Source organism: Vibrio sp. KUL70, assembly GCF_059725515.1.
This window is the reverse complement of sequence record NZ_AP045835.1, coordinates 403,023-518,365: the sequence shown is the minus strand read 5'-3', so window position 1 is coordinate 518,365 and position 115,343 is coordinate 403,023. Positions and strand designations below refer to the sequence as shown.

Sequence of the window (115,343 nt, the reverse complement as noted above, 5' to 3'; positions counted from 1 at the left end):
CAGTCGTACATTATGGGTTGATTCGCATAATATCACCAGCTTATTGCAGGAATTAGGCGGTGTTATTTCGGGCAATTATTCATATCTGGTTGAATTATAATCAAACAGTTTTAGGGTAACGTTTGCCATGAGATAGACCTCACAAATTCATAGCGTCCATTAATCCGTATGCGATATATTATACGAATATCACTAAATAATGTACGGTTAAGAGGACAAATGAGTATCAACAACCTTTCCATCCGCAGTAAGATCGCGATTCCGCTGCTGGTGATCGTTGCAGTTTTCTCTGCAGTGACCATTGTGAATGTAATTAAGTCGAATCAACAGGCTGCGATCAATCACGAGTTGAATAATGTTGTGCAACCTGTGTTAGAGAATTTAGAAGACGGTTATCGCGATATCTACCAAGTCATCTCTGCGGCGCAAGGGCTTCTGTTAGCGAAGGATCAGGCATCGATCGATTACCAAATTTTTGAGTTCAAAGACAATGCCTACAAAGCTGTACCGCGTTTTGAGAGTGTACAGAAACTGTATGACGCTGGCGTTCTTGATCGCTCATCTCGCAATGAGCTGACTAAGTTAGTGTCTTCAATGAGCCGTTGGGTTGAACTTCATGAGCCTATGTTTGCTGATCCAGCAAATGCTCACGCTTACAATCGTGAATTCTCACCAGTGCTGGATGCAGAGTTTGAAACGATCCGTAACCAGCTTAGGTCTATCCGCTCTCTGATTGAGAAGAAACAGGAAAAACTACGTCAACAAACTGATGATTCGATTGAATCTAGCAAGATTGTTATCGAAGTTGGTATGGGTGTCGCGATTCTCGCTGCGTGCTTTGCACTATGGCTATCAAACCGTTTCATCGTTAAGCCTATCCAAGATGTAGAGAAAGCGATGAGCGAAATCGCTTCAGGCAATGGCGATCTTTCACAACGTATTAAAGTTGAAGGCAGTGATGAAATCGCACGTCTGAGTGCCGCGTTCAACGAGTTTGTTGGCAAAATCCATGTGACGGTTGAGCAAGTGATTTTTGCGTCAAATGCCGTGCGTTCAGAGATGGAAAACATTAAGTCGTTGACTCAAAGCGTAGTGGAATTCTCGGCTAGTCAGCAGCAAGAGAGCGAAGTGGTTGCTGCTGCAGTACATGAAATGCAGGCCACTAGCTCGGTGGTGAGTGGTAATGCTCTTGATGCTGCAACAGCGAGTAATACGGCGACGCGCGAAGTGGAATCAACCAACAAGACCTTGGCCTTGACTGTGGGTTCAATCGAGCGCTTGGCGAGTGATATTGAGAACGCGAGCGGTGTGGTACACAACCTTGATACTGATGTGAAGAGCATCGCTTCGATTTTAAGTGTGATCAAAGGCATCGCTGAACAAACTAACCTATTGGCTCTGAATGCGGCGATTGAAGCGGCACGTGCCGGTGAGCAAGGGCGCGGTTTCGCTGTAGTTGCAGACGAAGTACGTGCACTGGCAAGTAAAACGCAAGACAGCACCGGTGAGATCGAATCTATGATTGAGCGTCTTGAGCAAGGTGCAAAGCAAGCGGTTAGTGTGATGGACGAGAGCAAAGAGAGCGGTGAGAGAACCATTGCTCAAGCAGAAACAGCAGCGACATCTTTGGCTGAAATCAGCAGCTCAATTGGCATGATGAATGAGATGAATACACAGATTGCGACCGCAGCTTCGCAGCAATCCCACGTCTCCGAAGAGGTCAACCAGAATGTTCAACGCATTGCCGAGAGTACCGGTCAGATGGTTGAGATGGCAAGCAGTGCAGAAAATGCATGTATGGCACTGGCAGAGCAGTGTGAATCACTCGATCGACTAGTGTCTCAGTTTGAAGTTTAGCTGTTAAGATTAAACCGATAACAGACTAAGCGATCTGTTATGAAGGTCTAAAGCCAAAAGCCCGCACTTACTTTTTCAGTAAATGCGGGCTTTTCTGTTTGGCCTCAAGCAAGATTAACTGCTGCGACCGTCTTTGTAGGTGTAACGATAGTCGACGGTGATCGCCGCTTGATAATGCACATCACCACTCATATTGGTGATCTTCTTCACTTCCATATTGGCATCATCAATCTTAAACGAATCGTATTTAGTCGTGTTTCTAAACTGAGGCAGCTCTCTTGAAAGTTCAAAAGAACTCTTAGTGCTTAACTCTTCCATAAGGGTAGCTCCTGCATCGTATGCTTCCGCTTCAGTAACAAATGTATCTGACTTGAGCGTTGTCTCTAGAACTGCTGTTTTAGTTGCTGCAAACGCTGTTGTGCTTAGAACAAGTGTTGATGCAAGTACGATTAATTTCTTCATAGGAATACCTTACTTTGTTTATGAACATCAATGTTTCGGTGCACAACCAAGATAACAATGAAGTGACGTAAGAAGTGTCAGGGAAATTGCTGTATTTGTAAGATAAAAGTAAGGCTTGTTAGTGAATGTCAGAGTAGTGTCTAAGCAATACATAGACGACTTAATAGTGGGGTTTCAATCGTGGCGATACATGAATCAAGATGACTTAAATGGGGTAATTCAATAGACTAAACAGACCTTAGTAAACAGATTATTTTAAATAGACAGGTGTGGTATGGCGAATTGGGAAGGAGTCAGTGAATTTGTCGCGGTGGCCGAGCGAGAAAGCTTTACCGGTGCTGCTAATAAACTATCGACCTCTGTTGCACAAATTAGCCGTCGTGTCGCCAGCTTGGAAGAGCGACTAGCCGTTAAATTATTGAATCGCACGACACGTAAAGTGTCTCTTACCGAAGCAGGGCAGCTCTACTATCAACAATGCAAGCAGTTGGTAGAGGGACTGGAGCTAGCAGAGCTTGCAGTAACCCAGATGCAATCGACACCCAAAGGTCTGCTGAAAGTTACGGCTCCTGTCACTTATGGTGAGCGCCAGCTTGCGCCTTTGCTGCATCAGTTTCTGACTCAGTACCCTCAAGTTGAGCTCGAGTTAATGCTCACCAATCAAAAGTTAGATCTTATCGATTCGGGGGTAGATGTGGCGATTCGTTTAGGTCGACTGGAAGATTCGAGTCTAGTTGCAAAGCGCCTGTCTCAGAGACAGCTCTATGTCTGTGCAAGTCTGAAGTACATTGAACGTTATGGTGAACCACATACTTTGTCAGAGCTTGCCAATCACCAGTGTTTGGTTGGTGGGTTTGAGCACTGGCGATTTAAAGAAAATGGTCAACCGAGATCGGTACGAGTTAATGGGCGAATTAAATGCAACAGCGGTTTAGCACTTCTTGATGCCGCGAAACAGAGCATTGGTTTAGTGCAGCTACCTGAATACTATGTCAGCGATGATCTAGAGTCGGGAGAGCTGGTGGAAGTGTTGTCGGATTTCCGAGATGACAAAGAGGGGATCTGGGCGCTCTATCCTCAAAACCGTAATCTCTCTTCTAAAGTTCGCCTGCTGGTGGACTTTCTCGCTGATAACCTAGATTAATTCGACACGGGTTTCCGTGCCTTGAAAAAAGACGTTTGGTTTGAATGTACGGCTGGTTTGAGTGATGGTGCCGCGAGGGTGAAGGCCCTTATCCAGCTGAATAAGGGCGCATTTAAATAGCAGACTAAACAGTAAATCGGTCGACTAGGTGGTACAGCTCGTTCGCACGATCGTTCAAGTTTTGGCTACCCGTGCGGTTTTCATTGGCTAATGTTGCTGACTGAGAGCTTGAATCAGAGATAACCACTACGCGTTGTGATATTTCTTGGCCGACTATATTTTGCTCTTCGGTTGCAGTGGCGATAAGAGAGTTCATGTCCATGATGGTATCAATTGACTCCTGAATACGCGCCAGCGCTTCAGCGGCTGCGTTCGCTTCTTCTACTGTTTGAGCGCTGCGATTTTGACTAGAATCCATTGCTTTGACAGCCGCATCAGAGGCCGCTTTTAATTGTTCGATCATGGTGTGGATTTCACCAGTGCTCTCTTGAGTTCTGCTTGCGAGTTTACGAACTTCGTCGGCAACCACCGCAAAGCCGCGCCCTTGTTCACCTGCTCGCGCCGCCTCGATAGCCGCGTTCAATGCCAGTAGGTTAGTTTGTTCCGCAATGTCTTGGATAACCGCTAGAGAAGATGAGATGTTTTGTACATCCCCCTCAAGTTGAGATACGACAGTGTTCGCTTCTGATACCTCAGAGGCTAAGCCTGCCACAGACTCCGCCGCGGCATTCACAATCTCTTGCGCTTCACGTGCGTTGTTTTCTGCCTGCTTCGCGGAATTCGCCGCTTGGCTCGCGTTACTTGAGATCTCTTGAGCCGTGGTTGTCATTTCTGTCATCGCGGTAGCAACTTGTTCAGTCTCTTCACGTTGACCGTTTGCCAGTTCATCGACTTGAGCGGCACGAGCTGACATGCTATTGGTCTCGTTCACCACTTGCTGGCCAACATCACTCACGCTACGAATAATGGTTTGAAGGCTCGCAACAAACGCATTGAAGTTGTCGCTAAGGCGGGCAAATTCTGGTGCACGAAACGATTCCATACGAGCTGTCAGATCAGCCTCACCGCTTGCAAACGAGCTAATTGAACGATCCAGCTGCTCGATTGGCTTCATAATGGTGCGATTTATACCGACGGCGAAAACAGCAACGATCAGTGCGATCAGGCCACAGAACAGGCTGATCGCAGTGATCGTGCTCTGCAATGCTTGGTTTGAACTTGCTTCCATCTCAGCGATAACCGCATCAATGTCATCGGTATAAAACCCCGTACCTAGCATTAAATCCCACTGCGGAATGAAGATCGAGTAACTCAGTTTTGGTAGCGCTTCGGTCTCACCTAACTTAGGAAAGTAGTAAGTAGTGAATTTGCCGACCTTCGAATTCTTGATCAGATCCTGAATCAGGTAGTTGCCTTTTTTGTCTTGCAGGTTGAAGTAACTTTTCCCGATACCATCGGTACTTTGACCAACCACCACACGCACGCCTTTGGAGTCGTAACCGAAGATGTAGCCTGACTCTCCATACTCTAGCTGACGCAAAGTAGGTAGGGCTTCTTCTAGTGTGGCACCTCGCTCTAGGAATGGTGTAATTGACGACTTCGCCATTTGTAGATAAGACTTCAGTTCTTTCTGTTTCATCTCCATCATGTTGGTACGAGTCGAGTTGACCTGTTCAGCGGTAAGTTCGGTTGTCTTTAGATAGCTTACATAGATCATTCCGAGCGTCATAAACAGGAGAGGGATAAAAGACAAAATATAGAGGCGGTTTCTGATGGTTAGACTCATAAAGACTTCCTACTGCAGAGATATTATTTTTATTGGGTCACAGGACCGGTTGAACAGATGAAATTTTCGGCATGCTGCTCAAAAAATGCCACATGTTGATTTACATTATTTGCCTGTTTAAAAAATGTAAATGCGCCATTCGTCTAAACGTTACGTTCGCATAGTTTTGTTCGATAAATTTGACAGCGGTTAACTTTTAGCTGAATAAGTGAGTAATCGACTCAACATAATTGAGAGCAGGAGAACGAAGAGGAGTGTGTCAGAACTTTTGATAGCTTGAATGCTTTGCTAGAATGCGGCGCTCTGTGACAATCCAGTCACGTTGTTATTGATTTAAGTGAGTACATTCATGAAGAAAGGCCAGGTAACGATTGGTTTAACTAACCCCAAAAGCCCAACCAATGTGGGCGCTGTGATGCGTGCAGCGGGGTGTTATCAAGTGGATGAGGTTAAGTACACGGGGCAACGTTATGAAAAGGCGGCCAAGTTTCATACCGATACCAAGAGTGCAACTCGCAATATTCCACTGGTCGGGGTGGATTCATTTCTCGATGACCTTGACCCAGAGACAAAGATTGTGTGTGTTGAACTAGCAGAAGGCGCGACGCCTCTACCAAGGTTCCAACACCCAGAGAACGCTATCTACATCTTTGGTCCAGAAGACGGTTCGATTTCTCAAGAGGTTGCAGATCGCGCTGACCATGTGGTGTATGTACCGACGGTTGGTTGTATGAACTTAGCGGCAACGGTGAATGTCCTTCTGTACGATAGATTGGCTAAGTCTGATGATATGGACGAAAGCAACGAGCTTATTAAAAAGAGCCGTGATAACCGCAATCACCTTCTGGTGAAAGAAAAGTAGCAACAACTCGCCCCGGAGTGAAATCGTCCGCTTGATCGCTCTTTAAACAACCCTCGGCCTAACACAATTTTGGTTCTGTCTACGAGGTCACTTTCTGTTATCGCAAAATGCACAGTCAGCACTTTATAAAAGAATTGTTATGGTGTTTTATGTGAAATGTTAATGATTGTAGGCGATTTCATTGTTTCTCTAAAACAATACGCTTGGTTGGCATGGCTTATATAACATCCTAACTCTTTGAATCATTGACGCTTACTGTGAATTGTTCGATAAGAAAGAGTAAAGAATGTGAGTAGTGATTCTTCCCAATTTGTAGACGATGAATTTCGCTTTCAACCCACGTTGCGGGCGAAGTTTTCACGTCGAAGGTGGTTCAATTGGAAAGGTATTGAACTGCGTTTGGTGTTGGCTCTAGCGATGCTGTCGATGACGACTATCTTTCTTTCGGTCTTTTCTAGTTTCACTTTTGATATTCTCAATCAGCGCCTTGTTGAGCTGAAAGAGCAAGAGATCCCTGCGCTAGATAATGCGGCTCGCCTGAACGACAGAGTCAGAGAAGTCATCACAACCTCTTCCCAACTCAGTGGTGCTGAATCCAACCTAGAGCGCCAACAAGCGATGCTGCGAATTGAACAGGCCATTTCGGAGATGAAAGGCATCATGGTTCAATTTCCCGACTACCATTCTTACTTCAAGGATCTTATCTCACAAGTTCACAATAGCTTGAGCTTGCTCTATCAGAGTGAAATAGAGTCGCAGCAGCTCAACAAAGAGTTACGTAACCTGCTAGAAGGTTTCTATCCATTGCTCCAACAAGCCAGTGACGCACTCGATGATCTCCCTCAATCGAGTAAGCAGCAGATAGATTTCGCCCAACTAAAGGCACTGCTCTACTATCAACTGGGTTTGGTCGAGAAGCTCTACAACGATTCTAGCTTCAATGAACTCGACTACACTGGATACCGTCTAGAGCAGGTCGGTGAAGAGTGGTGGGGCATTTGGGCGAGTGGCGATCTACGGAGTGAATTTCCTGAGCTGGATGAGCAATTGATGGTGATCTACAGCTTGGCCTCTAATACAAGCACTCTGTACGAGCTAAAAAATAAGGCGCTCGATCACCGTTATCAAGAGATGTACTTTCTACAAAATAGCCGAGAGCACCTTAACCAGCTCACGGTTCAGATTGAAAGCCACACCAGCAAGGTGAATGGCAATATCGATCAATCCATTCAACAAGCTCAACAGTCTCTGCTTTCAAATCAGCGACTGTCTCTGTTTCTCTCCCTGTTTAGCGTATTAGCCGCAGCGGCGATATCTTGGTTCTATGTGCGAAAGAGTGTTTTAGAGCGCCTCTTGCAACTAAAAGACAACATGTTCGCTATCTCTACTGGGCATCTAGATACCGAAGTCGCGATTCGCGGTCGCGATGAAGTGACGCAAATGGCTAAATATTTAAGAGTGTTCCAAACCACCGCTAAGGTTGTGAAACAGACCAATCGTAAGCTCGAAGCTGAGGTTATCGAGCGCACTATTGCTGAAGAGAAATTGCGCGTGACCCAAGATGAGCTGATTCAAGCAGGTAAGCTTGCGGCTTTGGGGCAGTTGAGTGTCGGCATTACACATGAAATCAATCAACCTCTGACTGCAGTAAACAGCCATGTTCGCAGTGCACAGTTGTGGCTGGAAAAAGAGCGCCCAGATAAGGCCGTGAACAACCTGCAGAAGATCGAGACACTACTAGAGAAAGTCGCAGCGATTACTCGTCACCTAAAAGCGTTTTCTCGTAAAAGCGACGGTAAGCTAACTAGTGTTGTACTGAACGATGTGATTAGCGATGCGATTGACTTGTTTGAGACTCGCCAAAGCGGAGCCAACATTGAGTATTCACCGCATCGGTCTTTGTTGGTTCGAGCCAATAGTATCCGTTTAGAACAAGTCTTGGTGAATCTAATTAGCAATGCGTTAGATGCTATCGAGCACAAAGAACAACCTAAGTTGATCATTTCTACCTCTGAGCACTCAGAGACCATTGAAGTATCAGTCAAAGACAACGGTTTAGGTATTCCTCAAGAGGATCTCCCGCACTTGTTTGACCCATTTTATTCACGAAAAAGTTCTGGAAAAGGGCTCGGACTTGGTTTGTCCATTGCTTACAACATCATAAAAGACTTTGGTGGTTCGATTCACGTGGAATCTCAAGAACACCAAGGTACAACTTTCATCGTCACTCTACCAAAAGGCACACACTCATGACCCAAGACAACCACATTATTTTGATTGATGACGAACTGGACGTTGTCGAAGCGGTGAGTGAAATGCTTGAGCTCGAAGGGTTCAACGTCACCAGTTATACCGACCCTAACCTGGCACTCAAGTCGTTGAAGGGAAGCAGCCAGTCTGTGGTGTTGAGTGATGTTCGAATGCCGAAAATCGATGGGTTGAGTTTGGTTAGCGCGATTCAACACCGAGCACCGAACGTACAAGTGTTATTGATGAGTGGTCACGGTGACATACCTATGGCGATTGAAGCGATGAAGCTGGGTGCGTTTGATTTCTTAGAAAAACCACTAGATACCAGTGAGTTGGTAGAGAAGCTCAATCTCGCACTAGCGCAATGTCAGAGCAGCAGCTCTCAAACCTTTGGTGAGAGTGAAGAGAGTGACCTACCAATCGAGTCTGTCGTTATCGGTCAATCAAAGGGCATGGAGAGTATTCGCAAACAGGTTCTCGCTTTAGCACACACAGGTGTGGATACCATAATTAATGGTGAAACGGGTACTGGTAAAGAGGTGATAGCAAGGGCGCTTCATCAATTTAGCCGACGAAAAGCCAAACCGTTTGTAGCGATTAACTGTGGCGGTATGACAGAGAGCATCATTGAGAGTGAGTTGTTTGGCCACGAGGCAGGGTCGTTCACCAGTGCCAATAAAAAACGCATTGGCAAAATAGAGCAGGCGAGTGGTGGAACCCTATTCCTTGATGAAATCGAAAGTATGCCTATCGCGGTGCAAATCAAATTGCTGCGAGTGATTCAGGAGCGAACCATTGAGCGTGTCGGCGGCAATGAATTGATCCCTGTTGATATTGTTGTGGTTGCGGCAAGCAAAGCCGATCTCGCTAGCCTGAGTGAGTCGGGTGAGTTTAGAGCCGATCTTTTCTATCGCTTGAATATCGCCAGTCTGAATCTGCCCGCTCTACGACATCGTAAAGAGGACATTCAAGTTCTGTTTCGACACTTTGTTGTTCAAGCTAGCCACAAATATAAGACTCGTCCCTCGACAATTTATCCTGAGCAGATCCAGCAGTTGTGTCGACATGAGTGGCCGGGCAACGTACGCGAGCTGCGCAACGTCGCGGACCGTTTCGTACTCGGTATTGTGGGTGATGGTTTCGATTTGCAATCACCAAGCTGTGAATCGACCGGTGGTGAGTTTGCCTTTGAAAAGCAGATGGAGCAGTACGAACGCAATGTGTTGACAGAAGCTTTGATAGAGAGCGCTGGCAACATTAATGATGTGTCGAACAAGCTTAACTTACCCCGTAAAACCTTGTATCGAAAAATGAAAAAGCATCAGCTTGATAAAGAGAGTTTTAAAATGTAGTTCGTTCCAAATATAGTCAGTGTGAAATGGGATAAAACTGATAAGACAGCAATGACCCATTTAATGAATCTATAAATTAATATCTACTTCAAGTGTTTGTAATGCAAGGATTTTAGCATTTGGCACAATGCCTGCACTAAACCATTGCGGCTTAAAGCCAGTGCTGCGTATCAGCATTATGGTTTAAGCCGCAGGCAGGTTATCAGTCTCTGTATTGCATCCGTATCTTTTATGAATGAGCGGGAGCGTGAAAAGTGGAGGCTGAATGGCCAAATTAAGGAAAGAAAAAATAATTGCTTGTTGCAAGGAGATACAAACATGAAGCAAATTCTGAAAGGTTCAATTGCTTTAATACTCGGCGTGAGTTCGATGACAGCATGGGCAGCACAAGAGTCTGCCAACCTTGGACCTCGTCCCCTCTTTTTAATCAACAATATGGACGAAGGACCGCTGAAAACTAAGCTATTGAGTTGTAGTGAAGGGCCTTTCCAGCGCAGTGACTTCTCTATTGGTCACCGTGGTGCACCAATGCAGTTCCCTGAACATACTAAAGAGTCTTATCTCGCTGCGATTCAAATGGGTGCTGGCATCTTGGAATGTGATGTGACCTTTACCAAAGACAAAGAGCTTGTCTGCCGTCACTCACAAAACGATTTGCACACCACGACGGACGTGTTGGCTCACCCAGAGCTTGCGAAGAAATGTACGGTCCCATTTAAACCAGCTAACCCTGCCACGGGTGAAGACGCTCAGGTGGAGTGTCGCACAACGGACTTTACCTTGGCGGAGTTTAAGACTCTTAAAGGGAAAATGGACGGTGCGAACCCTAAAGCAACCACGGTTGAAGAGTACATGAATGGCACGCCTGGCTGGAGAACTGATCTTTATAGCCAAAGCGGTACCTTGATGACTCATGCTGAGAGTGCAGCGCTGTTCAAGCAACATGGCGTGAAGGTGACACCAGAGCTGAAATCCGCAGCGGTAGAGATGCCATTCAATGGCTTTAGCCAAGAGATGTATGCTCAAAAGTTGGTGGATGAAGTTAAAGCGGCTGGATTTGATGCGTCTGAAGCGTACCTACAATCATTCAACTTGGATGACGTTAAATACTGGATCAAAGAAAACCCTAAGTTTGGTGAACAAGCGGTGTATCTGGACGACCGAGTGTATGAGCAAGCGGACTTTGTCGCTTCGATTGAGAACATGAAAGAGCTACAAAAAGCGGGTGTAAACATCATCGCACCGCCGTTGTTTGCTCTAGTTGAGCTTGATAAAGACAACCAAATCGTTGCGTCTGACTACGCTAAACTGGCGAAGCAAGCTGACTTAGACATCATTGCTTGGACACTTGAGCGTTCAGGTCCACTGACACAAGGTGGTGGTTGGTATTACCAAAGCGTCAAGCAAGGCATCAACAACGATGGCGATATGATGAAGATGCTAGACGTACTAGCGCAAGACGTTGAAGTGTTGGGTGTATTCAGTGACTGGCCTGCGACAACAACGTACTACGCTAACTGCATGGCACCAAAAGCCTAAGTGAGCTGGTGAGATGGGCGGTATGAAGTGAGCTGCCTGTCTCTATGATTGGACAATCTCAATCTGTTTATTAAGAGCCTTCAGGCTCTTTTTTTGGCTTGATAAGTGTGGGACAAAAGTGACCCAAATTCATATTAATAGCTTGGACACAAATGACTCAAATCTAATCACTTAAAATGAGATTTGTTTTAAGTTATTGAAAATAAATAAAATAATAATTGGCACAAAGGGTGCAATAAGAGGTTCGACCCTCAACAAAAAGTAAAAGTAAGGTTTGAATATGAAAATCAGTGTTAAAGGACTGTTAATCGCTAGTTCCCTACTACTTCCTTCAATGGCTATGGCAAACGACTGCTCTAACCGTGGTGTGCTAGACGATCGATACTGTGATGAAAACCAAGATTTAGTGGCTGACTCGCCTAAAAATCCAGATGAGTGGAACGACCCGAGTACGCTCGTGTTTACCTACACTCCCGTAGAAGACCCAGCTTTGTATAAAGATGCATTTGCTGATTTCCAAGCGCACCTAAGTAAGATCACAGGCAAGCGCGTAATTTACTACACAGTGCACTCAAACTCTGCACAAGTGGAAGCTATGCGTTCTGGTCGTCTTCACGTTGCGGGTTTCTCAACAGGTCCTACGGGCTACGCGGTTAACTTAGCGGGTTATGTACCAATCGCAGTGAAGGGCGATGAGTCAGGCTTCCAAGGTTACAACCTAATCACTATCGTGCGTAAAGATAGTGGCATCAAGACGATGGCTGATCTGAAAGGCAAAAAGGTTGCGCATACTTCTGCGTCATCAAACTCTGGCAACCTTGCACCACGTGCACTTTTCCCTGCAAAAGGCTTAGTACCAGACCAAGACTACAAGGTGCTTTACTCGGGCAAGCATGACCAATCTATTTTGGGTGTATACAACGGAGACTACGATGCAGCACCTGTCGCATCGGATGTTTACGACCGCATGGTTGCAGCAGGGCGTGTGGATGCGTCTGAGCTTAAAATTATCTACCGCAGCCCACGTTTCCCAACATCAGCATTTGGCTACGCTTACAACCTGAAACCAGAGCTTGTTGACAAGATTAACGAAGCTTTCTTTAGCTATCGTTTTACACCGGAAATGAGCGCAGCATTCAAAGGCGCTGATCGTTTCTCTCCTATCTCTTACAAAGAAGAGTGGGGCGTGATTCGTGACATTGCTCATGCAACCGGTACTGCTTACACCAAAGCGGGTCTGAAAAAGCTTGCGGAAAAAGATGCGGCGAAACGCGCGAAGAAAAAAGCAGCTGAGCTCGCGAAACAAGCAAACAGTCAGTAACTCCTCTCTAATACCCTTTTCACTTATTCGCTGAATAAGTTGTTTTAAGTCGATGCCCTCACGGGTAGGGCATCGCTCATTTTAAATTTGCACAAGGAAACGCAGTATGGCCGTAGCTAGCTATGACGGAATTAAGATCAACGACCTGTATCACGAATACGTAGCAGGAAAGCCGATCCTTAAAGGAATTAACATCGATATCGATGAACCTGGGATCATCGCCATCATTGGCCCATCAGGTACGGGTAAAAGTACACTGCTTCGTTGCATCAACCGTCTAAATGATCCAAGTAAAGGTGAGATTATCTTTGATGGTTCTGACCTGACAAAACTGCAGGGACAAGCGTTGCGTAAACAGCGTCGTCACATCGGTATGGTTTTTCAAGAGTACAACTTAGTAGAGCGATTGACTGTTATTGAGAACGTATTGAGTGGCCGCTTAGGTTATATGACGGCTTGGAATGCGTGGCGTCGTAACTACTCTTCACAGGATCTTGCAAAAGCCTTCGAACTACTAGAATTTGTTGGCCTTCAAGATTTCGCTAATCAGCGTGCAGACAGCTTATCTGGTGGTCAAAGACAGCGTGTGGGTATCGCTCGTGCTGTTATGCAAGACCCATACATCTTATTGGCTGATGAACCAACGTCATCTCTTGACCCTAAAACAGCGGTAGAAATCATGGAATTGATGGAAACCTTCGCACAGCAGAAAAATATCCCTGTACTGGTTAACATTCACGATGTGAGCCTAGCGAAGCGTTATGCGAAACGCATCATCGGTATGTGTAACGGCAAGGTGCATTACGATGGCAGCCCTGAAGGTATCTCAGAAGATGACCTTAAGATCATCTACGGAGGTGAGTCATGGCTGGATTAACGACAAACTCATCGACATCGCAGACTCAATATCAGAATCCGTTTAAGGCATCGTGGACAAACCGTGCGATTGTCGTGGCGATCGTCGCTTATCTTTTCTATAGCTTTTCGACCTTGGGTTTGACCTTTGACCGACTAATTATCGGTTTTGGCGAGAGTGAGCGTTTACTATCGCGCATGTTTCCGCCCGATTTTTCACGCACTAACTTACTGTTAAGTGGGTTGGCAGAGAGCTTGCAGATAGCGATTATTTCGAGCTTCTTCGGCATCGTTATTTCTCTATTCTTGGGCTTGTTAGCTGCGAGAAACATGATGCCATCGATTGTATCAACGCCAATTCGCGGCTTTATCGCGCTATGTCGCTCTTTCCACCCAGTCATCATTGCGATTCTATTCGTAAAAGCCGTGGGTTTCGGCGCATTGGCGGGGATCCTGACTCTCGTCTTCGCTTCCATTGGCTTCATTGCCAAGTTGTTCGCAGAAGCGATTGAAGAGATCTCTTTCAAACCAGTCGAAGCCATTAAAGCGACTGGGGCAAGCTTTGTGAGTGTGATTCTGTATGCGGTAATGCCGCAAGTGTTCACTCGCTTTATCGGCTTCGCTAGCTACCAGCTCGACTCGAACCTACGTAACTCGACCATGGTTGGTATCGTTGGTGCGGGTGGTCTGGGTGGCACACTGTTCTCGGCATTCCAGCGCTTCGATTACGACTTTGTAGCGGCTATTTTGATCACCATTATCGCTTTGATTCTTGTAGGTGAGTTTCTTTCCAACATTGTTAGGAGAATTTTCTGATGACAACAGCATCTATTGATAGAGAGTGGCAGCGATTTACTCCTAATGAACGCATCGCTCGATTTGCCATTTATCTGAGTTTGGTGAGCGCGATTGTGTGGTCTTGGCAAACAGTGGAAGTGATTCCTGAGTTTTTGTATGACGCGCCTGCGCAGTTCGCGGATATGTTTCAACGCATGCTGCCGATGGATTATGGGTTTTATCCAACCACCATTCATGACGCGATGATCGAGACGCTGCACATCGCAACGCTCGGTACGCTGTTTACTCTGATCTTTGCGATACCTTTAGCGCTGTTGAATGCGCCAAATATTACGCCAAACAAAAGCTTGAATTGGATTGCTCAGTTCTTTCTAGTGTCTTCACGCTCAGTGAACTCACTGGTTTGGGCTCTGCTATTCATCGCCCTGTTTGGCCCCGGTGTTCTTGCAGGCATTATGGCAATTGCCGTCCGCAGTGTAGGCTTTGTAGGGAAGCTGTTAGCGGAAGCCATTGCCGAAGTGAACATGGGGCCAATTGAAGCCTTACGTGCAACTGGCGCGTCTTGGATGAGTGTTTTACTAAAAGGTTATTGGCCACAAATCATGCCCGCTTTCTACTCGATTGTTCTGTTCCGTTGGGATATTAACGTTCGTGAATCCGCCGTACTTGGCTTAGTTGGTGCCGGTGGTATCGGTGTGGTACTGAATGATGCTCAAAACTTATTTGAGTGGCAGAAGGTATCAATGGTACTGGTGAGCATTTTTGCGGTCGTGATCATCGCGGAAGCAGTCGTGATTCATATTCGTAACAAACTGATTTAATCACATATTCCCCCAAGTAAAACTGTGTGATGATTGAGAGCTTTGTCTAGTTTTTTTGAAGCTCAAACGACCCTAGGAGTCTCGGTCTACCTAGGGTCGTTTTTTTAGATTCATTCTCAGCGCATCAGTTTAGCACAGATGGATTTAATCGAGCGCGATAAGCTTTCCTATAAGCGGTTATCTTGGTTGTATGGACTAGAATACGCAGTGCTTAGCAAAGTCTCCGGCTTCGTTTGCGGTCCAGTCGCCTTTTGGTTTCTCTTTCATATCGGTACACCAAGCTTCACTGCCGACCTCTGTACAGGCCATCAGTTGGCTTGCTAAGAAAAGTACAAGTGCGATTTTTTTCATCATAAACATCCTTTATTGCATTGCTCCATAACGATAGTGGATTTCATACTACTTGCAATTCATGACTCACCCAATACTTTGTATGATTTAATACCAATCACAGTAAATAGGTGAACAAAAATAGCGTAGGAAAAAGGCTTGAGAACAAGGCAGCTTTTCTGCAACAGAGAGTTTCGATAAGTAGTTATTCTACAATCAAAAATTCTAACGCAGTTATCGAGCATTTTAACAAGCTAGGGTGAGCAATTATTTACTACGATTGGTATAAAGATATAGGGTTACTTTCGTTCCCGATCAAAAAAGCCAGCGCGTTGGCTGGCTCGTAGTATTCTGTTTTTCTTACCAATCCACCTTATAAGATAGAAGGGTACGAGTTAAACTAGCTTCATCTCTTGAATGATGTCAGATGCGATTTCTGGCTTGGTGCTGGTCGGTTTAGCGTGAAGGTCAGCTTTCAGTTGCCCTTTTCTGTTACTCAGACCTGCTTCTAGTTTCTTGATTGCTGCTGCTACGGCAGGATACATAATATCGTCTGTCGCTTTGGCTGTTACACGTACACCTTCGTAATTTGTGAACACCTCAACTTGATGTTGGTTGTGCTCTTTTGTGATGATGATGTCGCAGCTGATCAGTGATGGAAAGTGGTTAGCAATCTTATCGAACTTGCCTTCGATGTCTTTGCGTGAGTCGTCGTTAATTGATACGTGATGTGTTTGAACGTTTACTTTCATAAATCATACCTTTCCAATGACTGTGTCATTTAAACGTAGCAAACATCCGTTAGATTAACCAACAGCGGAAATACACATGTGTGATTGAGTTCAGTGTTATCAAATAATCTGCTGTTTGGCTCTTGAAACTCACCAAAACAGTGCGCATATTATGTCTCGTGATTTTGATACATGTTTAATTTCGCACCATGTATGACGAATTACTCTATGCTGCCTCTGATTCGCAGTAAATTGTTCCCTTCAGACAACCCTCTCCAACATTAGCCACTTTTTGTACAAATGCGTACTGAGATCTTGCTTTGGGTTCGGAAACTGCTAATCAACCTCACATCTGTTGATGTGCCCTTTAGTTTAGCGCTTTACTCTAATGGTTTTGATTTGACAAATAAAAGGCAGCGTCATGGCTGCCATTTTTGCTTATTTAAGTTCCGTTTACAGCATTAAATCAGTCAAATCGGTATGAGGAAGGAACCACAATCACGCCCTCTTTTGATATATGAAACCGCTCAGCATCGGCTTTGCTATCGACACCAATCACGGTTCCGGCGGGCACCTTGACATGCTTGTCTATAATGCAGTTCTGGATGTGACAGTTTTTTCCAATCTTCACATTTTCAAACAGGATGCTATCGATAACAATGGCGGCATTCTCGACTTTTACCTTTGGGAAGAAAATAGAGTTTTGAGCTGACCCGCCCTCTATCACCACACCATTCGCAATCATTGAGTTAATAAAGATACCTTGATTACCCTCGACGGAAGCAATGGTTCGAGCTGGGGGAAGTTGCTGATCATAGGTTCGAATCGCCCAATCAGGTTGATAAAGGTCGATAGGGGAGACAGGTTTAAGTAGATCCATGTTGGATTGATAGTAGGAGTCAATGGTACCGACATCTCTCCAGTAAGCGTCTTGTGTGACTCGACCCTCTTCGCTGCCAAATTTATACGCATAAACACTTTGGTTGTTCACCAATTTCGGGATGATATCCTTACCAAAGTCATGGCTAGAGTTTGGATCTTCAGCGTCATCTAATAGAGCGCGCGTGAGTACCTCTTTATCAAAGATGTAGATCCCCATTGACGCCATGCTTCTCGTCGGCCTACCCGGTACACAGGCTGGATACCTTGGTTTTTCGGTAAAGTTCTGGATCTGATGAGATTCGTCAATCTCCATCACCCCAAACTCTTTCGCTTCGTCAATCGACACTTCCATACACGCTACCGTGAGATCGGCCTCGGTCTGCTTGTGCTGTTTTAACATCGGTGCATAGTCCATGCGGTAAATGTGATCACCAGATAGCACCACAACGTGTTTTGCTTCACTGCGGGAGAGTAGATACAAGTTCTGATATATGGCATCTGCCGTACCACTGTACCAACTGTCTCCAGTGCGCATTTGAGGAGGAACATTGGTGATGAACTCGCCAAGCTCTGGGTTGAGTACCGACCAGCCATCACGTAGGTGTTTTTGTAGAGAGTGCGATTTGTACTGCGTCAACACCAGTATTTGTCGCAAACCAGAATGTAAACAGTTTGCTAACGTGAAGTCGATAATTCGATATTTGCCGCCGAACGGGACTGCGGGCTTTGCGCGATTATCTGTTAGTGGGGAAAGCCTAGAACCTACGCCGCCTGCGAGGACGATAGTTAGAGTGTCTTGCATGTCAGAACCTCAATGTATTTATGATTATGCCAAAACCGTTGCAAGCATTGAGCCATACTTAAGTCTTTGAATTATAGTGGTGAATATGACTTTCTAAGGCTGAGTGCACCAATACGAAACAGGTGATGGTGATAAGGCATATTTTTGCACCAGTATTGTGCATTGCCTTATCTGGCAGGTTTGATTAACAAAGTGATGCACGGAAAAGTTGCATTACAAAAGTGTCAATAAATTGAGTGAATAGAGTGATCGGGGTTAAATAAATTTATATAAATAATCACAACTTTTCACAAATTGATTTCCATCAATAACGTAGGGTTATTGTGTGATACCTTGCACGCAAAATAAGAAATGATTACTTACTCATCAATTAGTAAGCCCTACAAAAGGAAATAATAATGAAAAAAACAGTATGTGGTATTGCAGTACTTTCAGCCCTTATGTCTGCTAACGTTCTTGCTCACAGCGAAGGCGATTTCATCGTTCGTGTTGGAGCGGCAACGGTATCTCCAAACGAGAGCAGTGGTGCTGTAGCTGGCAGCTCAAACATCGAGTTTGGTGTTGATTCGGATACTCAGCTTGGTCTAACGCTTGGTTACATGTTTACTGATAACATCAGCTTTGAAGTTCTAGCAGCTACACCGTTCTCCCACAATATTTCTGCGACTGGTCTTGGTGAAATTGCAGATACTAAGCACCTTCCACCAACATTCATGGTTCAATACTACTTCGGTACTGCAGAGAGCGATTTCCGCCCTTACGTGGGTGCGGGTATCAACTACACAGTATTCTTCGATGAAGGTTCTAAAATTGCTGGCCTAAGCGATGTATCTCTAGATGACTCTTGGGGTCTTGCCGCGAACGTTGGTATGGACTACATGATCAACGATGACTGGTTCCTAAACGCTTCTGTATGGTACGCAGATATTGATACGACTGCGAAATACAACTTAGGTGGTACAAATTACTCTACGGACGTAGATATCGACCCATGGGTATTTATGATCGGTGGTGGTTACAATTTCTAATTTGACGCTCTTTTAAGTCGTTCTAATTAGTCCATCGCTTTAATTTTAAGCGCTCAAGCACCAGCCAGCTTGGGCGTTTTTTTGTTTGGGCGCTACTGAATATCTAGTTCACAGAGCTATCAATTTAACCTTTCTACGGCGCTCTATCATGCAAGTCGTTAGTAGTTGCCACTCTAATTCATGGAAAGTACACGGAAAGGCGCCTGTCAAACTCATCGAATTTAATATCTGTTCTTTTATTTGATAAGTGATCAATTTAACACTTGCTTCACATTTGCACTGTATTTTATTGCACAAAATTTGGTCGAAGAGTAATGTTTTAAACGGTTCAATAAACGAAAAGTTAATAAAACCTGTAGCTAGGTTTAGATCTAATTACGGTTTAATAATCAAGGAGATGATTGTGCTTAAACGTAATTTATTAGTGGCTTTATTCGCGATTCTGCCTGCAATGGCAAGTGCCGAAAACTACTCAATCGGTACCGGTGGTCAAAGTGGTATCTACTATCCATTCGGTGGTGCCCTGGCTAAGGTTTGGTCTGAAAATGTGCCAGATGTGAATGCCAAAGCAGAAGTCACCGCGGCTTCGGTCGAGAACACCATTAAGGTAGTGCGTGGCGATATGATCGCAGGTATCGCTATGGGTAACGTTGTTCTAGACGCATACAACGGCGAAGGTAAGTTCCCGAAAAAAATGCCAGTGAAAACACTGTTTGCTCTATATCCAAACCTAGTGCACACCATCACTCTTAAAGATTCGGGTATTGACTCTCTATCACAACTAAAAGGTAAGCGTGTTTCTCTAGGTGCTCCTGCAAGTGGCACGGCGGTAACGTCGGCAGCGCTGCTAGAGTCAATGGGCATTGACGTTAAAAAAGACATCGATGCGGTTTACCTAAACTACTCAGAAACCACCAACGCACTGGCGAATGGTCAAATTGACGTTGGTTTTATTGTTGGTGGTCAAGGCGTAGGTGCGGTGACTCAGATCGCTCTTACTCATGATATTAAAGTGCTATCTATCTCTGAGGAAGAGAGCGCAAACTTCATGAAGCAGTACCCAGCTTACAGTGCATATGACATCCCAGCGGGCGTTTACAATAAGGTTGATCCTGTATCAACGCTAAGCGTGTGGAACGTGTTGGTGGTTAACGCGAACATGAGCGATGACATGGCGTACAACCTAACTAAGGCTGCCTTTGAGAACATTGGCGACATTCGTAAAGTGGTGAAAATGGCAGAAATGACAACACCAGAGAATGCATCTCGACTACAAGGTGTACCACTACACGCTGGTGCTCAAAAGTACCTAGATTCTGTTAGTAAGTAACCGATCTACCTCAGGGTAAGTGATCTCTCACTTACCCTTTTTTATCAATTCGTTCTTATCCAGCAGGCATTAATATGGATATTACCCCTGATAATCAACACCCTTCTTCACAACCGCTTCCGTATGAAAAATTGGTCAATGCTACGGGCTACCTGACACTGGTTGTTGCGGTGGCATTGTCTGTTTTTCAAATTTGGCAGGGTGTTAGCTCAACCATTTCCGCGACCTATTTCAGACCTATCCACTTATGTTGGGTGTTGGTATTGATCTTTCTTCACTATCCATTGATCGCCAATCGGGAGAACAAATTCTTTGTGGTCGGTAAGCTGATCGATGTGATCTTGTGTGGTGTGGTGGTCTTTGCAGGATACCGCTTGTGGATCTTCGATTACAATGACATTAACCATCTATTCTACGGCCTTCAGTTTGCCGACATGTTTGCAGGTTGTACTTTATTAGCACTGTTATTGGAAGGGTGTCGACGCACCGTAGGTTGGGTGATGGTGTTCATTGCGGCTCTGTTTCTTGCATACAGTGCATTGGGCGACATGCTGCCAAGTGGTTTTGCGATTAAGGCATATAGCTTACAAGAGCTGATCCAGTTCCAGATTTATTCTGCGAATGGCGTATTTGGCTCGGCACTCGGTATTGCAGCGACAACGGTATTCATCTTCGTATTGTTTGGTGCGTTTCTTGAAGTCACAGGTGCGGGCAAGTTCTTTATCGATCTCGCATTCTCGATTGCAGGTAAATACCGTGGTGGTCCAGCTAAAGCGGCAGTATTGGCCTCGGCGGGCTTAGGTTCTATTTCAGGATCTGCGATTGCAAACACAGTGACGACAGGCTCTATCACCATTCCGATGATGAAGAAGCTTGGCTATAAACCAGAGCAAGCCGCAGGTATTGAAGCTGCTGCCTCAACTGGTGGGCAGATCATGCCACCTATTATGGGCGCGGGGGCGTTCGTGATGGCGCAGTTTACCGGTGTGCCTTACAGCGAAATCATGATCGCCTCTATTGCGCCAGCGATTCTCTACTTCTTCTGTACTCTGCTCTACGTTCACCTAATGGCGTGCAAACTGAACCTGCAAGCGGTAAGCAAGACCGAAGCGGTAATTGCAGTAATGAAAGATGGTGCGCATCACCTGATTCCGCTTATTCTTATTACAGCGCTGCTTATGATGGCGTATTCACCGCTTTTGGTGGGTGTTGCGGGTTGTAGTGCGATTCTAATGACGGCGGCACTTCGTAAGCACAGCCGTATCGGTTTGAAGAAGTTCATTGAAGGTATGAAGAATGGTGCGTTAATGGCGTTACCAATTTCTGCTGCTTGTGGTGCTGCTGGCATTATTGTTGGCGTAGTAGGGCAGACAGGTATCGGTCTTCAGTTCACCCAGTTTGTGATGGACTTTTCTGGCGGTTATATGCTTATCGCGCTGGGCTTAATCAGCTTGGTGGCGTTGGTGCTCGGAATGGGTCTCCCAGTTACGGCGGCATACATCGTACTTGCAGTTATGGCGGTACCAATGCTGACAGACTTTGGTTTGCCTCTGTTAACGGCTCACCTCATCGTATTCTGGTTGTCACAGACTTCTAACGTAACACCACCGATAGCACTTGCTGCCTTTGCTGGTGCAGGTGTTGCAAACGCGAATCCAATGAAGTCATCGGTAGAGGCATTTAAGCTTGCTGGTGGCCTGTTCATCATTCCAATCATGATGGCATACACTAATATCGTGAACCCGAACGATGGCATGCCAGCGCTACTATTCTCTATCGTTCAAACGCTGACGATCATTGTCGCCATCGCTATTGCGATTGAAGGTTATCTGATTCGCTCACTGAACATGGTAGAGCGTTTGGTGGCATTGCTCGCTATCCCGTTGTTACTCCTCAATCCATTCGGTTTAGGTCCTCTGGGTATCGTCATTATCATCGGCCTAATAGTGATTCAATGGCGCAGCCGTGAGGTTGCTCAACAAGCCTAACCTGTCTTGAAGTTATATAAATATGAGAAAGGGATCTGAATGTCAGATCCCTTTTTGTTTTTTCGGAATCGCACAAGAACCATCGTCTTGTTTTACCCCAGTTAATTATCTGATTTAGAGAAAACTGCTTCTTCATTAATTGTGACTATTTTCAGGCAACAAATGTACCCCGAGTTTTCCCATTAGTTTTATAGGTAAGCCAAGTAATTTATAAAACTGTCATTTCTTTAGCGGAATGTTGCTGTTGCATATCTCAGGTTGATTGTTGAATGTTAAATATTTGTTGATCAAATGTTGTTCAAAATTAATGTGGTCAGACCAAGTGGTGGTTAAATATCCATCTGATTTTGGAGAGCTTAAATTTATCGCAGTGCTGCGTTCTTGTTGAATTTAAGATCAGACACCTTTTAATAACTAAGGAAAGTTTAATTATGACAACTTATCGTACGCCGTTAGATCAGTTGAAAATTAATGTTAAAAAGCACCCCGACAAAGTGTGGCTGCACCAACCTGTTGAACGAGAGTGGCATACCTATACGTGGCTTGAGGCAGATATTACAGCTCGGAAAGTCGCAAAAGGTTTGCTCGATTGTGGGCTCATCGAAGGGGACAAAGTCTCGATCATCGCTAAAAATTCGGCAGAGTGGTACATATGTGACTTAGCGATAATGATGGCTGGCTTAGTTAGTGTCCCGATTTACCCTACAGCAAGTTCAGACAACATAAAGTACGTATTGGAACATAGTGGCGCTAAAGCGATGTTTATTGGCAAGCTTGATGATTCCATAGAGCTTAGTAAAGCTATACCTGAATCGTTAGTTACCATAGCAATGCCTAGCGCTAAAGTCGACTGTAAGCTTGATTGGCATGCTTGGTTGTCGATGTTAACGCCACTTGAAAATATTAACTCCCCTAGCCTTAACGATACTTTTTCGATCATCTACACCTCTGGAAGCACTGGTTTGGCAAAGGGAGTTGAACTTAGCTATTTAAACGTTGCGTCGTCGGCAACATCTGGCAGTGAGATATTTTTTCAACCAGGGGAAACTCGCGTTATGTCTTACCTGCCATTAGCTCATATCACTGAGCGTTGTGTGGTAGAGCTTCCATCGATTTATAATCCCGCTGAAGTATTCTTTACTGAATCAATTGATACCTTCATTGAAGATGTTAAATATGCTCGTCCAACGGCTTTCCTTTCCGTACCAAGACTATGGACCAAGTTCCAGTCTAAGATCTTAGCTAAGATGCCTAATAACCGTTTACAGCTGCTACTAAAAATCCCGTTTATTGGCCAAATTGTCGCGCGTAAAATACGTGAAAACCTAGGACTTCAAGACACGGTTTTATTTGGATCTGGTAGTGCACCTATTTCCCCAGAAGTGCTCCTGTGGTTCCACAAGATCGGTATTAGTATCGGCGAAGGTTGGGGGATGACAGAAACGTCAGGCCTATCGTGCAGCAATGTCCCTTTTGATTTCGAGCACCTTGGAACAATTGGAACGCCTCAACCGTGTGTAGAAATGAAATTGTCTGAAGAAGGTGAAGTTCTGATCAAAGGGGATGCTGTCTTTTCGGGATATTACGCAAATGATGAAGCCACCAAAGCCGCTTTTGAAGAGGGTTGGTTTAAGACGGGCGATAAAGCTGAGCTTAATGCTGATGGCTCATGGCGAATTATTGGACGAGTAAAAGAACAGTTTAAGACGAGTAAAGGAAAGTACGTTTCACCTGTTCCCATTGAAAGCAGCTTAGGTAGGAATCCAGATATTGAGCAAGTATGCGTCATGGGGATTGGTCGAAAACAGCCGATTGCATTAGTTGTTTTAGGTGAAGGCACACCTAGTACCGCAGCCCATGTTCGAAAAGAACTGAAAGCTACCTTAAAGAAAGTAAACAGAGAATTAGAAGCCCATGAAAGACTCGATCACCTGATTGTTGTAGAACAGCCATGGAGTATTGAGAATGGTTTGCTAACACCTACGCTGAAACTCAAAAGGGACCAAATTGAACAACGTTATGAACACTTACTTAACTTGAATTTGCCTTATGACGTGATCATTGAAAGTAAATTGACAGATAAAGATAAGCCTTCAAATACTGCATACTCCAAGCGAGTGTCCGTAAACGCATAATTCGTTCAACAAGCCTAACCTGTCTTAGCTCTATATAAATACGAGAAAGAGATCTGAATGTTCAGATCTCTTTTTTTGTTGTAATTCCAGATTTCTCTACTCTTTGATTTTGGGCTATTATTTTCTTGATAATACGAAGGATACGTATGACGGAGAAAATGGACATCTCTCTACCCAATGACTTCTTTGAATCGGTCTTAAATTCACTTCTTGAGCAAATCGCGATTATTGATGGCTCAGGACGCATTGTGTTTGTTAATCAGAGTTGGAAAGACTTTGGTGCAGAGAACGACGGCGATAAAGAGATTGTTTGGGAAGGCACCAATTATCTCGCTTGCTGTAGCTCATCAAGCGAAGATGGTGAACCGTCAGTAAAAACGGGGATCGAAAATGTGATCTCTGGAAAGACTCCCAACTTCTTGCACGAATACCCTTGTCATAGCCCAGATACGCAGCGATGGTTCTTAATGAGAGTCACTCCTTTAACCAAAAGCCACCTTCCTTACTTCGTAATTACCCATCAAAACATTACCGATAGAAAACAAGCTGAAATCATGGTGACGTTAGCGTCAGAGAAAGATCCGTTAACCGGTATTGCGAATCGCAGAAAGTTCGATTTGTTTGCTAACGAGCATTGGATGATTAATCTAAGAGAGTCCTCTCTAGTGTCGATCATCATGATTGATATCGATTTCTTCAAAAAGATTAACGACAGCTGTGGTCATACATTCGGTGATCAATGCTTAGTTAAAGTCGCGAATGTGTTGGAACAGGCGTGCCGACGACCAACCGATTTGTGTGCGAGGTATGGCGGTGAGGAGTTCATTGTGTTCTTGGGGAATACCTCGCAGCAAGGTGCAAGAGAAGTCGCTGAGTGGATCATCTTTAATCTTCGTAACATGAAGTTATTCGAAGATGTCGACATAGATATGCCGTACCTAAGCGTCAGTATTGGCATAACTACAAGCACCCCAGATGGCGGTACCCGGCTACGTGATGTGATTCATGAAGCAGACGACTGTCTGTACCAAGCGAAACGCAATGGTAGAGACAGGATAGAGAGCAGTTTTGATGGGGATACAAAAACGTGTTTTCAGCAAACAAACCGCAAATAAAAAGGGACCTGTAATCTATTCCTAATTACAGGCCCCTTCTTTATTCAACGTCAATTATGACGTGATGTTTGTTGTCGCGTGAAGCTTATGGCTCTTGCTTAGTTGGTGCTAGAGCGATTTCACGGATACATACGTTTTGTGGTTGCTGGTAAGCGAATGATACTGCGCGAGCAATGTCGTCAGCTGCTAGTACGCCACCCATTTGCTCTTTCCACTCCCCGTAACCATCTTTGATCTCTTGAGATGTTGTGTGAGAAAGAAGTTCAGTTTCTACAGCGCCTGGTGCAATTGTTGTTACACGAACGTTTGCTGCAGCCACTTCTTCACGTACGTTTTCAGAGATAGCGTGTACAGCGAACTTAGTACCACAGTAAGCGGCGTGGTTAGGGAACGTTTTCTTACCCGCAATTGAGCTGATGTTGATGATTGTGCCGCTGTTACGCTCTTTCATTGGTGCAAGAACAGCTTGCATGCCGTTTAGAAGGCCAAGCACGTTCACATCGAACATACGTTTCCACTCAGATGCGTCTTGAGTATCGATTTGGCCTAGAAGCATTGCGCCAGCGTTGTTGATTAGTGCGTCAACAGGGCCGAACTTCTCTTCACCTTGTGCAATCGCAGCTTCGAATGATGCTTGGTCAGTTACGTCTACTTTTACTGCTAGAGAGTTTGGTAGGTTTAGCGCTTCAAGACGGTCAATACGACGAGCCAAAAGCAGCAGAGGGTGACCTTCATCGCTTAGACGACGAGCGATTGCTTCACCAATACCTGAACTAGCACCTGTGATTACGATTAGTTTTTTCATGTTTATTTCCTCTGTACCTTTATGTCGTCGTGTCACGACGTATTGTCTAAGTGCATTTGAAACAAGGCGTTATTAACGTGTTTCGTTGCGATGGAGGTATATTAAGGAAAACTGCATTGTTGATATATAGCGCTTTACTTGAAACACTGTTGTCATACTGCAACAATAAAAGCATCTTTGTTCTGACTTAATGACGACTATGCTCAATCAAATTAACCTGTCTGATATTCGTTCATTTGTTCTCATTGCGCGCTTAGGCAATTTCACTAAAGCGGCAGAAGAGTTAGATGTCTCTCGTTCTCATGTCTCTCGTCAAGTAAGCAGTCTAGAAAAGCAGATGGGCGTGACCTTATTCATTCGTACTACTCGAACTCTGCGCCTAACCCATGCTGGTGAAGAGCTTTACCAACGCTGCGAGCAAGCCTTAGATAATATAGACCAAGCCTTGATTGCTGCTGTTGATGATGTTGAAGAAGTGCGTGGTGATATCAAAGTGAACTGCGTTGGTGGGTATCTTGGTGAGGTGATCATTGCTGACCTTGTGAATGAGTTCATGCAGCTTTATCCAGATATCAGTATCAGTTTAGATTTCAGTAGCCACCGTGTGGATCTTATTGAAGACGCTTTTGACATCGCCTTTCGCATGGGGAGTTTGGAAGATGCAGGCTTTATCGCCCGTAAGCTACTCGATATCGAAATGGGTACACTTGCCAGCCCAGGGTATTTTGAGCGCAAAGGCAAACCGGTTCACCCAAAAGAGCTCACGCAGCATGATTGTTTAACGGGATCGGTTCGTAGATGGAGCTTCCAAGCTTTGGAAGACAGTAAGAAAACCGTCGATGTTCATGTGAATGGGCGTTTGCAGTGCAAGAATGGCAGAGTGTTAGTTCAAGGGGCGATGGCGGGCAACGGTATTATTCGTGTGCCTACTATTTACTGTTTGGAAGAGCTGAATAACCAGCAGCTAGTTCAAGTGTTTGATGAATGGGTTGTACCGAGCGTGGATTTTTCTGCGATTTATCATCGCGATCGCTATCAGCCGAGCCGAATCCGCACCTTTATAGACTTTGTTAAGACTCGTTTTGAAGAGATGTCGGTGAGTTAGGGCTAGCGCGGGTTTAGTAACTGCCAGTTGTGCGTCAGTTCATTGATTTTTTGGCCGACACTTGGTCGCAGGATATTGTTCGACCGAGTTAGTTTGTCGCCATGCTCGTTAGTTGCTCTGCGTATTTATTATTCGCCAAAAACAAAAATCCGATACCAAAAGTGATATCGGATACGAACTCAATGTGGGGAGTTCTACAGGACGACGACTTTGAATGTGCTGCCTTTACACGGAAACGTGTACACCTTAATGGTCGTCTGCCAGCCTCAATGAAATCTCTGGAAGGGGTAGATAAAGCGTCTCAGTCATTCGAGACAGTATCTGGTCATACACTTGAGCGATAATGGTGGAGATATCGCTAGTCAACTCGTACATCGCTGTGGCTGTAATCGCACGTTGTTCACTGTCATGAATGTCGGCAAGTGTTTGCAAAGCACGCGCTCCCGTCGGAGAGCCTATACTCAAAGGACAGATCAATGCTAGTCGGTTTAAATGTCTACGAATTTGGTCGGCATAGAACTTAGCGCGTAGAAATTCATCTTGTTTGTCCATATCTGGGATACACATCCTTAGCTTAGTCAGTGTCTCCATAGCATCTAAAACTTGTAGCCACTCCATGTGGTAATCATCGACTAGCTCAGTCTGCTCTGAATCCGTCAACCAAGTGATCATCAATTCATCCATTAACAACATATTGTGACGAATGGTTTTACCATGAATGAACTGGTTTCTTACCAAGCTTCGCGTTTGCCAATCGTTATGCATTGCCTTGATTTTGAGCTGATAAATACGGTACATCGGGCGTCCATCAAATGGGCTCTTTTGAATAAGCCTGTTAGATGCGGTCATCATGGATTGATACAGCGTGTTCACACGTTGTACCGATTCAGTCGACAGCTTACAGGTCAGCGCATAGTGAGTCGCCGCGCGGTGTTTTCTCGAGAGCTGCAACAGCTCTCGAAGCAAGACTAAGGTTTCAAATTTTTGGTCGTTAGACTTTTGACGTTTCTGTGAATAGTGAAACAGAGCATAGACTGAAGCCAAAACCACGATAGTTGAAATAAGCATAAACATAACGCACTCCTTGCATGTGAATACCTCCTTAGTGGTATGCGCTAAACGTGCCAGAATGAAAAGTTATTAATATTCAGTTGGTTAGGTTTTTATGTGTATGCGAGGCTGTCTAACTTGGTGCAATTTAGCCCTAAAATAGGGAGAGCTTGATGAGATATATTTGGATATCAATGAAATAGGTGGTCGTTATAAACGAAAAAGCCCCGCTCACAGAGCAGGACTTGAATTGATCTTTAAACGTGTTGTTTTGTTTATGCCAGTTTTAGGTCGAATTGATTACGGTAAGCAACCATGTCTTCGATAGTCAATACAGGCATGTTGTGCAGTTTACCAAAAGCAACGATCTCTGGCGTTTTCGCCATTGTGCCGTCTGGGTTAGTCACTTCACATAGTACGCCTGCAGAAGGCAGACCAGCCATTTGCATCAGGTCAACGGTACCTTCAGTGTGACCACGACGAGCCAAAACACCACCTTTACGAGCGCGCAGTGGGAATACGTGACCTGGGCGCGCTAAGTCACTTGGTTTTGCACTTGGGTTAGCGGCAGTTTTGATCGTGGTTACGCGGTCAGCTGCAGAAACGCCAGTTGTTACACCCACTTTCGCTTCGATAGTCACTGTGAAAGCGGTTTGGTTAGCACTGTTGTTATCAACAACCATTGGCGGTAGGTCAAGTTGGTTTGCTTGTTCATCAGTTAGGCACAAGCAAACTATACCACTACATTCGCGGATCATCAGCGCCATCTGCTCATTAGTTAGGTGTTCTACTGAGTAGATGATGTCGCCTTCGTTTTCACGATCTTCATCGTCTAGTAGAAGAACGCCGCGGCCTTCGCGTAGTGCTTGTAGTGCGTTTTCAACACGCTCGATTGGTTCGCCAAATTCGGCCAAAATTGAAGACTGATTCATGGTTTAACTCCTAAAATATCACCAGAATCAGGGCTTGTATGAGGGATGACAACCAAACGACGGCGCGACCTATCACTAATACCAATCGTAGTAAATAATTGCTCACCCTAGCTTGTTAAAATGCTCGATAACTGCGTTAGAATTTTTTGATTGTAGAATAACTACTTATCGAAAAATGCTGCCTTGTTCTCAAGCCTTTTTCCTGCGCTATTTTTGATCACTTACTTACTGTGATTGGTATAAGACAGCTCGTCGTTCGCATGGCTTTATCCAAAACGAAATACACCAACTCAATAGTATGAGTGGTGTGTTTCCATTCTCTCTCATCCGGACTATAACCGTCGGCTCTGGCATCTCACCAGATCTGCTGACCTCGACGAATCGAGCGCTCGCGGGCTTATCTATAGTTTTGCTAATTACATAGTGTTACTAAGGACATACCGCCGGTGGGGAATTTCGCCCCGCCCTGAGAATAAAAAATAAATTTGATTGGCTTTTGAGGTTGGTTTCAAAAGCACGGGAATGGTAATCCTTTCATGGGCATATGAAAAGGATAGCCCGCAAACTTTACGCAATTAGCAAACGGTTTGCTGATTAATTACCCGTTTTCGCAACATAAGTGTTCCGAGTTTGGGCTAAGTGACGTGCTTTACCTCTCGACAAGTCAACTCGCTAACCCTTGCCATATTGCTGTGACACCACTAATTGAGCAGAGCAAAAGTGCTCCTATTCGAATTTGTTCTTTAGGCAGAGTTTGTGTCGTCATCAACGCAAGTTTATAGCCTAACCAAGCAGCTGGGAGCAGTGGCAAGGTAATAACCAAATGATGCAACGTAAAAAAGCCAATTGGGATCTGAACAACCAGCGAGATAATTGAGCTGAATACGAAGAAGGCAGACAGATTACCGCGCAGTTGATTAGCATCTTGGTGTTGCAGTAATAGTGCCATTGGCGGACCACCAATGCCTGAACTGGTACCAAAGAAGCCAGAGAAGAATCCTGCAATGCCCATTTTCGCTGGTGTCGGCTCTAATCTGAATGGAAGTAGACTCACGATGACGGCAAACACAACCAGCAGGCCTAGCCATAAAGATAAGACACTGGTTGATACCATCACCAACAGTGCACCGCCTGCGAGTGAACCCGGAATTCGACCTAGCAGCGCCACCTTGAGACCACCAATCGAAATATTGCTGCGGTGCTTCATGGCATTGAAGATAGAGATAAACAAACCGACTAAACAGATTGGGGCAGGGACATAATCTGGTGAAACAAGAAATAGTAACGGAGCCGCGACAATAGCTAAGCCAAAACCGATAGCGGTTTGAACGAAAGAGCCAACAAAAATGAGTGCCATTGCGATAATGACTGTCTGATCGAACAGTTCCATGTGCTATCAATCTGCGAATTGGGTAAGAAGATAAATACTATAAATTAAATTAGCCTTGCCTGCCCCATTAAGTAGGCAAAATTTCTGTTAAAAGAGTAGCTTGTCGAGACGAATAGAAAAACGGCCACTCACTAAGAGTAGCCGTTTTCTTTCATTAAGCCATTGCCATCTTAAGACGCTCAATTGGCTTGTCATTAATTGGTAAATGGATAAGGGCAGCAGCAAAAGCCAGTACAACCGTCGACCACCAAATTGGTTCGTAAGAACCGTAGTAATCGTAGATTCGACCGCCAACCCAAGCCCCTAAGAAGCTACCTACTTGGTGAGTAAAGAAAACCAAGCCATACAGGGTAGATAGGTAACGCGCACCGAAGATCTGTCTTACTAGACCTGAGGTAAGTGGCACTGTACCCAACCAACAGAAACCAATCGCAGCACCAAAGATAGCTGCTGTAGATTCTGTCACTGGTAGAGTTACAAATGCGCCGATAACCACAGTTCGCACCAGATAAAGAGCCGACATCACATGACGCTTGCTGAACTTGTCACCCATTACGCCCCAAAAGTATGAGCCGAAGATGTTAAAGATACCGACATACGCAAGAGCCATTGCTGCGCTACTAGCGGGTAGATCTTTGTCCGCCAAGTAACTTGGTAAGTGAGTTGCAATAAACATCACGTGGAAACCACAAACAAAGAAGCCTGCGTGGATAAGCCAATATCCTTTGTGCGCAAAGGCTTCAGACAATGCTTGTTTCAGTGTCTGTGAATCTTCTGCATTAGCAGTTTGTGTTTTTGCGGCGTTTTTCGACTTAGGAGCTCGCATGAACAGAGCAAACGAAATCATCAAGCAGCATAGTAATGCGAATACTTGCATTGCCGACTGCCAATCAAACTCGTTAAGCATGTACTGCGCGCCGGGAATTACCGCGAACATACCAAATGAACCTGCAGCGGTTGTTAAACCAAAGGCTTTTGCAGCGTGTTCCGCTGGGACGACCTTTGCGACAGCACCAAGCACAATCACATAACTTGTAGCACTCAAACCTAAACCGATCAGCGCGCCGAGAGAGATGTATAGCATACTAGATTCGGTAGAGATGGAAGTAAGAAGCAAACCTAACCCATAAGCACATGCGCCCGCGATGATAATGCGTCGCGCGCCCCATTTGTCGGCAGCCATACCAACAAACGGCTGAAAAACACCAAACAAAAGGTTTTGAAGTGCGATAGCAAAGCTAAAGAACTCACGACCCGTGTTGAAGTGCTCGGAAATAGGCATCATGAAAATGCCGAACGATTGTCTGATCCCTAGACTGATGATTAATGTGCCGATCCCAAGCCATACCAGTAAGGGAAAGCGGAAAATACTCATTCTAATACTCTTAAATTAATGATGATGTGAGTGATGTGCAGACATGTCATGTTCACCCATGCCGTGATGGTGTTCGTGCCCAGAATGCTCATGCGCAGACTGCTGGTGGCACCCACTACTTACAGCGTGCTGAGCCAAAAGATCAATCAATGGTTGGCTATGATGAACCACCACTAAACTGATGACCAAAAACAGAGTCATTCTGGCGAGTTGGGCAAAAAGAGATTGTGAAAACATAAGGGTTTTACATGCGCTCAATGTTGTAAGAAGGCGCGCATCTTAAAGAGAGTATTAGTATGAGACAAATGACGATTTGTGATTCAATCTATGCGTTTCATGCATAGATAAGAGAGCGTTAAACTTGCTTAGTGAAATCGAGCCCTTAAGCCTGCCAGCTTGTTACATAGAGAAATACATAACGCATTGTAATCAATGACTATTTATTGGGTTGTAAACAAAACAGTACGATTTGAGTTACATTGATCACACTCTATAAACTCGACATATTCCTTAAAAATCGTGACCCTAATGCCGAAATCGCTTCAGGATGAGCGAGAAAAGTTTCGGAATTTAAGGGAGAGTCATCCAAATGGACAAAGATCATAACCTCAGAGAGAACCTACTTGCATTAACCTTAGGTAGTGCATTGGTGTCGCTCGGTGTTATCTTTTTCAATCAAGTAGGGTTGCTGACTGGTGGTACTGCAGGGTTAGCTATCTTCATTACCAAGATCACAGAGCTTAGCTTTGGTCAGGTTTTTTTCGCGCTTAACTTACCTTTTTATATTTTATCTGTTACCCGTATGGGCTGGCGCTTCACGATCAATACCTTTATTGCTGTCTCTATCGTTTCGTTCGCGGTTGATCATCTGTATCACGTTATTCAGATTGCAGAGATCAACAAGGTGTACGCAGCAATGCTTGGTGGCGGACTCATCGGTACAGGCATGCTAGTGATATTCAGACACAAGATGAGCTTAGGCGGCTTCAACATCTTGGCTTTATACCTTCAAGAACGTTTTGGTGTTCGCGCAGGTAAGGTGCAAATGGGCTTGGACTGTACTATTGTTATCCTGTCATTGTTTATCGTCGACATTTCTCTGATTCTTCTGTCGGTTGTAGGTGCGGTGGTAACCAATCTGATTTTGGCTATGAACCATAAGCCGGGTCGCTACCAACCAGTGGCGCCACAGCCTGCAAACAGTAATTAAACTGAACGCCGTAGACAAGAAAAAGCCAGCGATTGGAGTGAGCTACCCCAATCGCTGGCTTTTTTCGTTTTCTGTGCCTTTCTTTTAGGTGTATCTGCTTGAAGTTAACTACTTTGAGCGGACTCGCACTGCTCATTGACACAACATTCATCTTTTAAGAAGTCGATAACACCATCAAGGCATTCATACTCTGCGACACAGAAAAGTGTGCGTCCCTCACGTCTTTGGCTGATTAGTCCAGCGGATGCAAGGCTAGAGATATGGTGAGAAAGAGTGGAGCCCGGGATACCGAGCTCTTCTTGTAAGCCACCGACAGCGATACCGTGATGACCCGCTTTTACAACGGTTTTGTAGATAGATAGCCGAATAGGGTGGCCTAGCTCTTTCAGTGCTTTCGCTACAGTTTCCAAGTCCATGCTGGCTCCTTAAAATTTAATTCGATACTAATCGAAATGAAACTTCATATCAAACCACTACATGCAGTGTTGACTACGTCATTGCTCTGGAGTCCCAATTCAGCTCAACTAAGGGCTATGTTGTCCTGGGCTGCGCTCTTGATAAATTCAGTGGAATTAAAAACCGCGGATATCCAACTCGTTATTGATCAACACAACACATTGGGAAGCAAACAGCATGTTTGGGCCTAGACTGATTTTCTCTGTCCCTAAGCGTTTTAAGCTGTTGTAACTCTTCTTTGGCATTGGGATGTGGTCAGTCAATAAGAAGCAAGGATTTTCCGCAATCTCTGCATCGCGGATAAATTCGCCTTTCTTATCCATCATGTAAAGCTGGTGGTCTTCGGCCAATTCTTTTATTAGCTTCTCGAAACTGATAGTTCGAACGGTAATCCCCGGCTCAACCTGACGAGTCTCTTCTTTACCCATGCCTTGAGATGCATCAACAGCACGAACAACCGCGGCTAAGAGTGCGCTCTCGTGGAAACCACCAATATTCGTGATGGCGTTTGAATCTACGGTAATAGTACGAGAAAAGTCTTTGGTACTCTCCAACACAAGATGAACGGTAACATCTTCACGATGAGATTGAGCTACGAAGATGGTGTTCATCAACGTATGAGCCAATATTTCAGTATGGGCTTCTTGACCAACGCCTTCTAAAATCAACTTGCTTTCAGTTGGTGCTGCACGAGCACGCAATACGAATGAACGCATGAAATGTACCTTTCTAGTTATACGGAACGAATCGAGTTCTCTAAGCCCGTATCAATGATTAACTAACTTGTCGCGGTATGTAACTCCTTTCTCTAAGTTAAGTCAATTAACCAGAGCAGTTTTAAGTACCTTTATTGTTTTTATACGTAGTAAATAGATGACTAACACATTTAAACATCTAACCAGTTGAGAACGTGTTAGGAGAAATAGAGAATGGCCATCATCTGATATCAAGGAGTTATCAATGGAACTGCAGAAAATCAATAAAGAAGAATATAGAAAGAAGATGAACGTACTGCTAATTGGATTAGTAGCGTCTCTTGCGATTAGTGCGATTGGGTTCGGCACACTTTTGATTGAGCTGTTTGGTGTGAAGGAGAGTATTGCTGGCGAATCGACAGGTAACTTTCACTTAAACCTGTTTGGGGTCGTTCTGGCGATTGCGTTAAATGCCTTCATTGCATCGAAGATCAAAACCCATCCTTACCTTAATGAAGCCGTGTACGTTTGGAACTTAAAACAGATACACAATCAGATCTATCGAAAGTTAAAGAAGATAAAAGCGGCATCGGAATCAGGGAATCGAAATGCACTAACGATTCTTTTCTTCTATTACACGACACAGAAACAGGTATACGACTTAGATAACAACACACTAACGATAAGTTCTGTTAAAAGTGCGTTAGAAAATTTGGAGAAAGAGGCTGACCATTGGGGTATTGAACTGTCTTTGAATGATTTTGCCAAAGAAATGATTGCTGAATTTTAATCGTAAACGCCCATTTTGCTTGTCGAATAGACAATTTAAGCCTGTTTTGAATCAAAAGTAGCCATCTAAGCACTTTTTTCGATTTTTTATTAATAAAGGGGTTGCCAAGTTTTAGATGATCTCTATAATGCCGCCTCACTGACACGGCAGACGCCACAAGGCTTCAGCAGTAATCAGTAAGACGAAAATTCGAAAGAAATTAATTTTCAAAAAGTGTTTGACACTGAAGATTAAATCGCTAGAATGCACGTCCGCTTTGAGAGGTTTCTTTGTAAAAAGAAAGTTTCGATAAGCAAAAGCTCTTTAACAATTTAAACCTATCAATCTGTGTGGGCACTCGTTGATGAATATCACTAAGTTTGTTTTCGCTTTTAAAAGCAAAGGCAAACACGAAACTTCGGTTTCAACTTGATTTCAATGAACTGAGTGACCAATTAAGACTTCGGTCTTAGCACAGTCAATTCACAGTCACTATTCGTAAGCTTTTTGCTAAAACGAATGGGGAATGTAATCAGTATTCGTTGAGTCGACAAAATCTTAAATTGAAGAGTTTGATCATGGCTCAGATTGAACGCTGGCGGCAGGCCTAACACATGCAAGTCGAGCGGAAACGAGTTATCTGAACCTTCGGGGAACGATAACGGCGTCGAGCGGCGGACGGGTGAGTAATGCCTAGGAAATTGCCTTGATGTGGGGGATAACCATTGGAAACGATGGCTAATACCGCATAATGCCTACGGGCCAAAGAGGGGGACCTTCGGGCCTCTCGCGTCAAGATATGCCTAGGTGGGATTAGCTAGTTGGTGAGGTAATGGCTCACCAAGGCGACGATCCCTAGCTGGTCTGAGAGGATGATCAGCCACACTGGAACTGAGACACGGTCCAGACTCCTACGGGAGGCAGCAGTGGGGAATATTGCACAATGGGCGCAAGCCTGATGCAGCCATGCCGCGTGTATGAAGAAGGCCTTCGGGTTGTAAAAGTACTTTCAGCAGTGAGGAAGGGGGTGTCGTTAATAGCGGCATTTCTTGACGTTAGCTGCAGAAGAAGCACCGGCTAACTCCGTGCCAGCAGCCGCGGTAATACGGAGGGTGCGAGCGTTAATCGGAATTACTGGGCGTAAAGCGCATGCAGGTGGTTTGTTAAGTCAGATGTGAAAGCCCGGGGCTCAACCTCGGAACTGCATTTGAAACTGGCAAACTAGAGTACTGTAGAGGGGGGTAGAATTTCAGGTGTAGCGGTGAAATGCGTAGAGATCTGAAGGAATACCAGTGGCGAAGGCGGCCCCCTGGACAGATACTGACACTCAGATGCGAAAGCGTGGGGAGCAAACAGGATTAGATACCCTGGTAGTCCACGCCGTAAACGATGTCTACTTGGAGGTTGTGGCCTTGAGCCGTGGCTTTCGGAGCTAACGCGTTAAGTAGACCGCCTGGGGAGTACGGTCGCAAGATTAAAACTCAAATGAATTGACGGGGGCCCGCACAAGCGGTGGAGCATGTGGTTTAATTCGATGCAACGCGAAGAACCTTACCTACTCTTGACATCCAGAGAACTTAGCAGAGATGCTTTGGTGCCTTCGGGAACTCTGAGACAGGTGCTGCATGGCTGTCGTCAGCTCGTGTTGTGAAATGTTGGGTTAAGTCCCGCAACGAGCGCAACCCTTATCCTTGTTTGCCAGCGAGTAATGTCGGGAACTCCAGGGAGACTGCCGGTGATAAACCGGAGGAAGGTGGGGACGACGTCAAGTCATCATGGCCCTTACGAGTAGGGCTACACACGTGCTACAATGGCGCATACAGAGGGCGGCCAACTCGCGAGAGTGAGCGAATCCCAAAAAGTGCGTCGTAGTCCGGATTGGAGTCTGCAACTCGACTCCATGAAGTCGGAATCGCTAGTAATCGTAGATCAGAATGCTACGGTGAATACGTTCCCGGGCCTTGTACACACCGCCCGTCACACCATGGGAGTGGGCTGCACCAGAAGTGGTTAGTTTAACCCCTTTTCTTTCGAGATTAGGGGAGGACGATCACCACGGTGTGGTTCATGACTGGGGTGAAGTCGTAACAAGGTAGCCCTAGGGGAACCTGGGGCTGGATCACCTCCTTATACGAAGATATTCACGATAAGTGTCCACACAGATTGATACGGTTTAGAAAGTAAAAGAGACGAAGATATCCCAATATCTTCAAGCAATTTGGTTCTGCTTTTTAAAGTGGAAGCAAAGTTAGTGTCCCGTTCGTCTAGAGGCCTAGGACACCGCCCTTTCACGGCGGTAACAGGGGTTCGACTCCCCTACGGGATACCATTGGGTCGTTAGCTCAGTTGGTAGAGCAGTTGACTTTTAATCAATTGGTCGCAGGTTCGAATCCTGCACGACCCACCATTTCTTCTTTTAGAAATGACTCTCAAGATGGGGCTATAGCTCAGCTGGGAGAGCGCCTGCCTTGCACGCAGGAGGTCAGCAGTTCGATCCTGCTTAGCTCCACCATTCTTGAGGAATTCTTCTCCACGAGGAATTAAAATTAATGTGGGCGATTAGCTCAGTTGGGAGAGCACCTGCCTTACAAGCAGGGGGTCACTGGTTCGAGCCCGGTATCGCCCACCATCTTTAAGCGCATTAGCGATAGTGCTTTTAAAAATGGTTTTCATTAGCTAGTCATTAGCGAAAGAAACTTGCTCTTTAACAATTTGGAAAGCTGACTGATTACTTAATTGGTTTTCACTTTAAAAAGTGAAATCAAACAGCTCAAGGCTGTGATTAAGTTAATCAAATTAAAAGTTCTCAATGTTTATCTTTCATTAGATAAACACAACACAAACACATTCAAGTGTCTTGTATTCGAATCAATGTTTACATTGATTCACCATTGAGTCCGGCAAACACGTAATAAGAACTAACCCTTCTTATTACAACCAAAAACCTTGGTTGCTAGTTCGTCTTTACTGCCATTTGTCTTCACTTTTTAAAGTGAAATCAAATAAGCAAGTGAAAGCAAACAGTCATACATTAAGACCCTTTCGGGTTGTATGGTTAAGTGACTAAGCGTACACGGTGGATGCCTTGGCAGTCAGAGGCGACGAAGGACGTATTAACTTGCGATAAGCCCAGATTAGGTAGTAAAAACCTTTTGAGTCTGGGATTTCCGAATGGGGAAACCCACTTACATAAGTAAGTATCTTGTTGTGAATACATAGCAACAAGAGGCAAACCGGGGGAACTGAAACATCTAAGTACCCCGAGGAAGAGAAATCAACCGAGATTCCGAAAGTAGCGGCGAGCGAAATTGGATTAGCCCTTAAGCTTTTAATGATGCAGGTGAAGGCTCTGGAAAGTGCCGCAATAAAGGGTGATAGCCCCGTAACCGACACATCATAATCAGTGAAAACGAGTAGGGCGGGACACGTGATATCCTGTCTGAATATGGGGGGACCATCCTCCAAGGCTAAATACTACTGACTGACCGATAGTGAACCAGTACCGTGAGGGAAAGGCGAAAAGAACCCCTGTGAGGGGAGTGAAATAGAACCTGAAACCGTGTACGTACAAGCAGTAGGAGCACCTTCGTGGTGTGACTGCGTACCTTTTGTATAATGGGTCAGCGACTTATATTCAGTGGCAAGGTTAACCGTTTAGGGGAGCCGTAGGGAAACCGAGTCTTAACTGGGCGTTCAGTCTCTGGATATAGACCCGAAACCAGGTGATCTAGCCATGGGCAGGTTGAAGGTTGAGTAACATCAACTGGAGGACCGAACCGACTAATGTTGAAAAATTAGCGGATGACTTGTGGCTAGGGGTGAAAGGCCAATCAAACCTGGAGATAGCTGGTTCTCCCCGAAAGCTATTTAGGTAGCGCCTCGGACGAATACTACTGGGGGTAGAGCACTGTTAAGGCTAGGGGGGTCATCCCGACTTACCAACCCTTTGCAAACTCCGAATACCAGTAAGTACTATCCGGGAGACACACGGCGGGTGCTAACGTCCGTCGTGGAGAGGGAAACAACCCAGACCGCCAGCTAAGGTCCCAAAGTATAGCTAAGTGGGAAACGATGTGGGAAGGCTCAGACAGCCAGGATGTTGGCTTAGAAGCAGCCATCATTTAAAGAAAGCGTAATAGCTCACTGGTCGAGTCGGCCTGCGCGGAAGATGTAACGGGGCTAAGCTATACACCGAAGCTGCGGCTGCACACTTTAGTGTGCGGGGTAGGGGAGCGTTCTGTAAGCCGTTGAAGGTGGTCTGTAAGGGCTGCTGGAGGTATCAGAAGTGCGAATGCTGACATGAGTAACGATAAAGGGAGTGAAAAACTCCCTCGCCGGAAGACCAAGGGTTCCTGTCCAACGTTAATCGGGGCAGGGTAAGTCGACCCCTAAGGCGAGGCCGAAAGGCGTAGTCGATGGGAAACGGGTTAATATTCCCGTACTTCTTACAATTGCGATGGGGGGACGGAGAAGGCTAGGTGGGCCTGGCGACGGTTGTCCAGGTTCAAGTACGTAGGCGGGAGAGTTAGGTAAATCCGGCTCTTCATTAACGCTGAGATACGATGTCGAGCCACTACGGTGGTGAAGTCATTGATGCCATGCTTCCAGGAAAAGCCTCTAAGCTTCAGATTGTAAGGAATCGTACCCCAAACCGACACAGGTGGTCGGGTAGAGAATACCAAGGCGCTTGAGAGAACTCGGGTGAAGGAACTAGGCAAAATGGTACCGTAACTTCGGGAGAAGGTACGCTCTTATCGGTGAAGTCCCTCGCGGATGGAGCTGACGAGAGTCGCAGATACCAGGTGGCTGCAACTGTTTATTAAAAACACAGCACTGTGCAAAATCGTAAGATGACGTATACGGTGTGACGCCTGCCCGGTGCCGGAAGGTTAATTGATGGGGTTAGACTTCGGTCGAAGCTCTTGATCGAAGCCCCGGTAAACGGCGGCCGTAACTATAACGGTCCTAAGGTAGCGAAATTCCTTGTCGGGTAAGTTCCGACCTGCACGAATGGCGTAATGATGGCCACGCTGTCTCCACCCGAGACTCAGTGAAATTGAAATCGCTGTGAAGATGCAGTGTACCCGCGGCTAGACGGAAAGACCCCGTGAACCTTTACTACAGCTTGGCACTGAACATTGACCCTACATGTGTAGGATAGGTGGGAGACTTTGAAACCGCGTCGCTAGATGTGGTGGAGTCGTCCTTGAAATACCACCCTTGTAGTGTTGATGTTCTAACGTTGGTCCCTGAATCGGGATTACGGACAGTGCCTGGTGGGTAGTTTGACTGGGGCGGTCTCCTCCCAAAGAGTAACGGAGGAGCACGAAGGTGGGCTAATCACGGTTGGACATCGTGAGGTTAGTGCAATGGCATAAGCCCGCTTGACTGCGAGAATGACAATTCGAGCAGGTGCGAAAGCAGGTCATAGTGATCCGGTGGTTCTGAATGGAAGGGCCATCGCTCAACGGATAAAAGGTACTCCGGGGATAACAGGCTGATACCGCCCAAGAGTTCATATCGACGGCGGTGTTTGGCACCTCGATGTCGGCTCATCACATCCTGGGGCTGAAGTCGGTCCCAAGGGGTATGGCTGTTCGCCATTTAAAGTGGTACGCGAGCTGGGTTTAGAACGTCGTGAGACAGTTCGGTCCCTATCTGCCGTGGGCGTTGGAAGATTGAAGGGGGCTGCTCCTAGTACGAGAGGACCGGAGTGGACGAACCTCTGGTGTTCGGGTTGTCATGCCAATGGCATTGCCCGGTAGCTAAGTTCGGAATCGATAACCGCTGAAAGCATCTAAGCGGGAAGCGAGCCCTGAGATGAGTCTTCCCTGGCACTTTAAGTGTCCTAAAGGGTTGTTCAAGACTAGAACGTTGATAGGCAGGGTGTGTAAGCGCTGTGAGGCGTTGAGCTAACCTGTACTAATTGCCCGTGAGGCTTAACCATACAACACCCAAGGGGTTTTGATGGACTCAAGAGATACAAACGCTTGAATGAGTTTGAAGAGAACAGAAACAGCTTTCCAGATTACTTTTCTGAAAGAAAATCAGAGAAGAAAGAATTTGCTTGGCGACCATAGCGTTGTGGATCCACCTGATTCCATGCCGAACTCAGAAGTGAAACGCAATAGCGCCGATGGTAGTGTGGGGCTTCCCCATGTGAGAGTAGGACATCGCCAGGCTTCAAATTTATTTTCACTTTTTAAAAGTGAAGACAAAAAGCTTCGTTATTTGCTATGTGCAAATAACAACTTCAACAGTGTACTAATCTGTTGATGACAATTTGTTGGAGGGATGGCTGAGTGGTCGAAAGCACCGGTCTTGAAAACCGGCAACCGTTAATAGCGGTTCTAGGGTTCAAATCCCTATCCCTCCACCACCATTGAAAAGCCCGCTGAGAAATCAGCGGGCTTTTTTCATTTCTGTTGTGTCGAAACTCTTTGTTGAAAATAATACCAATCACAGTAAATAAGTGATCAAAAATAGCGCAGGAAAAAGGCTTGAGAACAAGGCAGCTTTTCTACAACAGAGAGTTTCGATAAGTAGTTATTCTACAATCAAAAATTCTAACGCAGTTATCGAGCATTTTAACAAGCTAGGGTGAGTAATTATTTACTACGATTGGTATAACTGCCTCGCTTTCAAGCCTTCTCTTGTGCTATTTCTTGGTGTCATTCGCACTACTGTTATTGGCTTAAACTACATTATCTCTTTTTGTCGCACATAGAATTAACGGCTTTGCCATAGAAAGTCAGTCAATTAACAAGCTTAGGAGCTACTAAACGTGTTGTGCCCTCTTTTAACAAACGTATCAGCCCTTAGAGCAAGAGTTTACTCTAGCTAAAGGGGTATATAGCGGATTGGTTTTAGGTGACGTTAGAAGGTGAATGACAGATCGTTAGTCTTGCTCTGAGATCTTGTTGAAAGTCACTATATCCAATTGGCAATCTTATCGAAAAGGCGGTTTTTGTCAGCCGGTTTAACGATGAAGTCAGACATACCAGAAGCACCAATCTGTTCAAGCGTGATAGGAGAGCTATCTCCCGTATGCGCGATAATAGGGATAGAAGAGTATCTTTTGTTGGAACTTCGAATACGACGAGAAGCTTCAACACCTCCCATTACAGGCATTTCAAGATCCATTAGAATTAAGTCGATATTGTTTCTATCTAGAGCATCTATTGCTTGCTGGCCGTCTGCTTTTTCAATGACTTCAAATCCTTGCTTAGCAATCAGCATTGCAGTAAATCGTCGCAGTGATTCGTTGTCGTCAACCACCATGATTGTTCCTTTTTTAGATGTTCCAAGGGGACGCAATTTAGAAGAGTGAGCCACATTGCCGATATCGAAGAATAGGTCTTCAATAATCACTTTGGTATTAAGAAGCCAAGCCTGAGTCTCAATCCACCTGGCATTGGAAATTACCGATGGGATTTGTTTAGCTGTGGAATTCTCATATAGATACGCAATGTTCGCTTCCGTAAATGACAACAGTGACTCAATCGCTGTCAGTTTTTCTGGTCGTTCAAAAAACGCTTCTATATCTACAAAGATAGAGTTGAACTCAAATTCGTACTCTTCGCGATTGAGTGCTGTTGATATGTCAATGATCGTTAGGTCGAACCCCATAAGGCGGCTGATTTCTGTCATTTTTTTTGTGAGCACGTTTTGCTCGCAAACCATTAATACAGATTTCAGTTTGGTCAACTCACTCAGTATTTCAGTCACAGTATTTGAACTCATCAATGGGAATGATAGTGTGAACTGAGACCACTCACCCAGTTCAGATTTGCACTGAATATCCCCTCCGAAGGCGTGCATAACTTTCCGACAAAAAGGTAATCCCAACCCATAGCTACCCGATTTACCTGTGGTATAGAAATCTAGGAAGATATTACGCATGGTTTCATTTGAGATACCAGAGCCGTTATCTGTCACTGAGATACTATTATTGTTTCCTTCCTTAGACATAGTGATATGAATGTGAAAATGTTCAGTATTACGATGATGGAAAGCATTTTTAAACAAGTTATACATGACATACTTGAGTAGAGTGTCACTACCGAGAAATTCAAAATCATCTTGAATATCCAGTGAGATGGCATCCTTGTCAGTTGAACGTTTATAGCTAAAGCTATCGATAGCTTCGGTTACAACGTTTTTCGCTGAGTGTTTCTTGAATGTTGAGCGGGATATACGGTTCTCGTCAATCGAAGTTAAAAGCAGATCAATTGTCTCGTTGCCGATACGAATGATGTCCATTGCATCATCACTGACTTTTTTTAGTTGTACGGCATCATCATGAGTTAAAGTGTACTCTCCCAGAGGCGCTTTTTTGGGGTCAGGAAGTATCGATTGGATAAGATCAATCGAATAGAGCAAACCACTTAAAGGGTTACGCATTTCGTGAGCAATACCCGCACCGAATGATTTAGCGAGGGACACTCTAGCTTCATGCTCGACTTGGTTACGTATGTAGAATAGATTACCAAATAGATAGATAAACAAGAAAATTGGAACGTGTGTCCAGTCCATTGTTATATCGAGGTGAAAACCTTGAGCAACCCAAGCACATAAGCTCGCTAACCCAATCCCAGCGAAGGTTTGAGCAAACATTATTTTTGTGATGTGAACGAGCAGGATATGCAGGAATATCGCTGCCATAAAAGACATTACCCAGACATTAGACCAACTGTTCATCAGCAACATGTAAAAGAAGAAGCTTGGCAAACATAATGTTGTCACGATCTGATAGTAAGCTGGGAGGTATTTTTTCCAACGCAGTGGAAAGCGATGTCGATATATGATGCCGAAAAACAGCGTGGAACAGAACACACGCAGTGGTAGGTTTTCATAGGGTTGAGGAAACATTAAATCCCAGACAATGTAATAGACTGGGAAGCCTACAAAGCCCATCCACCCTACAAGGGTCAGGTTGGGTTCAGCGTATTGATAAACCTTGCGAATAGCATCCATATTGAATAGTTATTTACCGAGCCTAAGACGTATAAGGGTTTTGATTTTATATGTTTCTATCAATTATATATCACTTGTGGTTAGTAAGCTTTTAAAGTTCGATCAAATATCGCACTAAGTAGGATTGTGACATAACAGAACCACCCCCATTTTCTTAAGGCTATAGAACAAAAAAGCAGCCTATAAAGCTACTTTTTTGATTACGAAAATATGGTAAACCAATAGTTAGATGGCTAACTTGTGCTCGATTTGCTTCAGAGCGCGCTGAGACAGTACCCAAGCACAAGTTCCTGCAAATATATTACCTAGCATCGCTCCCCAGAACAGACCTTCGATACCCGCTACTTGAGACCCAATCCATAGACATGGCAAGAAGAAAGCAAACAAGCGCAGTGCCGAAATCGTTAGTGCGGTGTATGACTTACCCAGAGCGTTTGATACCGACACCATCAACATACAAATACCTAAAGGGCCAAGGCTGATTGGCACGATCATTAGATGATAATTTAGGATGGTGGTCACATCACTGTCGCTGGTCATCAATCCCGCCAAGCCATTTGAAAACAGCCAAGTAACGAGCGCAATCACAACTTGAAAACCGAGCACAAAGGTAGCGGCAATCTTGATTAAACTGCGAATGTCAATCAAGTTCTTTTCACCTAGCATACGACCAATCATCGGCGGCATAGACATGGTCAGAGCAAGTACTGAAACAATGGCGAAAAACTCAAAGCGAGAGCCCAATGCCCACGCTGCAACAGCCGCTGTACCGTAGCTTGCTAGTAGCTTGGTTGCCAGCATCGAAGAGACGGGTGGCAGTAATTGACTGATCATCGCAGGGCCCATAATGCGCCCAATAGAACGAACACTTTTGCTTATGTCTAGGTCTTGCCAGTCGAAAGTGAGCCAGTGTTTTTTGGTAACCTTAGGTGCCACGATCAAAATACCTATCCCAAAGGCGATGATCGTCGCAATAGCTGCACCATTGATGCCTAAGTCGAGAGTGAAAATGAAGATAGGATCGAGTGCGAGGTTAATCAAACTAGTAGCGATCATCATGGTGCCAGGAAGCATGGTATTGCCATTGGCACGACAGACGCTGTAGAAGAAATAGAGCACTGCACCTGTCCACGAGCTAACCAACCAGTAAACCCAGTAAGCATCAATGATTGGGAAGACCGATTCCGGAGCATCTAAGAGTTGTAAAATAGGGGTGCGGAGTAGGTAAATGACCATCGAGAATAGTGCGACACCTACACCTCCCATTACAACCACTAACCCCCCTAATTGTTTTGCATAGTGAGTCTTTTGGGCTCCTATCGCTCGTGCGATCACTGCCGTGGTTGCAATGCCAAGCCCAACTTGAATACCAATGATGATCATCTGTATTGGAAGTGTAAAGCCTTGAGCAGCAAGGGGTAAAACACCAAGTTGACCGATAAAAGCACTGTCGACCAGCTGAAAGCTCATCAGCGAGAGTACGCCGAACAGCATCGGCCACGTCATAGTAAAAAGTTGCTTACTTAGGGAAGGAGAGGGCGTTCCAGTTGTTGAAGTCATATTGGTCTTAGCATTATTGAGGGGACGGCGGTTAACCGTTTAATATGGATACGGCTAAAGGATAGCGTAATGTCTAGCAGATACCAATAGACGGTGTTGTCTATTCAGTGTTGCGCTAATTGCGACAATACTGTGGTGCAGTGATATTTGGAGATAAAAAGACCCCCAATAATTGGTGTCCAACTATTGGGGGTCAGTTCATAATGACTGGCTATATTCGTTTCTCGATTAGAGAAGGTTATTTGTTAGCAACATTGCCTAGCTTCAACCATGTATCGATAACCGTATCTGGGTTTAGAGATACAGAGCTGATGCCTTGCTCCATTAGCCACTCTGCTAGGTCATCGTGGTCCGATGGACCTTGACCACAGATACCTACGTACTTACCTGCTTTGGTTGCTGCATCAATTGCCATCTTCAGCATCGCTTTCACTGCTGGGTTGCGCTCGTCAAATAGATGAGCAACATCACCAGAGTCACGGTCAAGGCCAAGCGTTAGCTGAGTCATGTCGTTAGAGCCGATAGAGAAGCCATCGAAGTACTTCAAGAACTCTTCAGCCAATACTGCGTTAGATGGCAGCTCACACATCATGATCACTTTCAGACCTTGGTCGCCACGACGTAGGTTGAATTTAGCCAATAAGTCGATAACCGATGCCGCTTCGCTTGGAGTTCGCACGAAAGGAATCATGATTTCAACGTTCTTAAGGCCCATCTCGTTGCGTACGCGTTTGATCGCTTGAGTTTCTAGCTCAAAGCAATCTTCGAATACTGGAGAGATGTAACGAGAAGCACCACGGAAGCCCAGCATTGGGTTCTCTTCATGCGGTTCAAACTCTTTACCGCCCACTAGGTTGCTGTATTCGTTAGACTTAAAGTCAGACATACGTACGATCACACGCTTAGGCCAGAACGCAGAAGCGATAGTCGCGATGCCCTCTGTTAGCTTGCTTACGTAGAAATCGATAGGATCTTTGTAACCACGGATACGCTCAGTGATTTCCGCTTTAAGCTCATCGCTCTGCGCATCAAAGTTCAGTAGCGCTTTCGGGTGAATACCGATCATCTTGTTGATGATGAACTCTAGACGAGCCAGACCAACACCTTCGTTCGGGATTTGAGCGAAGTCGAATGCACGATCAGGGTTACCGACGTTCATCATCACTTTGGTTGGAAGCAGGGGTAGTTCGTCAACAGCAGAGCGCTTGATTTCGAAATCCAGCTCGCCTTGGTAAACGTAACCTGTTTCACCTTCTGCACAAGATACCGTCACTGTAGAACCATCTTCTAGGCGGCTTGTTGCGTCACCACAACCAACAATCGCTGGGATGCCAAGTTCACGAGCGATGATCGCTGCGTGACAAGTACGACCGCCACGGTTGGTGACAATCGCAGAAGCTTTTTTCATCACGGGTTCCCAGTCTGGGTCAGTCATGTCAGTGACTAGAACGTCACCTTCTTGAACCAAAGACATTTGATCCAATGAATCAACCAGACGTACAGGGCCAGAGCCGATACGTTGACCGATAGCACGGCCTTCAACCGCTACGTCTGCTTTGTTGCTGAGTTCGTAACGCTCAATGACGTTTTGCTCGCTTTGAGAACATACAGTCTCTGGACGCGCTTGAACAATATAAAGCTTACCGTCGATGCCATCTTTCGCCCACTCAATATCCATTGGACGTTGGTAGTGCTTCTCGATGATCATCGCTTGTTTTGCTAGCTCTTTGATCTCTTCATCGTTCAGTGAGAACTCGTTACGCTCTTGAGTGTCTGTGTCGATGATATCAACTTGCTTACCGATCTCTTGGTTAGTTGAGTAGATCATCTTGATCAGCTTAGAACCGAACGTTTTCTTAACGATAGGGTACTGACCCGCTTCAAGCATCGGCTTGTGAACGTAGAACTCGTCTGGGTTCACCGCACCTTGAACGACCATTTCACCAAGACCCCAAGATGAAGTGATGAATACCACTTGATCGAAGCCTGATTCTGTATCAAGGGTGAACATGACACCTGAAGAGGCTTTGTCTGAACGAACCATGCGTTGGATGCCCGCAGAAAGCGAGATACCGCGGTGGTCAAAGCCTTGGTGTACACGGTAAGAGATAGCGCGATCGTTAAACAGAGACGCGTATACGTGTTTTGTTGCTTCTAGAACAGCATCGATACCTTTTACGTTTAGGAAGGTCTCTTGTTGACCAGCAAATGAAGCATCAGGAAGGTCTTCCGCCGTTGCCGATGAACGAACCGCTACAGACAACTCATCATTGCCTTCGATTAGCTCACGGTAGTTATCGCGGATATCTTGCTCTAGGGATTCTGGGAAAGGGGCTTCAAGAACCCATTGGCGAATCGTCGCACCTGTCTTACGCAGCGCTTCAACGTCTTCGACATCAAGTTCATCAAGTAGTTGGTGAATGCGCTCATCAAGACCTTTGTAGTCTAGGAACTCGTTAAACGCATAAGAAGTGGTAGCAAAACCATTTGGTACAGAAACACCAGCATTGGATAGGTTAGAAACCATCTCGCCAAGTGAGGCGTTCTTACCGCCGACCTTGTCGACATCTTCCATGGATAGGCCATTGAACCATAGGGTATTATTTTGCATTTATTTCTCCAGAAACATAGCAAGTTTTGTAGGGATTTAAAGGCAAACGATTACGTCAGAGTTGAAAAAAATGTTAAAAATTTTTCAAACCTGTGGGGTACGTAATAGTCAGCAGGCTTTTGTTATATATATTATGGTGACCATCCTACTCAAAATAATTTTAAACATTAAATAAAAAATGCAAATTGATATTCAAAGTCGTGATGTATTCTATGTTTCTGATGGAACGGCCATAACATGTGAGACTTTAGGGCACGTTGTTCTAGGTCAATTTCCCTTCAAAGCTAACGAAAAAACCTTTCCGTTTGTGGAAAGCGAAGACAAATTGAGTGATTTGTTAAAAGAGATCGAGATTTCCTACCGAGAAACAGGCAACGAACCATTGGTGTTCTTTTCGATTGTCATTCCTGATATCAAACAGAAACTGTTAGCCGCTCCTGCACATTGTTACGACGTGTTGGAGAGTATTGTGCAGAAAGTGCAAGACGACACTCAAATGGCCCCCAAACCCAAGCTGCAGCGTTCTCGTAGCGTGAATAAGGATTCAGACAAGTACTTCGATCGTATTGCGGCGATTGAGTACACGCTAGCGCATGATGATGGGATTACATTGAGAGGATTGGAAGAGGCCGATATTATTCTACTTGGAGTATCGCGTAGCGGTAAGACCCCAACCAGCCTTTACATGGCAATGCAATTTGGATTGCGTGTGGCTAACTACCCATTCATTCACGACGACATTGCGAGGCTGAGACTGCTGCCTGAGTTTGAGATCCACCGTCATAAGCTATTTGGTTTGACGATCGATGCAGAGCGTTTAACTGAGATTCGTGAAAACCGTTTAGCGGGAAGTGAATACGCAAGTGATTCGCAGTGTGTCTACGAGTTGCAAACGGTAGAAGGACTGTTCCGACGTGAAGCGATCCCATACATCAATACCTCTTCATTGTCGGTCGAAGAGATCTCAACACGGATTCTAGAGCGCACAGGACTGAGACGCCGACTTTTGTGATCTTTTGTTGATTTAGACGATCTACCAGAGAAGCTCAAAGAGTATCGTCGGTCAATTCAAAACGAAAAGCGCCAGCTAAACTGAACCATTGGCTCCTATTTAAACCGAAGCACTAGGCTTCGGTTATCAGTCTATTCAAGGAGCCCAACACCAAGCTCTTTGCTTTTGCGTTCCATCCAACGGTCGAGTTCTGGTGGCCATTCGATACTTGGCTCTACGTAGAAACCGCGAAGCATTGAGAAATAAACCGCTTGGTCGATAAGCGGCAGAGTGGATTCGCCCTTGTCAAAGTCAAGCAATAGCTCTGCGTCTTTTAACAATGGGTTGATCAACTGTACGAATTGAGGAGTTTGCTCAATCAGTTTTTCAAAGTTGAACTCTTCTGTCTCTTTACTCTCGCGCCAAGCTACTTTGCTCTCCTCGCTACGATATTCAGGTAGGTCTAGTTTCCACCAACGTGGGCGACCAATACGCTGAGTGAGCGGGAAAGCGCGAGTTTGGAACTGAGTCACTGGATTTGCAGGCTCTCGAGGTTCATCGCTGTTCGCAATATCCATAAAATAGGCAATGATATCGAGGCTTTCCGCCATGATAGAGCCGTCATCTTTTTCAAGAACAGGCACCATTTTTTTACCAATAAGATCAACCAAGGTCTGGGCATCGTGGTAGTCCACAGAGACCAGATCCAGAGAGAGGCCTAGCGAGCGTGCAACAAAAGCGACACGAGCACAGAATGGACAGTGATCATAGATATAAAGCTTCATGGCTTCCCCTTAAATGTATAAGTTACCCAAGCATAAGATAACGCTAATGTACCAGAACTTATTTAAGACCATAAGTACTTGTATTGAAATGTAATAGAAATTTTATAACCTGCAAGGAGCAGAGTAGAGGATAAGTTGTTTTGGGGCGCAGAAAGAGATAAGGCCCTAGCAATTCACTCCAATGCAGAAGAGTGTATTGACCAAGGCCCTAATTGGGTGATGTGTTTAACTGCGTATTATCGCGAGCTAAAAACGTCGAATTATGCTTTTTTAAGATCTTGCATAGGGTATGTCAGTGTCAGACCACCCTCGGTAGTTGTAACGTGAACATAGAAACCGCCTGCGCTTAGACCAGCTACTACCATTTCACCTACTTCGACACCTTTTGTTGCGACAACACGATCTTCGATTGAAAACATCTTAAACACCTTCAATAAATTAAAATTAACTTTGCTTTTCGAAGGCGGATTTAATCAGATGATTCAGAGATCGACTAATCAGGTAATTTGTCGTTAAGACAAGCAACGGTTATTTAAGGTAAGTCGAAATTGCTCAATCATAAAGCGAGAGAAACGGTTTAGATTTCGTCCGCCGGATAATGCACACCAACCTGATGACGCATTTCTGTTATGAGTTCTGAAACTGTGATCGCACGCTGTTGCGCCTGTGATTGCGCTTCTCTATTGCCTTTCAGCACTTGTGCGAACATCTCGGCTTCGTAGCACATTGAATTTTCGCGTTGCGGCTGATTCAACTCTTCTACATCGCCATTTCGGTATTGAATCTTAACGTGCGTACACTCAGCAATATGATCAATTAAAATCGCGCCGAGCTCGCCTTGAATCTCGCTGTATGCGTAAGAGTCACTGACTTTTGAGTGTGCTAACGTAACGTCGAATTCAGGGTAGTAGAAGATGGCGCTGCCATGACCGTCAACCCCAGACTCTAGAAGGTGAGCGGATGCTTGAACGCTTTGAGGTTTACCAAATAGGGCGACCGCTGCGGCCACAGAATAGAAACCAATGTCCACCAAAGACCCATTTGAGAAAACCGGGTTGAAAGTGTTTGGGTTTTCTCCATCTAGGTATCGTTGATATCGAGACGAGTACTGACAGTAGCTGATGTGCGCTTTGTGGATTTTGCCTATCTTAGGAAGCGCTTGTTGAACGGCTTGAAAGTTAGGTAGATATTGAGATTTGTATGCTTCGAAGAGAACAACATTGTTGTTTTTAGCGACCTCAAACATCTTGGTTGCTTCGCGAATGTTCGAAGCAATAGGTTTCTCGCAGATCACGTGCTTGTTGTGTTCCATCAACATGATCGCTTGCTGACAATGGAACGAATTCGGTGAGGCAATGTAAACTGCATCAATGGCTGGATCGTTTGCAAGCTCGTCTATATCTGTGTAGTGAGTCTCCACGCCAAACTCTTTGCCGAACTCAACTGCGCTCTCTAGATTTCGAGAATAGACGGCGGTTAATTGCATGGCGTTAACTTCATGTGCAGCCTGTACAAATTTTTGAGTAATCCAATTGGTGCCAATTACAGCAAACTTAATCATATCGGTTTTTCCGTCCTTCTTGTTGGTGTGTTGAGATAGTAGCACTGGGCTAAAACGAAAAGGACCTTAATTGCGGAACAAATTTTTGTTGCAGAGAGCCTAATATAATTAATGTTACTCAGGCCATGCTTACCTGTTGTGGCTTGTGCAGTGAATGGCGGATTTTGCTAAGGTAGAACTAATTGCAAACAAGGTAGTTATTATGCGTATACGCGCGGTCAAAGTGTCCGATATTCAATTCATATTAAAGCTCTCTCACCAGATCAATCGCCAACATCATCAAGGTGCTCCTTCGGTTTTTAGTTCCCCTGAAAAAGCAGATAGCGGCTCTGAAGCGTATTGGTTAGGCTTAATGTTAGATCCGGAAGGGCACTTTTTAGTTGCTGAAGAAGATGAACAGGTCGTCGCTTTTCTGGCTGGAAAAATTACGCAGAATAACGGCGTGAGTTTTATTCAAGACCATAAGGTTGCTCGAGTAAACACCATTGTGGTCGGGGACGATGTTCAAGGCCAGGGAGTAGGCAAAAAGTTGATGCGCACGTTCAATCAATGGGCGCACGCCAATGGTGCTACAGAGCTGCGCTTGGAGGTAATGGAATTTAATCAGGATGCACAACGTTTCTATGAGTCTTTGGGAATGGTGACCCAATCGCGAATCATGTCTATGTCGTTAGAGGATGTATGAGTCGTTTCATTGCTGCATTAATGTGTTTCACCTGCTCGTTTCTCACGTTAAGTTGGGCTGGAACCCCTGTCGTTGTTGAGAGCTTTCCAACATCTAACCCGTTGTATTCTCAGTTAGCTGTCACCATGGTGAAGGTTGATAAGTCTGCAAGACGTATGTACTTAATGAGTGGAGACACATTAGTACGCGAATATCGAATCGCATTAGGCAAACAGCCTAAGGGACACAAACGTTTTGAGGGTGACAACCGAACCCCTGAAGGTCGTTACTATCTAGACTATGTACTTGAAGAGTCAGAGTTCTATCGTTCTGTACATATTAGCTATCCGGCGCCATCGGATCGCAAGTGGGCAGAGAAATACGACATTGATCCGGGTGGTAATATCAAAATACACGGTCTAAAGAACGGAGAGCATCGTTCTTCTGGTTATGTTCAGAGTTTTGATTGGACAGATGGCTGTATCGCTATCACCAATCAAGAGATGGATGAATTTATTGACCTAGTTAGAATGGGCACGCCTATTCATATTGAATGGTAGTCGTGCCCAGTATGATATGCCTAGCCCGTGTCGTTAAGGTGCTAAGAATCGTGTTGGAAAGTCTGTAAAAATAGCGTCGACCTGGTTGATATAGTCAAATTCTGAACTGTGGTTAACGGTGTAGCACCAAATTTTTCGCCCTGTTTGTTTTAGATAATCAATGTCAGATTGAGTCAGGTTGGCGTAATTCAAATGACAGCTGAAGGCATCACTGTTCTCTATCGTGGTTTTATCTTGCTGCTCTAACTGCTCGGTGATCATGCCGACTCGGTATTGAGGAAGGTGCTTTTTCACCTCTTCAACCACTCGATGACTGAAGCTAGAAATCAGGATGCGGTCGGTATCCATCGAACAACGGATTAACTCGTCGTGAAGCAGCTCAACAACGTGCGCGGGCTGGTGGCGGGTATCGACTTTTACCTCTAAATTAACGCTCAGATCGAGCTCTTCAACCAAAGCCAACAGCTCTGTGAGAGTCAGAATTTTCTCACCTTCAAACTCTGATGACTTCCACGAGCCAAAATCGAACTGCTTTAGCTCTGCCAAGGTATGCTCGTCAACGCGACCGAGTCCGTCACTACAGCGCTCGAGCGTATGGTCGTGACACACCACTAATTGATCGTCCAATGTAGGCTGAATGTCGACTTCAATCCATTTCAGGCCAAGTTTTGCTGCCTGTTCAATACTTGCTTTGGTGTTTTCAGGGTGAGTACCTGCAACACCACGGTGACCAACAATCATAGGAGGCATAGTGTTTCCTTTTTCAACACATTGTTATTCATGCTTAAATCAAGTCTAAAGGATAAACGAGTTATCGTCGTTATCTTGATACACATATTGAGTTTATTACGTGGCGTTATAGTGTCACGGGCTTTGACGTTCATAGTAAGAGCAGGTTGAAGCTTATCAATTGAGTCGCTTCTTGGGAGTAACGTTGTTGGCTAGCGCGCAATATCCAGTTGATTATCTCTTACTCCGTTAATACGGAACCAGCCTGCAATGCTAAACCGTTCGGTATTGGTTGGAAGCACTTCGTGTGGAAATTGCTCGGAGAAGAACACACAAAGACGCCCTGCTTTTGGAGCGATAGTGGTGACGTGATTGTCTTCTAGATCATACACGACTAGCTCTCCCGCATCTTGTTCTGACCATTCGTCGTTCATATAGAATACGGTGGTGAGTCGGCGGTTTTCATTGCCTTTAAAGCAATCGAGATGTTTTTGATAGAAGTCCCCTTTGAAGTATTTTGCAAAGTGCGCTTCGTACTCAAATAAGCCAAGAAAAAAAGCTTGATTTGCGGCCAGACGGATCTGTTCCATTTTATCTAAAAATTGCGAAGTGGGCTGCCCCATGTCGCGGCTCAACCATTGGATCTTGTCACTGCGAATGCGCGATTCACGCATCACTTCGTCATTGCGGCCAATCCTCGCCTTTTTCCAATTGTCAGGAATGCAGTCTCTCAATGCCGTAACTTCGTCATGAGTGAGAAAGTCGTCCCAAACAAAATAGCCTTGGGCAGATAACGCATCGATCAGTTGGTTCATGTAAAGCACTCGGATATATAAATAAAGGGCATTTATATAGTCGTAATAACTCTAGCTAACAAATCAGGTTGTTTGTCGTTACGATAACCTCGGCTTTATGGATTGAGATCGTGGTAAATGACAGCGTTACTTAGAGCTCGGTTTTTGAGTGGGCTTGGGTTTCATAGTAGGGTTCAGCTCATTAGTTGTTGACTTCGAGTGCGGCACTATTAATTTAACAAAATGATCACATTTAGGGGTGGTTTTGCTATTGTATAGGTCTGACCAGTTAGCAATAAACAAGGAGTCGTTTTGCAACTGCACACTATAAAGGGGTATATCCAAGACATGTATTTGGTGGAGTACCCTGATCGTTTGTTATTGCTTGATGGCGCATGCCGAGCAGACATCCCACATTTAAAGTCGTTTATCGAACGAGATCTTGGCCGCGATTTTAGTGACTTACATACTGTTGTGGTCACGCACATGCACCCAGATCATGCTGGGGCTGCACATAAGCTGCGAGCCTTAACGGGCTGTAAGTTGGTGTCGGCGGACCGGGATTTTGATTGGTACGCACGCTGGGACGGAATGCTGATGCACTTGACGGATTTGGCACTGGCTCGTTGGATGGCAAACCGTTTGGGGCGACCAAAAGCCAATCTTTGGTATTCCCGAAAGTTAAAGCCAGACTACAAGCTATCGGATGGCGAGGCCATTCCAGGTTTTGATGATTGGGTGGTATTGGAAACACCAGGTCATACAGACAGAGATTTGTCCGTCTATTGCCCATCTGAACGTTTAGCGTATGTGGCAGATCTGATGGTGGAAGTGAAACAGAAGTTAATACCGCCATTTCCTATCTTCCACCCTAATCAGTATCGTCATTCGGTAGAGCGTATTTACGATCTCCAGTTAGATACTCTGCTGGTGGCACATGGAGGGCAGGTGGCCTTCGATCAGTCTGCTTTCGAACATCTGTTGATGAGAGCACCGCAAAGGCCGGTGACTCATTGGCGTGTGACCAAAATTAAATGTAAGAGTCTGCTGAAATCAATTTGGCGGGATAAAAAGAAGCCCTAAATGACAAAGGCCAAGTCGTAGTGACTGGCCTCTGAATTGAGCGAGTAGTGAATTGTACAAGCGTGTTTGGCAAATTAGTGTGCTTGCTTGTCTGCGTTACTGGGTTATCTTGTGCTTAATACGATTAATTCAGTAAGAAAGATTTACTTGGGTCAACAATCACTTTGTTACTCATGCCTTGACGCCCTAGAAGCATCATGTAAGTCATATCTTGACGGTTGCTTAGCGTTAGGTCGATTTTCCACTCCTGACTCCCTATACGAAGTAGGGTTTCAATCACGCAACGAGTCTCTACTTCACCATTCGAAGACTTGATCTTCTTTCTCGCTTTTAACTTCGCAGTGCAACGTACCGTCTCTTCTAGGTGGTACACATCAGGGTGTAGGTCAAATTCGACGTAACGTTGCCCGTCTTCTTTAAAGCAAATTAGGTTGTCTACGTGCAAAGAGGAGATTTTAGCTCCGGTATCTACGCGCGTGTGCAATCCTGTTATCCCTAACTCAGGTAAGCAGAGTGCTTCAGTGTTCCCTATGATCATTTTATTGTTCATAATTATTCCAATCATTAGTTAACGGCTTACATGGTTATCTTAACCGTTTTGATTTTTTAACATTAACCTTTACCGCGAGTACGGTTCGCGTTTGGTTTTGCATTTTTTTCGATAAATTCGAAAATCATGTCAGCAACATCTTTACCCGTCGCTTTCTCGATACCTTCTAGACCTGGAGAAGAGTTGACTTCCATCACCACAGGACCATTCTTAGATTGTAGGATATCGACACCACATAGGTTTAACCCCATGATTTTTGCAGCGTTGATTGCTGTTGCACGCTCTTCTTTGGTGAGTTTAACCAACTGAGCAGTACCGCCACGGTGTAGGTTAGAGCGGAATTCGCCTTCACCTGCTTGGCGTTTCATTGCGGCAATCACTTTGTTACCGACCACAAAGCAACGGATGTCTGCGCCTTTTGCTTCTTCAATGAACTCTTGAACTAAAATGTTCGCTTTAAGGCCCATGAATGCTTCAATTACGCTTTCTGCTGCTTTGTTGGTTTCTGCCAACACCACCCCGATACCTTGGGTGCCTTCAAGCAGTTTGATAACCAAAGGAGCGCCACCTACATTTTTGATCAGATCTTGGATCTTATCAGGACGGCTAGCGAAGCCCGTTTTTGGCAGACCGACACCTTTACGAGATAAAAGCTGCAGCGAGCGTAGTTTGTCGCGAGAGCGGCTGATCGCTACGGATTCATTGATACAAAAAGTACCCATCATCTCGAATTGACGAACAACCGCCGTACCGTAGAAGGTAATGGAAGCGCCAATACGTGGGATCACTGCGTCGTATTGTGGTAGCTCTTCACCCATGTAGCGAATCTTCGGATTGTTACTCGCAATATCTATATCACAGTGCAGCGTGTCAATAACATCGACCTGGTGACCACGAGCTTCTCCAGCCTGCTTTAAACGAGCGGTAGAGTATAGATTTTCGTTGCGAGAAAGAATTGCGATACGCATGGCGTTTCCTTAGTAAATACCTGATTGGTATGTGCAAATTATTAAGTTGTTTTAAGAACCCGGTCGATTTGTAGTGGGTCCTTGTTTGCTTAGGGGCGAACCTTAAGGCTTTTAGGATGACTAGGAAAACGAATTAAATTTGTCGAGTCGACAATAGAATTTTATTAATGGTTCGAGTTATTGGTACGTAAGGGGTGCAGGTCTTGTTTGAGCGGAGAAAGCGAGCCGAAACCAAACTCTGATTGGGGGTAGGAGCTGTTTAAGTGGCATTCGACTCGCGTAATTTGGTAAAAGAATATGTACTTTTTAATGGATTAAGATAGCTGTATGAGTGTACGGAGTGCGCCATTTTCGAGCTAGATTGCTGTAGTTAACACTGAGATAAATCGCCTTTTTGCATGCATATCATCGCCACAGATTAGTGGGTATCTAGTACAGCACTATTTAATTGCGCAATGCTATTGTTGTCGATAATAAGGAACTAATAAACAGATGGGCTATTTTATGAGTGTTCCTGTTTTTGGCTTGAGTGGCAGATTTATTGTTTAAAATCGATATAATTGGGATTTAATAGGAAAACGAATAAAACAAAGGTTCTAATTTTGTCTGATGTAAATATGATGCGTTATTACGCAAGGCTGACATCATTTGATGCTAACACCCCACATGCTGTCACCTTAGCTGAATTGGCCGATTTGATGTTTACCAGTGTTAGACATGCTCGAACCTTGCTGGGGCGAATGCATCAGGCACAATGGGTAGTGTGGGAGCCTAAAGCAGGCAGAAACCAGCGTTCTAATCTAACCCTGCGCTACGATGTACAAGGGCTTCATCGACATATTGCCAGTAAATTGATCGCCGAAGGTAAATATGAAAAAGCGTTGGCGGTACTTGATGATGACCGCACAGTCTTTGGCTCTTTGCTGCAAGAGACATCCGGTGCAACCTTACGCCAAGGTTTACTGCATGTTCAACTGACGTACAAGCGTCGATTTGAAGCGCTTTTTCCTCATCACGTTCACCGTAGTAGCGAACGCTTTCTGCTCCGGCAAGTTTTCAGCTGTTTAGTCAGTTGCAGCAGTGGAGGTGTACTCAAACCCGAGTTGGCACATCACTGGGACTATAACGGTGAGACGCAAACTTGGACTTTCTATCTTCGACCTGGTTTAACTTTTCATAACGGTCAGCTTATTGATGGTAAACAGTTAGTACAGTTGTTTGAACAGTTGAAAACGCACTCGTTTTATCAATCGGAGCTAGAGCATGTTGAACAGGTCTACAGCGAACAGCCACTTCATCTTTGTTTTAAGCTTTCAAAAGCAGATACCGGGTTCGCGGGTCTGTTGGCGGGAGTGAAGTATTCGATTCAACCTCCAGCACAGCTACAAGGATTGATTGCCCAAAACATTGTCGGAAGCGGGCCATTTATGATTGCTGAACATGATGCAGAGCGGATCAAGCTGAAAGCGTTTGAGCACTTTTTTAGTACACGTTCACTCACGGATGAAGTTACGATTTGGCAATTTGAAGAAGAGCTTGCCAAAGTCACCAATTTTGACCAGAGTGAAATTCACGTCGCACCTGAAGAGGACGTCTCTTGTTTTCATCAGTTGGGCCGAGAAGTCACTGCTAATGAAACCGATGAGCAGCACAGCCGTGTTGAAGATGGCTGCCTGTTCGTGTTGTATAACCACAATGCACTGCAGCAAGAATTGACCATAGAGCAGAGAAAATTTCTCGCCGATTGCTTTAAGCCGAGTCTTGTCCATGAGCAGTTAGAGTCGAACCGCGGTATGTTTGGCTTGCAGTATGCAAAGAATATCTTACCTAGCTGGAACCCAGTGTATCGCATGCCAAATCCATCTTGTGCGTTGCCACGTAAACTCACTATCGCAGTTTATGATTACTATGCTCTGTATCGCTGCGCTGTAAGCATTGCTGATTTGTTGAGGTTCCAAGGTGTTGAAGTGGAGGTCAATACTTATAGCTTCCGTGATTTGACTCTGCGTTCGCAAACCAATCAGCTTAGTGAAGACCTGATTCTGTGTAACCTGAATCTCGATGACAACGCGCCATCTTCTCTTTTTTCATGGCTGATGAATGATCCCGTTTTGCATTCTGCGCTTGGACAAGATCGCAGTGAGTGGCTTAAGTTGCAGCTTGATCAACACAAAGCATCGGTCAAGCTAGAGGACTACCTAGAACAACTTGAGCCGATTGCGACTAGCCTCGTCACGGACTATTGGCTATTACCGCTGTTCCACCACCTTCAAACGGTGAGGTTTCAAGGTATTCTCAAGAATGTAGCGATTACTAACTGGGGATGGCCTGAGTTTAAGGATGTGTGGTCGGTCGATTAGCAACTAAGTATGGCTCAAGAGAAAAGCGTTGTTCTGAACAGGTAAGAGCTTGCAATCATAGTGGTATCGATGTGGTTTACTCCGACTCAACACTATTCCGGTCGCGGTTCGCAAGCTCGTGCCCAAGCCTTTGTGATCTGCTGTTTTTATTGTGCTTTTATCGCTATTCAAAGAAATAAAACTTAGATATTATGCTCCCCAAAAACACAAAGGTGATATTGTATGACAATTATATTTAATCAAGTAGCACAAGAGCTGTTGAACCGCAGAGCACCAGGCACTAAAGCGCCTCGCCTAGATGAAACTCTACGCCCGTTAAATCTTGAGGATGCTCTTCAAGTACAGTCGTCGATTATCGACCTACGTTCAGATAAGGTTGCTGGCTGGAAATGCTTGCTGCCTCTTGCTGAAGATAAGTTTGTTGTTGCACCTATCTTCTCTGACACTGTTCAGCAGGGTGCATCTTGTGAGCTCTATGCAGACAATGGTGTTGTGCGTATTGAGCCGGAAATCGCTTTTGTACTAAAAAGCAACTTACCAGCAAGTTCCGACGGTTACACTGAAGAGCAAATTGATGACGCGATCGGTTCTTGTCATATGGCGTTAGAGCTCATACAGTCTCGTTATTCTGATGACAGTGGTGCTGAGTTCTATGAGAATCTAGCAGATTGTCTAGTGAATCAGGGACTGTACCTCGGCCCGCAGCTTGAGCGTGAAGAGGCGTACAAGGCCTCGACGGTGAATGTATCTGTGACTCAGAACGAAAATATTCAGCAGTTCGACGGTAAACACCCAAATGGTCTGCCGCAAACTCCAATTTACTGGTTGATTAATTACATGACGCGTCGTGGTGTCGATTTTGAAGCGGGTGAGGCGATCATTACGGGCTCATATTGCGGAGTCGTTGAAGTTGAGTTCGATCTACCGACAACTATCACGTATGCGGGTTTAGGTGAGTATCAGGTCACCTTCTTTGAGAAAAACTAGACCCTGAGCCGCCCGAAACTCAATGAGAAAGCAACCGACTGAGTTAAGCCACTGAATGCTATATTGTTGGACATTTAGACGTCTAGACGTTGACAAGTCTTTATAGTCAGATTAGTCTGCTGTCCTCTTTTCTATACTAGTTTGTTCAATGTCTAATTCTAAACACTCAAATGCACAAATCGCTCCGAGTGCGGTTGCTCTGATCCCGCTCATTATCTTTCTTGCTCTGTTTATCGGAGTAGGCAGTTACCTATCTTACCAAGGCGTTGACTTTGCCTTCTATCAGCTGCCGGCGCCTATTGCGACACTGCCAGCGATTATGGTTGCTTTGTTGATCAGTAAAGAGAAGATCAACCGAGCCATTGAGCACTTTATGCGTGGTGTCGGACACCCAGATATCGTTGCTATGTGTATGATCTACCTATTAGCGGGCGCATTCGCAGCGGTGGCTAAAGCATCTGGTGGAGTAGACGCGACGGTAAACCTTGGTTTGTCTGCTATTCCAACAAGCATGATTCTACCGGGGATCTTTTTGATCTCAGCATTTATCGCAACCGCGATGGGTACGTCTATGGGTACAATTGCTGCTGTTGCGCCAGTTGCTCTCGGGATTGCAGATTCTTCTGGAATGAGTTTGTCGTTGACTGCTGGCGTGGTACTTAGTGGTGCAATGTTCGGTGATAATTTATCGATTATCTCTGATACCACCATCGCAGCGACACGTTCTCAAGGCTGTGAAATGCGTGACAAGTTCAAGGAAAACATCCGCATTGCTTTACCAGCGGCTTTTATTGCTATCGTTATTTTTGCGATGAACAGTACGCCAACACAAGTGCCGGAAACTGGCGATATCGAGTGGCTTAAAGTGCTCCCTTATATGGCAATTTTGGTGTTCGCTGTCTCTGGGATGAATGTGTTCGTGGTGCTGACCATGGGTATCTTGTTGGCGGGTTGTGTGAGCTTAGTGGGTGTCGATAGCTACAGCTTGACTGACTACGCACAAGATATCTATTCAGGCTTTGGTAACATGCAAGAGATCTTCTTATTGTCGATGCTGATTGGTGGTCTGAGTGAGTTGATGCGCCGTCAGGGTGGTCTTGTTTACCTAACTAACCTAGTGAGCAGTGTGATTCGTGCCTTTGGCTCGAAACACTCGAAGCAAGCCAATGGACGTGCCAGTGAGCTAGGTATCGCAGGTCTGGTTTCAATGGTCAATGCATGTACTGCAAACAATACCGTTGCGATCATTGTGTCGGGCAGTGTCGCTCGCCAACTAGCCGAAGAGAATGACGTTTCACCTCGTCGTGCGGCGAGTTTGTTGGATATTTTCTCATGTGTGGTTCAAGGTGTTCTGCCATACGGCGCTCAGGTGTTACTGCTAGGCTCTGTTTTTAAGCTATCGCCGTTAGAGATCGTATCTAATTCGTATTACTGTTTCGCATTGGCTATCGTGGCGGTGATTGCTGTGTTTATTAAGCATCCAACCCGAACCGCTAAACTTGATACAGCAGACAATGGATAATGCTCTGATAGATAACAAAAAAGGCTCGCATCAGCCTTTTTTAATGGGATTAACTTGTCGATTTAAGTGCGCTTGTAAGAGATGTTGTCTATCGAGAGCGAACCTGTTTTTCTACCAGTCCATTGCGCTCTAGGCCACGCCTTACACTGCTGCACATCTTGCCGAAACGGCGCAGTTCTTCAAAATTAGGTACACGTCCCACTTTGATCTGGTGCTCCCAATATATCAGCTCCCCATCAACCATCTCTAACAATTTTTTCGGACAACCAAGACAGTCACCTTTTGGACCGCATACAAAAGTGTCTGACTCGTATAGTGGTAATTCATGTTTTACGTCTTCAATTAGATTTAACATTGCAGATGTTAGGTCGGGCTTTTTGGTTTTCAAAACTCAGCCTCGAATTGGAACGTCATCCATTCATTGGTAATTGGGTGACTCAAGCACAGCTTCTCAGCATGGAGGTGAAGCCTGTCCGCTTTATGCCCATAAAGAACATCACCGACGATCGGCATATTCAGACCTTCCTCATGAGAACAGTGCACTCTTAATTGATGAGTACGACCTGTTTTCGGATGGAGATAAACCTTGGTTTTGCCATCACGACGCTCAATCACTTCCCATTTAGTTTCTGCAGGCTTACCATGCTCATAGCAGACGATCTGACGTGGGCGATCATACAGGTCTCCGCGCAACGGCAAACGAATGTAACCCTCTTCTTGTTCTAGATTACCTTCGATCAGAGCGACATAACGCTTCTCAACTTCGCGAGTGATGAACTGCTTCTGTAGGCTCTTGTTTGCTCGGCGAGTGAGTGCGAAAACCAGTATCCCCGAGGTTGCCATATCCAAGCGATGAATAACGAAAGGTCCTTCAGCATCGGGATGCATTTCCTGAACGCGAGTGTACGCTGAGTCCTTAATGGTTTTTCCAGGTACTGACAAGAATCCAGATGGTTTGTGCACCACAACGATGTGCTCATCTTGAAATAAAATATCTAGCTCTTTCCCCTCTGCTGGGTTCTCTAGCAATGGGTTTCGATCGACTTCTAACCCTCTCATCATGTGCCCTAAGATCGGCACACATTTACTTTGACAAGACGCGTAGTATTTCTTGTGTTTACGCACCTCTGATTTTGGTGAGCGCCCCCACCAAAACTCGGCCATAGCCAATGGTGTATAACCATGTAGGTAGGCGTATTGCAGCATCTTAGGCGCAGCACACTCCCCAGAGCCCGCTGGTGGTACTGGGTTCGTCAATGGTGCGAAGATATGGTTTAGATCTTCCGTTTTTCCTTCAGCATTTAGAAACGCGTATTGAGCGAAAAGCTTATGTTGCAACTGATGAGAGAGAGTTGCGCGTTGCTCTTTTAGTTGATCCAGTTGCTCGGTGTAGACATCAATTTTAGATTGCAATTCAGCCAGACGTTTTTCCCAAGCGAGCTTAAGGTGCTTTTGCTGGTTTTTATCTGCAACGCTGGCTTTACCAAGCTCAATACTTAGCTGTTCAAACGCGGCTTCATCAAGTTCTAGCTTACCTTGTTCACGCTGCTGTTTACGAAGCTTACGGCCTTCGATGACCTGTTGGCGCTGGGCTTCGTTCTCCCGTTCCGCTTGCGCTTTGTTTTGCGCCATTTGCTCACACAGTGCTAGGTAAGTCTCATCTGATTTCAGAGCCTTGTATTTTGCATTTACCGCCATCATGTCGGCTGTATCTTGATGAAAGAAGCTCTCACTGTTTAACATATCAAACACGGGTGGAACGAAGTGCGGCAACAGGTTTTGGTCTGCGATCTTGCCAGAGAATGCAGAAAAGTAGCCAATTTCACCTTGTGGGCTGCGAACGATAAGCACCCCAAACATTTTGCCACGGCCCTCTTCTGACTCTAGGCCGAAATCGTGGTGCCAATCGGTCTGAGTTTCCAGGTGAGCCTGAAGCTGCTCTGAGGCCAGTTCACAAAGAGGGTGGGGCTCGTAGTAAAAAGGAAACGTAAAGCGTTCTGGAAGCGTGTATGACTCAATCGATTGGTTGAATCGGGTAAAGCAGTTTTCAGGTGTGTGTAGAAATTCTGAAGCGTGCAAAGAAGTCGATGAGTGCATAGTGTGTCTTTTTATCTAATGGATGAAATCGCAAGGAGTTCGATGTTAGGCGGCCGATTCTACTCCTTATCGGAACACGCCTCAAATCTGTTCAATGAGAACACTGTTATTTTTGTTGCATGGACTGTTAAAGTAGTAACAAGTTGGAATGAACGTGATATGCTTTCGTGTTTTATATGAACAGGTAAGCTTATGATTCCGCTAAATACTTCGATCGTTTCCGGTGTGGCTCTTTCTGAAATCGATGGCCAGATGAAAATGCTATTGATGAAGCGTGTGAAGGGGGGCTTTTGGTGTCATGTGGCGGGCTCTATTGAGAGCGGTGAGAAGGGCTGGCAAGCGATTGTTCGTGAATTCAAAGAAGAGACAGAAATTGATGTGACAGCCTTGTATAACGCGCAGTTCTTGGAGCAGTTCTATGAGCATCATGTTAACGTTATACAGTTGATTCCAGTATTCGCGGTAGTGTGCCCACCCAATCAAAATGTGCAGTTGAATGAAGAGCATACAGAGTTTCGTTGGTGCTCGCTGGAAGAAGCGAAACAGTTAGCGCCGTTCCCAAATCAGCATGCTGTCTATGACCATATCTGGGAGTATTTCGTTAACAAAGCGCCTAATCCGCTTTATCGTGTTAAGCTAGCTTAAATATCAAAAAGTACTTACCTCAACCTCACTCACGATGAGCTGCTACCAATGATTTGATAGTGGCGTTCAACCTGGTGAGTGATTTTTCCCCATTCAGAGCTTTTAACACGTTGTTGGTGTGTGTCAAAAGCTTGTTGATCAACAAACTCTTCGTAAACACTGAATTTATTTGGGATATGTTGATCTTGAGTGACCTCGAAGATCAAGCAGCCTGGTTCTTGGTTCGTCAGGGCTTTATGAATTGGTAGTGCAGTGAGCACGGCTTCAAGGTCTTCCGTTGGAACCTCAATGTACCCTGTTAAAACAATCTTAGACATAATTCACTTAACTCTTCCCTGTTACGCGTTCTAAATACCAATGGCCTCGACACGGGCCGTTGGTGAGATACCAATCACCTGTCACCTTATCAGCAGAGACTTTTCCTGAAAAGCGGTAGTCCCACTGCCTGTGATTAGCATATAAGGTGAGTATGTGGGTGTCTTCGGCCACCCAGCCTTTAAGTGAAGTGCCATTGTAGGTGAGGCGCAATGTGGCTTTGCCATTCTCGATACGGCCAGTGATGGTAGTGTGCTCACAAAGGTTGTTGTTAGTGGTGTTTATTCGTCTGCCGACCCATTCTCCGTCGAAGCTTTTAGTGACGCTGTAACCTGGGGTCTCTGGGAATTTGGGGAAGGACTCTGAATTACCGGATTTGAACCAACCCATTTTCTGCCCGGCGACGACAAACAGAATAAAACCGGCGGTAAAAGCTAACAATAAAGGTTTCTTCATTGGCAGACCCTAGGATAATCCAAACTTAGGAGGCTTACATAATTTGATGTTAATGCTTGATTAGGCGGGTAAATTTTATATTTCGCAATGATATAGCTGACTTATGCGACTGGCTTTGCGAATTGGGAGCTAAAAAGAGATCAAGATCAATTCTGGTTTCATTAAATCGTAGTGCGTTTGAAATATATTTGTCACGCAGCGAATTTAGTGTTAGATATGAAACTTAGCTCAATGGATTGAACGGAGCTATAGTTGATAACAGTGTCATGTTTTGATGCAACAGGTACGATCAAGTCTTATTATTTTGTGATGTGTATCGTTGAACTGACCATGAAACACCGTTAGATTCGAATAGTTGGCAAATAAGAAAAGCTCATGAAGAGCAGTCAAACGGAAAGGATATAACCCTTATGAAAAAAATGAGAAGAGCACAGCTTCATCGCGTTCGTATTCAATACTGGAAAGACACAGCGAAAGAAGCGTCAAAAAAATAAGCTTGTCAATGACAGCTTAAATTAGCCATATTGGCATTTCCCCTTGTGCGCAGATAGGCGACTCGTGACCTAAGCACATAACCAACCCAGAGCTGGTAAATCTATACAAAGATTCAATAATGCCAGCTCGATTATTCCCCTTAACGATTATCTTTTTTTACTCACCCTAAAGGTCTATTCAACCGAATCCATTAGTTTAATCTTAAGCAATAAAAAGCCCCTGAATTTCAGAGGCTCTACGTTATCGGTTAAAGACGATCTAGCGTTGAAAGAGGTTTCTCCACGTCACATCTTCAGTTCGGTTCAGCCTAACGCTGGTGAGGTAAGCGAGAACCCCGATGGCAGCATAAACCATTAACGATAGTGCTGGTGCTTCTACAATCGCTCGGAATGGATTTGGTTCAAACAGCACATCAATGGGTAGGGAGACAACGTGAGCTAAGAACTGGCTGATCCCATCGCTAGCTAGTAGGGTCAGTGACAGCCATTTTATTACGTAACCGCCGATAAACATAACCAGTAAAGGTGAGCTTACAATTTGTGAGATCGCCAACGCGACCAAGGATAGAGGCAACAGAACAATAGACACCAACAGCATTTTCGCGAGGAAAACGAGCCAGTTAGTGAACACATAAAAGAGTGATTGTTGTTCAACTAGGAGGGCCAACGGGTTATCACTGAATGTTTGAAGCATCCATAACATCACATCAGTAAACAACACCAGTAGAGCGCAGATCAGCGGGATAATGACCAAACCTACAGCGAGTTTTACTGCATGAGTCAGGTGGTTTGATACAGGCATACTACGCCAAAACATAGAGCTACCTTCTTGACGCTCTTTTCGTAGTGTTTTAGGTATAAATAGTGTCGATAAGATCAGTGACACTGTTCCCGCAATGGCGAAAATCAGAGAGTTAAGGTCACGTGCAATCTCTTGATGGATTTCGCTGATGTCACCGTTGACCTCCATTTGAAAGAAGAAATCATGTTGAGCTTGGACGTTAAACATTAAGCCGACGCCAACTACTAAGCCAAACAGAGCAATGAATAAAGGAAGACGAATGATCACCTTATGTTCGATGAGCTCTTTTTCAATCATGTAAACGCTAGAGTGCATTTAGATAGCCTCCTTCTGTGTGGCAAGGAAAAGGTCCGATAGCCCGACATTGAATCTTTGGCCAAATCCCTCAGTTTGCGGCTTGTATTGACTCTCAAGAAGCCATTTGGTACTACCAAGGCCAGCTTGAGAGCTGAGAGGCTTGAGTTGTGCAATGGTTGAGCTGTGCTCATTTGACGCATCAAGAATGAAGTAGTCGCTCTCAACTTGTTCCATACTTTTGTACAGAACAGATTTGCCCTGTTTGATGATCAATATATCGGTAAGTAGGTGTTCGATCTCAGACACTTCGTGGCTAGCGATAATCAAGGCTCGCTCACCATCGTGGAACCACTCTAATAGGTGGCGATAAAAGGTTTCTCGATAGATAAGATCAAGCCCTAGGGTTGGCTCATCTAGGATCAGCACCTTAGTGTCGGTGGCGATAATGATAGAAAGGTGAAGTTGTACCTTCATTCCTTTAGAAAGCTGTTTGATTTTAGAGGTAAGTTTGATGTCTGTGCCGCTAAGCAGGCGCTCGGCGTGTGAGCGGTCGAAACTTGGGTGGACGCCAGCAGTGTATTTAAGTAACTGTTTGACGCTCATCCATTCTGGGAGCACGTTGACATCAGAGATGTAAGAGAGGTGCTGCATCAGTTCGGCGTGCTGTTCGATAGGGTGACAACCATTTATCTCAATCTCTCCTTGGAAGCGGTGTCCACCGAGCAGCGATTTGATTAAAGTTGATTTGCCAGCACCATTGTGGCCTAACAGTCCTAAGACTTGTCCGGCTTTGAGCTCAAAACTGATTTCTTCTATCCCAGTGTTATTGGCATAGCGTTTGGTGACGTTCTTAGCGGAAAGTAATGTCTTCATAACTTTTCCTTTGTGTGTTGTTCTAACAAAGAGACGAGCTCATCGATGCTCATGTCTAGATTCTTAAGTGTATTTGCAATCTCAGGCACTCTGTTGGTGACAAAGTCGCTGTAGGCGTTCTGTTTCAGCTTTGCTTCTGCACCTTGTGCGACAAACATTCCTTGCCCGCGTCTTTTTTCGACTAATCCGTCGTCGACCAATAACTGATAGCTTTTCATCACAGTGAGGTGGTTGATTTTGAGATCAGCTGCAATTGTTCTCACCGAAGGTAGTGGTTGTTGCTCTCTCCAGACCCCTTGAATGATCTGTTCTGTGATTTTGCTAGCCAGTTGTCGGAAGATGGGTTGGTCATCTTTCCAATCTGTCATATCGCTCATCTGTATGGTGTTATACATAGGTATAACACTAAACCTGTTACAAAAATAATCAACTGTTTTTTTGTCGTGGTGTCTATTTTTTAGTGATGATGGATTTTGGGTTTTATTGATGTAAACCAATTGAACAGTATGGTTTGCTTTCGATGCTAGCTGAAGTATTTGCAGGGGTACTATATCTAAATGGAGGATTCGTGTGGTTCGGAGAGACACGAATAACGTTTGAGAGTCGATGACACAAGATCAAATAAACCTATATTATGATGATGTGTCACCTTTCAAGGCGTCTATTATCGAACCTAACCCTAACAAGCACTATCTAAAACTATGATTTGAGGTTCTCTTTCAGGTTGATAGAGGACTTGGCAATACCCATCCTCTGGAAAGAACGTATAACTCTGGTTGACAAAATGAATAGCAGCAACCAACTCATTTGGGTTAGTTGTACTAGGGTGTTTTTTATGGATGTCTATGTTCTTAACATCCAGGCGGTAACTAGGGTCCTCATTTCGACTTTTCGGCATATTCATTAACCTTCGAATTGAGTCGATATAAGCAATGGGATATCCGAAACATACAAAGTATGACTCTACTTCTGTTTTTATTGTGTAGTCACACTCTTTTTCGACACCAGCAAGTATAGATTTAGTATGGATAACGTCTATCCCGTATCGAAGGTTAGCCGCGACTTCTCGAATTTTACTCGCACGAGCATCCGCTTGAATCTCCATAAACCTCATCATAGCTGTGGTTGCCACGACGGAGATAATGATCAAGCAGACAATGAGTTCGAGGACAGTGAAACCGGATTTTTTAGGCATAATATCTCTGGATCAAGTTTTCGCAGAATTGGCTTTGATGGACTAGAAGCCTTGTCAGTTTGGAGATTAAACTAAGCGGCATGGACAAAATAGATACCTGATTAAGTGATTTCTTTGGTAATAGCATGTTTCCATGAAAAACCTCAATAAAAACAACATTTTATAACACCATACCTTAGGTGTATGTAATGTAAGCCCATGTAAGCAAACTTATTCTATTAACTTACTGATATTATTAGTTATATTTTAGTGATAAGTCGGGCCTAAAAAATACTCTTCAATTTCATCAGGGTGGATTGGCTTGCTGAATAAGAACCCTTGAAAATATTGGTAGCCGCAATTTATGAGGAATTGCTTTTGGCTTTCGGTTTCTACACCTTCGGCTACTACTTTGAGCTCTAGTTTTTCACAAATGGCGTGTGTTGCTTTTACGATGGCTTTACTTCCCTGATGTGAACCGTGAACAAAACTCTTATCCAGTTTTACTGTGCTGATGGGCAAGTCATGCAACATAGATAGAGATGAATAACCCGTTCCAAAGTCATCGAGGTGGAGCTCAACTCCAAGATCCGCTATGTCGTAAAGCGCCTGTTCAACTTCCCCATGTTTGAAGATCATTGAAGACTCCGTGATCTCAAGTGCGACCTTGTTTGCTGGTAGTTGATAAAATTTGAGCATCGCAGACAGTTGGTCGGCAAATGCTGAATGGATCTGTTTTCCAGAGATGTTGATACTCAGAGTCAGCTCTGGGCCGTATTTTTTGTGCCATTTCGCGAGCTGTTTGAGCGCAGCATTCAACACCCAACGCCCAAGCGGTACGATTTGACCAGTCTCTTCGGCTAGATTGATAAATTCTCGCGGTGCAATGTCACCCAGTTCATGATCTTTCCAACGCAGTAATGCTTCAAAGCCTTTGATTCGATTATGATCATTATGAATGATGGGCTGATAATGCAGCTTTAAATCATCGTTCTCTATTGCACGTGCAAGTCGATGTCGAATATTGACCTTTCGATGCAGTGCTTTGGCAAGATCTGGAGTGAAGGTTTGGTATCGGTTTCTTCCATTTGTCTTTGCCATATGCATTGCCATTCCGGCTTGCTTAAGCAACGACTCTTGATCCATAGCGTTGTCTGGAAAGTGTGCCGTTCCGATACTGCACCCTACCGATAGGGCGCCGATACCAGCGAGGTCAAAGCTCTTGTTAAGCGCGTTGATGATGCGAGAGCATAATAGAGGGATGTTGTGATTTCGACAGGTGTGAGCAATGATTATGAATTCGTCACCACCAAACCGGCCAATCATACAAGTATCATCAACCAGCTCTTTAAGTCTTATACCTACTTGTTTAAGGAGTTGGTCGCCAACATTGTGCCCATAGGTGTCGTTAACTAACTTAAAGCCGTCGAGATCGACAAACATCAGTTCAAATGGGGAGCGGTACTCAATGCTCGTTTGCAATAGGTTTGTGATTCCTCTGCGATTATGCAGTTCGGTTAGGCAATCATGTTCTGCATTGTATTTGGCGAGTAGAAGACGCTCTTTTTGTTGAGTGGTGCATGTCAGATTAAGCAACAACTGATTTTTGTCGAACAACCACTTGCCTTGTACATCAAAGTAATGGGTTTTATCGCCAATTTGACAACTCACTTCTTCTAGGATCTCTTGCCCGCGCATAGCTGAAAATAGCCACAGGTCAACGGTTTCATCGTCGCCGAGAAAATCGATCAACTGAGTAAATGGTTTCCCATAGCTTTGATAAAAAGCCGTATTGACACTTAATATCTGACCAGTTTTATCGAAAAGCAAAGAAAGGTTAGATCCGTCTGAACAAGCCAAGTCGTGCTTCAAACTATTTTCTTCAGCAACAACCTGCACCAACATACCTATCCGACCGTCTGGTAGAGGGATGCCTGAAAATTGGCACAATGCCCTTTTGGCTATGTGCTTAGGAGTGAAGTTCCACCAGGTTTTAATGGTCTGGTTTAGGTGGAATTGTCGTTGGTACTCTTCGAGTGTTGCCTCAATAGCCTTAGACATCTCTTTTCCAAGATCGCGCGAAGTGAGCTCTTGAATCGAATCTGTCTCCCAGAGTGGTAGTGCGCTGCTATTCGCCCAAATGATCAATTTGTTGTCGATGTCGTACACCCAAATAGGACATTTTAGATGCTCAAATGGTAAATAACTCTGCATAATCAAGGCTTAATGTGTGGAGTAAAAAGGCTGTAGCAATCGCAACGGATGACTACACAATTTCTCAAATGGATGAGCTGTCTTATCTGTTTGCGCAGCGATCGCTGAACTCAGAAAGGAGGAGTCAGTGACACGCAGCTTAGTAGAGAGCATTCTTTTCATAGGTAACATGATCTTAAATAGACAACTTGAGTCAATGCTACTCAATCGGTGAGATTAAAAATATAGGGTGAATCTCGATGTTAGGTTGATTTCACTACCTGTTACTCAAGATTTCCGCTTTTGTTACATTTTTGCGCTTGCCTGGTAGTGTTTTGTGCTTATTTATCTTATTTTTGTGGGTGTATGTGTTGTATCGATAGGATTGTTTGACTGAATAAACTTCTGGGTTGTTGTAAATGATAGTTATGTAAGAGAGGGTAAGAAAATAAAGGAGATGTAAGACGAGCACGTTACTATGTTGTCAATTTTAAAACTAACTTTTAAAGGGTATTGATGAAGGTGCAACAAGGGGGAGCAGGGACGTTAAACCGTAAAAATAGCTGTACATCAATGAATAAATTGTTTTGCATACTGTAAAATGGTGAGTTGGGTTACAGTATTGATGATGTATTTCCATTCTATATACTGCCCGCGCATTAATAAACACTGGTGATGGAAATGTCTAAAGCAAAAGTGCTCATAGTCGAAGACGACCAAGAGATCGCACGTTTAACAACTCTATATCTTGAAGCTGAAGGTTATCTGGTTGAGGTGGTTAATGAAGGTAACTTGGCAGTACAAGTGATTCGAGACGTAGAGCCAGATTTAGTGCTTTTAGACTTGATGCTACCTGGACTAAGTGGTGCACAGGTTTGTCGACAAGCTCGTGAGTTTTATAACGGTATTATTCTCGTACTGACAGCATCTGCTGACGAGATGAGTGAAGTTAGCTTGTTTAAGTTTGGTGCCGATGATTACGTAACAAAGCCGATTCGAGGTCATGCTTTGTTGGCGCGCATTGAAGCATTATTGCGCCGAGCTTCATCTAGCTCTCAACTGGAGAGTAATGCTGAGAAGAGGTGCGATATCGTCGTTAATCCGACAATTCAAAGTGCAACCTTGTATGGTCAGGATTTACAGCTCACTTCCGCTGAGTTCGAAATCTTAAACTTGTTAGTGAATAATTTTGGTCAAGTTGTCACACGAGATCAATGTTGTCAGCTGTTTCGTGGGATTGATTATGCGTTCAACGATCGCTCGATTGATATGAGAATCTCTGGTCTACGACGTAAATTGCGTAATCATGCTAAAGACAAACAACTGATTAGAACAGTAAGAAACAAGGGGTACATGCTTGTTTCGTAGAGGTGTTGTCCGCAAGCTAGGAAATGTTTCGATGTTCGCTAGGCTCTATATTGGGATCGTGACAGGGATTATTGCAACGATCTACCTGTTTCTCAGTTTAGGTGAAGGACATATGCGCCGGACAGAGATTGAAACGTTTCTTAATGACGGATCCTATTTTGTTGAGCAGTATATTCATCAACATAATCATCCTACGTCACTATACAGAGAGCTAGACAAAACCGGCTATCAGCAATTCTACATTTTTAATCTTCGTCTTATTGAAAATTGGGATGGCCAAGATCCATGTTTGAGCTGCACTCATTTCACGACACTGAATGGTGTGCCAATTTACCTAAGCGATCGGAATCTCTACTCTGCGGTATTTCAGCTTCCTAATTCAAAGCACAGCTTTGTGTTTAGTGAGGTCGGTGACTTTTTTTCTCCCGCCATAGAGTGGTATGAAGATTCAGAAAGAAACTTTCTGATCGCATTGCTTATTGCTGTCATTATCGCTATTGGGGCAAGTATCTATATACCTGTTCGCCGTTTTCAAGAGCGGATAGAGCTTTTGGTAGAAAAACAGCAGCAATTTGGTCGAGGTAGACTGAGTACCCGTTCTGATATAGATGATATTCACCCTATATCAGAATTAGCCAACAGTTTTAATCTGATGGCTGAGGAGATCGAGAGTAAGGTCAAGCAGAATCATATATTTGCTCAAGCTATTCCTCATGAAGTGCGAACGCCTTTGAGTCGGATTCAACTTGCGACTGATCTTTTGCGCAGAGGGGCGCCGGCTGAACAGCAACTTTTGTTCGATGATATTGATGGTTATATTGGTGATATTGATCAGCTTACGTCTGAAATTATCATGCTCTCTAAGTTGAACGTTATCGACAACGAGTATTTCGATTTAATCACGACGAGTTGTAATTTAGTTGACCACTGTTTGGATCGCATTCGTTACTCAGAGATTGAAAATGTTGAGTTTGAGTCGTTCGTTATCAATAGTTTTGCCACTAAGTGCGACTGTACTATGGCTCGATTGGTGCTGGACAACATCCTAAAAAATGCAGGAAATTATACGCGCGATAAAGTTTGGGTAACGCTGGACGAAAACTCCGAAAGTTGGCTGATACAAATCGAAGATAACGGTGATGGAATTCCTGAAGACAAGCGTGATGAAGTTCTATTGCCTTTTGCGCGTCTTGATCAAAGTCGAACAGCTAAAACAGGTGGGTTTGGTCTAGGGTTAGCTATCGCAAATGCTGCAGTGAAAAAGATGAGGTGGCAGCTTAAATTAGAGGACAGTGTTCACGGTGGAGCAAAGTTCATTATTATTGTTCCTAAACGTAAGGCCGACAGTAATTCCTGATTTAGAGTTAATGTACAAATAAAGTGCTGTTCAGTCTTTCTTTGAATTTATTTCATTCGTGTAAGTATAAGTTTTCGTGATCGGAATTAATATTTCGATTTCGATAGTAAAACAGGAGGGGAATATTTACCCCTCCTAAGCTTCAATTATTCAAAGCAGATTATTATTCGCGTGTTAATCCGTAAATAGCATGGTCGACAACTCGACCATTTAAATTTTCGCTTCGAGTAATGATTCCTTCAAGTTTACATCCAAGTCGTTCACAAACCGCTCGACTTGCGCTGTTCTCGACGGCTGCCGAGATCTCTACTTTCTCCATCCCTAGCTCTTCAAACGCTATCTGAATGAGTTTGCGAACGACCTGCGTGACAATACCTTTACCTTGTTGATGCTCAGACAACCAATAACCGACAGTGACTTTTTTCAGATCGTGACTGATGGTATTAAAGCTACAATTACCAACGATGTTATTTTGGTAAACAATCGCGCAGGTCATGCTTTTTCCTTCTGCATAGTCGTGGAGCGAGCGCTGTATAAATATACGAAAGTCTTGTTCGGTTTTGCAATGAGGTGGCCAAGCAAGCCATTGCCCTAAATAATCAGACTGTGTTGATACCAGCTCTGCATAATGAGAAGCAAAGCTTTCCTGTATTAGCGCAATAGAAATATCGTCGTTGATTTTTATTTGAAACATCGTGTCCTCATTAACAGAGTTAAGGTTATACCAATCACAGTAAGTAAGTGATCAAAAATAGCGCAGGAAAAAGGCTTGAGAACAAGGCAGCTTTTCTGCAACAGAGAGTTTCGATAAGTAGTTATTCTACAATCAAAAATTCTAACGCAGTTATCGAGCGTTTTAACAAGCTAGGGTGAGCAATTAATTACTACGATTGGTATCATTATACTTTGGTACTAGTTTGCTCTTTATACCCTTACCTGTCTAATTTTTATGCAATCTGTGGCACGAAAAGTTCGTTATACGTTATTCATGTCACGAAACTCAATAAACCTTACATAATTTGTGACTATGCATTCAAGTAATCGATTAGTATTGCCTCCAATAAATATAAAAATGATAAAAACTAGGCTTAATTTATGAATTTGTACTGCCAGAACGTGACGGTAGATTTGCGTAAAGCGCTATTTGGTATTGCTAAGGCTTTGGATAATGTCGGTTTTGAGAGTAAACATCACGGACAAAGAGTTGGGTACATCGCGTATCGATGTGCACTGAGTGTAGGTTGGGAAGAAGAGCAAGCCCAACTTGCCTTTTCGCTTGGGCTTATCCACGACTGTGGAGTGTCTCAGATAGATGAACAGCTCAGCCTCATCGCTGAATTTATACCAGACTCTACGCATCACCACTGTAAGAAGGGCTATCAGATACTCAAAGAGTGTCCGGTACTCTCTATCTTTGCTAAACCTGTGCTATATCACCATACTCCGTGGAATGAACTGAAAGATTTACCAATTAGTCAACTAGAGAAAGAGCTAGCAGCCGTTGTGATGCTAGCGGATCGGGTCGATTACCTATGCGGTGTCGCGTCTGCAGACCGTTTTGGTAACCTAACGCCTGCTGGCAAGACTTACATTATTGAGCGCTTAACTGAACAGGCAGACCTTTTGTTTGAGACCAACCTGGTTCAGCACATGTGTGAGTTGGTCGATACTGATGATTTCTGGTTCTCTATGGATGTGTCCTACATTCAGATCATGAGCGACAGGTTTGAGCCAGTCCCGTTCTTTTCTCAGCAAATGTCACTAGATGAGACGGTCGCTTTCGCAGAGTTCATTGCCAACGTGGTCGACGCTAAGAGCTCTTTTACGTTTAAGCACTCGTTGAAAGTAGGGCAGTTGTCAGAGTACCTAGGGAAACAGTTAGGTTACTCCTATACAACGCAGAGAAAACTATATCTGGCTGGACTCGTGCACGATATTGGTAAGCTGCAAACGCCACGAGAGATCTTACATAAGCCGGGCCCTCTTACTCCAGAAGAATACTGTTGTATTAAGCGACATGCGACAGACTCGCGCTTTGCTCTGCATGAGTTATTTAGTTCGCCGCAAATTTGTGAGTGGGCGTCCAACCACCACGAGCGTCTTGACGGCTCGGGCTATCCGATGGGCAAAACTGCCGAGCAGCTTGATAGGCCAAGTCGGATTGTGGCGGTTGTTGATGTATTTCAAGCGTTAACACAATCTCGTCCTTATCGCCCAGGAATGAGCTTAGAGCAAACGTTGGCGATATTGGAGGATCATGTGCAAAACCACAAACTCGATGCAGAAGTTTTCAACTGCTTAAAAAAACACGCGCAATACTGCTTTGAATTGTCAACTGACAAGTGTCGTGATGTACAGGCTAGCGCAACTTTTTAACGATGTTTTTTTATAATTCCCATCAAATTTGAACGAATTGATGCAATTTTAATCGCGCGATCGTTTGCGTTAAAAAATGTGATGAAAGTCTCATTGAGTTGTTTATACTTCTCTTCCGGTTTTAAGCCGGTGCTTAGCCAATACAAGCCGTCACATGGATATGTGAATGACCCCACGGACCGGACCAGCTGCGTTCCACTGCTTGTATAAGGTGATCTTACATGAACAATTCGTTGTTACATTCGTTAACGTTGTTAACACCCTCTTCGCGCAGCGTATTGCTTGCGATTCTTTGTCCTTTTCCTTTGATGTCATTCGCTTGGCTCATGCTCACACTTTAAGGATTATTAGGACAATTTTATGAATATTTTATTTGGTTTTGTTGGTGTTTTTGCACTAATCGCTTGCGCGTATTTGCTATCTGAAAGCCGCTCGGCGATCAACTGGAAAACGGTAATTCGTGCCTTTCTACTTCAAATTAGTTTTGCTGCTTTAGTGCTATATTTTCCTTGGGGACAAATGGCGTTAACAAGCTTAAGTAGCGGCGTATCAAGCTTACTTGGCTTTGCAGATGCGGGTATCTCATTTCTTTTTGGTGGCCTTGCTACTGAAGGGTTTATCTTCGCAGTGCGTGTACTTCCTATTATCATCTTCTTTAGCGCACTGATTTCTGCACTTTACTATCTGGGTGTGATGCAGAAAGTAATCCAAGTTCTAGGTGGTGCTGTTCAGAAATTGTTGGGTACGAGTAAAGCAGAGTCTTTGGTTGCTACTGGTAATATTTTCCTTTCTCAAGGCGAGTCGCCACTTCTTATTCGCCCTTTCCTAAAATCAATGACTCGTTCAGAGCTATTCGCAGTGATGGCTGGTGGTATGGCATCGGTCGCGGGCAGCGTGCTAGGGGGTTATGCTGGTCTAGGTGTTGAACTTAAGTATCTTATTGCAGCAAGCTTTATGGCCGCGCCGGGTAGTCTACTAATGGCTAAAATTATTGTGCCTGAACTTGATACACCAAGTAGTTACGACAATATTGAACTAGACAAAGCTGACCAAAGTAACGTGATCGACGCGTTAGCAAGTGGCGCAATGAACGGTATGAAAGTGGCAGTTGCGGTTGGTACTATGCTGATTGCTTTCGTTAGTGTTATCGCGATGGTGAACACAGGTCTTGAGAGCTTAGGTGAAGCGGTTGGCTTTACTGGTATCACTCTACAAGCGGTATTTGGTTACCTATTCTCACCATTGGCGTGGGTTATCGGCATTCCAAGTGATGAAGTGCTAATGGCAGGCTCTTACATTGGTCAAAAGATCATTATGAATGAGTTTGTTGCTTTCATCGATTTCGTTGAGAACAAAGCGTTACTTTCAGAGCACAGCCAAGTGATCATCACGTTTGCATTGTGTGGCTTTGCGAACATCGGTTCTATTGCGATTCAATTAGGTTCTATCGGTGTTATCGCTCCTGAGCGTCGTGCTGAGGTGGCAAACCTTGGTCTTAAAGCGGTTGCAGCAGGTACATTGGCTAACCTAATGAGCGCATGCTTGGCGGGTATCTTTATCTTGCTATAACCTGCGGTTACTCTTTCTCTCAGTTGCCGTCTTTATGACGATGCGAGAGCAGCAGAGTAGAACCATATATCTATTTAGCGTTAGCGGGCACTTGGGTTCTCCCCCCAAGTGCCCGTTTTTTTGTTTTTGCGTTGTTCACTATGGAAAAATCAGTATCGCTCATAAGGGGAATAGTGAGGTCAATCTATCTCGTATATACTTCGAAGGTGCTTAACCTTAGAAGCGCTGTTTTATCCTGCTATTTAAGAAAGGCTTTTTATGAAAACAAGAGTATGTATTGGCTTGCTGTTTGCTACTTCATTAATATCAGCTCTGATTTTTTTGTTGGCGGGTGATAGCCATTTTCCAGTGACGCAGTGGCCTAAAGAAGCGTATCTAGGTTTGGTATTTAGCGTGGTCTGGGGTGGCGGTGTAATGGCAAGTGTCGCTTACGTTTTTTCTGCGATGGTTTTTATCACGGTAGCTGTGGTGGGCTATGCCATTGGCTACAAGGTTGGCAGTTATTTACCAACCTGTAGCGACACGAAGTAATGCACTGGTTAGATCGACTCCGAATATATTGGTATCACAGAAAGCAATCCAAATGCTGGCCTGAAAATGGCGCTCGTTCTCTTGGTTGGACTGATAGAGCTTCTCAATATGCTCGTTTTTCCGTTATAGCTAATCATGTCGAGTTTGATGGGCAGACCGTACTTGATCTAGGTTGCGGGTATGGCGACTTGTATCCGTTCTTGACGGCGCAATATGCAATTCGGTCTTATCTTGGGGTGGAACAGCATTCGGCGTTTTATCAGCAGGCCAAAGCACGATATCAAAACGCCACCTGTGCCTTTAAGCGCGGTGACATCAGTACGATTTCCTTGAAACCCTATGATGTGGTTGTGGCGAGTGGTTCATTGAATTATGCCTCAAGAAATGAACACTATCTTACCTCGATGATCATAAGAATGTATGCGTTGGCGAATAAAACGCTGGTGTTTAACCTGCTAGACAAAGATTATTATCCAACTCGGCAGTTGCTTGTCAGCTATCATCCACAAGGGGTTTATCGATTCTGTAAAACACTGTGTGAAGATGTCAGGCTAGTAGAAGGCTATTGCGATGGTGACTTTACGATTGTAATGAACAAAGCGAAGTGAACCGCAAGCGGAAGTAACGTAAAAACAATCACCCAATGAAATAAACCCAAGCAGAGAAAGCTTGGGTTTGTTGTATAGAGTTGAGTGCTGAGCAACTGTAAGTCGAGTCCTTAGTTTGGCTTGTTCTCCACTAAACCATAAGGCAGACTTTTGAATACTTCCGGATGCTTTTGGAAGGTTGGCGCTTCATTCACCTGTTGCCAGTCGAGCAGCATGATAGCGAGAACGTTCCGATGCTCACCATACTCTAAATCAAAATCCCCCGTTATAGATGGAATCATGCCTTGTTCTTTATCGATAGAGGCTTGAATGGCAAGGCGTGTTTTTTCTACTACGGGATCATTTTCTAAGCCTGCCAGTAAGAAGGTTATACCTACTTCAGCAATCACATCTTCTTTGGCACGCAGAAGTATTGTGTCGATGTTTTGTCGGAAGTAATCATAAATCCATTGATGTTCTTTTTCGCTGACTTGATGTTGGTAATACTCTGAATCTCCGAAAATGATGTGCGTCATTCCGTAGATCTTATTACCGTACTGCTGAGTCGAGAGTTTCTTGTCCTGGCTGTCAGGGTAAGTGGACTTGAATGTTTTAACAAACTCGTCAACGACATCTTGTTCACCTAACTGACGTAACCAATACACTTGATTTGCGAGTTGTGCAGCCCAAGCTTTGATCATCTCTTCGTTGGTCACGTATTTAGAGAAGTCATAGCGACGGATAATTTCTCGCAGCTTGGCGTCATTTTTATGCTCTAACCCGTACTCGTTAGCGCGAGCCATTGACCCAAGTAGATCAACCCCTAAGAATAGATATTCTGGCATGTGCTTAGTGATGTTGTAACGTCGAACACTGCGCTCATCTTCATCATCAACATACGATGCGATGCGCTTCTCAGAGTAGAGAACAATTTGCTCTTGGGTGTAAACATCGTTAGAAAGTCGACTCAGTTTGCTGGCAACACGTGCCATGTCACTCCAAACAGCTGCCGTGTATTTTTCATCTTGCGTTTGACGAAACATACGAACGCCGTAATGTCCCTCTTTAAATGCAGGCAGCGTGTAAAGTTGGCTTTCGTATGTGTGTTTAATGAGATCTGCTGAGGCTTTGAAGCTTTGTTTTTGTGATCCTATGAGCTTGCTCTGGAGAGCACTTTCTTGTGTTGCATCCTTAACGAGTGCATTAGAGTGAGCATAGGCACAAGCAATAGTGGAGATCGATAGCAAAATACACAGTGTTATCGTTTTTAGCTTCATATCAAAGTTACCGAGCAAAGGAGGATAGTTCAAAAATAGCACTGAGCTAAATAGTGAATGTAAGTGTTTAGTCAACTTGTTGTTATCTTTTATAGCTTGGAAGTGTCAATTAAGGCAATGTGATAAATTTGATCAAGGTTTATTGTTGATGAAAAGCTCAATATTCACATGTGCTGTTTACAAGTTATGGATTTTTAATCTAGTAAATGCATACTTAAAGCAAACTAGAGCTAAAAGTAGTGATTGATGTTAATTGAGCCTCATTTTACGGCAGTAAAATTACAAAAATAGACAGAGCAGGAGAGAACGAGTTATGACGAATCGTTCAGGTAAGCAGTGGTCTGCTAGGATGTTATCTTGTTTATTTTTGATTACGACCATCAGTGCCGTTGAGTTTTTTCACAGAAAGCAGGTAACCTTCTTAAAAAATGAAGCCTTTGCAGAGGCTCAAAAACAGTTGGCGATCGTACGATCACGCATTGAGGCGGTGATCGTTACCGATATGTACCTTCTCAATGGTATGTCGACTCAGGTTGCTATTGCTCCGCGAGCTGATGTCGATGAGTGGAACAAGATCGCCGAAAGTATCATTCGAGATGGTTCTCATATTCAATTGATTGGGTTAGCAAAAAACGATGTACTGAGCTTTGTTTACCCAAAAGAAGGGAATGAAAGCATTTTGGGTATCGACTACCGAGACCACCCAGACCAATGGCGTTCGGTCGCCTTAGCCCGTCAGTTGGAAAGAACCTTTATCTCAGGGCCTTTTGAACTCTTTCAAGGAGGATGGGCATTGATTACCCGAACTCCAATCTTTATGGACCCTCCGTTTAATCATGAGTATTGGGGGGTATCCAGCGCAGTTATAGATTTGGATTCCTTGTTAAAAGATGCAGGCGCAGAGCAATTAGAGGAGCGCTATCACTTCGCCATCCGAGGCTCTAACAGTGCAGGTAAAGATGGCGACGTTTTCTACGGTGACGAGGCCGTTTTTGAATCCGCATTCGCTACAGAAATGGCAAGTTTCCCATATGGTGGCTGGTTTTTAGCTCTGTCAGGTGAAGAAAAGGCACTGGCGGATGTGTCATGGGGGCGCGTAAATATTATGCGTATTATCGGCTATTCTGCACTTCTTTTGGCTTCGTTAGCCTTTTTTACTATCTATCGGCTTTATACCGTCGCTCACGGTCGCGCAATGCACGACGACCTGACGATGTTGCCAAACCGACGTTATTTCATGTACAGCCTCAACCTGGCTTTCAAAGATGCTAAGCATAGTGGCTCAGAACGTTTTGCGGTGATGAATATTGATCTTGATGGCTTTAAATCAATCAATGATACCTATGGCCATGCTGCGGGCGATAAGGTGTTGGTTGAGGTTTCGAAACGTATTCGCGCAGTACTTCGAAGCTCTGATATCGTGGCACGTATGGGGGGCGATGAGTTCCTGATTCTACTTCCGCGAGTGCATGATGGCCAGAACCTACTATCAATCCGCAGTAAGTTAGAACAAGATATCTGTCTGCGCCCGGTGGAGTTTGATGGGCAAAATATTGCTCTGAATGCCAGTATCGGATGGGCAGCGTACACAGAGACGTTTAACGATGTCGATGAGCTACTAAAAGCCGCAGATAAAAAAATGTATCAGAGAAAGCGCGCAAGTTAATACAAGTCGAATTAGAATTTAGTTGCTGAATTGGGTTAAAAGCCTCAGAATACCGCGCTTTGTAGCGCCATGTTGATCACGATTTAGCGTTACACAGCCCATGCGAACTCCGTACTGAGCTTACCTTTTCGTTAACTGAGACATTATTCTATGAGTTTTACCTCCCTAGGCCTTTCTGCTCCTATTTTAAAAGCGATTGAAGCACAAGGTTATGATAAGCCATCACCTATCCAAGAAAAGGCGATCCCAGCCGTTTTGAAAGGAAAGGATGTCATGGCCGCCGCTCAGACTGGTACAGGTAAAACAGCTGGCTTCACGCTGCCTATTCTTGAGCTTCTTTCTAAAGGTCCACGTGTACGAGCGAATCAAGTTCGCGCCCTAGTTCTAACCCCGACTCGCGAACTCGCTGCACAAGTTAACGGAAGCGTTGTTAAATATGGCATCAACTTGCCTTTGAACTCATCGGTGGTATTTGGTGGAGTGAAGATTAACCCCCAAATGCAGAAGCTTCGTAAAGGTAGCGACGTGCTAGTCGCGACTCCGGGACGCTTGCTTGATCTATATAATCAAAATGCAGTGCGCTTTGATCAGCTAGAAATCTTAGTCTTAGACGAGGCTGATCGAATGCTAGATATGGGCTTTATTCGCGATATTCGTAAGATCTTAGCTTTTCTGCCTAAAAAGCGTCAAAACTTACTGTTCTCAGCAACATTCTCAGATGACATTCGCAGTTTAGCGAAAGGGCTCGTAAATAACCCTGTCGAGATCTCAGTTAATCCTGCGAATTCGACGGCGAAAACGGTAGAGCAGAGCATTTACCCTGCCGACAAGAAAAAGAAAGCGCCAATGCTGGCTAAGCTTATTAAAGATAATGATTGGCAGCAGGTGTTGGTGTTTAGCAAAACAAAACACGGTGCAAATAAACTGGCTCGTTTTCTTGGCGACCAAGGTATTACAGCTGCGCCAATCCACGGCAATAAGAGCCAAGGCGCTCGTACCAAAGCGTTGGATAACTTTAAAACGGGTCAGGTGAGAGTCTTGGTTGCAACGGATATTGCGGCGCGTGGTATCGATATTCCGCAGCTTCCTCAAGTGGTTAACTTCGATCTTCCTCATGTCTCTGAAGACTATGTACACCGTATTGGACGTACAGGTCGTGCGGGTGAAGTGGGCAAGGCGATCTCTTTAGTGTGTGCAGATGAAGCTTCAGAGCTATTTGGTATTGAGCGACTTATTCAGCAAGTCTTAGAACGTCGTGAGTTAGAAGGCTTCAGCCCGGTAAACACATTGCCAGAATCTAAGTTAGATACGCGTCCGATTAAGGCGAAGAAACCGAAAAAGCCTAAGAAGCCAAAGACAGAGCATGCGGACGGACAACGCTCATCAGACAACGCACGTGGTCATAAGCCAGTAGGTAAAAACAAACGCCATGCGCCTGGTACGGGCCCAGCGCCTAAGCGCAAGCCGGCTGCCGCTCAAAAGGCGCAAGGTGGTGGTGATGACTCTATTAAGAATAATGGGAGCAATTTTAAGCGCGGAAAAGGGAGAAAACCAGCGACTGGTGAAGAAGCAAATGCTAAGCCTGCATCAGTCGGAAAAAAGCCGTCTCCAGCGAAACGCAGCGGTGGCAAAGCTAACCAATCTGGTCAGGGTAAGTCTGGCTATGGCTCAAGCTATGGTCCTAAGGGATCTACGAATAAATCGAACACCGGTAGTCGCAGCAAGCCAAGACCTGGAACGCACAACAAGTAATAAGCTCTCAGACGGCGCGGTGCTAGCCTAAGAAACAAGAACGCAAACTGATTTAATCATGTTTGCGTTTTTTTGGTCTTAAGAAATAGGCTTTTGTTTTCAATATATTACGTAAGCTGTATCTATTTTAGGTGAGAGGTCGTTGAAAAGTTGTTTATCAAGAGGGGCTATTGATTCTTAGTAATAATAACATAATCACTAGCGTAATTAGTGTAATTTGCAAAATGCAATTTCATATTGCAAATTACTAAGCTATAAACGACTAATAAGTGTGCGGATGCGTAGTAAAATGGGGCTTTGAAAAGTTGGCACACATAGTGCATTACTTATTGTGACCCTTCTTAAGCCGAGGGTCACCTAGCCAACTGACGTTGTTAGTGAACCTTTATTGTTCACATAAAATATATAGCCAATCACGTTTATTGTGGTTGGTTTTTTTTTGCCTGCAGTTTTTATGTTAATGCTTTGGTTATAATTAACGTTCCCCGCATTTCGAATAACAGCTTGGCTGACGTGGACACTCTCCACCTCGCGAACAAATAAGTCTCGCTTCTGCTTCAATCCCACGTTCAATCCAGTTAATGTTAAGAATCTTAGCTATAGTCGTAAGGTCTTTCTTGATGTTACGTGGAATAGCAACTGACCCGCCATTGTTAACACAGGATGCTTTAAGCTGCTCTGCTATTTCTCGCGAATTACCGCCTTGCGCATCAATAGCTGGGTTTAGGTCGATACCTGCACACAATACACGGTTGTTGCCCGCTGGGTCGGTCATATTGATGGATTCACAACAATAGATTCTTGGTTCGTCACCCACATTTAAAATTGAAATTTGAGCTGAACTGCCATCTCTAGGCTCTGACAATCGACGAAACACTGCCCAGTGCTGACATGGGTCTGCGACCGTTCGCATATTGCCCCACGGAAGCGGGATTCCGTTTCCACGATATACTGCCTTGAGCTTGCCCGGTCCATAAGCATCAAAGTAGTGCCAATGAGGGTAAGGTGATACTACCGTCATTCTTCGCATCGCAACAGAGGGGGAAACCCCCGCTCTTTTATGTACATCGATCTCGTAGCCAGTTCTGTCCAGGAGTTGTCGAAAGGGAACTTTTGGACAAAGCAGGGCACCCGCAAAGAAGCTTGATTCGAAGTCTCGCCATGCTTGCAGAATATCTTGTGAGTTAAGCTGGGAAGAGGTTTTGTTTTGGGCATCGTCCCAAGTGTTGTTATTGCCTACAGAAAGCACGCTCTTGAGCCCTTCTTTGCTATGCAAAATGCAGTGTCCAATATAAACAGCAAGATCGTACTTGAGACGGGTTGGGTACTCCTTGAGGATCTCATTGAGGTAAATGGTGCCTGGAGGCTCGAAAAATGATGTGACCAACTGTTTTGCGTTTATCCCTAGCTCGTCCACTACATCCTGCGGGGTGCGCGTTACCCAGCGAATCTGTATCCCCAAGCTGCGAGCAATATCGATTAGGTCTTCAACACTCAAATTAAGACGTTTTAGCCCAACCTCTTCGGCTGCGCGTTCCAAGTCTGGAAAGTGGTTTTGGTTGCTTTCTTGATGCGCTCGAATGAGTAGGTGGGCAAATTGCCGTCCAGAAATGCCCGTTTGTGAGAGCATTTCTGGAATGGCAATCTGAAGAATGTCGTTAGAGAACAAAAAGCTAGGCTCTAAAGCCATTCCGTTTATTCCGCCGCGATTTCCTTTGTCTGGCGTTATCGCTTGTTGCTCTGGTTCATCGTCCAAAAACCAAGTGGGATTTTTCTGAAACACTTCTGCGATCACTTCGAGCATATCGATACTCGGGACGCGCTTTCCTCGCTCAATCATCGAGAGATAAGAGACCGAAGGGGCGTACTCAGGGTTCACTCTAATGCAACGCGCAGAGAGATCTTCCATCGTTAAATGGTTGCGTTTCCGTAGGTTACGTATCTTCGTGCCTAGGAAGTGAGATTGACGAACTAAACTTTTTGACAAGGCCATATTTGTAAAATTCACATTGTAAAATTTTTGTTGTGAAATTGTAGGTAAAAAAGCGCTAGTCTACAAACTAAGCAATTCACAAAATGACGAAGAAATTAAACGTTTGTTTGGAATAATTGCTCTAGGACACACATTTGCTATGAAAATCGATGATTTTTCATCGGACTGGTCAAGAGGGAAAGACTATGAATATGCTGACATTCGATAAAACTGAAATCCAAAAACAATCCAAGCCATTTATCGCTGAAGCTGTCTTTGCCGTAGAGACGATCAGTGCAAACCAGCAAACGGAAAAACAGATCAAAGCGAAACAGCTTTTGGATCGTCTATTTCCATTGGAGAATGGTTCCCATCAGGATGTAACCAGCTATGTAATCGATTACAATCATATCATGGCATATTTCAAAGACGGCCGACATAGTGGGCTTAAACATCCCAAGCAGTTTGTTGCTTACATGGGTGAGAAATGCGACCCAGATTCAATTTTGTTCCGCGATGGAAGTGGCAGCCACCTTGAAGTCATGCTTGGTTGCCACAAAGGGACAGGGCGTATTGAGCTGGTCGATATTGATGATATTCAGTTAGAAACTTGTACGACTTTCGGTCAATCACCAATGGAAGCGGCTCAAGATGAACAGTGTGAGATGTCAGCATTACGTCACTGGATCAGTTTGGTTCAAGGAGATGAGAAGGGTAAACCCAAAGCAAGCAGTGAAGACAAAGAGTTTCGTGCAAAAAGTGGCGAGGATTACTGCCTAAATTACTGCTACAACATATAAGTGTGTTAGATGCTCACAACGAGATGATATCAACTGACTGATGTGTAGAATGCAACGACAAGAATATCAAAGCCCCGTTTAACGCAGCGGGGCTTTGTCTAATACTGAGGCAAGCTCATACAGTGTCGTCTTATAAAAAGTGCTTGAGCGATAGTGATGGCTTCTCGAGTGATACTGATGACTTACAGTGGCATCACTCGATTTCGACCCAGAGATTTGGCCTCGTATAGAAGCTTATCCGCACGCTCGATTAATGAGTCAGCCGTCTCGTTGGGCTGTAGCTCCGCCACACCGAATGACGCGGTGATATTACCTACCTGCTCACCACTGCGACGATCTTTAATCGAAAGCTTCTCTAATGAACGGCGACTGGTATCAGCAATTTGACGAGCAATGCGCAGTGATTTATTAGGAATGATCATTGCGAATTCTTCACCACCAAAGCGATAGGCTGAGATGCCGTCGCGACAGGCGACTTTTAGTTTACGAGCAATACCCTTTAAAACCGTATCACCAAACAGGTGACCATAGGTATCGTTAAAGGTTTTAAAGTGGTCAATATCCAGCAGTACTAAGCTCAGTGCCTGATCGGATTCGCACAACATCTGCAGATCTTTATTGAAGGAGCGACGGTTATAAAGTGTGGTTAGACTGTCGAAAAGTGCGTCTTTTTGAACCTCAATTAGCTGACTTTTTAGTTTACTGATCTCGGAAGTTGCGGCATTTAACTGAGAATTAAGAAATTGGGTTGAGTGACGGATATTTTGCGACTCAGAAACTAACTGACGAACAAGAGACATAACCTCATCTATCGACATGCTGTTGTTCTCGACTTGGGATAAGTCTTCGAAGCTCTTGTCGATCATTTCAGAGAATGCGGATGTATCGGTCAGTGTGTCGTTCATTGAACTCGATACTTCAGAAACCAACAGCTCTAGATTGGCGCGCAAATCATTGATGGTAGTTTCGGACTTACTCGCAACATATTCGTTGTAGAGTTGTTCACCAAGTGCCGGTGGACAGATACCATAATGTTCTAGTACGCCGTCCATATCTTTGTTGAGTTGTGGGATGGCGTTGTCGACATAGGTGTACCACAGGGCGTAGTTCGCAGGTGTGGTGGACACTCTATTTTTCATCATAAGTGGCACCGCTTTCTTTAAATTTGCGGTGGATTTCTGAAATTCGTCTTTTTTCATTATCTTACTTGCAGATATGTAAACCAGCTAAATCTAACGTGGATTCAAGACTAGCGGATTTTCACTCTATTTGCTTTAAAAATTATGCAATTAATGGATGCGGGTTATATAAATTACCCTATTTTTTTGAGGCTTTTATGTTTTTAAGTATTTGTTGAGTAAAGCATCACCAAACGAGGCTTTGAGATGTTGGCGCAACAAGTAGGTCTTGGCGAAAGTGATAAAGGGGGCGAGCGGAAACAAAAAAGCGCCGGTAGAAACCAGCGCTTTAAAATCTTTTTAGCTAAAAGCTATTATTGAGCAACAACGTTAGCTGCTTGTAGGCCTTTTTGACCGTTTTCAACTTCGAAAGAAACCTTTTGGCCTTCTTTCAGAGTTTTGAAACCTTCAGAAACGATAGCACGGAAGTGAACGAATACGTCAGCACCGCCGTTATCTTGAGAAATGAAGCCGAAACCTTTCTCTTCGTTAAACCATTTTACAGTACCAGTATTTGTGTTAGACATAATTTGTCCCTTATTCAAAAAATTACTAAATTGTTGATTGCATTAATGCAATGCGCTGATAATTGAATTATTTAATATTGCTAAGAAATAAGGAAAAACTACTTACAAAAACGGGTAACGATTTTACTTGTCAATTTTACTTTGGTTCTAACTTAAATAACTCCGGCTAACAGAGCAAGAGCATGGTAACACAGTCTGCATCTTTGTACACACATTCATTACGAATTTGGCGACTTTTTTGCCTCTTAGGGCAGAAAAAATAAGGGCTTGCTGCATTTTCAGCGGTTACTTTTTCACTCTAATCGACAAACAAAAAGGAAGCGCACTCGCTCCTTTCCTATCAGTGTAGACGATACTAACGTTTAAAGTTAATTGCTTCTGATTTATCTAGGTTGATTTTGGTTTGCGCAAGCTGTGTTTCTGCGACCACCTTACCATGTCGCACAGAGTACTGAACTGGTACTTGGCGACGCACAGCATCAAAACCATTTTCAGCAGGAAGAATCAACAGGCTGCCAGGTTTACCCACTTCAATGCCGAACTGCTCTTGGATATTCAGTGTGCGAGCAGAGTTCTTGCTGATCAAATCTAATGATTGATTTATTTGATCGTAACCCATCACCTGCGTTACGTGCAGACCCATATGCAGTACTTGCAGCATGTTCGCTGTACCCAGTGGATACCACGGATCAAAAACATCGTCGTGACCAAAACAGACGTTGATGTTTGAAGCGAGCATCTCTTTTACTCGTGTTACACCTCGGCGTTTCGGGTAATCATCGAATCGGCCTTGTAAGTGAATGTTCACTAATGGGTTTGCTACGAAGTTGATCCCTGACATACGTAGGAGGCGGAATAGGCGAGAGGCGTAAGCACCATTGTAAGAACCCATTGCGGTCGTGTGGCTCGCCGTAACTTTGTCACCCATGTCAAACTTATGTGCAAGAGCGGCTAAGGTTTCAACGAAGCGAGACTGTTCGTCATCGATTTCGTCACAGTGAACGTCAATTAGGCGGTCATATTTACGTGCAAGTTCAAATACATAATGGAGAGACTCAACGCCGTATTCACGAGTGAATTCGAAATGAGGAATCGCACCGATGACATCGGCACCGAGCTGAACCGCCTCTTCAAGCAGCTCTTTGCCGTTCGGGTAAGAAAGAATGCCTTCTTGAGGGAATGCAACGATTTGGATGTCAACCCACTCTTTCATCTCTTCACGAACGTCAATCATCGCTTTAAGCGCGATAAGTGTCGGGTCTGAAACATCGACGTGAGTTCGAACGTGTTGCACACCGTTAGCAATTTGCCATTTCAGTGTTTGTTTCGCGCGCGCTTTTACGTCTTCGATTGACAGTAACTCTTTGCGTTCCGCCCAGCGTTCGATACCTTCAAAAAGCGTACCTGAGATATTCCAGTTTGGTTCACCGGCTGTCTGAGTCGTATCAAGGTGGATGTGTGGTTCACAAAAAGGAGTAACCGCAATGCCACCTTGAGCGTCTAGAGTGTCGCCTTGATGAGCAATCTGATCATCATTGTCTAGAATGCGACTGAATTGACCATTTTCAATCAGAATTTGTTTCAAGCCATCTTGGTCTTGAAGCTTCGCGTTCTTGATCAATAAGGTAGTCATAGTTTTTCCTTAAGCCGTCTGAGATTTCATAGCGTTTTTGTTGATAAGAGGGTTGAGCACTAGGTAGCTAATAGCACCACCTAATACAGCGTTGATAGGAACAACACCTGGTAGGAAGTGACCTGCAGCAACACCAATTGCAACCGCGATAATGCCAGCCCAATTCACGGTTTGGAACTCTGCTTTTGCAAAATCTTTGTAGCGTTTACGGTTAGCAAAGAAATCGGAGATGATTACACCACCAATCGGTGGTATCGCTAACGATAGGAACGTTAGCCAACCTACAAAGTTGTTGTATAACCACAGTGCGAAAATCGTACCGATGATGCCGTTAATGATCGACATTAGTGTACTAGAGCGACCTGTGATGTTTGAGAAACCTAGACCCGATGCATACAGCGCGTTTTCATTGGTTGTCCAAATGTTCAGACCTAACACGATAATAGCAGGAAGCAGTAGACCTTGAGCGATCATCACATCAGAGATGTCTGACTGGCCTGTTGCCGCCGCACCCGCTGCGCCAAAGATGAACATTAGCGAGTTACCGATGAAGAAAGCGATCATAGTAACCAGCACTGCGCTTGCAGGTTTTTTACCAAAGCGCACGAAATCGGCAGTGAGCGTACCTGCACTAACGAAAGAGCCTACAACCATAGCGAGCGCCATTGAGAAGTCCATTGGTGTTTCTGGTTTGATAAGCTGAAGTTGTTCCAAGCCGCCAACGCTATCTACAGCCGTCATCACTGAGTAGCCACCTAAGATTGCAATTGCAGGAACAGCAACTGCCGATAAGACCATCAATGCTTTGATACCAAAATACACTGTCGCCGTCATCAATAAACCAGAAACGATAATTAGGGTGTTGGTATCGATGCCTGTCGCTTTTTGTACGGGGATTGCGAACATCGCCACGCCAACGCCGAACCAGCCTACTTGTGTGCCGCCAAGGAGAGCAGAAGGAAGCCAAGAGCCTTTAGTACCAAAAGAGAATCGAGCGAGAAGGTGAGTTGAGAGGCCAGTAGAAGAGCCGATGTAGCCAAGAAAAGAAGTGTAAATACCAAGGGTTAGATTGCCAATGAGAACGGCGAGGAAGAAATCATTGAAGGTGAGACCAGTACCGAGTGAACCGCCTGTCCACATACTTGCGGAGAAGAAAGTCAAACCTAACATTACCATTGTTAATGAAGCGACTCCTTTCCTAGCCGATGTTGGAACCGACCCTAGACTGTAGTTGTGATCCGCAGCCATATTTTACCTCCGCAATTGATCAATTAAATTAATTACGCCCGTCATATTTCAGACAAACGTGCGCATTATGGTGATATAAACCACAGAGTCAATGATGTTTTTATCATTAAGTTGTTTAAAAATCAGTGTGGTGTTTTTATTTTCAATACAAACAATTAGTTAGTGGTTCTTGTTTTTTTGAATTATTTATAGCGAAAACGTTTTCTAATAAGAGTTGTGTTTCTTTTGGAGAGGCTTGGTTATAAAAATAACTTGTTATTGGAATGAACGGATGTCTGTAAATTGTTGCAAGGTTTTAGATAAAAAAATAGCCAACTGCAAAATGGCAATTGGCTTATATATAGTGTGAACAATAAAGGTTCACTAACAACGTCAGTTGGCTAGGTGACCCTCGGCTTAAAAAGGGTCACTATATGAAATGCAGATAGTGTGCCAACTTTTACAGGCCCATTTTCGGCTGTTTTATATCAATTTGATGCGTAGTTGACCTTGGATTTTGCAATTTGCAACTCCAAATTGCAAATAGCTTACAAATGCAATGTGTTGAGTAGGAAAATGCCTGTCAAATATTGACCTTGTTACTCTTTAGTTTGGAAGTACTGGTCCGTTATATCGAGTAGAAGAAGTACAGCTGAGATTTCATTCGAATAATGATGCCACGTATGGCGTCTAAGAATGCCATAAAACTAATGGGTTTCTCGCCACTTACCCATGCAAGGCCAACTGATCCGACGGGGATGTCATAGCCTTCCGTTTCCTCAATCTTCAAACGAACGAAATGATGCTTGTTCTGTAGGTTCTTGCCTGTCGTTGTTCTAACCGATTCGTCTATACCTAATAGCGTTGCTTGCGCTTCGCCAGTCGCCTCGACAATGCCTTCAACGGTTGCCGAAAAGATCTTACCTGGGAATACCGCTGTCGCAAACTCCGCAGGCTGACCCACTTTAATGTTGCGAATCGCTTGGTGATTCACTCGCATCAGTACGTACTTCTCTTCGGTGTACATCTGAATACGTGGCATCATCGAAACACGTTGACCTTCGCGAAGAATAAAGTTGGTAACAAAGCCGTCTGTTGGGGCGGTCACCTTAGTGCTTTTTAGATCCCATTCCGCTTGAGCTAATGTAGAGCTAGCTGTGTCCACATCAGTCTGCTTTTTAGTGACATTGGTTTCTGCTTTTTGAATATTGAGTTTAGCGTTTTCGGCATCGACCTTTTTCTTACTAAGTTCAGACTTCAATGTGGTTAGGCTGTGTTTGGCCAAATCGACAGTAGCGGTTTGTTGATCGATGTCCGATTCCGTAATCGTATGCTCTACCACGCTGTTCTGGCGTAAATAACGCTTAAGAGTCTTTTCTTGCAATACAAGGTCGGTTTTCGCAGATTCAATTTTTGCTTCAGTTGAATGGATATCTTCAAGTGACGACTGATACGAAATCTTCGCGATATCGACTTCTTGATGCGCAGTTTCTAGAGCAACCTGCGCAGATTCAAGTTGGATCTTTGCCTTGTCACGAGCGATAACATATTTGGTGTCATCAATTTCATAGATTAGCTGACCTTCTTTTACATCTTGGTTTGGCGTGATATGAACCTTAGTTGTTTTACCAGACACTGCAGTCGAATCTGGTCGCAATTGAATATGTGGTGATTGAACCACTGAGCCGCCCGACAGATCCATCGGGGTATAGTTAATCAATCCAACCCATACAAACAGCAACCACGATGTCCCCCCTAAGTAAGCGAACGCTTTGGTTCCCTTGTTCCAAGGCATGCCGACTAATCTAAGCAGATAAATGAAAAGAGCCCAAATAGCTAAACCTTCTAACATGCTGGTGTCTCCTTGTTATTCTCATTCTCTTGATCTGCCGTTTTCTCTGGCGAGGGTGCTCGCCAAGTATCCCGCAAATTGATGATTGCTTTTTCCATGTCGACAAATGCGAGAATCACAGCCAGCACCCATACCCAATGCCAGATAAACCCGATCCAGGTGAGCGCAGTGATCAGCCCCAGTTGGTGATGCTCTTTACTGTGTGCTTTATTAATTGGCAGTTCATGAACTCGCCAGAAACCGTAACCTGCAGCAGCAATCGTCGCGACAAGCACAATTCCGGCTACAACGTGAAGTGCTGTATCGGCACTGGTTCCAACAAACGGGACACTAAGAAGACTCATTGATAAACCCTATGTTAACTAAGAGACGCAATTGTGAGCTATGTCAGATGATACGGTTGTAAAGATACAGATTATTTCCCTATGTGCGTTCTTTTGATGTGATCTGTAATTTATGATATTAAAATTGTTTCGTTTCTCTGATGGGTTGGTGGTTTAGTGCATAACGTTAACTTTTTGCGTGCTCTGGGTATATTCAGTATTTATCAGCAAGTCGCGGCAAATGAGGTAGAAGACATTGAGAGCTTAGGTATTCCTAGATCGGTGTTTGATAATCCGATGAACCTGATACCAGTGAGAGAAGTGGATGAGTGGTATCACAACTTAGAGCAACGGACACAAAACCCAGACATCATTTTACAAATAGGACAAAAGGTTGATATTGAGAAGGCGGGACCACTGGCGAATTGGTTCTTCTCTGGGCATGATTTGGCTTCGACTATTCGCAGAATAAATCTAAGCCTTCATTGTTTACAGTCTGGTGCGTATCTCTATGGAGCGGAAGTAGGACCTCTGATTAAATGGTGTTACGAGAACCCGGCATACAGTGATAAGGGTAAGGTTCACGACTCCATTCGAGTCGCTATTTTCATGACGAAGATATTGCGCATGTATCTTGGTCACGATTTCAAGCCTGCGGCAGTGTGTATTGCTGGCCATCGTAAAAATGTCGAGGTTTATCAAGCTTACTTCGATTGCCCAATTCAATGGGGACAACCGAGAACCGAAGTGTGGTTGCCTAGTAATCTGAGGTTATCTGTCAATCAAGTTCGCTCTACCGGGCGTGCTAACTTAGCCATGAATTACCATGATTTGGATAATTACCTAAATATGCCTGATGCTGAAGATGAGCATAAGGTGATTTACGAAATGATCAATTACAGTCGGCATTTTGGTTTACCAACGCTTGCCAAGGTTTCTTCCTTGCTTGGGTTATCTGAGCAGCAATTTCAGAGACGATTACATCGTCTAGGCGTCACGTTCTCAACCATTACCGGTTATGTGTTGAGTAACGTGGCGGTTGAACTATTGCGGTATTCCACACCCATCAATGAGATCGCGACACGCCTCGGCTACACCAATACAGCGAGCTTTAACCGCATGTTTAAAAAACATAGAGGCTTAACACCTAGGCAGTATCGCGATCGTTTTCGAGCTCATTTCTAAGTGGCTTCAGTGCTACTTGCTGTTACTGCTGTTCGGCGCATTACTCCAACGAGAGCCGTAGGCTGCTGAATAGTCCGGCAGATCTATCTTACCTTCTAGTTCAGGTACGGTTTCGAGTGGACCCACGACGGTTCTATAAGGCAGTACTCCTGCCCAAACGGGAATGTCGAGGTCAGCTTCATCGTCGTTAACGCCGTGCTTACCAATTTTAACCGAGGCCTCTGTCAACGGAATAGCGAGTAGCTCTGTGGCCGCAAGTTCTCTCGGGCTACTCAGACGCACTTCTTTTGTTCGACCTGGCGCTATCTGTTCAATGAAATGATTGAGTAGTCTGTCTTTCTCGTCGGCGTCGTCAATGATTTCAAATGATCCAAATACCACCGCAGAACGATAGTGAGCACTGTGATGAAAAGCCGAACGTGCTAATACCCAGCCGTCAAACAGGGTGAAGGTTAGGCAAGTCTGAGCCCCTGTTTTTAGCCCTTTTAGTAGACGGCTGTTTTTTGCGCCGTGGATGTAGACATGGTTGTCAACACGCCACGCCAACATAGGGATCACTACCGGGCCTTGATCTCCGTCTAAGGCGATGTGGGCAATGAGGCTTTCATCAATGATTTCGTATAGCTTTTGCTGTTCGAACTCTGCTTTGTGAGTTCCTTTCTTAATCGTTGTTCTGTTGGTTCTCGATAACATAATGACATCTCCATGATTGCTTTTTATTCAATCTAACGGTTAACTGGATACATAAATAGAGCCACTTTTAAAGAGTGTTTAGATCCAGTTATGCAGCCAATAGATATCGGAGACCTGTCATTAGATCTCAGTACAACAACACGTCAGAACGCCTTATTTCATGCTATCCGGGAAAAGATCGTGCGTGGTTTTTGGAGCAAAGGGAATAAACTTCCCTCTACTCGCAAGTTAGCTCTGGAGATTGATGTCAGCCGTAACACAGTGATTTTTGCTTACGAGCAATTAATGAGTGAAGGTTATATAGAGAGCCGAAAAGGAGCAGGCTATTTTGTTTCGATAGAACAGCCCGAATACTATCTAGGGGCGTTAGATGCTGCATCGGAAACGGTAAGCAAAGAATCACATGACGTGAATGGAAAGCCGGCTTTTGATGTGAATCAGGGCTTTGCTCCCGGCGTTCCCGATCTTCAAGCTTTTCCATTCGCTAAATGGCAGCGCTTATTGCAGAGGCATGTGACGCGATTAAACCTTGCGGGAAATCAACAGGTTCAAGGATCGATTGCGCTTCGAGAAGCCTTGAGTCATTACTTGGCGAGTAGCCGATCTGTTCATTGTGATTCCAGTCGAATCATTATTACGGTTGGTGCACAACAGGCACTATCAATCGCTCTAATGGCGACGCTTGAAGCCGAGGATGAAGTCTTGATGGAGGAGCCTGGATACCGTCAAGTACATAAAATAATCGACCTTTTACAACTCAGGATACAGCCTGTTCCGGTGCGTGAGAAGCAGGGGTTGTGTTTGGACAAAGTACTGGCGAGTAAAGCTCAAGCACTCTATGTCACACCAAGTAATCAGTACCCAATGGGTACTACGCTTACCACAGAACAAAGACTGAAGATCATTGATTGGGCAAAACAGAATCGGGCTTGGATCATTGAAGATGACTACGATAGTGAATTTCAGTTTGCACACCGTCCTTACACCAGTATGCAAGGCTTAGCAGGCAAGCTAGAGCAAGACGAACGGGTGATTTACGTGGGTTCGCTCAGCAAAGTGATGTTCAACGGTTTGAGAATTGGCTACATGGTAGTACCCAAACAGTTGGTCCCTCGTTGTTTAGAAATTAAAGATGCTATTACTGGCGACTCACCCACGCATACACAGGAAGCGTTGGCAGACTTTATCAATGAAGGTGATCTATTAAGACACATTAGAAAAATGCGACGCCTTTACAAACAGAAGCATGAAGCGACGTTAGCAGCGTTGGAGAATGAATTTGGTCAAGATCTTGAAGTGATAAGCCAAGCGGCTGGTCTGCATGTGACGGTTAAGTGGTATGGCCGGATTTCGGAACGAGATTGGAGTGAAAGGGCGGAGAAAGAAAACATTGTCGTGCGTCCGTTTAGCTTTTACGAATACACGAAAAACAGTGACCGTGACTGGCGCGCTGTAGTTTTGGGCTTTGGAAACGTTCCTTTGGAGCGAATACCTCAGAAAATGCGCGCCATTGCTCAAATTTTTTATCGTGAGTAATGGCGCAGAAAATATCTCTGGCTACGAGTCGGTGATTACTCTAACGACACGCGAGGTCGACCTAGCCAACGACGCCAAGGTAACAACAGTGCAGCAAACACGAAGCATGCATAGAGCATTGACCAACTTAGGCAGATGAAAACTAAGGTACACAATAGCAGCGATAAGATTGCGATGTATTGGCCCGAACCTGACAGCAAGCGACAGGCTGCGAGCATTGCCAATAGGTAAACCAACACAAAGATCCCGTTGGCAAGTTTGAGGAAAAACTCAAGATCTAACGAAGATAGCTCACCAATCACGCAGGACAGCAGTGCGACAACACCGATAACAATGGTTGGATAAAGTGGAGCGCCGCGAGTATTGAGTTGAGCCATTTTACCAAGTGGATTGTGTTGACGAGCTTGCGCCCAAATCATGCGTGATAGACTCTGCGTATACAGATTGAGGCTGGCAAAACAGGCAAAGAAGCCGAGAATGCTGATCACAGTTTTGAGTCCATTACCAAACAGTTGCTCTGTGACCCAAGGAATCGCCGTCGCATCAAATTCAGCGGAACCATATGCGCCCAATTTTAAAATCACCACTGAACATGCCCAGTAAACCAAACCTGCGACAAAGCAACCTGCGATAATGGCTAGGGGAAAGTCGCGTTGCGGATTCTTAAACTCTTCTCCCATATGCGCAAATGCTTCAATGCCGACAAAACACCAAAACATCACGGCCAAGGCAGACCCGATAGCCCACATTGAATTTGAATCGACACTTGGAATCGCGACGTCAGCCATACCGATATCTGCTTTCCAAATAAAAGCACCAACGAGCGCAAGAATAGAGAGTGCAATGACAGTTTGCAGCCGACCTGAAGACTTGCTGCCTAAAAGGTTGACAATGATCAGCAATACGACAGTCAAAAACTGGGCACTGAGTGGTGCGTTTAGCGGTGCGGGAAGTAGTTGCTGAGCAAAACCTCCGGCCAAAGCGATCGCCGCAGGGATGCCCACAGGAATGACACTTACAAATAACCAAGCGACTGCCGTCTCCATACGTTGCCCAAACGCTTGACGCACAAAATAGGCAGTCCCCCCGGCATTGGGGTAGCGTTTTCCAAGTGCGGCGAAAGTGAGGGCAATTGGGCAAATGGCAATAAATAGCAGTAACCAAGCCAGTAGCGATAGTTGTCCTGCGATACCTGCTGCTATTGCAGGGATCATAAACAACCCAGTTCCGAGTAGGGTAGTGGAAAGCTGCCCGATACCGGAAAGCAGGGTAATTTCTTGCTTGAGTTGTGTCATGCGTCGTCCTTGAAGTTCTTTTTATCGCTAACGTGCTTATTGGGATTCGCTACCGCTATGTTTTACTGCAAAAGCATACCCTTTCATTACTGAGAATGCAGCTAGAGAAACGTCTTAACTTGGCGTCATTTTAACGGTGTTTTGTATCTTAGAGGTGAAAGTGTCGGCTGTTCTAACGTCGAAATTTGTGTCAAATTAGAACGCTGAAATAACGATAGCAATGGAAGTCGTAAGCATAATGGATAAGTTTGATCGTCAAATCGTCGATATTCTAAACAATGATGGGCGCAGCTCAGTAAGGCTCGCATGCTAGGCAATATTAATCTTAATCTGCTGCGTTCACTGCATGTTTTGCTTGAAGAGTGCCATGTTAGTCGAGCTGCGGAGCGACTCCATATCACTCAATCAGCGGTTAGCCGTCAGCTCTCACAATTGAGAGAGCTGTGTAATGATCCCTTATTGGTCAGAGATGGCAATAAACTCATTCCGACTTCACGCGCTTTGTTGCTCAAATATAAATTGGATGCGTTGCTAGGTGAATTTGACCACCTTCTTGATGATCAGCCTTTTGATCCTAAAGAGTGGAAAGGGGAGTTAGTTCTGGCGTCGAGTGATTATGTTGCTCAGTACATACTGCCTAATATTGTTGCCGATGTTTCTGAAGTTGCGCCGCATATCAATCTCGCTTACCGGTTGTGGGACCCGAGTTACCTTGAACGCCTTCATGACATGGGCATTCATTTGGCATCTAGCATGTTTCCAAAAAAACCTGAGCATGTTTCAAGCATGAAGCTTGGTGAAGACAAATCGGTATGTCTGATGAGAAGCTCACACCCACTGGCGCAGCAAGAAAAATTGAGTATCGATGATCTTGTTAACTTTGCACATATTAAAGTGACGGGAGGTGGAGACAAAGACACTCAAGCTGATATCGCTTTAAAGCAGCTAGGGCGTACTCGAAGAGTGGCTTTGAAAGTACCGTTTTTCTCAGCCGCGTGTAACGTACTAAACCAAGATGACTATCTGATGATTGTGCCAGAGCATATTGCTTATAACTTAGCTCGTCATCAACCATTGACTTACCGCTCCTTACCTTTTGAGACCGATAGCCATACCTATTGGCTGATGTGGCACCCTAAATTTGATAATGATTCTGCTCATAAGTGGGTACGTGAGAAGGCGTATCTTGCTATGCAGAAATCCAGTTACAATATCAGTATGATTTCAAATTATAACAATGATGATTATCTTTGATTTCAATTTATGGCTTGTTCAAATTAAGGTGACAACATAGTCAGCGAGGATAGTCTGCTCGCTGTAATTGAGTGTAGGAATGGAATAATGACAATAACGATTTGGTTTTCTTTATTAGCTATCTGCTTATTGGGTGCGATGTCTCCGGGACCAAGTTTGGCAATGATTGCAAAACACAGCTTAGCTGGTGGACGAATGAATGGTCTGATCGCGGCTTGGGCACATGCAGCAGGGATAGGTATCTATGCGTTTGCCACTATTATCGGTTTGGCGGTCGTGTTAGAACAGTCGCCAATGCTGTTTAAAGGCATTAGCTTAGCCGGTGCCGCTTACCTGGCATATCTTGGAGTTAATGCACTGCGCTCGAAAGGGGGTGTTGCGGCAAAATTAGAAGGTGGGGAGCCAGTCACTTACATGCAGTCTGCTCGTGAGGCCTTTCTTATCTCAATTCTTAGCCCAAAGATCGCGTTGTTCTTTATCGCTCTGTTCAGCCAGTTTGTCGCTTTAGGTAATGAGCTGATGAACAAGGTCATCATTGTGTCGACACCGTTGATTGTGGACGGCCTATGGTATACCTTCATTACACTGGTATTATCGAGCCCGCTGATTGTTGACCGCATCCGTTCTCAAGCCCAGTTGATAGATAGGCTATCGGGTGTGGTATTGATCCTATTGGCGGCACGTGTGGTGTGGACAATCTAGCAAACACGTTGTAGAAACCAAAAAGGCTCACCGTGTTTTGTGGTGAGCCTTTTTACTATTGACTAGGATAACTGGCTATAAAACTACTTTGAGTTTGCCATAACACTGCCAGACGCCATCACTTCATTAAGCCCACTGTGTTGTGCTCATGCTAACGAATCTTGCGCTTATCGTTTGTTCGACAAGTCTTCATACTCGCCTTCGATAACACCAGCATCTCGATTCGGAGAGAAGTGGTTATTCATACGTGATGTAAAGCCTTGTTGGTTCATTTGCTTCTGAATTTTTTTCCCTGTGATTAGAGCTGCAATCGTTAGAGGGATAGCAAGTAGCAAGCTGGTGAATAGTGCAATAAGACCAGTGAAGAGCGCTGCAACAGTAACTAAGATATTTTTCATAATTCATTTCCTCTTTTTCTATGTTGTCACTCTAACAAAGCTTTTCTGAACGAAACATGAACGGTGTTCAAAAAAATCTTTGGAAGTCATATTGACCTGAGTGTGTTTATTTTCAGTAGAATCTTGTAGTCATAAATACGCACTTAAAATATGGCTTTGTGTTTTTTGTTATATAAAACAGTAAGTTAAAAGTTGGCATGGAAGGTGCTCTAGGGAGTAGGAAAAATAAATCATTGTGAGCCAAGAACTTACAACAAACGACTATGACTGGAGCCCAATATGTTCTGTATTCAATGTGAACAAACTATTCAAACGCCAACCGTTAAAGGCTGCTCATTCGCACAAGGTATGTGTGGTAAAACTTCTGAAGTTTCTGATCTGCAAGATGTGTTGGTGTACTCACTGCAAGGGGTTTCTTTTTGGGCCAATTTAGGCCGCGCTTGCAACATCATAGATACGGAAATCGATGAGTGGGCACCAAAAGCGTTTTTCGCGACATTAACTAACGTGAACTTTGACCCTGAGCGAATCATTGAATTTGCTCAACAGTCACACGAATATAAGCAGCGTTTAGAGCAACAAGTTCGTGCTGCTGCGCTGGTGGTTGGTTTTGAAATTCCAGCACTGTCACCAGCCGCTCAATTTGATCTTCCAACAGATAGCAGTCAGTTGCTTGCACTTGCACCACAAGCTGCGGTTAACCGTGGTCATGATTCCCAACATGAGGACGTGATTGGCTTGCGTTTACTTTGTCTATACGGCTTGAAAGGTGCGGCAGCATACATGGAACACGCACGTGTTCTTGGTCAAACAAACCAAGACATTCATGCTGAATACCACCAAATCATGGCGTTCTTGGGTACAGATCCTACGGATCTGAAACAGCTGCTTGATACATCAATGCAGATCGGCTTGATGAACTACAAAGTCATGGAGATGTTGGACAAAGGCGAGACGGAGACTTTTGGTCACCCACAGCCAACAGCCGTTAATGTTAAAACGAAGAAAGGTCATTGCATTCTTGTTTCTGGTCATGATCTACACGACCTAGAAAAGATCCTGCAACAGACAGAAGGTAAGGGCATTAATGTCTACACTAACGGCGAAATGCTTCCTGCTCACGGTTACCCTGAACTCAGCAAATACCCGCATTTAGCAGGTAACTACGGTAGTGCATGGCAAAACCAGCAAAAAGAGTTCGCTAATTTCCCAGGTGCGATCGTGATGACGTCTAACTGTCTGCTTAACCCAGATGTAGGTGCTTATGCCGATCGCTTATTTACCCGTAGTATCGTGGGGTGGCCGGGTGTCGCGCATCTTGAAGGTGATGACTTCAGCGCCGTTATCGATTGTGCATTAGCACAAGAGGGCTTCAAGCACGACGAGATCGAACAGATGATCACTGTAGGCTTTGGTCGCAATGCACTTATGGAAGCGGCTCCAGCGGTGGTTGAGCAAGTTAAAGAGGGCAACATCAAACACTTCTTCCTAGTGGGTGGTTGTGATGGTGATAAAGCGGAACGTAGCTATTACACAGACTTTACTGCTCAAGCTCCTGACGATTCGGTTATTCTGACTTTGGCTTGTGGTAAGTTCCGTTTCAACAAGAACCAATTTGGCGACATTAACGGTATTCCACGTCTTCTCGATGTTGGCCAATGTAATGACGCATACTCTGCAATTCAGCTTGCTTTAGCTCTGTCTCAAGAGTTTGATTGTGGGATCAATGAGCTTCCATTGACTCTGGTCCTTTCTTGGTTTGAGCAAAAAGCAATTGTGATCTTGCTTACTCTGTTTGCACTGGGTGTGAAAGGTATTTACACAGGTCCAACCGCACCTGCGTTCCTAACCGAGAACCTGTTGAAGATCATTCAAGACGAGTTCGACATGCGCGCTATCTCTACACCTGAACAAGATCTTAAAACAATCTTAGCGGCTTAATCTCGCTAACTAAGCCTCGTGCCTAATAGACTGAGTCTAAAAGGGTTCGAGGCTTTTGTCGTTCATCCCAAATTATAATAAGTGAGTATAACTATGTACGCTTGGTCTGATAGCGATTCAATCTCTTTGGTTTGTCTTAAAAAATGGCATGAAACACCAGATACGGTTAGCTTTGAGCTGGGCTCAATTCCGCAAGATCTCCATTTCAACTTCAAGCCGGGTCAATTCATCACTCTAGGCTTGAACATGCCACAGAAAATGGACTATCGAGCTTATTCGATTGCCTCAGATACGGATGACAACCGTTTGAAACTGACAGTAAAACGTGTCGATGGCGGGTTAGTGTCAAACTTTATTGTGGATGAACTGGACGAAGGTGATGAAGTCACGGTACTGAAGCCTGCGGGTGAGTTTAACTGCATTGATTGCAAGCCTAGCACGACTAAGAAGGTTACTTTGGTGAGCGCAGGCTGCGGTATTACACCAGTTATCTCGATGGTGAAGTACTGGTTAAAACATGATCCTGCGATTGACATTGATTTCATCCACATGGCACGCAGCAAGCAAGAAACCATCTATTTTGAAGAGCTTAATCGGTTGGATGAAATGCATGAGAATTTCAACCTCAAGCTACTGCTAAAAGATAATCAAGGAACCACGGCACCTCAAGGGCGTTTAGATAAGAGTTGGCTGGTTCGCCTATCTCCTGACATTCTAGAAAGAACCGTCTACTTATGCGGGCCAGTTGGATTCATGGAAGACGTAGAACGTTACCTAACTGAACTTGAATTTAACATGGCGAACTTTTATCAAGAGAGCTTCACACCAACCTCAAAGCTGGAGACAGCAAATCAAGTAGAAGTCGATGAAACGAGCGGACCTGTTGAAGTATTTGTGCCGGCGTTTGGTGCCAAGGTTGAAGCAGAATTAGGAACTCCGTTAGCCGACTCACTAGAGAAAGCGGGCGTTCCAATCATCATTGCATGTCGCAGTGGTATTTGCGGATCATGTAAATGCAAAGTGACCAAAGGCAGTGTCAGTTCCAGTAGCCAAGAAACTCTGACATCAGAGGAGATAGAGCAAGGCTATGTGTTGGCATGTTCAAGCACTATTGATAGCGAACTGGAAGTCGAACTTGGGTAATTCTCTGTTTGATCTGCTCTGCGCATTCAATGAGACGAATTACTAGAATGAAAAAGGCCACTTAGTTCAGTTAGAGAGAGCAGAACCAAGTGGCAACTTTCCTAGAATTGACCGTAAAGTTCTCGAGGAAAGGGGGGAGCGAAGCTCATAAGAACTTCGCTTATATGATTATTATGTTGTGGAGCTTGTTATACCTAGAGGATTAAACCGCTGGGTAAGTTTTGTAGCGTACGCCCATCATCTGTTCCATACAGTGAACGACTTGGCAGCTGTAACCGAACTCATTATCGTACCAGATGTATAGAACTGCGCGGTTGTCTTGTGCAATTGTAGCAACGCCGTCAACAACGCCTGGGTGACGAGAGCCGACTAAGTCAGTAGAAACAATTTCCGTTGAGTCTGTGTAGTCGATCTGAGCTGAAAGCGGAGAAGAAAGTGCCATTTCACGTAGGTATGTGTTTAGCTCTTCTTTTGTTGTACCTGTTTCAAGGTTTAGGTTTGCTACCGCCATGGATACGTTTGGTGTCGGTACGCGAATTGCGTTGCCTGTTAGCTTACCAGCCATCTCTGGCATCGCTTTCGCTACAGCTTTCGCAGCCCCTGTTGACGTTAGAACCATGTTTAGTGAAGCAGCACGGCCACGACGATCGCCTGAGTGGAAGTTATCAATCAGGTTTTGGTCGTTTGTGAATGAGTGAACAGTCTCAATGTGACCTGATGTTACGCCAAACTTATCGTGTACGGCTTTAAGTACAGGAGTGATTGCGTTAGTCGTACAGCTTGCTGCAGAGATAATCGTATCTTCTGGCTTGATAACGTCTTCGTTAACACCAAATACAACATTTTTGATGTCGCCTTTACCTGGCGCTGTAAGCAGTACTTTGCTTGCACCGTTACAAGCTACGTGCTTACCAAGACCTTCAGCGTCACGCCATACACCTGTGTTATCAACAACCAGTGCGTTGTTGATACCGTAAGCTGTGTAATCGACATCTTCTGGCTTGTTCGCGTAAATTACTTGAATAAAGTTACCGTTAACAATGATCGCTTTGCGCTCGCTATCAACAACGATGCTGCCGTTGAATTGACCGTGTACTGAGTCACGACGCAGTAGGCTTGCACGCTTCTCTAAGTCACCATCTTTACCGCCACGAACCACGATAGCACGTAAACGAAGAGGGTAACCTGGACCACTTTTTTCAACAAGAATACGAGTCAGTAGTCGACCGATACGACCAAAACCGTACAACACAACATCGCGAGGCTTAGTCATCGCTTCGCCTTCTAGAGACTCAATAAGAGCCGTTTGAAGGAAGTCATCCAGTGCCGTTACATCATCGTGGTTTTCCCAGTATTCATACGCTAGGCGGCCAACATCAACGCGGCAAGGAGACAGGCGCATTGATAGTAGGTGTTGAATGATTGGTTGTGTCTGTGAAGGGGTAAGCGGGGAGCCTGTGTAGTGTTTTGAAAGTCGGTGAGCTTTGATGATGTCAATGGTTGTTGCGTTAACTAACGTCTTTCCGAAAAGAATGACTTCAACGCCTTTTTGACGATATAGCTGACCAAGAGTTGGGGCGATAGATTCAGCAATAGTTTGACTAGTTTGCCAGTCTAGGAGGTGCTTTTCAGGGCTCATCTTTACTTGGGACCTTTCACGTTAAGTTTTGCAGGCTTGGCGAGTGTAGGGTGCTTACCTGCTTGGGGGATAAACCGTTGTGCTGTGATCTTAAATTGTCACTTTTAATGGCACGTATGGGCTTGTATTTAAGTTGTGATTTTTATGTGGCGGGATTGTAAGGTACGGTCTGTTATTCTGCTAGTAAAATTAAATCCAGCTATATTGGCTGATATACCTAGAATTTTTGGTTATAACGTCGAGTTTTGTGATATGCAACACTATTGACTTTGTCGATTTGTAGCACTTATTTTTCGTCAAAAAATACTCAGATCAAAAACAAGATGCAAACGGTTGCTTTGTTGGTGTGTAAAGTGTGATCTAACTATGTGTATAAATGAAATGAGTTAACATCTCGGTGGAAATGTATCCACCTATGTCTATTACCTTTCTCTATCAACCTATTTCGAATGAATTTTGTATATTCTGAAAGAAAAACATTCGACTATTTTCCTATATGAATCGGCTTCTGACGCCTTACCGTTCTCAATTTCGATACTAACAATATTCATATTAGCAACCTAAAAGGTGATCAATTGCGACGAAATCTATAAATTTGACATGATTTATAAATGACAGCTAAGGAATCAGCGAGTACAAGTTGCATATTTGATAAATTAAATTCCGTGAGTGTCCTATTATTAAACAAAGCACCTAATGGGTTGCATGAAAGGGAGTAACTGGATTTAAAATGATAAATATATCAATTAGGTGGCGATTGATTCTTCTGTCATCTATTTCGATTCTCTTTATGTTCGGTTTTACGATTAACGAAGCCTTGAACAACAGAGAGCAGGTGACGAACTTGGAGGCGACTCGAGTGAAGATCGAGGCGCTACAGTCCTTTAGTGCGCTGTCTGGAGATATTTATCGTCTATTGCGCCTGCCCAATTCTTCTCCCATCAGAAAAAGTGCATACGCGTCAGCTGCCAAGCAGTTTGGGAGCATTCTCCAGTATAATAAGCAACTCGAAGAGTTATCAGCACAGTGGGACATTATTGACGAGCTCGATGATCTCGACCAGATCTTACAACAACTATCGAATCCCTCCATTGAGCAAAAACCGTCTCTTGGCATCTGGGCTTTTGACGTATTACAAGAAATATTGGTCGAGCTGAACGATGTGGATATCTTTATTGCCGATGACAGTATCAATACGGCAGGTAAGATTTTCAGCGACCTCAACAATTTTGTGTTTTGGACACAGAAAGAAGCGTGGGTGGGTTATAAACTTTATCTCTATCCCGACCTAAGAGACGGCAACCTCGACCTTTATTTGAGTACCATTCACCGTCAATCACTGTATTTAAATGCCCTGTTGAGAAGGAGTGATTCATCGACTCGGTTGGGGCAGTTACTGGATGTGTTTACGAGCCAAGACTATCAAGATAGCGTTGATTTTCGCGAGCGAATCTTCAAACGGCAGTTCAACTCGCAAGAGGTCAAACAGTATGTCTCTGGGTTAGAGCAGCGCCATATCGTGACTTTACAAGTGGTGGATAGTTATACCGCTGAGCTGCAAGCAGAGCTGGCTTCGCGCATTGAAGCACAGAAGATTAGTACCACGCTGACAACGATGTTGGTTATTACACTTGCGACCTTGGTTTTTTGGCTGACATCGACCACGTCACTGCGTCTCAATCGAAACCTCTCCTATATCCTAGATGGAATGTCTGATCAAAATCGCGGGACTGGGGAGCATAAGCCTATTGAGACAGAAGGGCATGATGAATTGACGCAATTTGCAGAAAAGGTCAATGAGATCATGAGTGACAATCAACAACACTACCGAGATTTGGTTGAAGCTAAAGAGGACGCTATTTCAGCTAATCGAGCTAAGAGTGCTTTTTTGGCGAATATGTCTCATGAAATAAGAACGCCCCTCAATGGCATTATCGGTATGGCTGAAATCCTTTCACAAAGCCAATTGAATGCAAATCAACAAGAAGTACTTTCAGATATTGAGTCCTCTTCTCATACCCTGCTCGTGTTACTTAATGACATTCTCGATTTGTCTAAGATTGAATCAGGTAACTTGTTACTTTCACCTCAGGCGGCAGACCTACGTGAAGTGGTTTACGACTCTGTTAGCGTCATATTATCCAAAGCGATCAGTAAGAATGTTGAACTCGATATTAACATTGATGCGAATACCCCACATCAGCTGTTGTTTGATGAACATAGATTGCGCCAAGTTCTGACTAATTTGCTGTCGAATGCGATCAAGTTTACTGATTCTGGCGCGATAAGTACGACAGTAACCTTCACACCGGGTTCAATGAGCCGAGGCATGATCGAGTGTCATGTTGCCGATACCGGGATAGGCATTGAAGAGAGTCAAATTGATTCAATATTTGAACCTTTCACACAGGAAGACGGTAGCATCACGCGTCAGTTTGGGGGCACCGGGCTCGGCTTAGCAATTTGTCGACAACTAGTTGATTTGATGGACGGACGTATCACGGCACACTCTGTAAAGGGTGAAGGGTCAATTTTTAGCTTCAGTTTTTACGTCGATATCGTAGAGAGTAAACCCAAAACATTTGATAACTTGAAGAATGCTGTAATTGTTTCCAATGGGTTCAACTACGTGGCTCAGTTGAGCAAAGAGTGCGAACGTTTTGGCATTCAGCCTGAAGTCGTTCCGTCTATTGACGATATATCCAATGCTCAGCTTGACTGTGACGTCTTGCTCTATTGTCATACGTTACATAAATCGATGGAACAAGATCTCGCGTCTTTGAAGCAGCGCTACCCACTATCTAAAGTGATTGTTTGTCAGCATCATCTGTTTAAAACCAATCAAATCACAGAACCTGTTCATTCGACACATACTGTTCCTTTCTTAGGTAAGCGTTTTTCGAATAGTCTCTTGGCGCTCGATACTGGAGCAAATCAAGTGAGCGAAAAGCCAACGAAATCAGAGGATGTCCACCAACTCAATCGTCGGATATTGATTGTAGAAGATAACTTAATGAATCAAAAAATAGCGAGTTTCTTTCTAGAAAAAGCAGGCTATGAATATACGATCACAAGTAACGGTCAAGAAGCCGTGGACGTGGTTACTCAAGGTGCACAGTTTGATGCAGTACTTATGGATTGTATGATGCCAGTAATGGATGGCATCACTGCCACTAAGGCAATTCGAGCTTGGGAGAAAGAGCAGGGGATCTCATCACTACCTATTATCGCACTAACGGCGAGCGTGCTCGATGAAGATATTAAAGACTGCTTTGAAGCAGGCATGAATGCTTATCTTCCCAAGCCTTACAAATCTCACCAGCTGTATGAACTTTTCGATAGCTTGGGAATCGTTTAATGACAATCGTCCCTGTACGTACTGTGCTATTCATGGATATAGGGCAACGGTTATTTGTACATCGCCATTCAATTTAGAGTTAAAAAAACCCACTTATTAAAGTGGGTTACTATCATTCGTTGGACAACAAGGGACTATTTTTTGCCTTGAGTCTGCTTGTCTTCTTCCGTGAGTTCACGGATGCGGCGGCTGATGTCGCGACGAGCTTTAGAGATTTCAGCACTCTTGATGATGTGGTCATCAACACGATCTTCGTAGTCCGCTTTCATGTTTTTGATGATACCTAAGATTTCATCGTGAGACATTTCTGGCTTGATGTAGTCTAGTAGGTTGTCTAGAAGATCTACACGTTTGCGGTTATCACGAACTTTCTTTTCGTTGTCTAGAAGTTCACGCTTAAGTTTGTTCTTACGACGTGCCTGGTTAACAATTTCAAATACGCTACTCATAGATTCCTTTTCCTAATCGTCATATACGTTGTCTGATTCTGATTAAAGCACATCGAATGCGGTTGTAACAGTCTTTAGATCAAAGCAAAAGTAAGGTTGTTTAATAATTCAGCACTCTGCTGCTCAGCTGATTGTTTTTCTCTGACAGTTCACGATAGTATCTTGCTTAGACGTAAGCATTATATGAAATGTGAGATGAACCAATCAGAACCCAATAGTGAGGAGTCGAAAGTGATTTCTCAAGAAGTTTGTAGTGACCAAGACAAGCTTCGAACCGCCTATGTAAAAGAGCGTACCAACCTAGAGGTGGTGGAAATTGAATTAAATCGTTCTAAGATCATGGTGATTGATGAACAAGGCCGAAAACGAAGAGTCCCGATTCTGTCTGAGCACTAGCCGGTTAGGTTAGCTTTGAATGTGTACAGACGGAGTTGAAAATAATAAAAAGGAAAAATAATGAACACACAACTTTCCGCAATAGAAGCTCGTATTATTGGTTGTTTGATTGAAAAAGAGGTGACGACCCCTGATCACTATCCTCTTACTCTCAATAGTTTAACAACCGCGTGCAACCAAAAGAGCAATCGTGAGCCTGTTCTCTCTTTGTCTGAATCGGATGTACTTGACGCTGTTGATGGGCTCATTTCACGCCGTTTGGTGAGTGATGAAAGTGGCTTTAATAGCCGTGTGAGTAAGTACCAACATCGTTTTTGTAATACCGAGTTTGGTGATCTGCAATTTACAGATCAAGAACGCGCAATTATCTGCTGCATGTTATTACGCGGTGCTCAGACCCCTGGCGAGCTAAGAACGCGCACTGGTCGTTTGGCGAATTTCACGGACGTAAAAGAGGTAGAAGCGGTTTTAGACAAGTTAGCTGCTCGTGAAGAGGGCGCTCTTGTGGTTAAGCTGCCTCGTGAAGCTGGCAAACGTGAGTCTCGTTATCAACACTTGCTGAGCGGTGAAGTTGATGTAGAAGCATTGGCATCCGCTGCGCCAGCGATGGTATCGGGTTCTAGTAACGAACGCGTTGAAGCGCTAGAGGCCGAGGTGGAGAATTTGAAAAAAGAGCTAGCCGAGTTAAAGGCTCTGGTTGAATCTCTGATTTAGATGACAGATAAAAATTCCGATGCGGATTGGGTTGTTTATCTGATCCGCACTCGTTATGACGCCCTCTATTGTGGTATCACTAACAATCTGACTCGTCGTTTTGACCAGCATCAGCAAGGTAAAGGCGCGAAAGCTCTCAAAGGCAAAGGTCCTTTGTCTCTGGAATGGACTCATATCGTCGATTCAAAAAGTTCAGCGCTTCGAATTGAATACGCTATTAAGCAACTCTCTAAGCTGCGCAAAGAGTCTTTGGTTAAACAGCGGTTATTCGTCGACATTAAGGATGAGAAAGTTGTTTATTTTGAACCGTCGTTCAAATCTTAGTTGATTTCGTCGATGGAGGCTTTATTTTCTCTTTATTACTTGCTTGAATGTGTTTCTGGTTGACCCTGGAACCGCTTTATCATTTCAAAATTAAGTTCATATTTTGTTGATGGGAATGGTGTTCTAACTATTGTTTGAACCTATCATTTTTCACGGTTGTCCTACATAATGTATTGAAAGTCATACGGCGATATGATGTCAAGCTAGGTACAAATGAGCCAAAGTAGCTCATAAAAAATGAGAAAATAATGAAACGTTCACTTATGTTGCTAGGGGCTTCGCTATTGTCAGGGCCAGCCTTTTCTCACGGCACTCACGTGCTCAACGGTTATTGGGAATACCAAGAATTTTTGGATAAGTTTCCAGCACAAAAAGCACTCACTGAACAGATGAACCAAGCTGTGTTGAGTCCGCCTGTTCCTTTGCAGGCTAAACAGCTTGATCCTATCACCATATCGGTTGTCTATCCTGGTCAACAGATCTCAGATTACTGGGTAAGAAATATTCAAGCGTTCGAAAAGCGTTTGGATAAGCTTAGAATCAACTACCAAATCAACCAAGTATTTACGCGTGTCAATGCAGATTTGACGCAGCAAAGTATTTCTCTTCAAGAAGCGATAGAGAATAAGACCGATTATCTGATTTTCACACTTGATACAACTCGCCATCGTAAATTTATTGAGCATGTTTTGAGCTCAACCAACACCAAGCTGATTTTGCAAAATATCACAACACCAGTTCGAGCTTGGCAAGAGCGACAGCCGTTTATGTATGTCGGGTTCGATCATGCTACGGGTAGCCTAAAGTTGGCGGACTATTTTAAAACTCACTCTAGAGATGAGAGTGAATATTCGGTCCTCTATCGTTCAGAAGGCTACATCAGCGATGCTCGTGGTGATACATTTATACACGAAATCAGCGAAGAGACAGACTTCAAACTCAAATCCTCCTTTTATACCAAATCTGATATGGAGAGCGGCTATAAAGCGGCCAAGATCAGCATTGAGCGCAATCAGGATCTCGATTTTATCTATGCATGTGCTACCGATGTCGCATTAGGTGCCGCTAAAGCCATTCGTGAGTCTGGTTTGGATATTAAACTCAATGGCTGGGGCGGCGGCTCTGCAGAATTGGAAGCGTTGGCTCGTGGTGATCTAGATGTTACTGTGATGCGAATGAATGACGACACTGGTATCGCGATGGCAGAAGCGATTAAGTGGGATTTAGAGGGCTTTGCTGTACCTACCGTCTACTCTGGAGACTTTGAGGTTGTGACCAAAGAAGATAGCCAAGAACATATAGAGTCGCTTAAACAGCGTGCTTTTAGATACTCAGGAAAATAATGAAGAAAAGCTACGCCAACACGCCACGTAATACACTCGCGAAACTCATCACTCGAATTATTATTCTGGTGATCGGTGTTATGGCAATTGGTGTGCTGATTCATAACTATGAAACCAGTAGTAGTATTGTAAAGCAAGAAACTAAACGAACGGTTCAGCAAACATCGAGCTTGATACAGAACATGTTTGATTACCGCTTGTCAGTCCTTCAAATCCACCAAGATAGTAGCTCTCACAGTGCCACGCTTAAAGAGTACTTCGAGAGCGGTAATAAAGAAGAGCTAAGCTATTTTTTCTTTGGTATTGACCAACGAGAGCCCAACCACGCACCAGATATGCGTTTTGTTACTACGCATGATGGTGTGGCTTGGGAAGACGGCAATGGTCAGTTTTATGGTTTTGACGATAGCAGTTTAGAGTACATATCCTCTCAGGTTGCGTTTAGTAGTAACTGGCACTTCCTGGATTTAGATACCGATATTGGCAAACGACATCTGTTAGCGCGAAGAAACCCTATTGTCGATAACAAAACCGGTGAGGTACTTGGGCAACTCTATATCACCATTGTATTGGACAATAATTTTTCCTTAGCCGAGTCTATTCAACAGGGAAGCAACTGCGAGAATATCGTCATTGAAGCTCATGGCGACCCTGTCACATCGACATTCAGGGGTGATGAACCTTACTCCCTTAGCGATGTTATCTATGACGGTTTTCACGAACAGATACCAGCGCACTTCGTGACTGTTGCACGCATCAAGATCAATTCCGTTGATACACCCCTTACGATTCGTGCTGTGCAGAAGAACAGTAATTTTGTTGCGCTAGAAAAAAATTATGAGCGTGCTATCGCGGCAGTGGTGATTGTTTTGATTGCAATGTCATTTTTTGCAAGAGGGTGGATCCACAAACGCGTGTCTAAAGAGCTGAATAAACTGATGGAATTTACTCGTTCAGCGAGTGACAACCACGAGAGAAATAGATTCGATGGCTCAAATATTTATGAATTTCATCATATTGGTTGCACCTTAGAAGACACCTTTGAGCGGCTCGCAGAGCAGAGTCAAAAATTCCAAGACTTGTTCAATTTTGCGCACTCGCCCATTTTGGTTTGGTCTGAAACGGGCACTCTAATTCAGATGAATCCTGCTGCTCGTATGGCGATGTTCGCAGATGACGATTTTAAAGGCGAGCTCGCCAAGGAGTTCGAGAGAAATATAAAGCCCAATGTACTGATGGTTCTTCAGGGCGCGAAGCTAACCGGTATTAATGTGCCTATTGGTGACAAGGTATTCCGTTGGAACATGTCAGCGATACGTGTAGAGCATGGCATTACCGGCGTGGTTGTTCAGGGGCAAGACATCACTAAACTGGTAGAGGCTGAGCGTCAAGCCGATCGCGCACGTGAAGAAGCTGAGCACCTCGCTAATGTTCGCGCGGATTTTCTTGCTAAAATGAGCCACGAAATTAGAACACCACTTAACGGTATTTTGGGTGTGTCGCAACTCTTAAAGCGCTCGATGACTGGCGAAGGCAACAGAGAAAAAGTCGATGTTTTATGTAACAGTGCGGAACATCTACTTGCTGTACTTAATGACATTCTAGATTTTTCGAAGATCGAACAAGGTCAATTCAATATCCAGAAGAAAGAGTTCCGCCTCTCAGAGCTCATCAATACGTTAGATAGCATATACAGACCGCTCTGCGTCGAGAAATCAATCAGTTTTGATATCGAAAGTCGACTTCCAGAAGGGCTTGAGATCTACACGGATCAGGTTCGCCTGAATCAGATCATGTTTAATCTACTAAGTAATGCTCTGAAATTCACGCACTCTGGTGGGATATCGGTGTTATTTGATTTAGAAACCACCATTAACACCAATCAAGCCGGGCTGGTTGTGACTGTAAAAGACAGTGGAATCGGTATTGAACCAGAGAAGCTAGATGAGGTGTTTGAACCTTTTGTTCAAGCGGAGGAAACCACTACACGTGAATATGGCGGTACTGGACTTGGCTTGGCGATTGTTAAGAACTTAGTGGACATGCTCGAAGGTGATATCAAAGTCAGAAGTCGTAAAAATGCTGGATCTGAGTTTGTTATTGATATCCCAGTGACTTACCGAACTGAACCCATCGCAGGCCCTTTACAGGGTGAGTCTGTAGCACCAAGGGATCTCTTTGACACAGCATTAAAGGTACTGTTGGTCGAAGATAATCATACCAACGCTTTCATTGCACAAGCCTTTTGCAAAAAATATGGGATGTCGGTGACGTGGGCCAAAGATGGTTTAGAGGCTGTGGCGTATGCTGAACTTCAACCCTATGACCTGATCTTAATGGACAACCAACTTCCCAATTTGGGTGGAGTAGAGACTACGATTAAGTTCAGAGAGGAGTTGAATTTGCAAACCCCAATCTATGCTTGTACGGCGGATGCGCAAATTTCTACGCGAGATCGATTTATGGAAGCTGGGGCGAACTATGTGATTGTGAAACCAATCAAAGAAGAGTCACTGCATCGAGCTTTCCTCCATTTCAAGGAGCATTACCTGCCAGATCGACGTGTTGCTAGTAATGTATAAGCTCAGTGAACAAGAAGAAAGGCGCATTATGCGCCTTTTTTATCACAAATTACGTTAGAGGTTGCCTGCATTGAACGCCAACTCTAGTAAAAGCTTTTTTAGCTCTTCGTCGAGATCAAGATGATCTGGGAATTTAATGCCAAGAAGCCAACCTTGACCATGCCGCTTTTTACTCACTACTTTATACACCAAGCTCTCTGGTAGGTGTTCATCTAATATTGAGGATATTTTAATCTTCATATCAATATTGATGTCGGATTGCTGCGATACGTACACGCCACATCCGGAAATAGAAAAATCGATAAGCGTAGCATCAAGATTTAGTGTATCGAGGGAGACTTCACAGCTAAGGTTTATCTTATAGCGCTCATGTTCGCGAATTGGTTTCGTTGCGAAGTTGGAAGGTGGTCTCAGAAAAATCAGATGAGCTGGCTGAGTGATATGGGAGATAATACTGGTCTTAAAGGCCACAATATGGCCTAACTCAGTGTCAGTAATTGCTCTAATAATAATATCAACATTATTTAGTTTTCTGAGGGTTAAAGCTTCGGTCGATTTTTGAGACAACTCAAGCACCAAGTATTGATCTTCCTTGTGACCGATATAAAGAGTACTTACTTGGATAGAATCTTGTGGGCCAAATTCAAGGACACCTGCCGTACGTGTGCCTGATTTCAGATATCTAAACAGTTCTTGGTTGGTATCTTTTGGCATATTTCCATATAAGCAGTGTTAAACAATTATTGAAGCAATATAACGCTCTGATCGTTTTATGTCATTAGTTTCATTATATTAATTGATGATATTTAGATACCGAAAATTAGGTCATATGGTTTTACGCGTAAGTCAGCAAGTTCAGAAAACTGTGTTTATTTTATGCTCAACTGGACGCTGCCATCTTGCAGCTGCAATCAAACTCGGTACACTGCCAAAGAATGATCTAAATGGAGAAAAGAGCAATGGAACTATCAACTTTTTTGGCTAAACTAGATAACGAGCCAGAAAGCGTTCAGTTTGAAGATACAATGCAAGTTATTGAAAATGGCTACTTGTTCACAGAACGTGAATTCGCCAACGGAGATGTGGTGAATGCAGCCGGGCAGAACAACGGCTCGTGTAAAATCTTTGCGTTTGGTCAATTGGAAGGGCTATCTGAGCAGCAAACCTTGACCTG

Annotated in this window: 93 protein-coding genes, 5 tRNA genes, 3 rRNA genes, 2 pseudogenes and 1 riboswitch (1 of these 104 only partly in view); of the genes and pseudogenes, 56 read left to right on the top strand and 47 right to left on the bottom strand. The window is 44.4% G+C overall.

What is annotated here, in order from left to right:
* Window positions 1-219: 219 nt before the first annotated feature.
* Complete coding sequence (locus AC6I7V_RS16380) at window positions 220-1,857, top strand: methyl-accepting chemotaxis protein (protein WP_498012272.1); 1,638 nt, start codon at window positions 220-222, stop codon at window positions 1,855-1,857.
* Window positions 1,858-1,971: 114 nt separating this feature from the next.
* Here the strand turns inward: AC6I7V_RS16380 and AC6I7V_RS16375 are convergent, their stop codons facing one another.
* Entirely contained in the window at window positions 1,972-2,319 is a 348-nt protein-coding gene (locus AC6I7V_RS16375; protein WP_498012271.1) for a DUF3316 domain-containing protein, read from the bottom strand.
* A 274-nt stretch (window positions 2,320-2,593) separates the two neighbouring features.
* Here AC6I7V_RS16375 and AC6I7V_RS16370 point away from each other — a divergent pair, with 274 nt between their 5' ends.
* Window positions 2,594-3,463, top strand: coding sequence for a LysR family transcriptional regulator (locus tag AC6I7V_RS16370; protein ID WP_498012270.1), 870 nt, complete (start codon window positions 2,594-2,596; stop codon window positions 3,461-3,463).
* A 124-nt stretch (window positions 3,464-3,587) separates the two neighbouring features.
* On the opposite strand, the gene AC6I7V_RS16365 is transcribed toward AC6I7V_RS16370, so the two are convergent.
* Window positions 3,588-5,249, bottom strand: coding sequence for a methyl-accepting chemotaxis protein (locus AC6I7V_RS16365; protein WP_255232419.1), 1,662 nt, complete (start codon window positions 5,247-5,249; stop codon window positions 3,588-3,590).
* Between the two features lie 349 nt (window positions 5,250-5,598).
* On the opposite strand from AC6I7V_RS16365, the gene AC6I7V_RS16360 reads away from it, so the two are divergent.
* The 8 genes from AC6I7V_RS16360 (at window position 5,599) to phnE (AC6I7V_RS16325) (ending at window position 15,047) form a co-directional block, all read left to right on the top strand.
* The gene (locus tag AC6I7V_RS16360; protein ID WP_255232420.1) at window positions 5,599-6,111 is read left to right on the top strand and encodes an RNA methyltransferase; all 513 of its coding nucleotides are present in this window, start codon (window positions 5,599-5,601) and stop codon (window positions 6,109-6,111) included.
* 342 nt (window positions 6,112-6,453) lie between these two features.
* Window positions 6,454-8,364 carry a sensor histidine kinase gene (locus tag AC6I7V_RS16355; RefSeq protein ID WP_498012357.1) on the top strand — a complete coding sequence of 637 codons (1,911 nt, stop codon included), beginning with the start codon at window positions 6,454-6,456 and terminating at the stop codon, window positions 8,362-8,364.
* Window positions 8,361-9,713 (top strand): sigma-54-dependent transcriptional regulator, encoded by a 1,353-nt coding sequence (locus AC6I7V_RS16350; RefSeq protein ID WP_498012269.1) that lies wholly within the window; start codon window positions 8,361-8,363, stop codon window positions 9,711-9,713. The genes AC6I7V_RS16355 and AC6I7V_RS16350 overlap by 4 nt, the downstream gene beginning before the upstream one ends.
* Window positions 9,714-10,031: 318 nt before the next feature.
* A complete protein-coding gene (locus AC6I7V_RS16345; protein WP_255232423.1) occupies window positions 10,032-11,252 on the top strand; it encodes a glycerophosphodiester phosphodiesterase family protein in 1,221 nt (406 codons plus the stop codon).
* Between the two features lie 280 nt (window positions 11,253-11,532).
* The gene (phnD, locus tag AC6I7V_RS16340; protein ID WP_261883997.1) at window positions 11,533-12,573 is read left to right on the top strand and encodes a phosphate/phosphite/phosphonate ABC transporter substrate-binding protein; all 1,041 of its coding nucleotides are present in this window, start codon (window positions 11,533-11,535) and stop codon (window positions 12,571-12,573) included.
* Between the two features lie 106 nt (window positions 12,574-12,679).
* Complete coding sequence (gene phnC / locus AC6I7V_RS16335; RefSeq protein WP_152470206.1) at window positions 12,680-13,450, top strand: phosphonate ABC transporter ATP-binding protein; 771 nt, start codon at window positions 12,680-12,682, stop codon at window positions 13,448-13,450.
* Window positions 13,438-14,244: a phosphonate ABC transporter, permease protein PhnE gene (phnE, locus tag AC6I7V_RS16330; protein ID WP_152470207.1), complete on the top strand. Its 807-nt coding sequence runs from the start codon at window positions 13,438-13,440 to the stop codon at window positions 14,242-14,244. The genes phnC and phnE (AC6I7V_RS16330) overlap by 13 nt, the downstream gene beginning before the upstream one ends.
* A complete protein-coding gene (gene phnE / locus AC6I7V_RS16325) occupies window positions 14,244-15,047 on the top strand; it encodes a phosphonate ABC transporter, permease protein PhnE (protein ID WP_255232425.1) in 804 nt (267 codons plus the stop codon). The genes phnE (AC6I7V_RS16330) and phnE (AC6I7V_RS16325) overlap by 1 nt, the downstream gene beginning before the upstream one ends.
* 195 nt (window positions 15,048-15,242) lie before the next feature.
* On the opposite strand, the gene AC6I7V_RS16320 is transcribed toward phnE (AC6I7V_RS16325), so the two are convergent.
* From AC6I7V_RS16320 to glgC, 3 genes are all read right to left on the bottom strand, one after another.
* Window positions 15,243-15,398, bottom strand: coding sequence for a DUF3012 domain-containing protein (locus AC6I7V_RS16320; RefSeq protein ID WP_150868545.1), 156 nt, complete (start codon window positions 15,396-15,398; stop codon window positions 15,243-15,245).
* 374 nt (window positions 15,399-15,772) lie between these two features.
* On the bottom strand, window positions 15,773-16,129 hold the full coding sequence (gene hpf / locus AC6I7V_RS16315; RefSeq protein WP_032553431.1) for a ribosome hibernation-promoting factor, HPF/YfiA family: 357 nt from the start codon (window positions 16,127-16,129) through the stop codon (window positions 15,773-15,775).
* Between the two features lie 445 nt (window positions 16,130-16,574).
* Window positions 16,575-17,792, bottom strand: a complete 1,218-nt coding sequence (gene glgC / locus AC6I7V_RS16310; protein ID WP_372063608.1) for a glucose-1-phosphate adenylyltransferase — start codon at window positions 17,790-17,792, stop codon at window positions 16,575-16,577.
* A 398-nt stretch (window positions 17,793-18,190) separates the two neighbouring features.
* Here glgC and ompW point away from each other — a divergent pair, with 398 nt between their 5' ends.
* From ompW to AC6I7V_RS16285, 5 genes are all read left to right on the top strand, one after another.
* A complete protein-coding gene (gene ompW, locus AC6I7V_RS16305; protein WP_255232427.1) occupies window positions 18,191-18,820 on the top strand; it encodes an outer membrane protein OmpW in 630 nt (209 codons plus the stop codon).
* A gap of 397 nt (window positions 18,821-19,217) precedes the next feature.
* Window positions 19,218-20,150, top strand: coding sequence for a TAXI family TRAP transporter solute-binding subunit (locus AC6I7V_RS16300; RefSeq protein WP_261883994.1), 933 nt, complete (start codon window positions 19,218-19,220; stop codon window positions 20,148-20,150).
* 74 nt (window positions 20,151-20,224) lie between these two features.
* A complete protein-coding gene (locus tag AC6I7V_RS16295) occupies window positions 20,225-22,138 on the top strand; it encodes a TRAP transporter permease (protein ID WP_498012268.1) in 1,914 nt (637 codons plus the stop codon).
* A gap of 431 nt (window positions 22,139-22,569) precedes the next feature.
* Window positions 22,570-24,273: an AMP-binding protein gene (locus AC6I7V_RS16290; RefSeq protein WP_498012267.1), complete on the top strand. Its 1,704-nt coding sequence runs from the start codon at window positions 22,570-22,572 to the stop codon at window positions 24,271-24,273.
* A 146-nt stretch (window positions 24,274-24,419) separates the two neighbouring features.
* The gene (locus tag AC6I7V_RS16285; protein ID WP_255232430.1) at window positions 24,420-25,388 is read left to right on the top strand and encodes a sensor domain-containing diguanylate cyclase; all 969 of its coding nucleotides are present in this window, start codon (window positions 24,420-24,422) and stop codon (window positions 25,386-25,388) included.
* Window positions 25,389-25,473: 85 nt separating this feature from the next.
* On the opposite strand, the gene AC6I7V_RS16280 is transcribed toward AC6I7V_RS16285, so the two are convergent.
* Window positions 25,474-26,193 carry an SDR family oxidoreductase gene (locus tag AC6I7V_RS16280; protein WP_032553424.1) on the bottom strand — a complete coding sequence of 240 codons (720 nt, stop codon included), beginning with the start codon at window positions 26,191-26,193 and terminating at the stop codon, window positions 25,474-25,476.
* Window positions 26,194-26,392: 199 nt separating this feature from the next.
* Between AC6I7V_RS16280 and AC6I7V_RS16275 the strand changes: the two genes are divergently transcribed.
* Window positions 26,393-27,298 (top strand): LysR family transcriptional regulator, encoded by a 906-nt coding sequence (locus AC6I7V_RS16275; protein ID WP_498012266.1) that lies wholly within the window; start codon window positions 26,393-26,395, stop codon window positions 27,296-27,298.
* A gap of 246 nt (window positions 27,299-27,544) precedes the next feature.
* On the opposite strand, the gene AC6I7V_RS16270 is transcribed toward AC6I7V_RS16275, so the two are convergent.
* From AC6I7V_RS16270 to AC6I7V_RS16250, 5 genes are all read right to left on the bottom strand, one after another.
* The gene (locus AC6I7V_RS16270) at window positions 27,545-28,372 is read right to left on the bottom strand and encodes a hypothetical protein (RefSeq protein WP_498012265.1); all 828 of its coding nucleotides are present in this window, start codon (window positions 28,370-28,372) and stop codon (window positions 27,545-27,547) included.
* A 251-nt stretch (window positions 28,373-28,623) separates the two neighbouring features.
* On the bottom strand, window positions 28,624-29,280 hold the full coding sequence (ribB, locus tag AC6I7V_RS16265) for a 3,4-dihydroxy-2-butanone-4-phosphate synthase (protein ID WP_150868561.1): 657 nt from the start codon (window positions 29,278-29,280) through the stop codon (window positions 28,624-28,626).
* A gap of 311 nt (window positions 29,281-29,591) precedes the next feature.
* Window positions 29,592-29,758: riboswitch (FMN riboswitch) on the bottom strand.
* A 186-nt stretch (window positions 29,759-29,944) separates the two neighbouring features.
* Entirely contained in the window at window positions 29,945-30,670 is a 726-nt protein-coding gene (locus tag AC6I7V_RS16260) for a sulfite exporter TauE/SafE family protein (protein WP_255232433.1), read from the bottom strand.
* Window positions 30,671-30,824: 154 nt separating this feature from the next.
* Window positions 30,825-32,045, bottom strand: a complete 1,221-nt coding sequence (locus AC6I7V_RS16255) for an MFS transporter (RefSeq protein ID WP_255232434.1) — start codon at window positions 32,043-32,045, stop codon at window positions 30,825-30,827.
* 15 nt (window positions 32,046-32,060) lie between these two features.
* Complete coding sequence (locus AC6I7V_RS16250) at window positions 32,061-32,282, bottom strand: hypothetical protein (RefSeq protein WP_255232435.1); 222 nt, start codon at window positions 32,280-32,282, stop codon at window positions 32,061-32,063.
* A 352-nt stretch (window positions 32,283-32,634) separates the two neighbouring features.
* Between AC6I7V_RS16250 and AC6I7V_RS16245 the strand changes: the two genes are divergently transcribed.
* Window positions 32,635-33,255 (top strand): YitT family protein, encoded by a 621-nt coding sequence (locus AC6I7V_RS16245; RefSeq protein ID WP_498012264.1) that lies wholly within the window; start codon window positions 32,635-32,637, stop codon window positions 33,253-33,255.
* A 104-nt stretch (window positions 33,256-33,359) separates the two neighbouring features.
* Here the strand turns inward: AC6I7V_RS16245 and AC6I7V_RS16240 are convergent, their stop codons facing one another.
* The gene (locus AC6I7V_RS16240) at window positions 33,360-33,671 is read right to left on the bottom strand and encodes an ArsR/SmtB family transcription factor (RefSeq protein ID WP_255232437.1); all 312 of its coding nucleotides are present in this window, start codon (window positions 33,669-33,671) and stop codon (window positions 33,360-33,362) included.
* 156 nt (window positions 33,672-33,827) lie between these two features.
* Window positions 33,828-34,427: a tRNA (pseudouridine(54)-N(1))-methyltransferase TrmY gene (gene trmY / locus AC6I7V_RS16235; RefSeq protein WP_255232438.1), complete on the bottom strand. Its 600-nt coding sequence runs from the start codon at window positions 34,425-34,427 to the stop codon at window positions 33,828-33,830.
* Between the two features lie 244 nt (window positions 34,428-34,671).
* Between trmY and AC6I7V_RS16230 the strand changes: the two genes are divergently transcribed.
* The 9 genes from AC6I7V_RS16230 (at window position 34,672) to AC6I7V_RS16190 (ending at window position 41,554) form a co-directional block, all read left to right on the top strand.
* Window positions 34,672-35,196, top strand: a complete 525-nt coding sequence (locus AC6I7V_RS16230; protein WP_498012263.1) for a DUF3087 family protein — start codon at window positions 34,672-34,674, stop codon at window positions 35,194-35,196.
* Window positions 35,197-35,735: 539 nt separating this feature from the next.
* Window positions 35,736-37,305 (top strand): 16S ribosomal RNA (locus tag AC6I7V_RS16225).
* 123 nt (window positions 37,306-37,428) lie between these two features.
* Window positions 37,429-37,504 (top strand) — tRNA-Glu (locus AC6I7V_RS16220).
* Between the two features lie 2 nt (window positions 37,505-37,506).
* Window positions 37,507-37,582 (top strand) — tRNA-Lys (locus tag AC6I7V_RS16215).
* Window positions 37,583-37,611: 29 nt separating this feature from the next.
* Window positions 37,612-37,687, top strand: a tRNA-Ala gene (locus AC6I7V_RS16210).
* 41 nt (window positions 37,688-37,728) lie between these two features.
* A tRNA-Val gene (locus tag AC6I7V_RS16205) sits at window positions 37,729-37,804 on the top strand.
* A gap of 424 nt (window positions 37,805-38,228) precedes the next feature.
* Window positions 38,229-41,122 (top strand): 23S ribosomal RNA (locus AC6I7V_RS16200).
* A 119-nt stretch (window positions 41,123-41,241) separates the two neighbouring features.
* Window positions 41,242-41,357, top strand: a 5S ribosomal RNA gene (rrf, locus tag AC6I7V_RS16195).
* Together the 16S, 23S and 5S rRNA genes with 5 tRNA genes alongside form the textbook arrangement of a ribosomal RNA operon.
* Before the next feature lie 106 nt (window positions 41,358-41,463).
* Window positions 41,464-41,554, top strand: a tRNA-Ser gene (locus tag AC6I7V_RS16190).
* 551 nt (window positions 41,555-42,105) lie between these two features.
* On the opposite strand, the gene AC6I7V_RS16185 is transcribed toward AC6I7V_RS16190, so the two are convergent.
* From AC6I7V_RS16185 to ppsA, 3 genes are all read right to left on the bottom strand, one after another.
* The gene (locus AC6I7V_RS16185; protein WP_498012262.1) at window positions 42,106-44,151 is read right to left on the bottom strand and encodes a hybrid sensor histidine kinase/response regulator; all 2,046 of its coding nucleotides are present in this window, start codon (window positions 44,149-44,151) and stop codon (window positions 42,106-42,108) included.
* Between the two features lie 225 nt (window positions 44,152-44,376).
* Window positions 44,377-45,711: an MATE family efflux transporter gene (locus AC6I7V_RS16180; RefSeq protein ID WP_498012261.1), complete on the bottom strand. Its 1,335-nt coding sequence runs from the start codon at window positions 45,709-45,711 to the stop codon at window positions 44,377-44,379.
* A gap of 238 nt (window positions 45,712-45,949) precedes the next feature.
* A complete protein-coding gene (gene ppsA / locus AC6I7V_RS16175; RefSeq protein ID WP_032550171.1) occupies window positions 45,950-48,322 on the bottom strand; it encodes a phosphoenolpyruvate synthase in 2,373 nt (790 codons plus the stop codon).
* A gap of 178 nt (window positions 48,323-48,500) precedes the next feature.
* Between ppsA and ppsR the strand changes: the two genes are divergently transcribed.
* Complete coding sequence (gene ppsR / locus AC6I7V_RS16170; protein ID WP_255232443.1) at window positions 48,501-49,334, top strand: posphoenolpyruvate synthetase regulatory kinase/phosphorylase PpsR; 834 nt, start codon at window positions 48,501-48,503, stop codon at window positions 49,332-49,334.
* A gap of 131 nt (window positions 49,335-49,465) precedes the next feature.
* Here ppsR and grxB read toward each other — a convergent pair whose 3' ends face one another.
* From grxB to AC6I7V_RS16155, 3 genes are all read right to left on the bottom strand, one after another.
* A complete protein-coding gene (gene grxB, locus AC6I7V_RS16165) occupies window positions 49,466-50,098 on the bottom strand; it encodes a glutaredoxin 2 (protein ID WP_498012260.1) in 633 nt (210 codons plus the stop codon).
* A 260-nt stretch (window positions 50,099-50,358) separates the two neighbouring features.
* Window positions 50,359-50,517, bottom strand: a complete 159-nt coding sequence (locus tag AC6I7V_RS16160) for a hypothetical protein (protein ID WP_255232445.1) — start codon at window positions 50,515-50,517, stop codon at window positions 50,359-50,361.
* Window positions 50,518-50,675: 158 nt separating this feature from the next.
* Window positions 50,676-51,659, bottom strand: a complete 984-nt coding sequence (locus AC6I7V_RS16155; protein WP_255232446.1) for a Gfo/Idh/MocA family protein — start codon at window positions 51,657-51,659, stop codon at window positions 50,676-50,678.
* Window positions 51,660-51,861: 202 nt separating this feature from the next.
* Between AC6I7V_RS16155 and AC6I7V_RS16150 the strand changes: the two genes are divergently transcribed.
* Complete coding sequence (locus AC6I7V_RS16150; RefSeq protein ID WP_255232447.1) at window positions 51,862-52,344, top strand: GNAT family N-acetyltransferase; 483 nt, start codon at window positions 51,862-51,864, stop codon at window positions 52,342-52,344.
* Window positions 52,345-52,463: 119 nt separating this feature from the next.
* Window positions 52,464-52,883 (top strand): annotated as a pseudogene (locus tag AC6I7V_RS16145) (L,D-transpeptidase family protein); the annotation flags it as partial.
* 33 nt (window positions 52,884-52,916) lie between these two features.
* Here AC6I7V_RS16145 and AC6I7V_RS16140 read toward each other — a convergent pair.
* On the bottom strand, window positions 52,917-53,633 hold the full coding sequence (locus tag AC6I7V_RS16140; RefSeq protein ID WP_498012259.1) for a glycerophosphodiester phosphodiesterase family protein: 717 nt from the start codon (window positions 53,631-53,633) through the stop codon (window positions 52,917-52,919).
* A gap of 191 nt (window positions 53,634-53,824) precedes the next feature.
* Complete coding sequence (locus AC6I7V_RS16135) at window positions 53,825-54,427, bottom strand: 2OG-Fe(II) oxygenase (protein ID WP_498012258.1); 603 nt, start codon at window positions 54,425-54,427, stop codon at window positions 53,825-53,827.
* Window positions 54,428-54,718: 291 nt separating this feature from the next.
* Between AC6I7V_RS16135 and AC6I7V_RS16130 the strand changes: the two genes are divergently transcribed.
* Window positions 54,719-55,489, top strand: coding sequence for an MBL fold metallo-hydrolase (locus AC6I7V_RS16130; protein ID WP_498012257.1), 771 nt, complete (start codon window positions 54,719-54,721; stop codon window positions 55,487-55,489).
* Between the two features lie 124 nt (window positions 55,490-55,613).
* Here the strand turns inward: AC6I7V_RS16130 and AC6I7V_RS16125 are convergent, their stop codons facing one another.
* Window positions 55,614-56,039 (bottom strand): ATP-dependent zinc protease family protein, encoded by a 426-nt coding sequence (locus tag AC6I7V_RS16125; RefSeq protein WP_498012256.1) that lies wholly within the window; start codon window positions 56,037-56,039, stop codon window positions 55,614-55,616.
* A gap of 62 nt (window positions 56,040-56,101) precedes the next feature.
* Window positions 56,102-57,007, bottom strand: coding sequence for a 30S ribosomal protein S6--L-glutamate ligase (rimK, locus tag AC6I7V_RS16120; protein ID WP_032550186.1), 906 nt, complete (start codon window positions 57,005-57,007; stop codon window positions 56,102-56,104).
* Between the two features lie 602 nt (window positions 57,008-57,609).
* Here rimK and AC6I7V_RS16115 point away from each other — a divergent pair.
* From AC6I7V_RS16115 to AC6I7V_RS16105, 3 genes are all read left to right on the top strand, one after another.
* Window positions 57,610-59,367 carry an SgrR family transcriptional regulator gene (locus AC6I7V_RS16115; protein ID WP_498012255.1) on the top strand — a complete coding sequence of 586 codons (1,758 nt, stop codon included), beginning with the start codon at window positions 57,610-57,612 and terminating at the stop codon, window positions 59,365-59,367.
* Between the two features lie 222 nt (window positions 59,368-59,589).
* Window positions 59,590-60,354, top strand: coding sequence for a hydratase (locus AC6I7V_RS16110; protein WP_498012254.1), 765 nt, complete (start codon window positions 59,590-59,592; stop codon window positions 60,352-60,354).
* A 148-nt stretch (window positions 60,355-60,502) separates the two neighbouring features.
* Window positions 60,503-61,876, top strand: a complete 1,374-nt coding sequence (locus AC6I7V_RS16105) for a Na+/H+ antiporter NhaC family protein (protein ID WP_498012253.1) — start codon at window positions 60,503-60,505, stop codon at window positions 61,874-61,876.
* An 88-nt stretch (window positions 61,877-61,964) separates the two neighbouring features.
* Here AC6I7V_RS16105 and AC6I7V_RS16100 read toward each other — a convergent pair.
* Together AC6I7V_RS16100 and AC6I7V_RS16095 are read right to left on the bottom strand one after the other, a co-directional pair.
* Window positions 61,965-62,264, bottom strand: a pseudogene (locus AC6I7V_RS16100) (hypothetical protein); the annotation flags it as partial.
* On the bottom strand, window positions 62,261-63,973 hold the full coding sequence (locus AC6I7V_RS16095; protein WP_498012252.1) for an RluA family pseudouridine synthase: 1,713 nt from the start codon (window positions 63,971-63,973) through the stop codon (window positions 62,261-62,263). The gene AC6I7V_RS16095 and the pseudogene AC6I7V_RS16100, both read right to left, overlap by 4 nt.
* A 192-nt stretch (window positions 63,974-64,165) precedes the next feature.
* On the opposite strand from AC6I7V_RS16095, the gene AC6I7V_RS16090 reads away from it, so the two are divergent.
* Complete coding sequence (locus AC6I7V_RS16090; protein ID WP_498012251.1) at window positions 64,166-64,618, top strand: NUDIX hydrolase; 453 nt, start codon at window positions 64,166-64,168, stop codon at window positions 64,616-64,618.
* Window positions 64,619-64,647: 29 nt separating this feature from the next.
* Here AC6I7V_RS16090 and AC6I7V_RS16085 read toward each other — a convergent pair whose 3' ends face one another.
* From AC6I7V_RS16085 to AC6I7V_RS16055, 7 genes are all read right to left on the bottom strand, one after another.
* Entirely contained in the window at window positions 64,648-64,935 is a 288-nt protein-coding gene (locus AC6I7V_RS16085; RefSeq protein WP_255232457.1) for a putative quinol monooxygenase, read from the bottom strand.
* Window positions 64,936-64,942: 7 nt separating this feature from the next.
* On the bottom strand, window positions 64,943-65,389 hold the full coding sequence (locus AC6I7V_RS16080) for a hypothetical protein (RefSeq protein ID WP_498012250.1): 447 nt from the start codon (window positions 65,387-65,389) through the stop codon (window positions 64,943-64,945).
* 753 nt (window positions 65,390-66,142) lie between these two features.
* Window positions 66,143-67,000 carry a hypothetical protein gene (locus AC6I7V_RS16075; protein ID WP_498012249.1) on the bottom strand — a complete coding sequence of 286 codons (858 nt, stop codon included), beginning with the start codon at window positions 66,998-67,000 and terminating at the stop codon, window positions 66,143-66,145.
* Complete coding sequence (locus tag AC6I7V_RS16070; protein ID WP_255232460.1) at window positions 67,001-67,855, bottom strand: ABC transporter ATP-binding protein; 855 nt, start codon at window positions 67,853-67,855, stop codon at window positions 67,001-67,003.
* The gene (locus AC6I7V_RS16065) at window positions 67,852-68,223 is read right to left on the bottom strand and encodes a GntR family transcriptional regulator (protein WP_255232461.1); all 372 of its coding nucleotides are present in this window, start codon (window positions 68,221-68,223) and stop codon (window positions 67,852-67,854) included. Before AC6I7V_RS16065 ends, AC6I7V_RS16070 begins: the two co-directional genes overlap by 4 nt.
* Window positions 68,224-68,534: 311 nt before the next feature.
* Entirely contained in the window at window positions 68,535-69,050 is a 516-nt protein-coding gene (locus AC6I7V_RS16060; protein WP_255232462.1) for a type II secretion system protein, read from the bottom strand.
* Between the two features lie 246 nt (window positions 69,051-69,296).
* Window positions 69,297-71,243, bottom strand: a complete 1,947-nt coding sequence (locus AC6I7V_RS16055; RefSeq protein ID WP_255232463.1) for a putative bifunctional diguanylate cyclase/phosphodiesterase — start codon at window positions 71,241-71,243, stop codon at window positions 69,297-69,299.
* 660 nt (window positions 71,244-71,903) lie between these two features.
* Here AC6I7V_RS16055 and AC6I7V_RS16050 point away from each other — a divergent pair.
* Together AC6I7V_RS16050 and AC6I7V_RS16045 are read left to right on the top strand one after the other, a co-directional pair.
* A complete protein-coding gene (locus AC6I7V_RS16050; protein ID WP_255232464.1) occupies window positions 71,904-72,590 on the top strand; it encodes a response regulator transcription factor in 687 nt (228 codons plus the stop codon).
* Window positions 72,591-72,621: 31 nt separating this feature from the next.
* Window positions 72,622-73,947: a sensor histidine kinase gene (locus tag AC6I7V_RS16045; protein WP_498012248.1), complete on the top strand. Its 1,326-nt coding sequence runs from the start codon at window positions 72,622-72,624 to the stop codon at window positions 73,945-73,947.
* Window positions 73,948-74,110: 163 nt separating this feature from the next.
* Here the strand turns inward: AC6I7V_RS16045 and AC6I7V_RS16040 are convergent, their stop codons facing one another.
* Window positions 74,111-74,641: a GNAT family N-acetyltransferase gene (locus AC6I7V_RS16040; protein ID WP_498012247.1), complete on the bottom strand. Its 531-nt coding sequence runs from the start codon at window positions 74,639-74,641 to the stop codon at window positions 74,111-74,113.
* 401 nt (window positions 74,642-75,042) lie between these two features.
* Between AC6I7V_RS16040 and AC6I7V_RS16035 the strand changes: the two genes are divergently transcribed.
* The 4 genes from AC6I7V_RS16035 (at window position 75,043) to AC6I7V_RS16020 (ending at window position 79,031) form a co-directional block, all read left to right on the top strand.
* Window positions 75,043-76,323, top strand: coding sequence for an HD-GYP domain-containing protein (locus AC6I7V_RS16035; RefSeq protein WP_498012246.1), 1,281 nt, complete (start codon window positions 75,043-75,045; stop codon window positions 76,321-76,323).
* Between the two features lie 360 nt (window positions 76,324-76,683).
* On the top strand, window positions 76,684-77,892 hold the full coding sequence (locus AC6I7V_RS16030; RefSeq protein ID WP_261883963.1) for a NupC/NupG family nucleoside CNT transporter: 1,209 nt from the start codon (window positions 76,684-76,686) through the stop codon (window positions 77,890-77,892).
* Window positions 77,893-78,150: 258 nt separating this feature from the next.
* Window positions 78,151-78,423 carry a hypothetical protein gene (locus AC6I7V_RS16025; RefSeq protein WP_255232469.1) on the top strand — a complete coding sequence of 91 codons (273 nt, stop codon included), beginning with the start codon at window positions 78,151-78,153 and terminating at the stop codon, window positions 78,421-78,423.
* The gene (locus AC6I7V_RS16020) at window positions 78,423-79,031 is read left to right on the top strand and encodes a class I SAM-dependent methyltransferase (RefSeq protein ID WP_255232470.1); all 609 of its coding nucleotides are present in this window, start codon (window positions 78,423-78,425) and stop codon (window positions 79,029-79,031) included. Before AC6I7V_RS16025 ends, AC6I7V_RS16020 begins: the two co-directional genes overlap by 1 nt.
* A 110-nt stretch (window positions 79,032-79,141) precedes the next feature.
* Here the strand turns inward: AC6I7V_RS16020 and AC6I7V_RS16015 are convergent, their stop codons facing one another.
* Complete coding sequence (locus AC6I7V_RS16015) at window positions 79,142-80,287, bottom strand: DUF3541 domain-containing protein (RefSeq protein ID WP_498012245.1); 1,146 nt, start codon at window positions 80,285-80,287, stop codon at window positions 79,142-79,144.
* 313 nt (window positions 80,288-80,600) lie between these two features.
* On the opposite strand from AC6I7V_RS16015, the gene AC6I7V_RS16010 reads away from it, so the two are divergent.
* Window positions 80,601-81,953, top strand: a complete 1,353-nt coding sequence (locus AC6I7V_RS16010) for a diguanylate cyclase domain-containing protein (protein WP_498012244.1) — start codon at window positions 80,601-80,603, stop codon at window positions 81,951-81,953.
* Window positions 81,954-82,103: 150 nt separating this feature from the next.
* Window positions 82,104-83,705 (top strand): DEAD/DEAH box helicase, encoded by a 1,602-nt coding sequence (locus AC6I7V_RS16005; RefSeq protein WP_498012243.1) that lies wholly within the window; start codon window positions 82,104-82,106, stop codon window positions 83,703-83,705.
* 475 nt (window positions 83,706-84,180) lie between these two features.
* Here AC6I7V_RS16005 and AC6I7V_RS16000 read toward each other — a convergent pair whose 3' ends face one another.
* On the bottom strand, window positions 84,181-85,614 hold the full coding sequence (locus AC6I7V_RS16000; protein ID WP_498012396.1) for a DUF3612 domain-containing protein: 1,434 nt from the start codon (window positions 85,612-85,614) through the stop codon (window positions 84,181-84,183).
* 269 nt (window positions 85,615-85,883) lie between these two features.
* On the opposite strand from AC6I7V_RS16000, the gene AC6I7V_RS15995 reads away from it, so the two are divergent.
* Complete coding sequence (locus AC6I7V_RS15995; protein WP_255232475.1) at window positions 85,884-86,477, top strand: aldolase/citrate lyase/malate synthase family protein; 594 nt, start codon at window positions 85,884-85,886, stop codon at window positions 86,475-86,477.
* Window positions 86,478-86,659: 182 nt separating this feature from the next.
* Here the strand turns inward: AC6I7V_RS15995 and AC6I7V_RS15990 are convergent, their stop codons facing one another.
* The 6 genes from AC6I7V_RS15990 to AC6I7V_RS15965 form a co-directional block, all read right to left on the bottom strand.
* The gene (locus AC6I7V_RS15990; RefSeq protein ID WP_255232476.1) at window positions 86,660-87,676 is read right to left on the bottom strand and encodes a GGDEF domain-containing protein; all 1,017 of its coding nucleotides are present in this window, start codon (window positions 87,674-87,676) and stop codon (window positions 86,660-86,662) included.
* A gap of 293 nt (window positions 87,677-87,969) precedes the next feature.
* Window positions 87,970-88,182: a transcription antiterminator/RNA stability regulator CspE gene (gene cspE, locus AC6I7V_RS15985; protein ID WP_004740083.1), complete on the bottom strand. Its 213-nt coding sequence runs from the start codon at window positions 88,180-88,182 to the stop codon at window positions 87,970-87,972.
* 355 nt (window positions 88,183-88,537) lie between these two features.
* Window positions 88,538-89,815, bottom strand: coding sequence for a cytosine deaminase (locus AC6I7V_RS15980; protein WP_255232477.1), 1,278 nt, complete (start codon window positions 89,813-89,815; stop codon window positions 88,538-88,540).
* A gap of 9 nt (window positions 89,816-89,824) precedes the next feature.
* A complete protein-coding gene (codB, locus tag AC6I7V_RS15975) occupies window positions 89,825-91,063 on the bottom strand; it encodes a cytosine permease (RefSeq protein WP_498012242.1) in 1,239 nt (412 codons plus the stop codon).
* Window positions 91,064-91,670: 607 nt separating this feature from the next.
* Window positions 91,671-92,894 carry an HlyD family secretion protein gene (locus AC6I7V_RS15970; RefSeq protein WP_255232479.1) on the bottom strand — a complete coding sequence of 408 codons (1,224 nt, stop codon included), beginning with the start codon at window positions 92,892-92,894 and terminating at the stop codon, window positions 91,671-91,673.
* The gene (locus tag AC6I7V_RS15965; protein WP_498012241.1) at window positions 92,888-93,238 is read right to left on the bottom strand and encodes an MFS transporter; all 351 of its coding nucleotides are present in this window, start codon (window positions 93,236-93,238) and stop codon (window positions 92,888-92,890) included. Before AC6I7V_RS15965 ends, AC6I7V_RS15970 begins: the two co-directional genes overlap by 7 nt.
* A 156-nt stretch (window positions 93,239-93,394) precedes the next feature.
* On the opposite strand from AC6I7V_RS15965, the gene AC6I7V_RS15960 reads away from it, so the two are divergent.
* Window positions 93,395-94,402, top strand: coding sequence for an AraC family transcriptional regulator (locus AC6I7V_RS15960; protein ID WP_255232481.1), 1,008 nt, complete (start codon window positions 93,395-93,397; stop codon window positions 94,400-94,402).
* Window positions 94,403-94,414: 12 nt separating this feature from the next.
* Here AC6I7V_RS15960 and AC6I7V_RS15955 read toward each other — a convergent pair whose 3' ends face one another.
* On the bottom strand, window positions 94,415-95,095 hold the full coding sequence (locus AC6I7V_RS15955; RefSeq protein WP_498012240.1) for a pyridoxamine 5'-phosphate oxidase family protein: 681 nt from the start codon (window positions 95,093-95,095) through the stop codon (window positions 94,415-94,417).
* Between the two features lie 90 nt (window positions 95,096-95,185).
* Between AC6I7V_RS15955 and pdxR the strand changes: the two genes are divergently transcribed.
* Window positions 95,186-96,631 (top strand): MocR-like pyridoxine biosynthesis transcription factor PdxR, encoded by a 1,446-nt coding sequence (pdxR, locus tag AC6I7V_RS15950; RefSeq protein WP_498012239.1) that lies wholly within the window; start codon window positions 95,186-95,188, stop codon window positions 96,629-96,631.
* Window positions 96,632-96,666: 35 nt separating this feature from the next.
* On the opposite strand, the gene yjeH is transcribed toward pdxR, so the two are convergent.
* Window positions 96,667-97,926 (bottom strand): L-methionine/branched-chain amino acid transporter, encoded by a 1,260-nt coding sequence (gene yjeH / locus AC6I7V_RS15945; RefSeq protein WP_498012238.1) that lies wholly within the window; start codon window positions 97,924-97,926, stop codon window positions 96,667-96,669.
* 306 nt (window positions 97,927-98,232) lie between these two features.
* On the opposite strand from yjeH, the gene AC6I7V_RS15940 reads away from it, so the two are divergent.
* Window positions 98,233-99,180, top strand: coding sequence for a LysR family transcriptional regulator (locus AC6I7V_RS15940; protein ID WP_498012237.1), 948 nt, complete (start codon window positions 98,233-98,235; stop codon window positions 99,178-99,180).
* 87 nt (window positions 99,181-99,267) lie between these two features.
* Entirely contained in the window at window positions 99,268-99,882 is a 615-nt protein-coding gene (locus AC6I7V_RS15935; RefSeq protein ID WP_150897201.1) for a LysE family translocator, read from the top strand.
* 167 nt (window positions 99,883-100,049) lie between these two features.
* Here AC6I7V_RS15935 and AC6I7V_RS15930 read toward each other — a convergent pair whose 3' ends face one another.
* Entirely contained in the window at window positions 100,050-100,280 is a 231-nt protein-coding gene (locus AC6I7V_RS15930) for a hypothetical protein (protein WP_372064536.1), read from the bottom strand.
* Window positions 100,281-100,559: 279 nt separating this feature from the next.
* Between AC6I7V_RS15930 and hcp the strand changes: the two genes are divergently transcribed.
* Window positions 100,560-102,221 (top strand): hydroxylamine reductase, encoded by a 1,662-nt coding sequence (hcp, locus tag AC6I7V_RS15925; RefSeq protein ID WP_255232488.1) that lies wholly within the window; start codon window positions 100,560-100,562, stop codon window positions 102,219-102,221.
* A gap of 93 nt (window positions 102,222-102,314) precedes the next feature.
* Window positions 102,315-103,364, top strand: coding sequence for an FAD-binding oxidoreductase (locus AC6I7V_RS15920; protein ID WP_255232489.1), 1,050 nt, complete (start codon window positions 102,315-102,317; stop codon window positions 103,362-103,364).
* A 202-nt stretch (window positions 103,365-103,566) separates the two neighbouring features.
* Here the strand turns inward: AC6I7V_RS15920 and AC6I7V_RS15915 are convergent, their stop codons facing one another.
* Window positions 103,567-105,003, bottom strand: a complete 1,437-nt coding sequence (locus AC6I7V_RS15915; RefSeq protein ID WP_255232490.1) for a glyceraldehyde-3-phosphate dehydrogenase — start codon at window positions 105,001-105,003, stop codon at window positions 103,567-103,569.
* Between the two features lie 790 nt (window positions 105,004-105,793).
* Between AC6I7V_RS15915 and AC6I7V_RS15910 the strand changes: the two genes are divergently transcribed.
* Window positions 105,794-108,361, top strand: coding sequence for a hybrid sensor histidine kinase/response regulator (locus AC6I7V_RS15910; protein WP_498012395.1), 2,568 nt, complete (start codon window positions 105,794-105,796; stop codon window positions 108,359-108,361).
* Between the two features lie 134 nt (window positions 108,362-108,495).
* Here AC6I7V_RS15910 and AC6I7V_RS15905 read toward each other — a convergent pair whose 3' ends face one another.
* A complete protein-coding gene (locus tag AC6I7V_RS15905; protein ID WP_032550242.1) occupies window positions 108,496-108,810 on the bottom strand; it encodes a DUF496 family protein in 315 nt (104 codons plus the stop codon).
* Between the two features lie 195 nt (window positions 108,811-109,005).
* Between AC6I7V_RS15905 and AC6I7V_RS15900 the strand changes: the two genes are divergently transcribed.
* From AC6I7V_RS15900 to luxQ, 5 genes are all read left to right on the top strand, one after another.
* Window positions 109,006-109,206 (top strand): hypothetical protein, encoded by a 201-nt coding sequence (locus tag AC6I7V_RS15900; RefSeq protein ID WP_255232491.1) that lies wholly within the window; start codon window positions 109,006-109,008, stop codon window positions 109,204-109,206.
* A 60-nt stretch (window positions 109,207-109,266) separates the two neighbouring features.
* On the top strand, window positions 109,267-109,920 hold the full coding sequence (locus AC6I7V_RS15895; RefSeq protein WP_255232492.1) for a YceH family protein: 654 nt from the start codon (window positions 109,267-109,269) through the stop codon (window positions 109,918-109,920).
* Window positions 109,921-110,244 carry a GIY-YIG nuclease family protein gene (locus AC6I7V_RS15890; protein ID WP_255232493.1) on the top strand — a complete coding sequence of 108 codons (324 nt, stop codon included), beginning with the start codon at window positions 109,921-109,923 and terminating at the stop codon, window positions 110,242-110,244. It begins immediately after the preceding gene.
* Window positions 110,245-110,492: 248 nt separating this feature from the next.
* The gene (locus AC6I7V_RS15885) at window positions 110,493-111,587 is read left to right on the top strand and encodes a substrate-binding domain-containing protein (protein ID WP_255232494.1); all 1,095 of its coding nucleotides are present in this window, start codon (window positions 110,493-110,495) and stop codon (window positions 111,585-111,587) included.
* The gene (gene luxQ / locus AC6I7V_RS15880; RefSeq protein WP_498012236.1) at window positions 111,587-114,169 is read left to right on the top strand and encodes a quorum-sensing autoinducer 2 sensor kinase/phosphatase LuxQ; all 2,583 of its coding nucleotides are present in this window, start codon (window positions 111,587-111,589) and stop codon (window positions 114,167-114,169) included. Before AC6I7V_RS15885 ends, luxQ begins: the two co-directional genes overlap by 1 nt.
* Window positions 114,170-114,223: 54 nt before the next feature.
* Here luxQ and AC6I7V_RS15875 read toward each other — a convergent pair whose 3' ends face one another.
* Window positions 114,224-114,883 (bottom strand): PilZ domain-containing protein, encoded by a 660-nt coding sequence (locus AC6I7V_RS15875; protein WP_255232496.1) that lies wholly within the window; start codon window positions 114,881-114,883, stop codon window positions 114,224-114,226.
* Between the two features lie 245 nt (window positions 114,884-115,128).
* Between AC6I7V_RS15875 and AC6I7V_RS15870 the strand changes: the two genes are divergently transcribed.
* Window positions 115,129-115,343 carry the 5' portion of a HopJ type III effector protein gene (locus AC6I7V_RS15870; protein ID WP_255232497.1) on the top strand. The gene runs 130 nt beyond the window's last position, so 215 of the gene's 345 nt are visible here — the first part of the coding sequence; the start codon lies at window positions 115,129-115,131; its stop codon lies off the right edge, out of view.

Bases quoted from the DNA above. Each gene is read 5' to 3' on its own strand.
- AC6I7V_RS16080 (WP_498012250.1), bottom strand. From the start codon at position 65,389: ATGAAGAAACCTTTATTGTTAGCTTTTACCGCCGGTTTTATTCTGTTT.
- AC6I7V_RS16255 (WP_255232434.1), bottom strand. From the start codon at position 32,045: ATGAGTATTTTCCGCTTTCCCTTACTGGTATGGCTTGGGATCGGCACA.
- AC6I7V_RS16030 (WP_261883963.1), top strand. From the start codon at position 76,684: ATGAATATTTTATTTGGTTTTGTTGGTGTTTTTGCACTAATCGCTTGC.
- AC6I7V_RS15890 (WP_255232493.1), top strand. From the start codon at position 109,921: ATGACAGATAAAAATTCCGATGCGGATTGGGTTGTTTATCTGATCCGC.
- AC6I7V_RS16110 (WP_498012254.1), top strand. From the start codon at position 59,590: ATGACAATTATATTTAATCAAGTAGCACAAGAGCTGTTGAACCGCAGA.
- AC6I7V_RS16270 (WP_498012265.1), bottom strand. From the start codon at position 28,372: ATGTTTATGCTTATTTCAACTATCGTGGTTTTGGCTTCAGTCTATGCT.
- AC6I7V_RS16020 (WP_255232470.1), top strand. From the start codon at position 78,423: ATGCACTGGTTAGATCGACTCCGAATATATTGGTATCACAGAAAGCAA.
- phnE (WP_152470207.1), top strand. From the start codon at position 13,438: ATGGCTGGATTAACGACAAACTCATCGACATCGCAGACTCAATATCAG.
- AC6I7V_RS16025 (WP_255232469.1), top strand. From the start codon at position 78,151: ATGAAAACAAGAGTATGTATTGGCTTGCTGTTTGCTACTTCATTAATA.
- AC6I7V_RS16010 (WP_498012244.1), top strand. From the start codon at position 80,601: ATGACGAATCGTTCAGGTAAGCAGTGGTCTGCTAGGATGTTATCTTGT.
- AC6I7V_RS15980 (WP_255232477.1), bottom strand. From the start codon at position 89,815: ATGACTACCTTATTGATCAAGAACGCGAAGCTTCAAGACCAAGATGGC.
- AC6I7V_RS16035 (WP_498012246.1), top strand. From the start codon at position 75,043: ATGAATTTGTACTGCCAGAACGTGACGGTAGATTTGCGTAAAGCGCTA.
- ppsR (WP_255232443.1), top strand. From the start codon at position 48,501: ATGCAAATTGATATTCAAAGTCGTGATGTATTCTATGTTTCTGATGGA.
- AC6I7V_RS16085 (WP_255232457.1), bottom strand. From the start codon at position 64,935: ATGTCTAAGATTGTTTTAACAGGGTACATTGAGGTTCCAACGGAAGAC.
- AC6I7V_RS16375 (WP_498012271.1), bottom strand. From the start codon at position 2,319: ATGAAGAAATTAATCGTACTTGCATCAACACTTGTTCTAAGCACAACA.
- AC6I7V_RS16360 (WP_255232420.1), top strand. From the start codon at position 5,599: ATGAAGAAAGGCCAGGTAACGATTGGTTTAACTAACCCCAAAAGCCCA.
- ribB (WP_150868561.1), bottom strand. From the start codon at position 29,280: ATGAATCAGTCTTCAATTTTGGCCGAATTTGGCGAACCAATCGAGCGT.
- phnE (WP_255232425.1), top strand. From the start codon at position 14,244: ATGACAACAGCATCTATTGATAGAGAGTGGCAGCGATTTACTCCTAAT.
- AC6I7V_RS16075 (WP_498012249.1), bottom strand. From the start codon at position 67,000: ATGCACTCTAGCGTTTACATGATTGAAAAAGAGCTCATCGAACATAAG.
- AC6I7V_RS15935 (WP_150897201.1), top strand. From the start codon at position 99,268: ATGACAATAACGATTTGGTTTTCTTTATTAGCTATCTGCTTATTGGGT.
- codB (WP_498012242.1), bottom strand. From the start codon at position 91,063: ATGGCTGCGGATCACAACTACAGTCTAGGGTCGGTTCCAACATCGGCT.
- AC6I7V_RS16365 (WP_255232419.1), bottom strand. From the start codon at position 5,249: ATGAGTCTAACCATCAGAAACCGCCTCTATATTTTGTCTTTTATCCCT.
- luxQ (WP_498012236.1), top strand. From the start codon at position 111,587: ATGAAGAAAAGCTACGCCAACACGCCACGTAATACACTCGCGAAACTC.
- AC6I7V_RS16300 (WP_261883994.1), top strand. From the start codon at position 19,218: ATGATTGTGCTTAAACGTAATTTATTAGTGGCTTTATTCGCGATTCTG.
- grxB (WP_498012260.1), bottom strand. From the start codon at position 50,098: ATGAAGCTTTATATCTATGATCACTGTCCATTCTGTGCTCGTGTCGCT.
- AC6I7V_RS16055 (WP_255232463.1), bottom strand. From the start codon at position 71,243: ATGCAGAGTTATTTACCATTTGAGCATCTAAAATGTCCTATTTGGGTG.
- ppsA (WP_032550171.1), bottom strand. From the start codon at position 48,322: ATGCAAAATAATACCCTATGGTTCAATGGCCTATCCATGGAAGATGTC.
- AC6I7V_RS15930 (WP_372064536.1), bottom strand. From the start codon at position 100,280: ATGAAAAATATCTTAGTTACTGTTGCAGCGCTCTTCACTGGTCTTATT.
- AC6I7V_RS16150 (WP_255232447.1), top strand. From the start codon at position 51,862: ATGCGTATACGCGCGGTCAAAGTGTCCGATATTCAATTCATATTAAAG.
- pdxR (WP_498012239.1), top strand. From the start codon at position 95,186: ATGCAGCCAATAGATATCGGAGACCTGTCATTAGATCTCAGTACAACA.
- AC6I7V_RS16345 (WP_255232423.1), top strand. From the start codon at position 10,032: ATGAAGCAAATTCTGAAAGGTTCAATTGCTTTAATACTCGGCGTGAGT.
- AC6I7V_RS16155 (WP_255232446.1), bottom strand. From the start codon at position 51,659: ATGATTAAGTTTGCTGTAATTGGCACCAATTGGATTACTCAAAAATTT.
- AC6I7V_RS16160 (WP_255232445.1), bottom strand. From the start codon at position 50,517: ATGTTTTCAATCGAAGATCGTGTTGTCGCAACAAAAGGTGTCGAAGTA.
- AC6I7V_RS16240 (WP_255232437.1), bottom strand. From the start codon at position 33,671: ATGGACTTGGAAACTGTAGCGAAAGCACTGAAAGAGCTAGGCCACCCT.
- AC6I7V_RS15995 (WP_255232475.1), top strand. From the start codon at position 85,884: ATGAATATGCTGACATTCGATAAAACTGAAATCCAAAAACAATCCAAG.
- AC6I7V_RS16295 (WP_498012268.1), top strand. From the start codon at position 20,225: ATGGATATTACCCCTGATAATCAACACCCTTCTTCACAACCGCTTCCG.
- AC6I7V_RS16320 (WP_150868545.1), bottom strand. From the start codon at position 15,398: ATGAAAAAAATCGCACTTGTACTTTTCTTAGCAAGCCAACTGATGGCC.
- cspE (WP_004740083.1), bottom strand. From the start codon at position 88,182: ATGTCTAACACAAATACTGGTACTGTAAAATGGTTTAACGAAGAGAAA.
- AC6I7V_RS15885 (WP_255232494.1), top strand. From the start codon at position 110,493: ATGAAACGTTCACTTATGTTGCTAGGGGCTTCGCTATTGTCAGGGCCA.
- AC6I7V_RS15920 (WP_255232489.1), top strand. From the start codon at position 102,315: ATGTACGCTTGGTCTGATAGCGATTCAATCTCTTTGGTTTGTCTTAAA.
- AC6I7V_RS16285 (WP_255232430.1), top strand. From the start codon at position 24,420: ATGACGGAGAAAATGGACATCTCTCTACCCAATGACTTCTTTGAATCG.
- phnD (WP_261883997.1), top strand. From the start codon at position 11,533: ATGAAAATCAGTGTTAAAGGACTGTTAATCGCTAGTTCCCTACTACTT.
- AC6I7V_RS16060 (WP_255232462.1), bottom strand. From the start codon at position 69,050: ATGCCTAAAAAATCCGGTTTCACTGTCCTCGAACTCATTGTCTGCTTG.
- AC6I7V_RS16005 (WP_498012243.1), top strand. From the start codon at position 82,104: ATGAGTTTTACCTCCCTAGGCCTTTCTGCTCCTATTTTAAAAGCGATT.
- AC6I7V_RS16090 (WP_498012251.1), top strand. From the start codon at position 64,166: ATGATTCCGCTAAATACTTCGATCGTTTCCGGTGTGGCTCTTTCTGAA.
- phnC (WP_152470206.1), top strand. From the start codon at position 12,680: ATGGCCGTAGCTAGCTATGACGGAATTAAGATCAACGACCTGTATCAC.
- AC6I7V_RS16250 (WP_255232435.1), bottom strand. From the start codon at position 32,282: ATGTTTTCACAATCTCTTTTTGCCCAACTCGCCAGAATGACTCTGTTT.
- AC6I7V_RS16065 (WP_255232461.1), bottom strand. From the start codon at position 68,223: ATGACAGATTGGAAAGATGACCAACCCATCTTCCGACAACTGGCTAGC.
- AC6I7V_RS16125 (WP_498012256.1), bottom strand. From the start codon at position 56,039: ATGAACAATAAAATGATCATAGGGAACACTGAAGCACTCTGCTTACCT.
- AC6I7V_RS15905 (WP_032550242.1), bottom strand. From the start codon at position 108,810: ATGAGTAGCGTATTTGAAATTGTTAACCAGGCACGTCGTAAGAACAAA.
- hpf (WP_032553431.1), bottom strand. From the start codon at position 16,129: ATGAAAGTAAACGTTCAAACACATCACGTATCAATTAACGACGACTCA.
- AC6I7V_RS16275 (WP_498012266.1), top strand. From the start codon at position 26,393: ATGCTCAATCAAATTAACCTGTCTGATATTCGTTCATTTGTTCTCATT.
- AC6I7V_RS15965 (WP_498012241.1), bottom strand. From the start codon at position 93,238: ATGAGTCTTCTTAGTGTCCCGTTTGTTGGAACCAGTGCCGATACAGCA.
- AC6I7V_RS15940 (WP_498012237.1), top strand. From the start codon at position 98,233: ATGCTAGGCAATATTAATCTTAATCTGCTGCGTTCACTGCATGTTTTG.
- AC6I7V_RS16230 (WP_498012263.1), top strand. From the start codon at position 34,672: ATGGAACTGCAGAAAATCAATAAAGAAGAATATAGAAAGAAGATGAAC.
- AC6I7V_RS16245 (WP_498012264.1), top strand. From the start codon at position 32,635: ATGGACAAAGATCATAACCTCAGAGAGAACCTACTTGCATTAACCTTA.
- AC6I7V_RS16045 (WP_498012248.1), top strand. From the start codon at position 72,622: ATGTTCGCTAGGCTCTATATTGGGATCGTGACAGGGATTATTGCAACG.
- AC6I7V_RS16280 (WP_032553424.1), bottom strand. From the start codon at position 26,193: ATGAAAAAACTAATCGTAATCACAGGTGCTAGTTCAGGTATTGGTGAA.
- rimK (WP_032550186.1), bottom strand. From the start codon at position 57,007: ATGCGTATCGCAATTCTTTCTCGCAACGAAAATCTATACTCTACCGCT.
- AC6I7V_RS16070 (WP_255232460.1), bottom strand. From the start codon at position 67,855: ATGAAGACATTACTTTCCGCTAAGAACGTCACCAAACGCTATGCCAAT.
- hcp (WP_255232488.1), top strand. From the start codon at position 100,560: ATGTTCTGTATTCAATGTGAACAAACTATTCAAACGCCAACCGTTAAA.
- AC6I7V_RS16135 (WP_498012258.1), bottom strand. From the start codon at position 54,427: ATGAACCAACTGATCGATGCGTTATCTGCCCAAGGCTATTTTGTTTGG.
- AC6I7V_RS16140 (WP_498012259.1), bottom strand. From the start codon at position 53,633: ATGCCTCCTATGATTGTTGGTCACCGTGGTGTTGCAGGTACTCACCCT.
- AC6I7V_RS16380 (WP_498012272.1), top strand. From the start codon at position 220: ATGAGTATCAACAACCTTTCCATCCGCAGTAAGATCGCGATTCCGCTG.
- AC6I7V_RS15875 (WP_255232496.1), bottom strand. From the start codon at position 114,883: ATGCCAAAAGATACCAACCAAGAACTGTTTAGATATCTGAAATCAGGC.
- AC6I7V_RS16185 (WP_498012262.1), bottom strand. From the start codon at position 44,151: ATGGATGCTATTCGCAAGGTTTATCAATACGCTGAACCCAACCTGACC.
- AC6I7V_RS15910 (WP_498012395.1), top strand. From the start codon at position 105,794: ATGTTCGGTTTTACGATTAACGAAGCCTTGAACAACAGAGAGCAGGTG.
- AC6I7V_RS16050 (WP_255232464.1), top strand. From the start codon at position 71,904: ATGTCTAAAGCAAAAGTGCTCATAGTCGAAGACGACCAAGAGATCGCA.
- ompW (WP_255232427.1), top strand. From the start codon at position 18,191: ATGAAAAAAACAGTATGTGGTATTGCAGTACTTTCAGCCCTTATGTCT.
- AC6I7V_RS15990 (WP_255232476.1), bottom strand. From the start codon at position 87,676: ATGAAAAAAGACGAATTTCAGAAATCCACCGCAAATTTAAAGAAAGCG.
- AC6I7V_RS15955 (WP_498012240.1), bottom strand. From the start codon at position 95,095: ATGTTATCGAGAACCAACAGAACAACGATTAAGAAAGGAACTCACAAA.
- glgC (WP_372063608.1), bottom strand. From the start codon at position 17,792: ATGCAAGACACTCTAACTATCGTCCTCGCAGGCGGCGTAGGTTCTAGG.
- AC6I7V_RS15895 (WP_255232492.1), top strand. From the start codon at position 109,267: ATGAACACACAACTTTCCGCAATAGAAGCTCGTATTATTGGTTGTTTG.
- AC6I7V_RS15970 (WP_255232479.1), bottom strand. From the start codon at position 92,894: ATGTTAGAAGGTTTAGCTATTTGGGCTCTTTTCATTTATCTGCTTAGA.
- AC6I7V_RS15900 (WP_255232491.1), top strand. From the start codon at position 109,006: ATGAACCAATCAGAACCCAATAGTGAGGAGTCGAAAGTGATTTCTCAA.
- AC6I7V_RS16040 (WP_498012247.1), bottom strand. From the start codon at position 74,641: ATGTTTCAAATAAAAATCAACGACGATATTTCTATTGCGCTAATACAG.
- AC6I7V_RS16370 (WP_498012270.1), top strand. From the start codon at position 2,594: ATGGCGAATTGGGAAGGAGTCAGTGAATTTGTCGCGGTGGCCGAGCGA.
- AC6I7V_RS16350 (WP_498012269.1), top strand. From the start codon at position 8,361: ATGACCCAAGACAACCACATTATTTTGATTGATGACGAACTGGACGTT.
- AC6I7V_RS16095 (WP_498012252.1), bottom strand. From the start codon at position 63,973: ATGCACTCATCGACTTCTTTGCACGCTTCAGAATTTCTACACACACCT.
- AC6I7V_RS15915 (WP_255232490.1), bottom strand. From the start codon at position 105,003: ATGAGCCCTGAAAAGCACCTCCTAGACTGGCAAACTAGTCAAACTATT.
- AC6I7V_RS16180 (WP_498012261.1), bottom strand. From the start codon at position 45,711: ATGACTTCAACAACTGGAACGCCCTCTCCTTCCCTAAGTAAGCAACTT.
- AC6I7V_RS16290 (WP_498012267.1), top strand. From the start codon at position 22,570: ATGACAACTTATCGTACGCCGTTAGATCAGTTGAAAATTAATGTTAAA.
- AC6I7V_RS16015 (WP_498012245.1), bottom strand. From the start codon at position 80,287: ATGAAGCTAAAAACGATAACACTGTGTATTTTGCTATCGATCTCCACT.
- AC6I7V_RS16105 (WP_498012253.1), top strand. From the start codon at position 60,503: ATGTCTAATTCTAAACACTCAAATGCACAAATCGCTCCGAGTGCGGTT.
- trmY (WP_255232438.1), bottom strand. From the start codon at position 34,427: ATGCGTTCATTCGTATTGCGTGCTCGTGCAGCACCAACTGAAAGCAAG.
- yjeH (WP_498012238.1), bottom strand. From the start codon at position 97,926: ATGACACAACTCAAGCAAGAAATTACCCTGCTTTCCGGTATCGGGCAG.
- AC6I7V_RS16000 (WP_498012396.1), bottom strand. From the start codon at position 85,614: ATGGAAGATCTCTCTGCGCGTTGCATTAGAGTGAACCCTGAGTACGCC.
- AC6I7V_RS16260 (WP_255232433.1), bottom strand. From the start codon at position 30,670: ATGGAACTGTTCGATCAGACAGTCATTATCGCAATGGCACTCATTTTT.